Source organism: Pseudoflavonifractor hominis (assembly GCF_014288125.1).
Lineage (GTDB): Bacteria > Bacillota > Clostridia > Oscillospirales > Oscillospiraceae > Pseudoflavonifractor_A > Pseudoflavonifractor_A gallinarum.
This window is the reverse complement of record NZ_JACOPR010000003.1, coordinates 113,137-227,894: the sequence shown is the minus strand read 5'-3', so window position 1 is coordinate 227,894 and position 114,758 is coordinate 113,137. Positions and strand designations below refer to the sequence as shown.

The window sequence follows — 114,758 nt, the reverse complement described above, 5'->3', positions numbered from 1 at the left end:
ATATAGTCGGGCACCAGGCGCTTGGCGGTGCACTTGGCGGCCAGCTTGGTCAGGTAGTAGTAGGGGGTGCCGGGACGGACGTTGTCCTCCTCCAGCACATAGATGAGCTTGGGGAAGGCGGGGGTGACCCAGACGCCCACCTCGTTCTTCACGCCCTGGTAGCGCTGATTGAGGGTCTCCTCGATGATGAGGGCCAGGTCCTTTTTCTCCTGCTCGTTCTTGGCCTCGCCCAGGTACATGAACACGGTGATGAAGGGGGCCTGTCCGTTGGTGGTCATCAGGGTGACCACCTGGTACTGGATGGTCTGCACGCCCCGGCGGATCTCCTCCCGCAGGCGCTTCTCCACGATCTTGTGGACCACGTCGGGTTCGGTGGAGCCGCCGCAGATGGCCAGATCGGCCAGCACTTCGGCCAGGATCTTCTTGCGGGAGACATCCACGAAGGGGGCCAGGTGGGCCAGGGAGATGGACTGTCCGCCGTACTGGTTGGAGGCCACCTGGGCGATGATCTGGGTGGCGATGTTGCAGGCGGTGGAGAAGCTGTGGGGCTTTTCGATCATGGTGCCGGTGATGACGGTGCCGTTCTGGAGCATGTCCTCCAGGTTGACCAGATCGCAGTTGTGCATGTGCTGGGCGTAGTAGTCCATGTCGTGGAAGTGGATGATGCCGGCCTCATGGGCCTCCACGATCTCCCGGGGGAGGAGGTGGCGCTTGGTGATATCCTTGGATACCTCGCCGGCCATGTAGTCCCGCTGGACCGAGTTGACGGTGGGGTTCTTGTTGGAGTTCTCCTGCTTGGCCTCCTCGTTGTTGCACTCGATGAGGGAGAGGATCTGATCGTCGGTGGTGTTTGCCGACCGGCGGAGGTTGTGGTCATAGCGGTAACGGATGTAGTGCTTGGCCGTCTCGTAAGCGCCGTCCTTCATGAGCTCGGTCTCCACCATCTCCTGGACCTCTTCCACAGAGGGAGCTCGGCCCATCCGGAGGCAGTCGGCCTCGATTTTTTGCGCAATGGCCTCGATCTGCTCCTCGGTGAGTTCCGGAATGGTAGAGGCGGCCCGGCTGGCCTTGGTGACAGCGGTGACAATTTTCTCCCGGTCAAACAGGGCCTCGGCGCCGCTTCGCTTCATGATCTTCATATTTGCGCTCGCTCCTCTTACGTATCTATTTGGACCGCCCGCCGCCTCAGCGGCGGACATAGCGGCCCATGAAAAGAGGCAATCTCCCACACACAAGATCTTGGGGGGAGAATGCCCTCGAACTGAAAAACTGTGTACATTATATAGTGCCTGTTTTGAAAAAGCAACCCATATTTAGCGTTGGGAAGGAATCGAGGGGCGAGGCGCAGTCAATTTGCATGAAGGGGAGAAAAACCATGCCGCAGGAAGGGGTTGCGGTCTTATGACCGGGGAAATGACCCGCCGGTGGACCGGAAAAGAGATAGGCCCATGGATGGAAAAACAGCAAATCGACGGAAGTGAAAAAGAGGGTTGACACACGCCCCAAAACAGGGGGAGTAGACATAACCATATATAATGTGTCAAGCACCCCCAAAAATTTTATGAGAAAGGGAAAAAGAGCGGTTGACGCGGCGGGGCGAGAATGTTACTATATTAAATGTCAAATTCGCATATATAAAAACGATTCGTATATCGGAATTTTGTGAGAGATAAACGGATGCAGAGAGGAGAATGTATAATGCATCGCAGTGAGAAAATTCTGCGCGGAATCGACAACCAGTACTACAGAGCGACTTACAAGTCCATGGGCTTTACGACCGAAGATCTGAAGCGGCCCATCATCGGCATTGCCAATGCCTGGAGCGAGTGCGTGCCCGGACACTTCAATCTCCGGCAGGTGGCCCAGCGGGTCAAGGACGGCATTTACCGGGCCGGCGGTACGCCGGTGGAGTTCGGCGTGATCGGCGGCTGTGACGGTATGGCCCAGGGACACGACGGCATGCACTATATCCTGCCCTCCCGTGAGATCATTGCCAACTCGGTGGAGTCCATGGCCCAGATCAACCTCTTTGACGCCATCGTGCTGCTGGGCTCCTGCGACAAGATCGTGCCCGGCCTGCTGATGGCGGCCGCCCGTCTGGACATCCCCTGCATCCTGCTGCCCGGCGGACCCATGGAGGGCGGCATCGTGTTTGACGGCCGTCAGTCCGACCAGACCTCCAGCGCCGAGGCCTACGGCATGCTCTCGGCCAACAAGATCACCGAGGAGGAGTATAAGGTGCTGGAGGAGTGCTCCTGCCCCACCTGCGGCTCCTGCTCCTACCTGGGCACCGCCAACACCATGTGCTCCCTCTCCGAGGCTCTGGGCATGACCCTGCCCGACGGCGGCATCGTTCCCGCCTCCTCGGCCGCCCGTCTGGCCGTGGCGGAGGAGACCGGCATCAAGATCATGGAGCTGCTGGAGAAGGGCATCACCTCCCGGAAGATCATCACCAATGAGAGCATCCGCAACGCCATCAAGGTGTGCCTGGCCATGAGCGGCTCCACCAACGCGGTGATGCACCTGACCGCCATTGCCCACGAGGCTGAGCTGGACATCGACGTGCTGGAGGAGTTCGGCACCCTGTCCAAGACCACGCCCCAGGTGGCCAAGATCAACCCCGCCTCCAAGTACAACATGGTGGACTTCTACCGGGCCGGCGGCGTGGTGCGCCTGATGAGCGAGATGTCCTCCATCCTGGACACCGACCAGATGACGGTCAGCGGCAAGACCGTGGCCGAGAACATCGCCGGCCACCGCTACCTCTATCCGGTGGACCGCCGGGTCATCCGCACTCTGGACGATCCCTTCGGCTACACCGGCGGCGTGGCCGTGCTGCGGGGCAACCTGGCCCCCGACACCGGCATCACCAAGCCCGGCGCCTTTGACAAGAGCCTGCATCACTTTGTGGGCGAGGCCATCTGCTTCGACTCTGAGGAGGAGGCCGAGGAGGCCATCATCGCCGGCAAGGTGCGGGAGGGCCACGTGGTGGTCATCCGCTACGAGGGCCCCAAGGGCGGCCCCGGCATGCGCGAGATGTTCAAGGCCATGAAGTACCTCTATGGCCGCGGCCTGGCTCTGACCACCGCGCTGATCACCGACGGCCGGTTCTCGGGCACCAACAACGGCTGCTTCGTGGGACACATCTCTCCCGAGGCGGCTGAGGGCGGCCCCATCGCCATCGTGCAGGACGGCGACAAGATCGAGATCGACGTGGACAACAGCAGCCTGAACCTGCTGGTCAGCGAGGAGGAGATCGCCGAGCGCCTCAAGCACTGGAAGCGTCCCGAGCCCAAGTTCAAGAAGGGCTATCTGGGCCTGTACTGCAAGCTGGCGGCCTCCGGCGCGAAGGGCGCCATCATGGATTACAGCCTGCTGTAAGACAAATCAGACCGAAATACACAGCCAAAAGGGCCGGAATGCGATCTGCATTCCGGCCCTTTTTTGCACTTAATATCAGGGAATGTGGATATTCACGCCGTTGACCTCCACGCCCTCGTCGGCGCGGATGAGGATGTACTTGACGCCGTTGATGACCCGGGTCTCCACCAGATCGCCACGCTCCGGGTTGACCCGGATGGTGACGTTGGGGGTGCGCACCTCAAAGCGCTTGGGGTCCACCAGGTTCTGGGGGGGCAGCTGGGTGTCCGAGCCGAAATGGGTGTCGAACTTGGTGTCGAAGAGGGCCATCTGGGTCTCGTTGACGCCGCAGGAGCCGAGTATCTGCTTGACCATGTCCTTGGTCATGACCAGAGGCTCCTCCTCCTTGTTGAGCTTGTGGGCCTCGATGAGGTCCCGGATCTGCTCGTGGACGGCCTGGACCGCATCAAAGCTGCAATCGTCCTCCAAGGTCTCCTCCAGAATGCTCTGGAAGGCCTCCTTCTGCTCGTCGGCAGGCATGGGGAGGGTGCGGGAGAACACGGCCTCCACGAACGAGGCGTGGTTCTCGGCGCTATTGCGGGTGTAGTAGAGGGTGTTATAGAGGTTGGTGCTCCGGTCGTCAAAGGAGGGGAAGATGAAGCCCAGCTCCGGGGCCGAGACCAGCCAGTCGGAAGTGCGGTTGTGGAAGGCATTTTCCGCCACATAGTAGCTCAGGGCGGGCTTGGTCAGCTTGATGGGGCAGACGCTGCACAGAATGTAGGAAAAGACCTCGGAGGAGGCGTCAGCCTGGGTATCCCCGTCCTTGGAGCGGTAGGGGACATCGTAGGTGTCGTGGGCCAGCAGGATGAGATAATTTCCCTCCAGCGCGGCGGACTGAATGACCTTCTGGAAGAAGGTGTCCACCGCCTCCTCATCCTTCAGGGAGGAGTCACGCAGAGCCATGAGCAGACGGTGCTCCTCACTGCTGACCACCTGCTGGGTGTCAAAGGCCAGGTCGATCAGATTTTTGCCCAGGCTTCCGCTGAGGGTGCGCTTGAGGATGGAGAGAAAGGTGTCGGTCTCCTCCTCGGACATCATGGCGAGAGACTGGTCGAAGCGGGCGACGATCTCCTGATTTTCATTCACATAGCAGCCGCGGATATGGGTAATATTGCTCTTGTCCTTGCGAAAGCGGCGGCGAATTTCAGCAACTTCTTTTTCGTTCATAGGGAACCTTCCTTCTATCTATCATCGGTCAATGGAATGCGGCAGAGAAGGTAAGAGGACAGTGTCACAGAACATGAAACATCCCCACCTCGTGGGAGAGGTGAGGGGGTAGGGCCGGCTTGTGCGGCGGTTTCTCATGCGCAGATGGAATGCTTCAGACCTTCGTGATTCCGGACCGATCCGAGGCACCCCGGATCGGTCCCATTATTTTACCATATGGGAGCGGGCTTTTGCATCATCAAATTTTACACTGCGCCTCCTCCGGGCAGGGCAGCACCAGGAGAAAACGGCTTCCACCGCCCTGGACCGCCTCCGCCCGCACGCTGCCGCCGTGGAGCTCCGCAATGGCCCGCACCAGGGAGAGGCCCAGCCCGGCCCCGCCCAGCTGCCGGGAGCGGGATTTGTCCACCCGGAAAAAGGGCTCAAAGATCTGCTCCCGGAACTCCGGAGGGATTCCAAGGCCCTCGTCGCAGACCTCCACCTGGGCATATGCTCCCGCGCGCGTGGCCCGGACGGTCACGGTCCCGCCGGGACGGTTGTATTTGACGGCGTTTTCCATGAGATTGAAGAGGGCACGCTCCAGCAGGATGGCATTTCCCAATACCGTCACAGGTTCGCGCTCCAGTTGGATGGCAATGTTCTGCGCCCGGGCCGCCTCCTCCAGGGTCCCGGCCACCTGGGTGAGCAGCTGGGAGAGATCCACGCGCGCGCTGCGCTCCAGATCGTCCAGGTTGGTGAGGGAGAGAAGGTCGTTCACCAGAGCGGAGAGCCGCTCCGTCTGCTCCTCCAGTACGTCCAGTAGCGCGGCTGTCTCCGGCGTGGTGCACAGCCCCTTCTTCCGGAAGAGGGCCATGCGGGTCTTGAGCACAGCCAGGGGCGTGCGCAGCTCATGGGCGGCACACTGGGCAAACTGCTTTTGCTGCTGGAAGGCCCGGCTGAGGTTTTGGGACATCTGGTTGAAGGAGACCGTCAGTCCGGCCACCTCGTCTCCGCTGGCGGGCACGGGAAGAGGGGTGTCCAGGTCGGAGGCGGTCCGGCCGCGGATCTGTTCGTCCAGCCGGCGCAGGGGGGCGAGTGCCTTCCCCGTGAGCCAGTAGACCATCAGGCAGCCGCTCACCACGATGATCCCCATGGCGGCCACGCTCTGCATCCGGAAGGTCTCCCGGGCGGGGCGGCTGACCGCCGCCATGGGGAGCTGGGAGAGCGCTCCCGTTTCGCATGCGCCGATCGCCTGGGCCGGCTGAAGGGGCGTGGCCTCAATGGCGTCGGCCATCTCATAGGCGGAGTAAGTATGGCTGACGGTCAGCAGCAGGCAGCACACGGCCAGCAGCACGCCGCAGACCAGCGTCACCCGCAGACGCAGAGAGATCTTCCGGCTCAAGTCCTCACCTCCAGACGGTATCCCTGTCCGATCTTGGTCACGATGGGGTCATAGCCCAGGGCGGTGCGCAGCTTTTTCCGCAGGGAGGAGATGTGCATCCGCACCGCGTGGCTGAAAGGGTTGGACTCGGCCTCCCAGATGTGCTCCAGAAGCTCCTCCTGGCTGACCGCCTGCCCCGCCCGGAGCATGAGATACTCCAGGATCCCAAATTCCTTGCGGGTCAGGGAGAGGGGGAGACCCTCGGCGGAGATCTCCCTCCGCTGGGTATCCAGCGTGAGTGGCCCCACCACGAGGGCCGTATCCCGGGAGGCAAAATCCCGGCGCAGCAGGGCGCGCACCCGGGCCTCCAGTTCCTCCAGGGCAAAGGGCTTGGTGAGGTAGTCGTCCGCCCCCAGGTCCAGTCCGGCCACCCGGTCGGCCAGGGTGCTCCGGGCGGACAGGATGAGCACCCGCTGCTCGGGTTTTTCCCTGCGGACTGCCCGCAGGATATCCAGCCCGTCCATACCGGGCAGGTTCAGATCCAAAATCACCAGATCGTAGGACTCCACCAGAATGCGCTCCCAGGCCTCCAGCCCGTCATAGCAGCGCTCCACGGTGTAGCGCTCCAGCTCCAGGTCCTCGGCGATGTCGTCGCACAGCTGGCGCTCGTCCTCTACCACGAAAATCTTCATTACAAAACGCCTGCTGTTTTTCTCCTATGGTAACACAGTCCCGGTCAAATCTGTGTCAAGAACTTGACAGGGACTTGACACGCTCTATGGTATCATGTCCGGCGTCAAATGAAAACACAGGAGGAATCCCCATGAAACAAAACGCGATTCTGGCCGGCGCGCTGGCGCTGTGCCTGACCCTCTCCGCCTGCGGGAGCAAGGCCCCCGGCCCGGAGGAAGTGGAGGCGGCCATCCGAGACGGCTCGGTGACCATCGAGGACGCCCTGGACAAGGGGTGGATCACCCAGGAGTGGGCGGACAGCTATCAGGAAGAGCGCTCGGTCCCTGCGGCGGACAAAATGGCCGTGAACAAGGTGGGCGCATTTGAGACGGAGACCCTGACCGGAGAGACCTACACCGGGGCGGATCTTCCGGACACCGCCTTTCTGGTCTTTCTGGACCCGGAGGACCCCGGAGCCGCGGATTTCTACACCGGACTGGTGGACGCGGTGGAGGATGTCCGCGCCGCGGGGGCGGACATCGTGGTGTGCAGCAAGGGGGACATGGACCACGAGCTGTTCCAGGGCGCGCCCTTCCCGGTGGTGGCCTACAACGAGTCCATGCAGGAGGCGCTGGCCCAGAATGACGAGATGGCCTCGGAGATCCCCTGTGTGGGCGTGTGGTATGTGAACGGCTCCCTGATCTCCGCCTGGACTTCCCAGGTGGAGGCGGAGGATCTGGCGGCCTCCGCGCCCAGCTTTGTCGCCATGGCCCAGGAGGACGACCCCTCCGGGGAGGATGGGATGGCCGCCGTTGCGATGGGATGAGAGGAGCGGGACGATGAAAAAGATCCCGGTCTGCCTTCTGTTGGCTGCGGGTGTCCTGATCGCCGCGGGCATCCTGCGCGGGGAAACGGCCACCGTCTGGAACAAGGGCATCAATCTGTGTCTGGAGTGTGTTGGCATTGGCTAAACAACGGAAAACAAGCGGACGGTGGAAGATCCAGGCGGCGGCAGCCCTGGCTTCCAACCCATTTCTGCTCCATTTTTTCAGCGGAAAATTATACCGGGGGCGGCTGAAAAGCCTCTGTGTGCCCGGACTCAACTGCTACTCCTGCCCGGCGGCGGCGGGCTCCTGCCCCATTGGATCGCTGCAGGCGGTCATCGGCGCGCCGAAATATCAGGTGTCCTACTATATCATGGGAATCCTGCTCTTCTTCGGCGTCCTGCTGGGGCGGGCGGTGTGCGGGTTTCTGTGCCCCTTCGGGTGGTTTCAGGAGCTGCTCCATAAGATCCCCACGAAAAAGTTTGGGACCCGCCGGCTGCGCTGGCTGACCTATCTGAAATACGGCATTCTGGTCCTCTTTGTGATCGTGCTGCCCATGACGGTGGTCAATGAGGTGGGACTGGCCGACCCGTTTTTCTGCAAGTACATCTGCCCCGCCGGGATTCTGGAGGGGGGCATTCCCCTGGCACTGGCCAACGAGAGCATCCGGGCCAGCCTGGGGGCGCTGTTCACCTGGAAGAGCTGTATCCTCCTGGGTGTCATCCTGCTGGCCGTCTTTTTCTACCGGCCCTTCTGCAAGTGGATCTGTCCTCTGGGGGCCTTTTACGGCCTGTTTCACAAGGTCTCCCTGTACCGCCTGTCGGTGGATGGGGAGAAGTGTACTGCCTGCGGCGTGTGCAGCCGCGTGTGCGGCATGGATGTGGACGTGTTCCGCCATCCCAACCACGCCGAATGCATTCGGTGCGGGGGCTGCATCCGGGCCTGCCCCCACCAGGCCATCCAGAGACAGGCCCCCTGGATCATGAACGAAAAAAGGAGCACAAACCATGGATAAAAGAATTGCTACCCTTCTGACCACGGCCCTGGTTCTGGGGCTGAGCGCCTGTTCCTCTTCCGACGAACTGGTCTCCAAGACGCCGTTTCCCACCTTCTCCGAGGTGGACACCGAGGGAAATGAGGTGACGAACGACATCTTTTCCGAGTACGACGCCACCATCGTCAACTTCTGGAACAACGGCTGCGGCACCTGCATCGAGGAGATGCCGGAGCTGGAGGAGTATTTCCAGGAGTTTCAGGAGAAGAACATCAATCTCATCGGCGTGGCGTCCGATTCCGGCGAGAGTGAAGAGCAGCTGGAGACCGCCCGGAAGATTTTGAAGGAAAAAGGGGTCACCTACACCAATCTCTCCCCGGACCCCGACCAGGCGCTCTATACGGACTTCATCTCCCAGCTGGCGGGATACCCCACCACATACGTGATCGACAGCGAGGGCAACATCGTCGGCGCGCCCATCATCGGGAACGTAAAAGCCCAGGAGGACACCCTGAACGCCCGCCTGGAGCAGGCCATGGACGGCTGAGTCCCTGGCGGTCAGACCGAAAAACCGGGTCATATCCGTCGTCTGGACTGGTATGACCCGGTTTCTATGCTATAATAATAGATCAGAGACAAGAGAAGGAACTGGAGGCGGGAGCAACATGGAATTTATACCGGTCGATCTGGACACCTGGGCCCGAAAGGAGCACTTTGAGCACTACTTTCACCAGGTGCCCTGCACATACAGCATGACGACAAAGCTGGACATCACGCCGCTCATCGAGGCAGAGGAGCGGCTCTATCCGGCCATGCTCTACCGGATCGCAAAGGCGGTCAATCAGTATCAGGAGTTTCGCATGGACCTGGGGCCCGACGGGACGCTGGGATTTTATACGGAAATGCATCCCTGCTACACGATTTTTCACCAGGACAGCGAGACTTTTTCCAATCTGTGGACCGAATACACCGACGATTACGGGGCCTTCTGCCGGGCCTATCAGCAAGATCTGGAGCAGTTTGGAAGCTGTAAGGACATGATGGCAAAGCCGGACGTGCCGGTCAACACCTTCCCGGTCTCCATGGTCCCGTGGGAGAGCTTTGAGGGATTCAATCTGAACCTGCAAAACGGCTACCGCTACCTGCCTCCCATTTTTACCATGGGGAAATACCAGCGAGACGAGCGCGGGGTGTGGCTGCCGCTGTCCATTCAGGTAAATCACGCGGTCTGCGACGGCTTCCACGTCTGCCGGTTCATCGCTGCGCTGCGGGAGATGATCTGAAGAGCTTCCACCCTGCGGTCAGACGGACGGAATTCCCCGCACGGAATGGAGAAAGAAATGGAGCGTGGTCATATGACAGAAAAAATCAGATGCAGCTGGGCCAATCCCAAGAATCCTCTCTATATCCGCTACCACGATGAGGAGTGGGGCATTCCCGTCCACGACGACCGGAGGCTGTTTGAAATGCTGGTTCTGGAGGGCTTTCAGGCGGGCCTCTCCTGGGAGTGCATCCTCAACAAGCGGGAGGCATTCCGCCGGGCCTTTGACGGCTTTGATCTGGAGAAGGTCTGTGCGTACGACGCGGAAAAGCTGGAGGCACTGAGGCAGGATCCCGGCATTGTCCGGAACAAGCTGAAGATCCGCGCCGCAGTAAAGAACGCCAGGATTTTTCGGGACATGCAGCGGGAGTGGGGGAGCTTTGACCGCTACCTCTGGCACTGGACGGAGGGGAAGCGCATCCATGAGACCGGACAGGTCCGCTCCGAGCTGTCCGACGCGGTGTCTGAGGACCTGAAGCGGCGGGGCATGAAGTTCGTGGGGAGCGTCATCATCTACTCCTATCTGCAGGCGGTGGGCGTGATCGACTCCCATGAGGAGACCTGCTTTTGCAGGCAGGGAAAGAGGGCATAACTTCGACCGCACCATATCGAGGAGGAACTATGAGACAGGACAATATCATCATCCGCCGGGAAACACCGGCGAACTACGCTGCCGTAGAACATCTCACCCGGGAGGCCTTTTGGAACGTCTACCGCCCCGGCTGCCTGGAGCACTATGTGGTCCATGTGCTGCGCCGGGACCCGGATTTTGTGCCCGAGCTGGACCTGGTCATGGAGCGGGACGGAGTGCTCATCGGCCATGTGCTGTATATGCGCGCCAAAATTGTGGCCGATGACGGCCGGGAGATCCCCATGATGACCTTCGGGCCCATCAGCATCCGCCCGGACCTCCAGCGGCAGGGCCTGGGCAAGTACCTGCTGGACGAGTCCATGGAGCGGGCCAGAGAGCTGGGGGCGGGGGCCCTGTGCATCGAGGGCAACATCGACTTCTACGGCAAGTCCGGCTTTGTAGTGGCCGGGACCCGGGGCGTCCGCTACCACGGGGAGCCGGAGCAGGAGATCGTCCCCTATGTCCTGCTCAGGGAGCTCCAGCCGGACTTTTTGAAGGGCGTCACCGGGGTCTACCACACGCCGAAGGGCTACTATGTGGATGAGGCTGCGGCGGAGGAATTTGACCGGAACTTCCCGCCCAAGGAAAAATTAAGGCTGCCGGGACAGCTGTTTTGATCCGGGCGCATGTGAACATCGGCCGCAGTTTTTCCTGCGGCCGATGTTTCATATAGGGCGGATCGGAGTGCATGGAAAGGAACGATTCCGAAGACGGAAGACGCCTCTGCCGCAGCCGCACAGCGCTGCCCCTCTCCCCCAAAATCCCCCCTTTCGAGGGAGTGACAAGGCCCCCCTTTTTTCCTATAATAAAAGATAGGAACGGGGTGAGCAAATGGATACGCTCTATTTTTCGCAAGATATCCAACAGAAACTTTCTCACATCTATCAAAGCAGTCTGACCATGATCGAAGCGCCTGCGGGCTATGGGAAAAGCACGGCGGTCCGCTGGGCCATGCGGGAGATTCCTCCCGAGCAGGTCCACTGGTTCACGGCGGTGAGCTTTTTGCAGGACACCAGCCTGGACTGGTTTATCCGGCAGATCGGCACCCTGGACGCGGACGCAGGCGCCGCACTGCGGGGGCTTGGCTTTCTGAACCGCAGCAATGTCAGCGCCGCTGCGGACATCCTGGCCCGCCTTTCGGTCTCCTCACCCTGCTATCTCATTTTGGACAATTTTCAGCTGATCGGCGACAACTGGCCGTTGCCCCTTCTGCAGGCGATAGCGGACCGGCCCCGGGATAGCCTGCATGTGGTGCTGATCTCCCAGAACTTTAAAAAGCTGCGGGCTGTCTTTGAAAGCAGCTCCGGCGTCTCCCGGCTGAATTCCCGGGATTTTCTGCTGGGCAAGAAGGACATCCTGCAATATGCCCAGCAGCTGGGCCTGAACCTGACCCGGCAGCAGGCCGACATGGTCTACCGCAATACCGAGGGCTGGGCCGCCGCGGTGGCCCTGTATTTGAAGAGCTTACAGGACAATCCCGACAAGCTGCCGGAATTCCACGATATGGACGGGCTGCTCCACGAATTTTTCTGGCGGAAAGTCTCCTGCAAGGAGCAGGAGATGCTGCTGCGGGTGGCGGTGTATGACTGCATCCAGGAGGAACAGCTGCCGGACATTGCCCCCGGTCAGGAGGCGGCTTTGCAGAACCTCCTGGTGCGCACGCCTCTCATGCACCACGACATCCGGGCCAGAACCAGCTACCCCCACGAGCTGCTGCGGCATATCCTGCTGGAGATGCTGGAATCCATGCCCCCGGACTTCCGCTGTCAGGTCTATGAGGCCGCGGGCACCATCTACCGCCGGACCGGGAACAACAAAAAGGCCGTGGAGTGCTTTTTCCAGGCGGGCAACGACGAACAGCTGCTCTCCTGTGAGCTGGTGGGTCTCCTGGGGGAGACCTTCGGCTCGATCCCCTACACCGCCCTGGCCCGCAGGGTGCTGCAGCGCTGTCCCCGGGAGACATTGGCCCAATACCCCCTCTCCATGCTGCGGCTGTGCCTGGCCCTGTTTGCAGGCACGGATTTCCGGGGCTTTGAAGCCGCGCTGGAGGAGAGCCGGGAGATCCTGGCGGAAAACGGCAGCCGGCAGCTCATGGGGGAGTGGTATCTCCTCTCCGCCTTCCGGGAGTTTCCCGACATCCCCCGCATGAAGGCATGTTACCAGGAGGCTGCCGCCTGGATGAGCGAGCCCTCCCGGCTCTTCAACCGGCGGGAGCCTTATCTGTTCGGCACCACCTCCATGTGGTATCTCTTTTACCGCACACCGGGGAAGATGATGGAGACGGCGGAGGAGCTGCGGGACATGCTGGAGGTCTACAACCCCCTCACCGGCAATCACGGGGCCGGGGCCTATGAGCTCTACCTGGGCGAGGCCCTCAGCGTCCAGGGGCGGTTTGACGAGTCGGACATCTACGCCCACCGGGCGGCGCTGCTGTCGGAGCAGTGGCAGAACGCCACGGTGACCTACGGCGCGGCCCTGCTGCTGGGCATCAACGCCATCTACCAGTCGGACATGATCTCCCTGCAGAAGGCCATCGAATATCTGGAGACCAAGGCCCTGGCCTATCCCTTTTTGCAGCACACCGCCATCAACACCCAGATGGCGGAGACCGTCCGTACCTATCTGCTGGGCCTCATGATGGAGCCGGACCGCTCCGCCGCCTGGGCCAGAGGGGCGGCGGACATGCTGGGGGACCTCACCTTTACGAACTTCATGGCCAAGACCAACCGCATCACCGACCTGATTTTGAAGAAGGAGTACAAGCGGGCCATTGCCAGCGTAGAGGCCTCCCTCCAGCTGGACAGCCGTCTCATCTCCCTGTCCACGCGCAATTTCATGTGTGTGGGCCTATCCCTGTGCTATCTGTCCATGGGGGCGATCCCCCGGGCGGCGGAGTGGCTGGAGCAGTCGCTGTCCCTGGCGGAGCAGGATAAGAACTATACCTTCCTGGCCTGCTTCCGAAAGTATCTCTCGGTTTTGTTTCTGCTTCCCTCCATCAAAAAGAAGCATGAGACCGCCATCGCGGAGATCAAAGCCATGGAGATCCACTATACCAGGGCGGAGGAGAGCCGGATCTTTGCCATGCTGGAGAAGTACCCGGATCAGATGACCGAACTCAGCGAGCGGGAGCGGGAAGTGGCCCGGCTGGCAGCGGAGGGCCTGCGCAACAAGGAGATCGCCCAGCGCCTCTTCATCTCGGAGGAGACCGTGAAGAGCCATATCCGCAGTATCTTCAACAAGACCAACATCGACCGCCGGAGCAAACTGGTGGATCTTTTGAAATAACTCCCCCCAAAATCCCCCTTTCGGGGGATGTGCGCAGCATAGGAACTCGGTATGATAAATACAGAGTTCCTATGCTGTTATTTTTGCGCGAAAGGAGGAGAGCTTATGGACGCCTCCGGCATCACTTTGCAGGTACTTCCCAACTATCAGCTCAAGCTGAGTTTTCCCAACGGCAGCGAGGCGGTCATTGACATGAAGCAGCGGGTCCACGCCATCCGGTTTGGAAGGCTGTCGTCGCCGGAGCTGTTTAAAACCGCCCGGCTGGTGGACAGCGAGGTGGTCTGGGACAATGGGGCCTACTGCGTGCGTGCATCCATCAATGAGCTGCTGGATTCCATGCAGATGGACGGATAGAAGGAGGAATGTGTGTGAAAAAGAGAGTGTTGAGCCTGCTGCTGGCAGTCTGCATGACCCTGTCATTGCTGCCGGCCACGGCTTATGCCGCCGTAGGCGGCTTGTTGGGCAATCCGCCGGAACGGAATGAAAGCCTGCTCCAGCAGCTGGAGCAGTTCACCGGCGAGAGCTATGAGGGGGTCTATGACCTGCTCGACACCCTGGGTCTCCTGGACGAGGACGGCAATCTGGTCACCGACCGGACCATCGACCTGGACGGGGAGACCTATACCCTGGAGGAGATGGAGGCCCTGCTCAGCGATCCGGCCACCGATCTCACCCAGGTGGCAGAGGTGGACGGGGTGCCCATCGCCCTGAAGGACCTCAAGACCATCATCGCCATCGAGCGGCAGCTGCAGTATCTGCAGGAGAAGTATTTTACTGGGGCCACCTTCGAGGGGGAGACCCTGGAGAATCTCAACAGCCTGCTGGAGCAGCTCCAGGGCGAGGGCATGACCCTGACGGCCAACCGCGAACAGGTCGTCTTTGATACCAGCAACGTGCAGGTGAAGGACGACACCTATTACATCAGCACCCCCGACGTGACCATCCCGCGGGGCACCACCCTCTCGATCAAATTCAAGGTGGATTTTTCCAATGTGCTCAAGGCCATGGGATTCTGGGGCGAAGAGTCTGTGAGCAATATGTTTAACCGTGGGCTTGCCGTCTACCTGTCCGATCAGACCAGCAACCGTTATTCTCTGGGGAACAACAGCGGTGAAATCATTTACTTTTTTACCCCAGAGGAAATGTTACAGGTGGACGGAACAGAGTACACACTGACGACAGATGCGTTCAGGAATGATTACACCGGGCCGCTGTATCTCTGCATTAGTGCGCCTGGGATCTCGGATTATGCGACAACATGGAAAAATTATCTTTCATTTGGTGAGATTTCCTTCGGGGATATCTGGCAGAATGTGTCCTTCTATGACGCCCAGGGCTTCTTCTTCCAGAACGGGAGCGGCCTGAGCGACTGCTGGAACGGCTACTTTTCCATCTCCAATCCGTTGCCGGCCATGCCAGGCTCTGCAAGCGCCTCCCAAGAGATGACCTCTTCTAACAAGATCGATTACGAGCTCGTTAGCCAAATAGGGTTTTCGCTGGCGTTGAGCACCGATCTCGAGGCACTGGAGCAGACGCTGACTTATCTCCAGCAGTGCCTTGACACGCTCGACTCCGACAGCGCGATACGCACCCACGTCACCGCCACCATCAAGCAGGAGAACACCGATGATTACCAAAATATCACCGGGGAACAGCACCGCACGCTGATTGTGCCGCAGAGCGTCCTTCTCGGCGCGAACCCCTACATCGACGCAAACAGTGTCACCGGTTTTCCGCTCAGCCTCCCCTCCGGCAGGGGGACGGCGGACATCTCCTACAACATCATCTCCACAACGATGTCCTCTTACCCCGCGGTCTATCCCCTGAATTTTCTTCTGAAATTAATTATCTGCAAGGATGACACGGTACAATGGGATCAGATCAGCGACGGCGACTTTGACGAAACCTACGTTTACTATGTAAACGGCTATACCGCCACTACCACCAAGTCCAGTTTTGAACTGGTAAATGACGGCGAGGCCCCCATCCTCACCGTCTCCGCACCGCAGGGTACCTACCGGAGCGGCGATGTGATTCCGATTACCATTACTGCCGATGAGTTCATTCAGGCCACGAATGATACCCAAATCACCATCAACAATACTCCGTACACGCTGGAAGAGCTCCACGGCTCCACCAGCGGCAAGTACATCACCTTCTTCTATGAGGTCAAGGAAATGGATGATGGTGTCCTTACCGTGGGCGTGGCCTCTAACTCCGGCATCACAGACTACTGGGGCAACGAGGCCAAAGAGGTGAATAACGTTACCGTCTCCGGCGTGACCCTGGATACCCCCATTCTGAAGAATGCCGTGGAGAACCTGGATGTCACCTATGATGAGAGCGGCAAGGCGCTGAATTTCGCCATCTCGGCCAAGCAGGGCGAATATCAGCAGATGTACAGCGAATATCTGACCGATCCCACCGGCCTGATGCGGCTGCTCGTCAGCGTGAACGGCGCCCCGGATCAGGAGCATACGGTTACCATGGAGGAAGGGGCCAATGACTCCTACACCTTCACCGCAAAGCCGTACCCCCTCACGCCCACAACGGTGGAGCAGAACGTCACCGTTCAGCTCCAGGTAAAGAACGGAGAGAGCTGGGAGACCGTGCCCTGGGAGACAAAATCGGTCACCATCGCCAGGCGTGTGGATGTGGCCGATGTGGTCATCAGTGTGGTCGGCGCTGGGCCGGACTACAACTACACGATTGCCCTCAGCGACGAAGCCATCCCCAAGCTCCAGGCGCAGACCAGCCCGGAGGGGGCGGCCACCAGCGGCACCTGGCACAGCACAGACGAAACCGTTGCCACCATTACCAAGGAGGGCCAGATCGAGCTCCAGTCCAAAACCGGCAAAGTGAGCTTCTACTACGTGGCCGACAACGGTACGCCGGAGGATACAAAGGATGATAAGGAATCCAATTATTTGGAGTTTACCATCACCGCCGGCGACAAGTTGTATCTGGGCATCCCCCAGTATGCCCAGGAGTCCCTGCTCCAGAGCGGCAGCAGCGCCACGGTGAAGTGGAACACCAATGTCTTTGACCTCTATCCGGGACAGGATATCACCTTCACTGTCAAGCTCTTTGCGGGCACGGATGCCACCGGCGAGCCCAGCAAGAGCTATGAGGTGAAGAGTACGGCCGGGGGGGAGCGGATCACCTCCTGTACCATCCCGGCCACAGACCTGCCGGTGACCTATCCCCAGAGCCAGTACACCGTGGAGGTCGGGATGGAGAGCCCCGAGAAACGCGCGGCCACCTCTTCCATTACGGTGCTCTCCCCGCCCACCCAGCTGCGCATCACCTCGGACAAGACCGACCTCACCGATGCGGAGACCGCCGCGCTCACCTGCACCATCTCGGGCAATCCGGATGCAAAGGGCACCCTGTCCGCCGCCCGTATGGCGGACGGTGCGTCGACGGCGGAAGAGGTCACCAGCCAGTGCCTGTCCGCCACATCGGTAGACGGGGGCAGCGGTACGGTGCGCTTTACACCGGCAGCGGTGGGCAGTGGCCTCTACGACACCTACACCATCACCTTTACCGAAAATGAGACCGGCAGCCCGAACTTTGCCCCCAGCTCCGACTCCATCGTGCTGCGGGTCTACCGCTCCGGCGCGCTGGAGATCCAGCCGGAAGGCCCGATCACTATGGATAACACCTCCAAGGTGAGCGGCAGCCTTCCCACGGACAGCAAACGCATTCTGGAGCTGCGCCAGGAGCTGGGCCTCATCGAGTACGTGAGCATCAACGCGGATGCCTACAACTGGAGCAGCTTCCGGGACGGCATCCGGTGGGTCTCGGACCACCCGGAGTCCGTGGGCATCTACTACCGCCAGGGCGGTCTGTGGGACAACATTGCGGATCTGAGCTACGAGACCTATCTGCCCCGGACGCAGATGGCGCTCTCCGCCACCACGGACGGCTCCGCCACCATCACGGCCACCCACGCGGCCACCGGCATGAGCGACAGTGTGACCGTGAATGTGAACACCCTGCGGGACAAGTTCTACCTCTTCCAGGTCACGCCCGCGGTGACCACGGAGGTCACCTACACCAACGGCGCGGGCGAGAGCAAGACGGTCCAAACCAATGCGGACGGCCTTCTGGCCCTCTATGAGCCCAGCGGCATCCAGAGCGACGTGTATTTCCGCTCGGGCAGCGAGAAGGAGCCCAATCTGGGTACCATTCTCAACAGCGCTCTCTCCAGCGGGGAGCGGGACGCGGCCAAGCTGCAGCTCTATCCCCTGAACACCGTCACCCTCCGTCCCGCCGCCAAGGCGGAGCTGTACCTGGTGCAGCCCGACGGCACACCCTTTGCCAACGAGACCGTCACCCTCCGGGGCGGTGTGTACCTGGGCGGCTACTACTGTGAAAGCGCCCAGATGGGACCCACCTCCGGCAGCCTGATCTCTGGGGCCACCGACGGCAAGTACACCACCGATCAAGACGGCAAGCTGACGGTGTACATGGATGCCACCCAGTTTGCGGCCGATGGCTATACCGGACAGCTGACCAACGCTGCGCTGGACTACTGGTTCGAGCTCAGTGACATGAACAATAACAAATATTATCCCACTCTGGTGAACATCCAGGGCAGCATGTCCGCCGACCGCATCCTGCGCACCGGCAGCGCCGTGGTCAATCTGGAGACAGTTCCCCAGGGCCAGGAGGAGCAGCCCTTCCTCACTGCCCAGACCATGGCCTACGGCAAGGAGAGCGGAACCGATCTGCAAATCCGGGATGTCATGGGCTCCACCGGCCGAGTGGGTCCCAACAGTACCTACAAGTATGCCGAGCTCACCAGCCGCTTTATGCTCTGGGGCGTGGAAGCGGAAAATGGCAAGGCCACGGTCTCCATGACCGGGGAAAACGGATTTGTACCCGAGGGACAGACCGTGGAGGACAGCACCTTCCCCTTCTCCTCCATCCCTATCGTCACCAACACCATGGTCCTGACCAAGAAGACCATGACGGAGTCCGGCTGGCTCAAGCCCGAGACGGCCGCCAAGCTCCGGGCCTGCGTGTACCAGAATGACCAGCTGCTCAAGGATGTGTCCATGCCCTTCCAGGTCATTGATCTGACCGATGTGAAGCTGGTCAACGAGGACGCCAAGGCGGTGGTGCTGGATATGCAGGGCAGCTTCCAGAACGGCCTGAACAGCAACAGCAGCCGCTTCACCTTTGGAGGCAGCTCCATCAGCAGCGCCTTTAACGGGGATATCGCCTCCATGCTGCGCTCGGTGGCCAATTCCAGCAACCCCCTGTTCAAAGTACTCATCACCCCCACGGAGGACAGCACGGTCTTCAATGTGCTCATCTGGGGCGGCTATGACAGCCTGGAACTGGAGGACTTCGACTACGACCAGGACGGCCTGTCCATGAACTATGAGCTGCTGGACACCGAGCGGCAGGTGGGTGTGCCCAGCGTGGGCGACCTCAGCGATATGGCCCAGGGCAACTACCACCCCAGACAGGACCTGAGACAGAACTATCTGAAGACCACCAACTCCGGCCTGGACTTCGGCGCGCAGCTGACCGGCTGCTACGAGGGCCAGTTCTACTACGACACCGACCAGCACGCGTGGGCCTTCCGTGTGGTAAGCGGCGGCTTTACCGCCGGTGCGGGCGTGGGCTTTGAGGCCAATGTGAACTTCTTTGCCGGTCCGATCCCCATCACCGCCTCCTTCGGCGCGGGTCTGTCCCTCCAGCTGGACTACAAGGCCGCCACGGTCTACACCGACCAGGTGAAGGATACCTCCGGCTGGAGCGAAGAGGCCAAGGCCTCCGACTCCGTCAACGATTTCCTCACCACCCTGCGCATCAACGGCTATATCAGCGCCTTTGGCGGCGTGGGCTTTGATTACAGCATCGTGGCGCTGAAGATCGGCCTGTTCGGCAAGCTCACCGGCGACTCCACCAACCAGTTCCTCTCCCGGACCTATCTGACCAGCGGCCAGCAGCGCAACGGACAGGCCCTCGGCGTGGAAGGCGAGGTGGGCCTCAAAGTGGTGGTCAAGCTGCTCTTCATCTCCTATGACGGAGCGCTGGTCTCCGGCAAGGTCAATTACAACGAAAAATTCGGCGACTATCAGTACATCAACGACTACTGGACCGGAAACGGCACCAGCACCACGTCTCTGGCGGGTACGCCCACCCTGCTCAGCCGCAGCTATCTGGAGGCCTACGCCAATGGGGAGCGCGCCTGGAATACCCCCGGCTTTGACAGCGACGCGACCGTGGTGCAGAGCGACGCCAACCCCGGCTCCGAGCCGGTGGTGAATGACGACGGCAGCCTCTCGGCCTACATCAGCGACGGCAACAGCGAGGACTTCTATGCCAGCCGCATCCGGGCCGGCAAGGTGGGCGATGAGGGCGCGGTCATCGACGACGACGGGGACGACACCAACAACGGCTTCGGCGACCTGTCCCCCTCGCTCTCCGGCACCAGCGGCTTTACCGTGGCCGCCTGGTCCCGTCTGAGCACCAATCTGGACAAAAATGCCGGCGATCCCATTTCCCCCGACGAGCAGAAGCAGCTGCTCAACAGCACCGAGATTATGGTGGCTGCTACCTCCGACGGCGGAAGCAGCTGGACCACCAAGCAGCTCACCGACAACGCCTCCCCCGACCTGGCGCCGGTGACGGCGGTGGACGGCAGCCATGCCGTGGTCTTCTGGCGGAGCGTCTATGCCTCGGATGCAAATGATCTGACTTCTTTCGACACCAGAGACAGCATCTGCTTCAGCATCTATGACGGAAACGGCTGGAGCGACGCCAAGATGGCCTACAACGGTTCCCAGGGCGGCGTGGTCGGCCTGAAAACCGCCATGCTGGAGAACGGGACCTCCATCGTGGTCTTTACCCTGGATCGCGGGTCCAGTGACCCGGAGAATCAACCCATGGAGGGCTACGAGCTGGCCTACCGTGTGGTGGAGAAGGACGGCACCCTGGGCGATCTGGTGGTGCTCACCAACGATAAGGAGACCGACGCCAATCCCCAGGTGGCGGCGGCGGATGGCTCCTTTATCCTGGGCTGGTACAGCACGCAGGACGGCGGCGACATCCGTCTGCAGGCCGTGGGCGCCGATGGGCAGCTCTACAACGGCAGCAGCGAAAACGCCATCCCGGCCAGCGTCAAGGCCATCTCCCAGGAGGAGAATCTGAACATCAACTCCAATTTCCAGTTTGCAAAAGAGAGCGGCCAGAGTGTCCATGGCCTGACCCTGGTGTGGGCCGAGACGGCATCCAACGCCAAGGGCGAGGCCGACCACAGCGTGCTCTATGGCACCCAGCTGTGCAAGAGCGGGGGAGAGGTGTATCTCTCCACGCCTCAGCCTCTGGTCACCCTGCCCAGCCGTACCCTGTCCAACTCCTTCAGCGCCTGGAAGGACAGCGACGGCAAGATCAGCGCCTACATCTTCGGCACTCAGTACAGTGAGTCGGCAACGGAAAACGTGGCCGGATATGCGGTGCCCGCCGACACCGATCAGCTGCTCACCGGCGGCGGCAGCCTGACGGCGGAGGCCGTGTCGGTGGACGCCATCTCGGTGGACTATGCAAATCTGCAGGTAAACGCCTTCACTCCGGTCGGGTTCACCCTTCGCAACACCGGCACCACCCCGCTTACCGGCCTGAAGGCGGAGGTGGGCGGATATGCCTCCGATGCCGTTGCCCTGAACCCCGGCGAGAGCGCCAGCGTGACGGTGCTGTACAAGACGGGCGCCGCCATTGCCAATACCACCTATACCATCACTGCCGATGGAAGCGGACCGCTTGCCGGCGACACCCTCCACCTGGACTACAACGACGTGGGGATCTCCTCTATGGAGGTGGTCCGTGAGCATGAGGGCAAGCGCACCGTCCAGGTGACCCTGTACAACGATTCCGCGGCCCTGCTGGAGAACACGGGGCGCACGGTGGAGCTGAGCCTCTACACCGATTCCGAGTACACCAGTGCCGCTGCGGTCACCCTGGAGGGCAGCCAGGACGGCGTATCTGTATCTGGCAACACGGTCACCCTCCGCGGCGACGCCCTGCGGCGCATGGACCAGGGCAGCATGACCTTCCAGTTCACCTATGATCTGAAGGATTATGTGTGCAACACCTTGCAGCAGGAGGAGGTCCCCGCCAGCGGCGTGTACCTCTACGCCAAGGCGGAAGTGAAGGAAAACAGCCAGACCATGGCGGAGTATGCCACCGGCAATAACACCTCCGCGGTCCTGCTCACCGGCGCATATGCCCGCACCGGGGAAAAGACCACGCGGAACGTGACGCAGACCAATACCGACGTCACCACCGCTGTGGTGGAGCTGAAGAACAATTCGCTCCAGGATCAGACCACCGCGACTCTGGTGGCCTCCCTGCTGGACGAGGACGGCCAGGTGCTGGAGACCAAGACCACCGACATCCGCGGAACGCTGCTTGGCGAGACCGTGCAGACCAGCACGATCCCGTTCACCCGTCTGGGCAGCCGCGTGGTGGTCCACGCCGCGGCGGCGGGCGAGGACAGCCTCACCTTTGAGGGGCTGCCTGTGACCCGGGATGACTTCAAACCGGACGAAAACGGGGTGCTCACCTATGCCATCTCCGGGATCTCCGACTATGGTACCCTGGTCACCGCCATCTCCGGCAGCGGGGAGAAGGTCACCATCAACGGTACGGAATTCACCGGCAGCGGCAGCCAGTACATCCCCATTGGCGCAAGAGAAACGGTCATCACCGTGCATATCGGCAGCACCGCCTACGCCCTGCACATCACCAGCACACACACCAGCGGCGGCGGGGGTGGGGGAAACCCCAGCTATAAGATCACGGTGGAATCCGGCGACCACGGAACCGTGACTGCCAGCCGGAGCATGGCCACCGCGGGCACGGCCATCACACTGACCCCCGCGCCGGAGGAAGGCTACCGGCTCGCCAGTCTGACCGCCACCGATCCGACCGGAAAGACGATCCCTCTCAACGGCAAGGGGGATGGCACGTACACCTTTACCATGCCGGCCGGTGCCGTTACCGTGAAGGCCTCTTTTGCGGAGATGACCTCGGACGGACTGCCCTTTGTGGATGTGCCCGCAGGGTCCTGGTATGAAGAGGGGGTACGCTATGTCTACGAGCATGGCCTGATGGCGGGCACCAGTGCCACCACCTTCAGCCCCGAGGTAACCACCTCGCGCAGCATGATTGCCACCATTCTGTGGAGAGTGGAAGGCAGTCCTGTGGTGAATTATGCCATGACATTCGATGATGTGGACCAGGGCTCCTGGTATGGCGAGGCGGTCCGATGGGCCGCCAGCGAGGGGATCGTCGCCGGATACGGAGACAACAAATTTGGTCCGGACGATCCGATCACCCGCGAGCAGATGGCCGCTATGCTGTATCGCTACGCGCAGTATAAGGGCTATGATGTGAGCGTGGGAGAGAGCACCAATCTCCTCTCCTATGCGGACGTTGCGGAGCTGGGAGAGTATGCCGTTCCCGCGATGCAGTGGGCGGTTGGTTCCGGCATCATCAACGGGACCGGGAAAGCGATGCTCAGTCCCCGGGGCAGCGCGACCCGCGCCCAGGTCGCGGTGATGCTTAAGCAGTTCTGTGAGAAATACGTGACCTGGTAACAACGTGGGATCCGATCCCGTTACCTGCGAAAACAAGGCGCGGACAGCCAGCTGGCTGTCCGCGCCTTATTAGTTAGACAATAAAAAATCGCCGCAGTGAAAACTGCGGCGATTTCCATATATGGTGGACCTGATCGGATTCGAACCGACGACCCCTACAATGCGAACAAGCCCCTGAAACTTTTTTCGAGTATTTCCGGCCATTTTTAGCTGTTTCCGCTCCGATCCACTTCGTCTTTGGGCCTCTTTGACCATGCTGTTTCCGTGTGGTCCGAGGCGGTGTGTGGTAGGTTCTGTGGTCAGAAACGCTCCCCAGCCCTTGCCGGTTACTTTTACCGACAGGGACGGGGAGCGTTTTTCATGCCTTTAACTGCCTGCATTGTACCTCTGTGGACGGGATTAAGCAAGTCATTTCTGTGCTGTCCACGGCTCAGAAATTGGGGGACTGTAAACAAAAAGAACTTTGCCAGTCAGTTTGACTTGATACTCCATTCTCAAATACTCTCACTGATACGGGCAAAGGCAGAGTTCAGATCCATACCTTGACCCGCCTTGGCCTGATTCAGTCTTTTCTCCATCATCTGGTTGAACTGTTCCGCGGAGAGTTCGTCCTGCGTTGGAAGAGCGGGAATACGGAAGGAATAGGGGATGCTGTTTGTCATAATAATCTGCCGATAAAGAGAATCGATCAGCACAGATACCGGGATACCTAACTGATCGAGAATCGCCTCGGCCTTCTGCTTGATCTCGGGTTGGACCCTTGCCGTTACATTGGCTGTTTTGGCTGCCATAAAGGACACCACCTTTCCAAAACTATTATATTCATTTGTATAGCGTTTTGCAATACATTTCATTGAGAACATAGAGGTGGATTTTCTATCCGCAGATTAAAAAACCTTAAGAAAATGTTCATGAGCATCCTCCATTCACTGTGATATAATTTCAGGACTTCACCAAGGTATAGCCGGAGGATATGATATGAAACGCATCATCACAAATGGGATTACGAATCTGGAGCCGCTGCCTGGCAGCAGCGAATGGTACTGGGGCACCGACTATGCCAGCAACGATTTATATGAGGCCGAGGAACTGTTCCACAGCGGCCATCCCATCGACAAAAACCGGCTTGTCCTGGTCCACTGCCCGGAGGGCACGGTCTATGAGCCGGTATGCACAAAGTCGGGGCAGTACCTTGGCAGACCAGTGTATCACGACGGGCAGATCGTACTGCTTCTGGTGGATTTTCCGAAGGAAGAGATTCGTATTCTGACCTTCCATGAAGCAGAGGAAACTACTAAGCCGCTGGCGGTGTTGCCTCTCTCGATCGTGGCGGACTGCTATAATCTCATGCTGGAGGCATCGCCGCTTATGCTGACCAGGTCAGCCCACGACAATCAGTTTCAAATTATCTGGCCGGAGCGCCGGGACTTTGCCATAGAGGACCATGAGTTTTTTGAGTTTCTGGAAGGAAACAGGCTGTATACTTCGGTTTGGTATGAGGACCCGGACTACCGGGAGGAGCTTCTGGTGCGGGATTATGATACCGGGGAACTGCTGGAGCGAATCCCGGGGAGCTTCCGACGAATGCCGAACGGCCAGAGGTGGCTCCTGGTGTGAGGAGGAACCTATGAAACCGGATATTGAGAAAACACGGGCCTATTACCACAATCTCGGCCCAGAGAACATCTGTGATTGCGCCTACTGCCAAAACTACTGTGCCAGGGTCAAAGCGGCCTATCCGGAGGTGGCCCGGTATCTGGACTCCCTGGGGGTAGACATTGAAAAGCCCTTTGAAACCTTTCCGCTGGAGCCGGACGAGAACGGATACCTGGAGTACTGCGTCTGCCAGTATGTGGTCTTTGGCAGCTGCCCCAAGGACTTCACCCACCGGATCGGGGATGTGACCTTTGGCCGCTCGGACTGCCATCCCAATACAGGAATTGATGAGGAGCACTTTGTGCTGGACTTTTATCCCATCAGGCTGCCGTTTGAGGAGCCGGAAAGCGAGGACATTGACCTATGAAATGTTTGGATTGCGGCGCTGAGATGGAGCAAGGCACGGCGGAGTGCGTTGGCGCTGGTTTTGAGAGCTGGTATGAGTTCACCTCAGAGACAGAGAAGGCGAAAAAGGGAATTGCGGGATTGTTCACCCGGCAGACCATCGCCATTCCGTTTACCCTGGCGGAGCACCCCGCATGGCATTGTCCCAGGTGCAGAAAAGTTTTGATGTGGGTAGACAGTAAGGAATAAACGCGGAGCAAAACGGAGGCAAAGGATGGAGCAAATATTTAAAAAATGGTATCCTCATGATAACCTGGACACGATGTACGATGTGGACGATATATGGATGAGGCCGGATGGATACACCCTGATTTTGCTGTCGGATGGGAGATACAAAGAGGAGCTGGAAGGGCAGCGGCTGATGCTCACATGGGAATCCATCGTTAGCTATCAACTGTCTGGGGAACGTTACCGGGAAGATCTCTGGATCTCCGATTCTAAGCAGGCATGGTCTTTCTGGAAAAGTACAGACTCCGCATATTTGAATACGCTCCGAGAACGAAGCACCCTGCTTCCTGAGGGCACTGTCCACTGGCTGTTTGTGGGGACCAATCTTGTTGTAGATGTAATTGCAGCGCAGCCGCCTAAGGTCACCGTGATCGCGCCCAGTGCTGGAATTGCTAAGGTGCACCGCAAGGAGTTTGAGTTCCAAGGGTGCGTGGAGGTGCCCATGGAGCTTTCAGAGGACCAGTTCCTGGACCGATTCCTGATGTTCATCGAGGAAAATCGCTGGAGCTTCGGCGGCGGTGTACGAACCATCATAGACGGCTGCTATATCAACGCGGACGGCACTCCGGGAAAGCCGGTTTGGCCGGAAGAAGACAAGTAAGGGATACCCTGTAAAATAACGAAAAGAAAGGACGATGAAAGGATGGCACTTGATATATATGCAGCCAAAGACCTTAACCATGCGTTTGAGATTGCGTCGATGGCCCCCGAAAAAAGGATGGAAGATCACGTTGTATCAGAACCGGAAGAAATAGGCCACTTCCTGTACGATATCAGAGACGAGCTCACAAACTATACATGCTATTATCAATTCGATCCATACATGGAAATCCAACTGGAAGCAGACCAGGTTCCGGCAATCAAGACTTTTTCGCAATCTATCGTCAAGTGGCTTGAGGTACATGGCGCAGAAGAAAACCGTGTAATTCAGCAATATGGCTTATCCTTCCCGAAGATCCGGCGTTTTGCGGATGAATTGGGTCATGTATGTGATGTAGCCATGGAGCATGGATACGGATTGTCCGGCCTGGGAGACTAAAATATATAAGCGAGGCGATCAAACAATGGCTTTGAGTTATGATGAAATGCAGCAACTTTTTGAGCAGATAGGGTTCAAAGGTTTTTCCATGCGGCCGTATGATGCAAAAATGGAAAATCTTCTTTCCACTGAGCCGGAGGACAATGCAAAAGCCTATGCTATCGATGTAGTTCCTGGTGGTCTTGCAGATGGACTGAACGATGGTATCGCCTTACTCGAGAAGCATTACTATAAAAAAGCCAACATGGACAAGCTGTATGAAAAGTGGCTGGAAATTGTTCTTCATTTTTCTTGCTATTACCCACTAAAGAGCGTTTTTGTTACCGGCCTTGCATTACCAGATGATGAGGAATTCATGGCTAAAACACCTAATGAAGATGGGTATTACCTTGAATTCCCATTAGAATCTATTGATGACTTGGATATGCTTTCCGAGCTGGTTTCCCATAAAACCCATGGTTCTTTAACCTTCTGGTTTTCATCGCTTGATATGGTGTTTCATTTCTGGAGAAGTAATGTCTATATCATTGTCACACTGAAGAAAATGACTGAAGAAAACCAGGCCGCAATAGAACTTCTGGGGAAACTGGTTGAGGCCCAGGGGATGTTTCTTGTGTAAAGGAGGAGCGTATGCCATGAGCGAGATGTTGCTGAACGGGTTGCCGTTTGATGATTACCTTGAAAAGTATGAGATATTTGAGAAAACCAAGCAGTGCATGATGAGGTACCTGAAAAATTGGTACGATGATAATCCGGAGGATTTTCAGAAAGAAATACGAGCAGATTACCGGACTGTGGCGAAAACCTATCAGTTTAAGCGGAAAATTGCCGCATTTGAGAAAAACTATATGTATGACACGCCTTTGCTCTGCATTGCTTTCAGTATGGACATCAATGATGATGAGGGGGATTTTGTGGCAATTTATACCGCAATTTTTGACCTTGACGGTAACTGCATTGATGACCTGCTGCGCTGATGGAGATAGAATGATGAAGATTGAATTAAATGAACACGAAGCCCTCATCCTTTACAGACTTCTTTGCCGCTGGGAGTCTACAGGGAAACTGACGGTTGAGGGCAAAGAAGAATCCAAAATGCTGTGGGATCTGCAATGTGTTCTGGAGAAGGAATTGGAACCGGTGGATGAGGCCATCACAAAAAGGCTTGTTTGACGAATATTCAAGAACACAACTGCAAATAGAGGACGATGAAAATGATACTTCCGAAAGGAATTACAGGATTTGGGGGCGTGGACACCGCCCCGCCGCCGCATTTGGACGAAAAAGCGTTCTGCCTGATGTGCTACTTCATTGCCATGGAAAATGGCGGGACTGTGACAGAATTGGACACAGATACCTACCCAAGAAACTTCTACTCTGCCAAACTCAGCAGATATGACGATGCTGTTTTTATTTTGCAGAACATCCACTATCCCTACATAGCTTTTGCCCAGTGGGACGGCGCCAGCAGATTTGTTCTCATCAGTCCACCGGATTGGTTGCAGCTGCCGGATGGCCCGGTGCGGGTTCTGAGCCCCAACGAACTGAACCAGGACTGGCATGGCCTGTGCGAGGAGCTGAGCCCAGAAGAACTGGAGCAAATCCGTTATTGGAATCCGCAAACGGTGGGTGAGATCGTATTCAATACTTGGGACTGAGATGAAACTGGTCAATAAATAGGACGGCCTAACCTGTAATTAGCACAGGTCAGGCCGTCCTACTCATTTGAGTGACTTGAGATGGCTGACAATCACTTATTTTGAATATTTGAAAGTCAGCCTTTTCATGCTATACTTGAACTATAAATTTGAAGATTTTTACTGTAATCAAATTGCGAAGATATACATCACAAATGAGGAAAAATTATGAGTTTATTGGATGAGTTCTATGCCAATTTAGGAGCCTCTTCTCAAGTAGCATTTCATGAGAAATTTATGCCCGCACAATACCGAGGTAAGTTGTACCATTATACTTCGCCAGTTGGACTAACATCGATTTTATTTGGTGATCCGAAAGCAATGACGTTATGGGCAAGCCGTTGTGACGCTCAGAATGATTCTTTGGAAGGGAAAGTGGCGGTTGACATATACAAGAAAGTATGTGCAGAGATTGATGGTGCAGAGAGTATTGGCCTGAACACTATCCTACCAACGAGAACGCTTTTAATGCAATCTAAGGTCGATGGAAAAATAAAAACGATTCGTCCAGAATGCGAGGACTTCATTTGCTGCTTTTCAAAAAGTCCAGACTCACTTCCAATGTGGAATTACTATGCAAAAGGAAACGCCTATGAAGGGTATAACATTGGGGTGGATATAGATAAATTAAAGGATTCCTTGTTGCATAATTATCAAGATCTTGAAGTAAGCAGCAAGATATATCCTGTAATTTACGATGAAGTGGAGCAAAAGAATCTGGTCAAATCTTTTATGCAAGCGGTGCTTTCAAAATATGATCCTAAACATGATACTTCTGTTAGATATGCCATTTCCAATCAGCTGGCAATGTGGCGACTCTTATTCAAAAGTAAATACTTTGAACATGAAAAAGAAGTGCGTGTGATTATCAGTGTGGCAAAAGGAACTTCAATAAAAAAACCACCTATGGACATCAAATATAGAGCAAACGGAATGTACATTATTCCATACATAGAAATGAAGATAGATAAAAATTGTATGACTTCAATTATGTTTGGGCCGCAGCAATGGAATGAAAAGCAAAAGAAGAATCAAACTGAAATTATCAAGGATGTGATATGGAGAAATCGATATTCAGTAGATGTTACACATTCAGAAGTTCCGATAAGGTATTAAACGCATACCAACATTTCAAGCGGGGTGAGGAGATGGGGAGATTTGAATATTACCCGAAATCAAAAGCGGAATGTATTGGTTGTCCTGACAGGGATAAATGTGATGCTCAAACATCACATCTGATCCTTGTAGATTGCAAGAGCTTTTACTACACATATAATCTGCTGGAACCATACAACCGCATGCCCGAACTCACCGAAAATGAGGAACAGCAAAAAGAGATAATGGAACAATATTTAGAGGAGCATGAAAAGCACCCTATTTTGCTGTTCCCTTGGATTGTGAACGGCGCATTGGCGGCAGAGCTGGCTTTGAAGTTTCTTACATTCCGAGAAACCAAATCTTTTGAGACAACACATGACCTGAGAAAATTATACAGGCAGCTGCCAACCGTACATAAATCAGAATTGTTGGAACGACTTAAAATACAGGCACACCAAAATGAAGAAACGCTCACGCAAAACCTTGAAAGTTTTGCGGAGGAATAAAACAATAAATGCCTCCGCTACTTACAGCAGTCCTGTATTCCGCTATATTGAAAACAGAAAAGCGAGGAGGTGCGGCGATGGCGGGCAGACGGATTAGCGCTGGGTACTACCGTCGGTATGACGGCAAGGTGGTCTATGTAATCTCTCTGGCCACCGACGCCGACACTGGCGAAGAGCGGGTCATCTGGACCACCTACCCCTTTGCAACCGTCCCCAGATACTACACCTCCAGCAAAAAGTCCTTCTGCGCTTTTATTGAAGTGAACGGCGAGCGGAAAGCTAAGTATAAGCGAATGCTCAATATGAAGATCTCAGGGGAAGCCATAGAGCGGCTGGAGGAAGAAGGCTTCCGGGGACCGGTTCGTAAACGGCAGCAACCACAGCCGGATGAAGTATACGACTCCCGCGAGTACCAGCAGTCTCTTACCTACTACGCATACGCAAAAGATCTTTGTGAGCACTACAACTTCGACCGGAACAAATATCGCCTCTGCGTAAAGGAAAAGAGATTCGTTGCCATCAATAAAAGTGACTTCGCCAAACTGAAAGAGGACCTGCAGTTTCTGGACAATGTCCTGAAAACGGTGCTGGTTACATACCAGGGCTATTTCCAGGAGCGGTTCGTGGATGGCCTGTCCATTCGCAAGTATGCGGAAGCCCATCAACTGAACCGTGGCAGCGTGGACTATCAGCAAAAGAAATTCTTCTCTGCCCTGGCCTCTCTGCTGAAAGAGCGGGACGAGGCGGAGGGAACATGCCGGCTGCTGAAACCAGCACAAAAGTAAATAATCCAACCTCAAACGGAGCGTCTGCGATAAAGCAGACGCTCCGTTTTTTCTGTCAATTGTATGTCAATAGGATGTAATTTCCCCAATACAAGTAGAGAGGTAACTCGGACGCCATCCAAAAACTATGTCAAATCTATGTCACACGCAAATGTTCTTGGCTAAAGAAGTAGAGGGAGTTTTGAAAAGGAGATGGTCAACATGAAAGAATCTATCTACAAAAGCTACGACGAACTGCCGCTGTTTCTCAATTCGGAATTGGTGGCAAAGGTGCTGGGCGTATCGCCGTCCAGTGGGTATGAACTCATGCACCAACCGGACTTCCCGGTACTGCGTGTGGGCAGCCGCATGGTGGTGCCAAAAGAAAAGTTCATTCAATGGGTGGAGGAGCATACGGGAGGTGCGGGATGAAGTACATTGGAAACTTTTTCTCTCTGCCCAATGAGATTTTCCTCTTGGGCCTCAGCCCCGGCGAACTGGCAGTGTACTGCTATCTGCGCCGGTGCGAAAATCAAAAGACGCATCAGTGCTGGCCCAGCTATAAGACCATCGGGGAGGCAGTCGGTATGTGTGAAAACACCGTGAGCCGATATGTGAAAAAGCTGGAGGAGCGTAGGCTCATCGCGGTGGAGCCTACCAAGGTAACGACCAAGGCTGGTGTGACACGCAACGGGACTTTGCAGTTCACTCTGCTGCCGCCTCAGAATGTGATCGCCCGACACTACGAGGAAAAGTTAGCAGAACTGGAACTGACAACAGAGCGGCAGCGGGTACAAGAACTCCTTAAGCAGCAAACCCAAAACACCCCGTGTGCCCCTGTGTGAGGCGCTGTGTGCCCTCCTTCGAGGCAGGGCAGCGTCCCTGTCCACCTGAGGCTTTCAAGGCGGATTTGGCCCGATTTCGGGCGAGGCTTCGGGACGGGGCCACGAGGGGGACGAAGAGCAGGAGAAACTGCCGGGGTCATGTGCCCCTCGGCAGAGACACAACTGCCCGCAGTGCGGGCAGTTTCGGGGGATGGGCGAGGGCGTTCCAAAAACAAAAATTTCCTCATTAGGGGGTTCTCCCGGTACAAAACCCACGAATCACAAGAAAATTCAGGGCGTTCCTACGAAAAAAGGAGGTTTCAAAGCATGGTTATCGGGAAAGAGAAATTTGCCCTCTGGATTACGCCAGAGGCTAAAAAAGAAGTGGAAGCTCACTATAAACAGGATAACTGCAAAAGCCAGAGCGAGTACATTGAGAAGGCTGTCCGATTCTATTCCGGCTATTTGGACACAAAACACGCGGAGGAATATCTGCCCCGTATTCTCTCTGATGTGCTGGAAGGCAAGTTGGGTGCCTTCGGAAAACGCATGGGGCATCTGCTCTTCAAGCAGGCAGTGGACCAGGATATGATGGCGAATCTACTTGCCAGCGATATCAATGTCGGCCTGGATACGCTGCAAAAACTTCGGGTGCGCTGCGTGAAAAATGTGAAAGAGACGAACGGGGAAATTGACTTCCAGGATGCGTTTCGGTTTCAGAAGAGGATTGAGGAATGAAGGGTCTTATCCAAAAGTCCGGCTACATCAAGCCGGGAAACGGCGGCGGACACTATGCTGAGTACATCGCCACTCGGGAGGGTGTGGAGCTCATGGATGCGCAATATCCCTCCCATGAGTGCAGCGGATACCTGGAGTACATGGCCGAGCGTCCCCGCTCTCACGGTCTGTTCTCTGCAGACGGTGCTGCTGATCTGGAGCAAACCATGGAGGAGATCAACGCACACGCCGGTCCGGTGTGGACCTTCATCTATTCGCTGAAGCGGGAGGATGCCGCACGGCTGGGCTGCGAAAACGGCGAGAGTTGGCGCAGATTGCTGCTGGCCCATCAGACAGAACTGGCGACAGCGATGAAAATTCCACCCAGCAACTTTCGGTGGTGCGCTGCCTTCCACGATGAAAAGCATCATCCGCACATTCACATGATGGCATGGTGTGCCGATCCCAAGCAGGGCTATCTTACCGAGAAAGGCATCGAGCAGATGCGCTCCCAGCTGTCCAACGATATTTTCCAGGACGAGCTGTTGTCCATCTATCAAGAGAAAGATCTGTCCTACCAAGAGGTGCGGGACGCGGCAATGGAAGCCATGGGCCGTCTCATCCGGGAGATGAAGTCCGGACTCTGCGACAGTCCTATCATCGCTGGTCAGATGGAAACGCTGGCCGGAATGCTGGCGGAGGTCAAAGGTAAAAAGGTGTATGGCTATCTGAAAAAACCAGTAAAGGCGCAGGTGGATGCCATCGTGGATGAGCTGGCCAGGCTCCCGGAGGTGGCGGAGTGCTATGAACAATGGAACCGGCTGCGGGATGAGTTGGAGCGGTACTACAAAGACACGCCAAGAGAACACAAACCCTTGTCACAGCAACAAGAATTTAAAGCCATCAAGAACATGGTCATACATGAAGCAGAGGAACTGCGCCTGGGTACCTTCACCTTCGAAGATATGACCATGAAAGACGAAGTGAATGAAGATCAGGAGGAGGTGTACTATGCTTGGTCCTCCCTCTGGGAGATGGCAGAGGCCTACCAGAACGCGAAAGAAATCCTCACGGTATATGAAAACACAGAAGCGGAAAAGGCGGAGCAGGTGTGGATGCTGGAACAACTCTGGGACGCTGGCTTCACCGTGGCCGCTCACCTGTTGGGCAAATGCTGGCGGGATGGTATGGGTGTGCTGCCGGATGACGAACAGGCGGAGCTGTGGTTCCGCCGTGCCGCTGAAGTGGGTCATGACTTCTCTCAATACGCTCTTGGCAAACTGCTGCAAAGTCAAAAGCGGATGGAGGAGGCGGTGTCCTGGTATGAGAAAGCGGCGGCACAAGGCAATCTCTGGGCCGCCTATCGGCTAGGGAGAATGTATCTGGAGGGAACGGATGTCCCGAAGAATGTAGCCAAGGCGGTAGAGTATCTGAGCGATGCCGCTCAAGAGGGCAACCAGTATGCTCAGTACACCCTGGGCAAGCTGTACCTCACCGGCAAGGATGTGGCCCGGGATCGAGAGCAAGCGTACCGCTGGTTCTGGGAATCTGCATCACAGGGAAATGAGTACGCCCAGTTCTTTCTGGATCACTTCAATGATAACTATAGTCCCAATGTGCTCCTCTCTGCCACCAAACTGCTCCACCACATGGGCCGGATCTTTCAGGACAACTCCATTCCGCCCTGCCCGCCGGGCAGTCAGAGGGCGGATCGCAAACTGCGCCAGAAGATCCGTCAGAAGAAGATCGCCATGGGCCACAAGCCGGATGATCATGAGGAGGAGCAGAACATGGGTGGCATGACCATGGGTGGGATGTGACGCTCCCTCCTAAACTTGCGCCGCATAAACAAAAATAAGCGCTGGGCAATTGATAACAAATTGATAACTTGCTGGGATTGGGATGGCTATTGACCAAACCTTGTGGTATTGTGTGTCGCTGCAAGGAGGCGGTACACATGAACGATTACATGAGAGCCCTGCACCAGCGGTTCTACCGGGAGCCGGATTTCAGTGAGTTGGAAGAGGACATTGAGAACACCCGCCAGGAGGTCCGAGACTTCTTAGATAAGATGCAGCGCCGCAGGCTCATGCACCTGGTGGACACCCAGAACCTCCTGCGGGAGGAAACTTCCCTGGCCAGCTTTACGGCCGGATTCAAACTGGCCTGGGGACTGAGCAAAGAGCTGGAGGTGGATGGTCTGTATTCCTTCGATGAGGAGGAGACAGAGCACGTCTGCCGTCAAATAGGAAAGGAGGAGTGAGCACGTGGGAAAGCGCAGACCATCTGGGGACGGCATGGTTCGCAAGCGGGAGGACGGCCGCTGGGAAGGGCGCATCGTCGTCGGCCACAAGGAAAGCGGCGAGCTCATCTTCCGATATCTATCCGCCAAGACGCAGAAGGAGCTGTTGAAAAAGCTCCATCAGAATATCGAGGAATACCGGGATGTGGACCTGAACGAGAACAGTAAAATGCCCCTGGGCCAGTGGCTGGACCGCTGGCTGGAGGAGTACGCTGCCCCCTCGGTGCGACCCTCCACTCTGGAAGGCTACCGGGGATATGTCGAGCGCAACATCAAGCCCTACCTGGGAGACAAGCCGGTGGGGAAGGTCACCCGAGAGGATGTCCAGAAGCTGTACCGGGAACTCCAGAAAAATGGGCGGAAGGAACTCCACCCAGAGTACGGATACCAGTTGTCCGGCGCGACCATCCGCCGCATCCACGGGGTATTCCACCAGGCCATGGAGACGGCGGTGCGGGAAAACCTTATCGCCCGAAACCCCACCGAGGGCATCACCCTGCCCAAGAAGAAAACGGCTCCCAAGCAGATCCTCAACGACGCTCAGCTGGAGCGCTTCCTGGAGGTGATCCGGGCGGACAGTGTCTGGCACGACTTCTTCTACACTGAGTTGACCACCGGACTGCGGCAGGGTGAGATCTGCGGACTTATGTGGAGTGACTTCGACGAGGCCCATGGCACCCTCTCCGTCCGAAGGACGCTCCACATCCAGAAAGGGGGCAGGGTGGTCACAGGGGAGACCAAGACGGGCACAGGAAAACGGACCATCACCCTGCCGCCCAGCACCGCCCAACTGTTGGCCCAGCGGAAGAAGCACTCCTACTCCCAGTGGATCTTCCCAAATCCGCTCCGACCGGAGCAGCCCGTCAGTCCCAGCACCGCCTACAATCACTTAAAAATGCTGTTGAAACGGGCAGGGCTGCCCAGCATCCGCTTTCATGATCTCCGGCATACTTTCGCCACCCACGCCCTGGCCAGCGGAGTGGATGCCAAGACCCTCTCGGGAATCCTGGGCCATACTCAGGCGTCGTTCACCCTCGATACCTACACCCATGTGACCGGCGATATGCAGAAGCGGGCCAGTGAGATCGTGGGCGGCTTCATGGAAAATATTATGGTGAGGTGAGAGCATGGCGGGCAAGAGAAAGAAGGGGGAAGGCACGGTCCGCCTGCGGAAGGACGGCCGCTGGGAAGGCCGCGTGGTGGTGGGCTACGATGAGGCGGGCAATCCCAAGACAAAAAATGTACTGGCAAAAACCAAAAAGGAATGCATTGAAAAGTTGGAGGCCCTGAAAAGTAGTTGCCAGGTGGTGCGACCCGTCCAGGTGCGGTCCGATATGCTTGTTCGGGACTGGCTGGACTACTGGTACCAGAACTACTCCAAGCCCAGGCTCCGGCCAAGCACCCAGCTCAACTACGAGAGCTGGATCTACCATCACCTGATCCCAGGAGTAGGCGAGATCCCGCTGAATCAGTTGACCCAGGCGGAGCTGCAGCAGTTTTTCCGGCGCATGAAAGAGAGTGGGCGGAAAGTAAATGTGGAACGCAGAGGCCCCGGCATGGCAGACCGCTCAGTGCGCAGCTGCCACGCGGTCTGCCAGATGGCTCTGGACAAGGCGGTGGAAGAGAAACTGATCCACACCAACCCGGCGGTGGGCTGTAAACTCCCACCGATGAAGGGTAAGGAGATGAAAATTCTGACCCAAGAGGAGATCCAGCGATTCCTCATCCAGGCCAAGGCGGAGGGGATGTATGAGCTCTTCCTGCTGGAGCTGACAACTGGTATGCGCCGGGGTGAACTGCTGGCCCTCCGATGGGATGATCTGGACTTTGCCACCGGGAAGCTGCGTATCGACAAGCAGATCTATCCCGTAAGTGGAAAGCTGATCCTCAATGAGCCCAAAACCAAAGCGGCCAACCGCACCATCATCCTGCCGCCCGCCATGGTGGAGCTGCTGGCTGAGTACAAAAAGGGTGTGTTCTCTGAATTGATGTTTCCCTCACGAATCAAGCCGGAGCAACCCATCGACCCCGGCTATGTCCGAAAGAGACTCCAAGTGATTTTGGAGCGTGCAGGGTGTAAGCGTGTAAGATTTCATGATTTACGCCATACATTTGCCACCCTGTCCCTGGAAAATGGGATGGATGTAAAGACCCTCTCCACCATCATTGGCCATGTTTCGTCAGCGACCACGCTGAACACTTATACCCACATCACCGATGAGATGCGGAGGAAAGCGGCGCTGAACATCGACCAGGGTATCGCCAAGGCGGAAGTGGGTCTCATGCCGGAACAGACAGACGAACCCCCAAAGCAGGACTTTGTGCCGATTGAACCGCCCCGGCGCAGGCCGGGAACCGGCTGCGTCAGCCAACTGCGGGAATATCTCTGGGAGGGCCGCTATTCCCCGGTGTGGCCGGACGGCAAAAAACACTCCCGAAATGTCTATGCCAAGACCCGTGCGGAGTGCGAGGAGAAGTTGAAGGTGCTGATCCTGGAGATGAAGGCGGAGATCGCCGCTCTCCGCTCCGGCGCAAGTACGGAATACCCCGACGGGGTGAGTCCCAAAAAGAAGGCCATCGCCGCCTACCTGCGAGAGCACCCCGGTGTGTCCAGCAAGTCCTTGATTGCCAGGGAGTTGCAGATGGACCGCTCCACGGTGCAGCGGTATTATGACGAAATCCGGGAGGAATTTCAACGGCAAGGATGACATGGAAGAAAACCGAGAGAGCTGCGCCTGAAACAAGCGTAGCCCTCTCGGTTTTTAATGGGACTGGTATGAAATCTATTTGCCTGAGTCGGACATCTCATTTAAGAGGGGGCGCAGCTGTTCATATTCCGGGCTGCCCCGGAAGAAGGCAAATTCCTCGCTGTGCTCCAGGTCCTCTATGATCCGGTCGTAGAGGGATTGAGCCAGGGCGGTCAGGTCCCCGTCTCCCATGTGGCGGTAAAGGGGGCATGTCTGCGGAGTCCAGGGTTCCTTCAGCACGGGCAGAATGTTGCGGAGAGCGGACAGACAAGCGGCCCTGTCCTGACGGAGGGAGGCCAACTGGAATTTGGCGGTGTAGGGGATCCACTTCGTCACATGGAGCAGGCTTGAGACCTGCTGATAGGTGTCCGCGCAGAACTGGGCGTCCTGCGGGCGGTCCTCTTTTTCCGCAATCTCCATCAGATGAATCAACGCCGTCTGAAGCTCCGTGGCGCTCTGTAAAATTCGATGCTCCCAGAGTCGCTGGGCATCCTCCCGCTTTTCCTGCTGGGTGTAGAGCGAGGCCAGCTGTTCCTCCTTATCAATGTGTGTGGATGGAATCGTGTTGATGAGTTCCTCCGCCCGGACAAAGTCTTTCCGGTTGCGGTGATAGGCGATGCACATGGACAGAGCGGCATCCCGGATCTCCGGCGTCTGACTGTGGGACATGGTGTCATAAAAGGGCATCAGCCGATCAGTATAGTCGTCCGGGTTTGGAAGGCCGTAGAGAAAGCGGGCCCCGTCCAGATAGAAAACTACCGAATAAATCAAAGCCTCACAGTTGGGGTACTGATGGATCTCATCCATCCCTCTCTGAAAGGCGGCTTCATACCCCTCCTCACGGACCAACCGGTCCAAATCGTCTGTGAAATGGGCAATCTCCTCGGCAGTCAGGTCCTCCTGAAAGGACAGCAGGGTGTTAAGGTCGGTATGCAGCACCCGGGCCAGAGCGGGCAGGGTGGTGATGTCTGGGTATGTGGTTCCTTTCTCCCACTTGTGGACTGCCGGAGCCGACACCCCCAGCAGGTCTGCCAGCTGCTCCTGAGTCAGGGAGAGCTCCTTGCGTTTTTCGCGAATGATTGTACCGATTTTCATACGCCACCTCCGGTTCTGGTGCCTCCATGATAACAGAACGAGGGAAACGGAGCAATGGCGTGGTTGTTAAACAAAAGGATAGAAAAAGAAACCACAGGTTAAATCACACCTCTCAAAACCTGGGGCGGGTAATTCTTATTTGGTGACGATAGATGGTAGACAAGGCATGTTCAAGTGTGGGAAGATTCCCATGCTTGCAGAACCTTTCGCTGCTCCGGCGTATGGAACCAATGCTCCACGTTGTCCATGATCGTAAGCTGCGCCCCATGTTGCAGGGTAAATTCCTCCACGGTTTGTCGGGAAGTCATGTTGTCCTGACCGGCATACAGAATACAGATAGGGCACTGCCAGTCATGGACAGGATGCTTCCGCACATAGCAGAGATACGCCCATGACAGCGTCTGTCCAAAAGAGGTGGCAATTTCTCCCTTCTCTGAAAGCTCCCGCTCCGTCACATTGGCCCAGCCCATCATATCCAGGATCAGGCGCTCCATGTCCAGAATGGGAGACACCAGCAAGGCCTTATCGGGTGCGTCAAAAGCGAGCATGGCAAAGTAAGCGCCGATGCTGTTGGCACGGAGGGAGATGGAGTCCCAGCGGACTCGGGCCCAATCCATCACCGCCTGCAGTTCCGGTACCACCGTCCAGGGGTTCAGTTCCTCGTTTCGCCCCTGACGGGCTCCGTGTCCTGGAAGATCCATGCTCAGAACCTGAGCGCCTTTCGGGCAGACAATTTTGGCAAAGGCCTCTGCCTCCTCCTTGTACCCCATCTGCCCATGGAGAAATAGCCACAGCCGCTTCGCGTGTTCGCCATATAAAACGGCCGGAATCTGGCCGATTAGAAACTGTTGTGTTTTCATCGCTGTATCCCTTTCGGTGGAAGTATCTAAATACGCAATAAGTATAGCAGAGCTCATGCGGAATGTACATGAAAAGCCTGTTTGGCAGACGGTATCTTCCCGTTGGAACAAATCTATGCTATAATTAAGCGATTATAGAAGAAAGGGGTGTGTTTTTATGATGAACACAAAGAAAATGGAGATTGTAAGAATGGAAGGAGGTGTGACGAAGTAATCGGTACAGACCTCCTTCCGTCTGGATATGTGAAGACGATCAAAATGGAGGTTATTACATTGCATCAACTGAAAAGGTATGGCGTTTCCGAACGCTTTTTGGCCGAAGCTACTTTATATCCGGAAGAGACACTGGCCAGAGTGGTTGCCCAGTACCGGGGGAAGTATAAGATCGTGACCGAGCAGGCGGAACTGCTGGCGGAGGTATCCGGCAAACTTCGGTATGAGACAGAGGAACTGGCCCAATACCCCACTGTTGGCGACTATGTCATGGTGACGGTGGAGGGTGGACTGGCGGTCATCCACCGGGTGCTGCGGAGACGAAGCCTGTTTGTCCGAAGAGCAGTTGGCGTGTCCGGTCAGGCTCAGCCTGTGGCATCCAATGTGGATGTGGTCTTTTTGTGCATGTCCCTCAACCAGAATTTCAGCCTGAACCGTATGGAGCGGTATTTATCCATTGCGTGGGACAGTGGGGCAACGCCGGTCATTGTATTGACCAAGGCGGATTTGTGTGAGGACATTGCACAGGCGGTTTCTCAGGTGGAGGCCATCTCCTGTTTTTTGGATATTCTGACGCTGTCCATGTTTGATGAGGATATCCGCGACAAATTTGCGCCCTATTTTGCCAAAGGACAGACCTGTACGTTTATCGGCTCCTCCGGTGTGGGAAAATCCACCCTCATTAACTGCCTGCTGGGCGCGCAGGCTATTTCCACTCAGGAGATCGGCAAGGGAGACAAAGGACGGCACACCACCACCGGGCGAGAAATGTTTCCCTGCCCGTTAGGCGGCGTGGTGATCGACACACCCGGTATGCGGGAGATGGGGGCTGAGAGCGCGGACCTCTCCCATGCCTTTGGGGAGATCGAGGACTTGGCCCAACATTGCAGGTTTCGGGACTGCACCCATACCAACGAACCGGGGTGTGCTGTCCTGGCAGCGGTGGAACAGGGACGGTTGGATCAGAGACGGCTGGACAGCTATCGCAAACTGGAGCATGAGAGCGGTTATGACGGACTGAGCAGCAAGGAAGTTGAGGTCAAAAAGGCGGAGCGTATGTTCAGGGAAGTGGGCGGCATAAAGCAGGCCCGGCGGTTTGCTAAAGAACACAATCAGCGCAAGCATGGCAAATTCCCCGGCGGAGAGATGTAAGGAGGACAAACGTATGAAGCAAGAGAATATCATCATCCGCCGGGAAACGCAGATAGACCACGCTGCGGTAGAACATTTGACCCGGGAAGCCTTTTGGAATGTGTACCGCCCTGGCTGCCTGGAGCACTATGTGGTCCATGTGCTGCGTGAGGATCCGGACTTTGTACCGGAGCTGGACCTGGTCATGGAACGGGACGGGGAGCTCATAGGCCATGTGCTATATATGCGGGCTAAGATCGTGGCCGACGACGGCCGGGAGATCCCCATGATGACCTTTGGCCCCATAAGCATCCGGCCCGACCTGCAGCGGCAAGGCCTGGGCAAGTATCTGCTGGACTATTCCATGGAGTTGGCCGAGGAACTGGGTGCCGGGGCTCTGTGCATTGAGGGCAACATCGACTTCTACGGGAAGTCCGGCTTTGTGGTGGCTGGGACGAAAGGCATCCGCTACCACGGGGAACCGGAACAGGAGATTGTCCCCTATGTTCTGCTAAAAGAACTCCAGCCCGGTTTTCTGGACGGTATCACTGGCGTCTACCACACGCCAAAGGGCTACTATGTGGACGAGTCCGCGGCGGAGGAATTTGATTGCAGCTTCCCACCCAAGGAAAAATTGAAGCTGCCAGGGCAGCTGTTTTGAGGGAAGAAGCCCCTCAAATTCTGCGCCGTAGAAAACAAAAAAGGCGGGCACCCCCTCTCGGGAGTGCCCGCCAAGTGGTCAAAGCAGAAATCCGTCTGTGGTATTTCTGTGGTCAAATGAGAAATCGCCGCAGTTTTCACTGCGGCGATTTCCAGTTTTGGTGGACCTGATCGGATTCGAACCGACGACCCCCACAATGCGAATGTGATGCGCTCCCAACTGCGCTACAGGCCCATATTGACCATTTTTCAATCAAAAAAGTTATGAAAAACGGATTTTTGAGATATTTAATTTTGAGGGGTAAGTCCGGGAAATTGGACTGCTGAATTGGAAGGGAACCCGAGCCGTGGGATGAGGTTTCATATGGATGCGAATGTAGTGCGCTCCCAGCTGCGCTACAGGCCCATGACCATGAAATATTATAGCATGAATTTTCGAAATGTAAAGAGTTTTTTGAAAAAAATAAAAAAGCGATATTGCTAATTTGGGGGAAATGATGTATGATAACAAATACGAGCTTTCCGAATGCACGGGCGTCCATTGCCCGGCCTACGGCAAGGCCGCACTAGTTGGGGAGATAGCGGTGCCCTGTACCTGCAATCCGCTACAGCAGGGATGAATCCCGGCCCCCGGATTTTCGTTGTGTCGTCTGACCCAGGTAAGCAGCGATGATGGATCGGTCCCGCGCAACGGGGCCCCGTGAACCGTGTCAGGTGGGGAACCAAGCAGCACTAAGCGGAATGCGCCGTGTGCCGCGGGACTCCCGCTCCTGAGCCGGCTGCCAGGGTAACGGACAGAACGGAAACTTCAAAGGTCGGTGTGCGGTCTTGCCATGTGCCGGGCATATGGGCATGGAAGAGGAGCGGGGCGACGGGTCAATACCCGCATCCTCCGCTCCTTTTCACATGGACCGAATTTTTGGCGAGGTGACAGGCATGTATCAGGCACTCTACCGCAAATGGAGACCACGGACCTTTGACGATGTGGTGGGGCAGAGCCATATTACCGATACCCTCAAGCGCCAGGTGGCGTCGGGACGGCTCTCTCACGCCTATCTCTTCACGGGCACCAGAGGGACCGGCAAGACCACCTGTGCCAAGATTCTGGCCCGGGCGGTGAACTGTGAGCACCCGGTCAACGGAAACCCCTGCAACCAGTGTCCCTCCTGCCTGGGGATCGAGAACGGCTCCATTCTGGACGTGCTGGAGCTGGATGCGGCCTCCAACAACGGCGTGGATCAGGTCCGCGCCCTGCGGGATGAGGCGGTCTACACCCCCGCCGCCGTGCGCAAGCGGGTGTATATCGTGGACGAGGTCCACATGCTCTCCACGGCTGCCTTCAACGCCCTGCTGAAGATTTTGGAGGAGCCGCCCGCTCACCTGATGTTCATTCTGGCCACCACTGAACTCCACAAGGTGCCCGCCACCATCAAGTCCCGCTGCCAGCAGTTCTCTTTCAAGCGGATCCTGGCGGGGGACATCGCCCAGCGCCTGAGCTACGTGGCGGGGGAGGAGGGCATCCAGCTGGCCCCTGAGGGAGCTGCCCTCCTGGCCCGGCTGGCGGACGGCGGCCTGCGGGATGCACTCTCCCTGCTGGATCAGTGCGTCAATCCCAGCGGCGTGATCGGGGAGGCGGAGGTCCTCTCCGCCCTGGGACTGGCCGGTAATTTGGAGACTGCCGCCCTCATGGACCACATCGCTCAGGGCAACACCGCAGCCGCACTGGAGACCCTGGGGCGGCTCTATGGAGCGGGAAAGGATGTGGGGAGCCTGCTGGGAGAGCTGGCCGGTCTGGCGCGGGACCTGTTGGTGCGCAAGACGGCCCCCCAGGGCGGCGCAGCCCTGCTCACTGGCGGATACGATGAGACCACCATGCGCAAGCTCTCCAACCAGCTGGAGCCCCAGCGTCTGATGCAGATGCTGAGCCTCATGCAGCAGACGGCCGCCGATCTCTCCCGCAGCGGAAACCGGCGTACCGATGCGGAGCTGTGCCTCATCCGGCTGTGCGACACCACGCTGGACAGCAGCCCGGCGGGCTTGAGTGCCCGTCTGGCCCGTCTGGAGGAGCGCTTGGCCCAGGGCGGGACCTTCCAGGCCCAGCCCGCTCCGGCGCAGCCTGCGGCCGCTCCGGTCCAGGCCAAAGCGGTGGAGCCGCAGCCCCAAACGCAGCCGCAGTCTCAGCCCTCCGGGGAGGATCTGCCCCCCTGGGAGGAGGAGCGTCCCCCGCTGCCCGAGGAGCCGGGAGAGCCGGTCTTCCCCGTACCCGAGCCGCCGTCCCCGGCGGCCGAGCGCCCGGCAGTCCGGCGCCGGCCTGCGGCCCCTGCTTCTCCCGCTGGAGCGGGCAGCAAGGCGGCGGGGCATTCTGCTGATCTCTGGCCGGCTGTGGTGGGCGCGGTGCGGGGCAAGGTGCCCATGAGCGACTACCCCTTCCTCAGCAATCCCGCCCAGGTGCAGGGACGGCTGGAGGGCGATCTGCTCACCCTCTGGGTGGACTCCGACTTTACCCGGGTGATGGTGGGCAAGGCTGCCACCCTCCGGGCGGTGGCGGCGGCGGCCGGGGCCATTGTGGGACAGCCGGTCCGCTGCGCGGTGTCGGTGGGCGTTCCGCCGGCGCCCGCTCCAACGGCATCCGCACCGGAGCACGACAATCTGGAGGACCTGCTGGCCCTGGGGCAGCAGTTTGATTCCATTATCATCAAAGAATAAAAGAATCCATTCCGCCGAGGGCGGAATGACAAGGAGGAAACAACGATGGCAAAAGGATTTGGCGGCCGTCCCGGTATGGGCGGTATGGGCGGCATCAACATGAATATGATCAAGCAGGCCCAGAAGATGCAGCAGGACATGCAGCGCATGCAGGCTGAGCTGGAGGAGAAGGAGTACTCCGCTCAGGCCGGCGGCGGCGTGGTGGAGGCTGTGGTCACCGGCAAGCGGGTGCTCAAGAGCCTGACTGTGGATCCCGAGGCAGTGGATCCCGAGGATGTGGAGATGCTCCAGGATCTGATTGTGGCGGCGGTGAACGAAGCTCTGCGCACCGCGGAGCAGGATATGGCCGCGTCCATGCAGAGCATTACCGGCGGTCTGGGACTGCCGTTCTAAGGTCGTGCAGAGAGAGGGCGGGCCGCCAGGCCTGCCCTTTTTGCGTGGAAGGGCCGTCGGGCGGCAAGTTTCGTTTGTGCCGGGCGGCAAGTTATGGTATCATCAAAAGAGGTGGAGGCATTGCAGGCAATCAAACGAAAACAGATGTCGGAGACCTTCCGGCTGGGCGCCGTCCTGGCGCTGGCGGGCGGCTTCCTGGACGCCTATTCTTACAGCGTGCGGGGAGGGGTCTTTGCCAATGCAGAGACCGGAAACATGGTTCTCCTGGGCATACACGCCATGCGGGGGGAGTGGCACACCGCGCTGACCTATCTGGTGCCGGTGGCCGCCTTTGCCGCGGGGATCATTGTGGCCGAGTGCATCAAGGCACGGTTTCGGGACAGGGGAGGTATCCACTGGAGACAGCTGAGCGTTCTGGCCGAGCTGTGCATCCTGCTGGTCGTGGCCTTTTTGCCCCAGAGCCTGAACATGGCGGCCAATGTGTCGGTCTCCTTTGTCTGCGCTGTGCAGGTGGAGAGCTTCCGCAAGGTCCACGGAAACGCCTTTGCCACCACCATGTGCACCGGCAACCTGCGCAGCGGGACGGAGCGGCTCTATCAGTTCCTGCGCAGCGGGAATCCGGAGCAGCGCCGGCAGGCGGGGCAGTATTACGGCATCATCCTGTGCTTTATCCTGGGGGCGGCCCTGGGGGCATGGGTGAGTTCGCTGCTGGCGGAGCGGGCGGTACTGATCGCCTGCGTGCTGCTGCTGGCGGCCTTTCTGATGATGTTTTGGAACATGGAGGACCCCTGCGCCGAGGAGGCGGAAGGGTCCCGGGAGAAAACAAGGTAAGGAGAAATGGATATGGAACAAGCAAAGGTCTATTTTACCGATCTGCGGGCGAAGTCCGGGGATAACCTGCTCCAGAAGCTGGAGCGTCTTATCCGCACCGCCGGGATCGACACCATTGATTTTGAGAAGAAGATGGTGGCCATCAAACTCCATTTCGGAGAGCCGGGCAACCTGTCCTTCCTGCGTCCCAACTACGCCAAGGTGGTGGCCGACGTGGTCAAGAGCCTGGGCGGCCTGCCCTTCCTCACCGACTGCAATACCCTCTATGTAGGCCGGCGCAAGAATGCCCTGGAGCACATGGATGCCGCCTATGAGAACGGCTTCTCTCCCTTCAGCACCGGCTGCCAGATCATCATTGGAGACGGCCTCAAGGGCACCGACGACGTGGAGGTCCCGGTAGAGGGCGGCACCTATGTGAAGAAGGCCAAGATCGGCCGGGCGGTCATGGACGCCGATGTGTTCATCTCCCTGAGCCATTTCAAGGGCCATGAGGCCACCGGCTTCGGCGGCGCGCTGAAGAACATCGGTATGGGCTGCGGAAGCCGCGCCGGCAAGATGGAGCAGCACAACGCCGGCAAGCCCGAGGTGAAGACCAACAAGTGCGTGGGCTGCCGCCAGTGCGCCAAGCAGTGCGGTCAGGACGCCATCTCCTACGGGGAGGACCGGAAGGCCTTCATCGACCATGACAAGTGCGTGGGCTGCGGCCGCTGCCTGGGAGCCTGCAACTTTGACGCCATCGTCAACCGCAACGCCTGTGCCAACGACGAGCTCAACGCCAAGATTGCCGAGTACTCCAAGGCGGTGCTGGCCGGACGTCCCCACTTCCACATCAGCCTGGTGGTGGACGTCTCTCCCTTCTGCGACTGCCACGCCGAGAACGACCTGCCCATCCTGCCCGATGTGGGTATGTTCGCCTCCTTCGACCCGGTGGCCCTGGATCAGGCCTGCGCCGACGCCTGCATGGAGCAGCAGCCCATCCCCGGCTCCCGCCTGGATGAGAACATGCACGCCCACGATTTCTGCGATCACCACGACCACTTTACCAATAATTTCCCGGAGACCAACTGGAAAAGCTGCCTGGAGCACGCCGAGGCCATCGGCGTGGGCACCCGCTCCTATGAGCTGATCCGTGTCAAATAATGCCGGAAGTGAGCGTGTCCATTGACTTTTGGATGAGCACACGATATAGTGAACCTGTGACAGAGAAAAGCCATGGATTTAGAAAGGAAATGGTATAATATGGACGTAAAACAGATCCTTACCATGTGTGACCACACCCTCCTCAAGCAGGAGGCCACCTGGGAGCAGATCAAGACCATCTGTGATGACGGCAAGGCCTATGACTGCGCCTCGGTGTGCATTCCCGCCTCCTATGTGAAGCAGGCGGCCGAGTATGTGGGCAATGACCTGAAGATCTGCACCGTCATCGGTTTCCCCAACGGGTACTCCACCACGGCGGTGAAGGTCTTTGAGACCGAGGACGCCATCCGCAGCGGGGCCGACGAGATCGACATGGTGGTCAACCTGGGCTGGGTGAAGGACCGCCGCTGGGACGACATTCTGGAGGAGATGAAGGCCATCAAGGCCTCCTGCCAGGGCCGCATCCTCAAGGTCATCGTGGAGGCCTGCCTGCTGACCGAGGAAGAGAAGATCAAGCTCTGTGAGCTGGTCACCGAGTCGGGGGCCGAGTATATCAAGACCTCCACCGGATTCTCCACCGGCGGCGCCACTGTGGCCGACGTGGCCCTCTTCAAGGCCCACATCGGACCCGATGTGAAGATCAAGGCGGCCGGCGGCATCCACTCCTTTGAGGAGGCCCAGGCCATGATCGATGCCGGCGCCAGCCGCATCGGCGCCAGCGCTCTGGTCAAGCTGGTCAAGAAATAAGTTTGTAAAAAAGACGAAAAGAAATTATATGAAAAAGGAGGCTTTTCGGAGTGATCTGAAGAGTCTCCTTTCACTTATGTAACAAATTTTTAAAGATTATTTGCAAAACGGAAAAATGCGGTTGCTCTTTGTAAAAGCATGTTGTATAATACATGCGTATGACAGACGCCGAGGGTCGACAAGCGGCTCCCGTCTGTGCATCCAGTTATGAAAGGAAGGTAGATTACATTGAAGAACTTCAATAAAATCACCGCTCTGCTTCTGTCCGTCGGTATGATCGGCAGCCTGGCCGCCTGCGGCGGCGCTGCGCAGACCAGCACTCCTCCCGCCTCCGGCGCCCCTGCGGCCTCCGGCGAGCCCAGCACCGGCGTGACCGAGGACTCCGCCGGCAACATCCTGGCCGCCGACGGCAGCTTTGAGATCGCCATGATCACCGATAAGGGCGACATCAACGACAAGTCCTTCAACCAGGGCACCTGGGAGGGCATCAAGAACTACTGCAGCGAGAACGGCAAGACCTGTAAGTACTATAAGCCCGCCGCCGCCACCACCGACGACTATGTCACCTCCATGGAGCAGGCCATCAAGGACGGCGCCAAGGTGGTCGTGACCCCCGGCTTCCTGTTCGAGGAGCCCGTGTATAAAGTACAGGATCAGTATCCCGATGTGAAGTTCATCCTCATCGACGGCAACCCCAATGATGCGGTTCAGCCCAATCCTACCTATAAGACCGCTGACAACACCGTCGGCGTTCTCTTCTCCGAGGAGCAGGTGGGCTATCTGGCCGGTTACGCCGCGGTGAAGGACGGCTACACGAATCTTGGCTTCATGGGCGGCATGGCGGTTCCCGCCGTGGTGCGCTACGGCTACGGCTTTGTGCAGGGCGCTGACGCCGCTGCCGCCGAGCTGGGCGAGACTGTCAACATGAATTACTACTACACCGGCGACTTCGCCGCCACCCCCGAGGCCCAGACTATGGCCGCCGGCTGGTACACCAGCGGCACCGAGGTCATCTTTGGCTGCGGCGGCTCCGTGGGTAACTCCGTCATGGCCGCGGCTGAGGCCAGCAGCGGCAAGGTCATCGGCGTGGACGTGGATCAGTCCTCCGAGTCCGACACCGTTATCTCCTCCGCTATGAAGGGCCTGTCCTCTGCTGTGGAGCAGATGCTGGACCACTACTACAACGACAGCTTCCCCGGCGGCCAGAACCTGACCCTGGGTGCTGCTGACAACGCCGTGGAGCTGCCCATGGCCACCTCCAAGTGGAACAACTTCACTCAGGAGGACTATGACACTCTGTTCAGCAAGCTGGCTTCCGGTGAGATCACTCTGAAGAAGGATACCGACGCCGAGATCCCCACCGATCTGGGCTGCGCCAATGTGACTCTGAACTACATTGCCGAGTAATTGGCCTTCCATTGTTCCTGCAAATGGGCGGACACCAAGGTGTCCGCCCATTTTTTCTCTCCGAAAGTTCTTTGTGGGAAATAGATAAATTACCTTGCGCCAGGTAGGAAAAAACGGTATAATAAAACAGAAGCAAACAGAGAAGGGAAGTGACAGCGGATGAGTGAGTATGTCATTGAGATGTGCAATATCACGAAAAAATTCCCCGGGATCATTGCCAATGATAACATCACCCTGCAGCTGAAAAAAGGCGAGATACACGCGCTTCTTGGTGAGAACGGAGCGGGTAAATCCACCTTGATGAGCGTCCTGTTCGGACTCTACCAGCCGGAAGAGGGCGTCATCAAAAAAAATGGCCAGGAAGTGCGCATCAAGGACCCCAATGACGCCAACGCCCTGGGCATCGGCATGGTGCACCAGCACTTCAAGCTGGTCCACAATTTCAGCGTGCTGCAAAATATCATTCTGGGCGTGGAGACCGTCCGCGGTGGCTTCCTGAAAATGGATGCCGCCCGGGAGAAGGTCATGGCTCTTTCGGAGCAGTACGGCCTGAAGGTGGATCCGGACGCCCTCATCGAGGATATCACGGTGGGCATGCAGCAGCGTGTGGAGATCCTGAAGATGCTCTACCGCGACAATGAGATCCTGATCTTTGACGAGCCCACCGCCGTGCTCACCCCCCAGGAGATCGAGGAACTGATGAAGATTATGAAGGGGCTGGCTGCCGAGGGCAAGAGCATCCTCTTCATCACCCACAAGCTCAACGAGATCAAAGAGGTGGCCGACCGCTGCACCGTTCTGCGCAAGGGTAAGTATATCGGCACCGTCAATGTCGCCGACGTCTCCAAGGAGGAGATGAGCGAGATGATGGTGGGCCGTAAGGTCTCCCTGAACGTGGAGAAGGACGAGGCCAAACCCAAGGACGTGGTCTTTGAGGTGGAGGGCCTCACCGTGGTCAACAAGGAGCACGGGAAAAAGGTGGTCAACGAGGTGTCCTTCCAGGTCCGCCGGGGCGAGATCGTCTGTATCGCCGGTATCGACGGCAACGGCCAGTCCGAGCTGGTGCAGGCCATCACGGGACTCATCAAGGCCGACCACGGCACGGTCAAGCTCAAGGGCGAGGACATCAGCCACTCCTCCATCCGTCACCGCAACACCCACGGCTTGGGCCACATCCCCGAGGACCGGCACAAGCACGGCCTGGTGCTGGACTATCCCCTCTCCTACAACCTGGTGCTCCAGAGCTATTTTGAGCCGGAGTTCTGCCAGGGCGGCTTCCTGAAGTATGACAAGATCAACCAGTATGCCGAAAAGCTGATCAAGGACTATGACATCCGCTCCGGTCAGGGCGGCAAGACCATTGCCCGCTCCATGTCCGGCGGCAACCAGCAGAAGGCCATCGTGGCCCGGGAGATCGACCGCAACCCGGATCTCCTCATCGCGGTCCAGCCCACCCGCGGCCTGGACGTGGGCGCCATTGAGTATATCCACCGACAGATCGTAGCGGAGCGGGACAAGGGGAAGGGCGTGCTGCTCATCTCCCTGGAGCTGGACGAGGTCATGAACCTCTCCGACCGCATCCTGGTCATCTACGAGGGCGAGATCGTGGCCGATCTGGACCCCAAGGAAGTCACGATCCAGGAGCTGGGCCTCTACATGGCCGGTTCTAAGCGGAAGGGGGCACAGTAAATGAAGGAAAAACGACTGGGAAATCCCCTTCAGCATACAGGCGTACAGAACGTGTTGGCTGCGCTGATCGCCATCCTCATCGGTATGCTGGTGGGCTTTGTTATTCTGCTCATCACCGATTCCTCCATGGCCCTCAAGGGTTTGGGCGCCATCATGACGGGCGGCGTGCAGGACATGAAGAACGTGGGCCAGGTGCTCTACTACGCCACCCCCCTCATCATGACCGGTCTCTCGGTGGGCTTTGCCAAGCGGACGGGCCTCTTTAACATCGGCGGCCCCGGCCAGTTCATGATGGGTGCCTTTGCCGCGGTGTATGTGGGCGTCAAGTGGACCTTCCTCCCCGGCGGCATCCACTGCCTGGTGGCCATCCTGGCCGCCTGCCTGATGGGCGCCCTGTGGGGCGTGGTGCCCGGTCTGCTCAAGGCCTACTGCAACATCAACGAGGTCATCACCTGCATCATGATGAACTATATCGGCATGAGCACCTCCAATGTGCTCATCCGGGCCTATATCTTCGACCGCACCAAGAACCAGTCTCTCCGTCCCGTGGACGGGGCCAACCTGCCCAAGCTGGGCTTTGACAAGATCTTTGTGGCCGATGTGGGCACTCCCTCCAGCGTGAATGCCGGTATCCTGGTGGCCATTCTGTTGGCCATTGTGGTCTGGGTCATCCTCTCCAAGACCAAGCTGGGCTATGAGCTCAAGGCCTGCGGCTTCAACAAGGACGCGGCCAAGTACGCCGGCATCAGCGAGAAGCGCAATGTGGTGCTGGCCATGGTCATCGCCGGCGCGCTCTCCGGCATCGGCGGCGGCCTGAACTACCTGGCGGGTGCCGGCACCGGCATCGCCGTGGGCAGCGAGCTGGCCCAGCAGGGTTTTGACGGCATCGCCGTGGCCCTCCTCGGCATGTCCAACCCCATCGCGATCATCTTCACCGGCATCCTGATGGCCTATCTGACGGTGGGCGGCCTGGCGATGCAGAGCTACGGCTTTGTCTCCCAGATCATCTCCATCATCACCTCCGTCATCGTCTACTTTGCCGCTTTCATCCTCTTCTTCAGCCAGATCATCGGCAAGCTGGGCAAGCGGGGCGGAAAGAACGATGCCAATGCCAATGCGGATCAGACGCCCCCCGCGCCGCCGGTCCAGACTGAGAAAGGAGGCGACGCTCAGTGAAACTCGATGAACTGATTTTTTTCCTGGTCCAGCAGACCATGTATTTTGCCATCCCCCTGCTGGTGGTGGCCCTGGGCGGCCTCTTTGCGGAGCGCTCCGGTATCGTCAACATCGCCCTGGACGGTATCATGATCATTGGCGCCTTTACCGGCATCATGTTTTTGCAGATGGTGCAGGCTACCGGCATGAGCGGTCAGGGAATGCTCCTGGCGGCCCTGGTGGTGGCGGCCCTGTCCGGCGTGATCATCAGCGCCGTGCATGGCTTTGCCTCCATCAACATGAAGGCGGATCAGACTATCTCCGGTACGGCCATCAATACCTTTGCTCCCGCCTTTGCCATCTTTGTGGCCCGTATGATGACCGGCGTGCAGCAGATCCCCTTCAAGAACGACTTCCTGATCCGGAAGGTGCCTGTGCTGGGTGATATCCCCGTGATCGGCCCCATGTTCTTCCAGAACGCCTATATCACCACCTATCTGGGTGTGCTGATTCTGGTGGCGTCCTGGGTCGTGCTCTACAAGACCCGCTTTGGCCTGCGCCTGCGGGCCTGCGGTGAGCATCCCCAGGCGGCTGACTCGGTGGGCGTCAACGTCTACAAGATGCGCTATGCCGGCACGCTGCTCTCCGGCGCGCTGGCGGGCATCGGCGGCGTGATCTTCGTGGTGCCCACCTCCACCAACTTCAACGCCACCGTGTCCGGCTACGGCTTCCTGGCCATCGCCGTGCTCATTTTCGGCCAGTGGAAGCCCGGCCGCATCGCGCTGGCCGCCCTCTTCTTCGGCTTTATGAAGACCCTGTCGGTGAGCTATGGCCTGATCCCGGGCATCAAGGACCTGAGCATCTCGGGCGAGATCTACAAGATGGTCCCCTATATTGCCACCCTGATCGTGCTGGCTTTCACCTCCAAGAACTCCGCCGCGCCCCGCGCCGAGGGTATCCCCTACGACAAGGGCCAGCGCTGAGAAAAGACGAAACATTCCTGCCCGCTGTGCAGGATGAGAGAAAAAATATGCTGGACATGGTTTTATCCACCGTGTCCAGCATATTTTTCTTTATTCCGCCAGATGGGTAAGGGTATCGCCTGCGATGCGGTACACCGTCCAATCGGACATGGGCTCTGCACCGAGCGACCGGTAAAAATCAATACTGGGCTGATTCCAGTCAAGACACCACCACTCCAGCCGTCCGCACTTCCGCTCAACCGCGATGGAGGCCAGCCGTTTCAAAATGGCTTTTCCATAGCCCTTCCCCCGGTATTCCGGCTTCACGTACAGATCTTCCAGGTAAATTCCCGCACGCCCCAGGAAGGTCGAAAAGTTGTGGAAGAAGAGGGCAAACCCGATCTCGTTTCCATCCACAAGGGCGAAGAGGACCTCTGCCTTCTGCCGGTCAAAGATCCACTCTTCCAGGGTCGCTTCATCTGCGACGACTTCGTGCAGCATCTTTTCGTAGTCGGCAAGCTCCCGGATAAACTGTAAAATCAGAGGGACATCTTCCCGTGTGGCAGATCGAAACACAAGCTCTTTTTTCATGCTGGATCATCCCATTCCTTTCGTGATTTTGCTCCGCAAAGGAAGCGGCATCGTCTGAACGCTTCCAGGCTATTGTATCATAGGTGCTGGGCCGCAGCTACCATAGAATGTTTTAACCGCCCGAACAGCGTTTGGCTGTCCGGGCGGTTGATTCAGGAGTGATCAGATCAGACGGATGCGCTTCCACTTGCCCTGGACAAAGCGGAAAATGAAGATCAGGGCGCGGACCCACCAGTCGATGATCATGGCGATCCACACGCCCAGCAGACCCAGATCCAGCCCCCAGGAGCAGGAGAGCAGATAGCTGAAGCCGATCCGGAAGAGGAACATGGAGGCCAGGGACACCGCCATGGTGAAGACCGCGTCGCCCGCCGCCCGCAGAGCGTTGGGCAGGGTAAAGGCCAGCGGCCAGATGATCAGGTCAAAGACCGCACACCAGCGCAGGACCTCGGCCGCCATATCCGCGGCCTCCGGGGTGAGCTGGAAGATGGAGCAGAGGGGCGCGGCAAAGAAGAACATGATGAGGGCCAGAGAGCCCATGGACACATAGACGATGCTGACCAGCTTCCGGGTGTAGGAGACGGCCTGCTCCGGGGCCTGGGCCCCCATGCACTGGCCCACCACGGTGATCATGGCCAGACCGATGGCCTGACCGGGGACGTTGACCACGCCGGCGATGCTGTTGGCAATGGCGTTGGCGGCCACTGCGTTGGTGCCAAAGGAGGTAATGAGGCTGAGCACCACCAGCTTGCCCGTCTGGAAGAGGCCGTTTTCCAGGCCGTTGGGGATGCCGATGGTGAGGATGCGTCCCACCATGTCGCCCCGGAACTGGAAGCGGAAGAGCCCCTCAATGCGCAGGACATTGTTGTGGTGCTGAAGCAGGTAGAGGATGATCACCGCGGCCACGATGCGGGAGACCAGCGTGCCGATGCCCGCGCCCAGGGCGCCCATGTGGAACCCGTAGATGAGCACCGCGTTGACCGCCACGTTGACCAGGTTCACGATGAGGGAGTTGAACATGGAGACCTTGCTGTTGCCCATGGAGCGGAAGAGGGCGGCTCCGGCATTGTAGAGGGAGATGAAGGGGTAGGCCAGGGCGGTGGCCAGGAAGTAGACCAGAGCGCTGTCCATGACGTCGGGCTCGATCTGTCCGAAGAGCAGGGAGAGGATGTGCTGCTGGAAGATCAGGGCGACAGCCATCAAAGCCACAGCCAGGGCAAAAACGGTATAGAGCAGCTGTTTGGCCGCGGTACGGGCGCTCTCCACATCCCGCCGGCCCAGATACTGGGAGCAGACCACCGCGCCGCCGGTGGACAGGGCGGAAAAGATCTGGATGATGAGCTGGTTGACATTGTCCACCAGGGAGACGCCGGACACGGCGGCCTGCCCGGCGGTGGTCACCATGACGGTGTCCATCATGCCTACGCTCATGAGCAGGAACTGCTCAATGACCAGGGGGATGATGAGTCGGATGAGTGCCTGGCGGGAAAAGAGTGGTTTCAGAGATGTTTCCGTCTGACCCAAGGGAGGAGCCTCCTTTTCCTGATTTCTCCGGGGAGAAAAAGATCAATCAACCGCACAGGCGGTTGATTCAGTAGGCTTAATTGTAGCACAGTCAACTTCTTTGACAAGGGCCATTTTCCACAAAAAAGTCGTCCGCTTTCCGAAAAAAGCGGACGACTCTATGGGGAGCAGGGAAAATCAGCGGTCCAGATAGCGATGGACCACCGCGTTGGCCTGGGAGACAGCCCGGGCCTCGTCCAGAGTGGTGAGCTCGCCCCGCTGGACCACGGGGACGCCGTTGACGATGGTATAGTCCACACTGCCCTTGAGGCCGACCGTGCCCAGCATGGACTTGGGGTCGAACTGGGCGCCCACCAGGGGGAGCTGCTCCAGATTGACCAGGAAGCAGTCGGCCGCCATGTTGGGAGCCAGATAGCCGATGTCGGTGCGGCCCAGGATCTGGGCGGAGCCCCGGGTGGCCATCTTGAGAAGGTCGTATCCGGTGGGGGCGTCCTGGCTGGAGTGGAGCCGGTGGAGCAGGTAGGCCACCCGCAGCTCCTCCAGCATGTCGCAGCCGTCGTTGGAGGCCGAGCCGTCCAGGGCCAGTCCCACCGGCACGTGGAGCCGGAGCATGTCGGGCACCCGGCACACACCGGAGGAGAGCTTCATGTTGGAGGCGGGGCAGTGGGCCACGCCGGTGCCGGTCTCGGCCAGGATGCGCAGCTCGTCGTCATCGAAGTGGATGCCGTGGGCGTACCACACGTCGGGGCCGGTCCAGCCCAGGCTTTCCATATAGGCCACCGGGCGCATGCCGAAGCGCTCCAGCGTGTAGCGCTCCTCGTCCTTGGTCTCGGCCACATGGGTGTGGAGGCGCACGCCCAGGGAGCGGGCCAGCTTGGCGCTCTCCCGCATGAGGTCACCGGTCACCGAGAAGGGGGAGCAGGGGGCCAGGGCCACCTGGTGCATGGAGAAGCGGGAGGCATCGTGCCAGGTGCGCACCAGACGCTCGGAGTCGGCCATGATGGCGTCGATGGACTGGACCACGCTGTCGGGGGGAAGACCGCCGTCCTTCTGGGACAGGTCCATGGAGCCCCGGGAGGCGTGGAAGCGCATTCCCAGGGTATCGGCGGCCCGGAACTGGGCGGCCACCAGGTCCCCGGCGTGGGCGGGGAAGACATAGTGGTGGTCAAAGCAGGTGGTGCAGCCGGTTTTCAGCATCTCGGCCATACCGGTGAGGGAGGAGTGGTAGACCACCTCCTCGTCCAGGTTTTTCCACACCTCGTAGAGGGTCTGGAGCCAGGCGAAGAGCTCCATCCGCTGGACCTCGGGCAGGTTGCGGGAGAAGATCTGATAGAGGTGGTGATGGGTGTTCACAAGGCCGGGATAGACCACCATGTCGGACGCGTCGATGGTCTGGTCGGCGTGCATCAGCTCGGGACCGATGTACTCGATGGCGTTGTCCCGGATGAAGAGGTTGGCGTGTTCCCAGAGGGTATCCTGGTCGTTGCAGGAGACGATATAACGGGCATTGCGGATGAGCAGTGTAGACATATCAAAGCCTCCAGTCTTAGGATACCTTTATCATACCATACAAATTTATAGGCTGCAAGAAAATAAAAAAGGCCCCGCCCGGCCGGGAGCGATCCACGGCGGAGCGGGGCGGGAGGTCACTGGATGGCGGTGACCTCGTAGCCGGCGTCGGTGACGGTCTGGGTGAGCAGAGCATCGGACACGTCGGCGGAGAGGGTGACGGTGGCGGATTTGCCCTCCAGGTCCATCACCACGGAAGAGACGCCCTCCAGAGCGGAGAGGGCCTTCTCCACCCGGCCGGTGCAGTGAGAGCACATCATGCCCTCGATGGTCAGTTTCTTTGTCATGGAAAACACTCCTTTGGTTGAGATTGGTTCCCCACATCCACAGGGGGTGTCAGCGGGAGCGGAGGGGGCGCTGGGGGAGAACCTGGGCTTGAACAGCCGCAGGCGCAGGGCGTTGCTCACCACGCACACCGAGCTCATGCTCATGGCGGCGGAGGCAAACATGGGGTTAAGCATTATATGGAACAGGGGGTACCACACACCGGCAGCCAGGGGAATGCCGATGATGTTGTAGATAAAGGCCCAGAAGAGATTCTGCTTGATGTTGCGGATGACCGATTTGGAGAGCTCCACAGCCGTGACCGCGTCCAGAAGGTCGCTCTTCATGAGCACGATGTCGGCCGACTCGATGGCCACGTCGGTGCCTGCACCGATGGCCAGGCCCACGTCGGCCCGGGCCAGCGCGGGGGCGTCGTTGATGCCGTCGCCCACCATGGCCACCTTCCGGCCCTGGCTCTGGAGGGCGGCCACCTGCCGCTCCTTGTCCTGGGGCAGAACCTCGGCGATGATCTCATCCACGCCCAGGCTGCGGCCCACCGCCTGGGCGGTGCGGGCGTTGTCGCCGGTGAGCATGACCACCCGGATGCCAAGGGCGTGGAAGCCCTCCACCGCGGCGGCGCTGGTGGGCTTGGGCAGGTCGGCCACGGCGATGATGCCCAGCAGTTCCCCATCCCGGGCGAAGAAGAGGGGCGTCTTGCCCTGGGCGGCCAATTCTTCTGCCTGTCCGGCGGCATTTCCCAGGGAAATGCCCTCGTCGGCCAAGAGGGCGGCGTTGCCTGCCAGGAACTGTCCGCCCTGGATCTCGCCCCGGATGCCCTTGCCGTGGAGGGCGGCAAAGCCGCTGACCGGGGCCAGGGGGATCTCCCGCTCCTGGGCGGCGGAGACGATGGCGGAGGAGAGGGGGTGCTCTGAGGGCTTTTCCAGGGAGGCGGCCACGCACAGCAGTTCCTCCTCGGTGGTATCCCCCAGGGGAAGGACCTCGGTGACCCGGGGCTTGCCCTGGGTGAGGGTGCCCGTCTTGTCCAGCACCACCGTGTCGATAGCGTGGAGGGTCTCCAGCGCCTGGGCGGATTTGATCAGGATGCCGTGTTCCGCGCCCTTGCCGGTGCCCACCATGATGGCCACGGGGGTGGCCAGACCCAGGGCGCAGGGGCAGGAGATGACCAGCACGGCCACCCCGGCGGTGAGGGCCCGGGCGATGTCGCCCCCGGTGACGGCCAGCCACACCAGGGCGGTGACCAGGGCGATGCCGATGACCACCGGGACAAAGACGCCCGCCACCCGGTCGGCCAGCTTGGCAATGGGGGCCTTGGAGGCCGAGGCCTCCTCCACCAGGCGGATCATCTGGGAGAGGGTGGTGTCCTCACCCACCCGGGTGGCCTCAAAGGTGAAGGTGCCCGACTGGTTGATGGAGGCGGCGGCCACCTTGGCGCCGGGGGCTTTTTCCACTGGGATGGACTCGCCGGTGAGGGCGCTCTCGTCCACCGAGGACCAGCCCTCCACCACCACGCCGTCCACGGGGACCCGGCCGCCGGGCTTGACCACGATGCGCTCGCCCACGGCCACCTCTTCCACCGGGACCTCCACCTCCGCGCCGTTCCGGAGGACGGTGGCGGTCTTGGGGGAGAGGTCCATCAGCCGGGAGATGGCCTGTCCGGTCTTGCCCTTGGAGCGGGTCTCCAGGAATTTACCCAGCGTGATGAGGGTGAGGATCATGCCCGCCGACTCCAGGTAGAGGTCCATGGACCACTTCTCCACCCGGGCGGCATCCCCGTGGCCCAGGCCCCAGGCGATCTGGTAGAGGGCGGCCACACCGTAGAGAACGGCGGCGGCCGAGCCCAGGGCGATGAGGGAGTCCATATTGGGGGCGCGCTTCCACAGGGTCTTGAAGCCCACCTTGTAGTATTTGTCGTTGATATACAGGATGGGCAGGACCAGCAGGAACTGGGTCAGGGCGAAGAGCATGGCGTTTTCCCGGCCGTGGAAGATAGCGGGGAGGGGCCACCCCATCATGTGGCCCATGGAGAGGTAGAAGAGCGGGATCAGGAAGCAGAAGGAGAGGATCAGGCGGAGCTTCATCTGCCGCAGCTCCTCGCCCAGGGTGTCAGGAGGCTGAGTCCCCTCCCGCCGGGCGGTTTTGGCCGCGCCGGGCAGAGAGGCGCCGTAGCCCGCGTCCACCACCGCCTTGACGATGTCAGCCGGGGTAACGGCGGTCTGGTCGTAATCCACCAGCATGGAGCCCGTCATCAGGTTCACGCTGACGGAGCGCACGCCCGCCACCTTACCCACGGCCTTTTCCACATGGGAAGAGCAGGCGGTGCAGGTCATGCCGGTCACATGGTATGTCTCTTTCATGGAGTCCTCCTCAGAAGGGATGCGGCGGGTCTCACCGGAGGATGCGGCCCAGGGTATCCACAAATTCGTCGATTTTCTGCTGGCGGTCGGCCTCGCTGGCGGCGTGCTTGACGCAGTGCTCCAGATGGGCGGCCAGGATTTCCTGGTTGACCCGCTTGAGCAGGGCCTCGGTGGCCATGACCTGGGTGGAGATGTCGATGCAGTAGCGGTCCTCCTCCACCATTTTGAGGATGCCGTCCAGCTGGCCCCGGGCGGTCTTGAGCAGCCGCTGGACCTTGGCGTGGTCTGCCATCATGGGGCAGCCCTCCTTTGTCAAAGTAATACCCCCCGGGGGTGGGGTGTAACTGGAGTATACCCCAAGAAGCAGGCGGTTGTCAAGGGGTAACCGCACAGAATCTTGACAAACATGTGTTACGGTGTATTATATAAGTAGAACACCTGTGGAGGTGAGAGACATGCAGTTTTCCACCAGTTCACCCATCTATCTTCAGGTCATGGACTGTATCAAGCGGGAGATCATATCCGGACGCCGCCGCCCGGGGGATCGGGTGGAGAGCGTGCGCACCCTGGCGGCCTTCTATGGCATCAATCTGAATACCATGCAGCGGGCCTGCTCGGAGCTGGAGCGTGAGGGGGTGCTGGTGACCCGACGGGGCGTGGGGTCCTTTGTCACGGAGGATCAGGAGCGGATCCATCGCCTGCGGGAGCATATGGCCGACGAACTGGTGGAGCACTTTCGCCGTGAGATGGCCGCGCTGGGCTTTACAGAGGAAGAGATGACCCTGCGTTTGCGAGGAGGGAAGCCATGAATATTCTGGAAGTAAAGGGACTCCACAAGAGCTTTGGGGACCGCCAGGTCTTGAACGGCTGTTCCCTGAAGGTGGGAGAGGGGCGCATCATCGGTCTGCTGGGGCCCAGCGGGGCGGGGAAGAGCACCCTGCTGCGCTGCATCGCGGGCCTGCTCCGGCCCGAGTGGGGGACCATCCGCCTGCGGGGGGAGGAGATCCGCCCCAAGGACCGGCCCCGCATCGCCTACCTGGCGGACCACACCCTGCTCCCCGGGGGGCTCTATGTGCGGGATGCCTGTGCCTACTATCTGGACCTCTTTCCCACCACTGACCGGGAGCGGGTGTGGCGGGAGGTGGAGCGCCATCACATCCCGTGGGAGCGGCGGGTCCGGGACCTTTCCCGGGGAGAGGCGGAACAGCTGGAATTGCTCCTCCTGCTCCAGCGGGAGGCCGAGCTCTATCTGCTGGATGAGCCGCTGGGCGGCGTGGACCCAGTGACCAGAAGGGAGATCCTGCGGGAGCTGATGGACTCCATGGACGGCACGCGGAGTATCCTGCTCTCCACCCATCTGGTCCACGATATGGAGCCGGTGCTGGACGAGGCGGTCTTCCTCCGGCACGGGGCGGTGGCTCTCCACGCCCCTGCGGAGGAGATCCGGGCCGTCCACGGCTGCTCCGTGGAGGAGCACTACCTCCATGTGTTTGGAAAGGAGGGGACGGTATGAGAGGGCTGCTGCGCATCATCCGCTGGGAGTGGCATGGAAAATTGAACGGCCAGGATTTCTTTATCTGTGCGATCGTAGTTCTTATGCTGGCCTGCGTCAACGGGAGCGTGGTCAAGAGCGGAGAGTGGCGGTACAGCTTCCTGCTGCCCTTCCTGGGCCTTATCTGGGTCTTCTGGTCGGGGTATGTGTGGCTGCGCTGTGAGGAGCCGCTGGAGCGTCTGGCCGGTATCCCGCCCTGGCAGGCCGTGGGCGGCCGGCTCCTGTGCTGGGCGGCGCTCTTCAGCGCACTGGAGCTGGTGCGTCAGGTATCCCTCTATCTGGGCCTCCCGCCCTCCGCCAACCTTCCGGGAAATTGGCGCGAGCTGGGGCTTATCTGCCGGGAGAGCGCTGTGGGAACCCTCCTGGGGCTGCGGACCGGTATAAGTGTGGTGGTGCTGGGCACGGCGCTGAGCGAGATCTATCTGACGGTGCTGCTGCGCAACCGGATCCCTTGGATGGGGAACGAGGCGGGGAGTTGCAGTATGGGGGTATGGTTTGGGATCTACTGTGCTCTTTTCCTCGGCATATCGCTCTGTCGGATTTGGAGCTGGGGCGTGTGCTGGGCAACCTTGGCGGTGCTGGTGGCACTCTTCCCCCTGTGCTGCTGGCTCCTGGCAAAAAAACTCGAGTCGGAGACCCGGTAGAGGAAGTTCCTGCGCCGGACGTTTGAAACTGAAAAGCGGCGGGCCGAAACCTCGGCCCGCCGCTTTCGCATGGGATACGGGAGATCAGGTGTGCTGGCCCGCAGTGGTGGTGTCCCGGAACAGGAGGGAGATGCACCACAGGGAGGCAAGCCCCACCAGAGCAAAGATGATGCGGCTGAAGGTGGCGCCCTGGCCGCCAAACAGGAAACCGACCAGGTCGAACCCAAAAATGCCGATGCTGCCCCAGTTGATGCCGCCGATGATGGCCAGCGTCAGGGCGAGTTTGTCAATGAACATAGTCAAAAAGACCTCCTCAAACTTCGGATTCCAGGATTAGCTTGACCGTTCCGCCGCCGATTATGCAAAAAATTTGAATTTGAGGGGGCTTACCCGTTGGAGGAAGGGGGAAGATGGGCCTCCAACCAGGCGAGCACGTCGGCGTAGACCTCTTCCCGGTTGCGCTCGTTGAGCATTTCGTGCCGCCCCTCCGGGTAGAGCTTCAGCGTGAGGTCCCGGACGCCGGCATCCCGGAAGAGTCCGGCCACCTTGCGCACCCCCGCTCCGCTGCCCCCCACGGGGTCCCGGTCTCCGGAGAAGAGGAGCACAGGGGTGTCCGGGTCCATGTGCTTCAGGTTGGCGGGGCTGCCGATGAACTGAAGGCCCCCCATCATATCCCGGAACATCCCCACGGTGGGGACAAACTGACACAGGGGATCGGCGTTGTAGGCGTCCACCACGGCTTCGTCCCGGCTGATCCAGTCGTTGGCGGTGCGGTTGGGCCGGAACTGGCGGTTATAGGCCCCCAGGGAGAGGGAGGTCACCAGCTTGCTGCGGGTATTGCTCCCCCGCACTGCGCAGAGCAGGGAGGAGATGGCCTTACCGAAGGCCACCAGGGGGGCGCTCTCCTGGCCGGTCCCCGAGAGGATGCAGCCGTCCACCATCCCCGGCCAGCGGATGAGACAGGTCCGGGCCACAAAGGAGCCCATGGAGTGCCCCAGCAGGAACCATGGCAGGCCGGGGAAGTGTTCCCCCTCCCGCTCCCGCAGGGCGTGTACGTCCCGGGCCAGATAGTCCCAACCATTGCGCTCGCCCAGGAAGCCGTATTCCCCGGGACCGGCTGCGGTCCGGCCGTGGCCCAGGTGGTCGTGTCCGCACACGGCGAATCCATGTTCATTCAGAAAACGGGCAAAATGGTCATACCGGCCCATGTGTTCCGAGATTCCGTGGACCAGCTGGACCACCGCCCGGGGCGGCGCGGAGGGGGTCCACTCCACCGCCTGGACGGTGTGGAGGCCGTCGCTGGAGGGGAAGGAAACGGATTGGAAGTTTGTCATGGAACTGTCACTCCTTTTGTGGTAAAATAGGGAGGCGAAGATATCACCTGCCCATGTCTTTGGGTGGAGAACAAGGCCCCCGGCGGGTCCCTCCCCCGGGCAGAGGCAACCTGGAAAGGAAGTGCGATGCATGCATGTCATCGACCGTTTTTTGAAGTACGTCTCCTATGATACCCAGTCCGATGAGAACTCTTCCACCGTGCCCACCACGGAGAAGCAGAAGGTACTGGGCAGCGCCCTGGCGGCCGAGCTGGCCCAGATGGGGCTCCAGAACGCCCACATGACCGAGCAGGGCTATGTGTACGCCTGGCTGCCCGCCACCCCCGGGTGTGAGGGGATCCCCTGCATGGGGCTCATCGCCCATATGGACACCTCGCCCGACGCGCCGGGCGGTGGAGTTCAGGCCCGGATCGTCCGCTACGAGGGCGGGGACATCGTGCTCAACCAGGAGAAGGGCATCGTCATGCGCGCCAGTGAGTTTGAGAGCCTGGAGAAGTACGTGGGGAAGGATCTGATCGTCACCGACGGCACCACTCTGCTGGGGGCGGACGACAAGGCGGGCGTGGCGGAGATCGTCTCGGCCATGGAGTATCTCACCGCCCATCCGGAGATCCCCCACGGCCGCATCGCGGTGGGCTTCACCCCCGACGAGGAGGTGGGCGCGGGCGCCGACTGCTTCGACATCGAGGGATTCGGCGCGGCGGTGGCCTACACGGTGGACGGCGGCGAGCTGGGCGAGCTGGAGTATGAGAACTTCAACGCCGCCGGGGCCAAGGTGGTCGTCCACGGCGTCAACATCCATCCGGGCTCTGCCAAGAACAAGATGAAGAACGCCCTGCTCATCGGCCACGAGTTTGTCTCCCTCCTGCCCCCCGCTGAGACTCCCGCCCACACGGAGGGCTACGAGGGCTTCTACCACCTCTCCAACATGGCGGGGGATGAGACCCGGACCGAGCTGAGCTACATCATCCGGGACCACGACCGCCCCCGCTTTGAGGACCGGAAGCGGACCATGGAGCGCACCGCCGCCTATCTCAACGACAAGTACGGCGCGGGCACGGTGGAGCTGGAGCTGAAGGACCAGTATTACAACATGCGGGAGAAGATCGAGCCCCACATGTACCTGGTCCTCAAGGCCCGGGCAGCCATGGAGGCCTGCGGGGTCACCCCGCTGGAGGTGCCCATCCGCGGCGGTACCGACGGGGCCCGCCTCTCCTACGAGGGCCTGCCCTGTCCCAACCTGTGCACCGGCGGCGTGAACTTCCACGGCGTCCACGAGTACATCCCCACCTTTGCGCTGGAGAAGATGGTGGAGGTGCTGGTGCGCCTGGTGACCGCGGAGGGATAACCGGAGCAATCCGAAATGGTGAAAAAGGCTTCCCGCAAGGCAGATGCGGGAAGCCTTTTTGTTATCCCAGGGCCTTCTCGAAGCAGACCTGCGTCTGGGTGGTGCCGCAGGCAAACTGGAAGGAGACACGGCCCGCCTCCTGGTAGCCCAGCTTCTCATAGAACTTCCGGGCGGGCAGGTTGCCCTCATAGGTATCCAGGCGGACGGCCTTGCAGCCCATACCGGCGGCCAGGCCCTCGGCAAAGGCCATCAGATTCCGGCCCAGGCCATGGCGGGTGATGACGGGATGGACCGCCAGAGTGTGGACCACCAACACCTCACCCCGCTTGGCGGGAACGGTCCACGCCGCATTGGCGTATTCCGCGGGCTGGACCTGGTCGAACACGGCGCAGGAGGCCACGTCGCCCCCCTGAATGTCCACATAGAGGGTACCGGCCTTCCCGGCCTCCCGGGCGTCCTCCCGGAGGGGATAGACCCCACGCCGCCAGCTGGTATCGCACTGTCCGGTCTGTTCTTCCCGGCGGAAGATGGCGTCGTAGAGCTCTTCGATGCCGTCCAAATCGCTGGGGATGGCTTTACGTATCATAGGTGACACCCCTTTTTCTGGATGAGTTGCCTTTTTTCTTCCTCTCCAGTATAATGAAAGGACGCAAAAAAGTCAAATGAGAAACCGATGACCGGGGCACAGGCCCCAAAAGGAGCGATTTCATGTCCAAAACACTGGTGTTGGCGGAAAAACCCTCGGTGGGCCGGGAACTGGCCCGGGTGCTGGGCTGTACGAAGAGCGGAGAGGGCTGTCTGGAGGGTGCGGAGTACATCGTCACCTGGGCCCTGGGCCATCTGGTGGAGCTCTCCGCCCCGGAGGAGTACGACAAGGCGTGGCAGAAGTGGGACCTCCTCACTCTGCCCATGCTGCCCGAACCGATGAAGACGGCGGTCATCCCCCAGAGCGCCCGGCAGTTCCGGGCGGTGCGGGCCCTGCTCCACCGGGGGGATGTGAAGGAACTGGTCATCGCCACCGACGCGGGCCGGGAGGGGGAGCTGGTGGCCCGCTGGATCCTGGAGAAGGCCGGGTGGAAGGGTCCCACGAAGCGGCTGTGGATCTCCTCCCAGACCGACCGGGCCATCCGGGAGGGCTTTGCCCATCTGCGGCCGGCCGCGGAGTATGACAATCTCTTCTACTCCGCCCGGGCCCGGAGCGAGGCCGACTGGCTGGTGGGCCTCAATGTGACCCGGGCCCTCACCTGCAAGTATAACGCCCAGCTCTCCGCCGGGCGAGTGCAGACCCCCACCCTGGCCCTCATCGTGGACCGGGAGGAGGCCATCCGCTCCTTCCGGCCCCGGGAGTTTGACACCCTCCAGATCCGGCTGGAGGGCTTCACCGCCACCTGGCGGGACGGGCAGGGACAGGCCCGTATCTTCGACCGGGAGAAAGCCCGGGCCCTGGCCGGGCGTCTGGCGGGGAAGGAGGCGGTCATCCGCTCCCTCCAGCGCAAGCGCCGGGAGGTGCCGCCCCCCGCCGCCTACGACCTCACGGAGCTCCAGCGGGACGCCAACCGGAAGTACGCCTACTCGGCGAAAGAGACCCTGTCCATGATGCAGTCCCTCTATGAGAACCACAAGGTGCTCACCTATCCCCGTACCGACTCCCGCTACATCTCCCAGGATGTGGTGCCCACGCTGCCCGAGCGCATCACCTCGGTGGCGGTAGACGAGTACCGGGACCTGGCCCTCTCCATCCGGCGGCAGCGGCCCCTCCAGACGAAATATCTGGTGAACGACGCCAAGGTCTCCGACCACCACGCCATCATCCCCACCGAGGAGCAGGTGGAGCTCTGGCGGATGTCGGGGGGCGAGCGCAACATCTACGATCTGGTGGTGCGGCGCTTCCTGGCGGTTTTGCTCCCACCCTGTGTGTATGAGGAGGTCCGCCTCAGCCTGGAGGTGGACGGCGAGACCTTTACCGCCCGGGGAAAGGTGATGGTGGAGCCGGGCTGGCGCGCCGCCTATGACCGCTCCTTCTCGGACCTGGACCAGGAGGAGGACGAGGACGAGCGGGAGCAGGCCCTTCCGGTTCTGCGGGAGGGGGAGCGCTTCCCGGTGGGCGAGGTGCGCCTGCGCCCCGGACAGACGGCGCCCCCGGCCCGGTACACCGAGGCCACCCTCCTCACCGCCATGGAGCACCCGGGAAGCCAGGTGGAGGACCGGGAGGAGAGCCGTATCCTGGAGGAGACGGGCGGTCTGGGCACCCCGGCCACCCGGGCGGACATCATCGAGAAGCTCTTCTCCTCCTTCTACGTGGAGCGGCGGGGGAAGGAGATCGTCCCCACCTCCAAGGGCGTCCAGGTGGTGAAGCTGGCTCCCGCCGACCTGCGCTCGGCAGCCCTGACGGCCCGGTGGGAGGGCCGCCTGGGGGCCATCGCCCAGGGCAAGGAGCGGGAGGCTCACTTTGTGGAGGAGATGCGGCAGTACGCCAGCCACCTGGTAAGCGAGGTCAAGGCCAGCGACGCCTCCTACACCCACGACAACCAGACCCGGACCCCCTGCCCCGACTGTGGGAAGTACCTGCTGCGGGTCAAGACCAAGCGGGGGGAGATGCTGGTGTGCCCCGACCGGGAGTGCGGCTACCGCCGGAGCGTGAAGCAGACCACCAATGCCCGCTGTCCCAACTGCCACAAGCGGATGGAGCTGCGGGGCGAGGGGGAGAAGCAGATGTTCGCCTGTGTGTGCGGCTACCGGGAAAAGCTCTCCGACTTCAAAAAGCGCCGGGAAAAGGCGGGGGGCGGCAAGCGGGATGTGCGCCGCTACCTGGAGCAGCAGGCCCGGCAGGAGGAGACGGGGAACTCCGCCCTGGCCGCCCAGTTGGCCAAGTGGATGGAACAGAATCGATCGTAACGAGAGAAGAAGCGAAATGACAGGAGGTGTTCTGCGTGCAGCAACGACTGGCACAGGAGTTTTCCTTTCCTGAGCTGCTGCGCTTTGCCTTTCCGTCCATCGTGATGATGGTCTTTGTATCCCTGTATACCATCGTGGACGGATTGTTTGTATCCAATTTCGTGGGACCGGAGGCCGTGGCCGCCCTGAACCTGGTCTACCCGGTCCAGGGCGTGGCATTGGCCATCGGCATCATGTTTGCCACCGGCGGCAGCGCGCTGGTGGCCATCCGGATGGGCCAGGGGCGCAATGAGGAGGCCCGCAGTGCCTTCACCCTGATTTTAGTGACCTCGGTCACCCTGTCACTGGCGGTGACGGTGCTGACGCTGACCAATCTGGAGTCCCTCTGCCGCTGGCTGGGCGCGGAGGGGGAGACGCTGGTTTACAGTGAGGTCTATCTGGGGACGTTGATCTGCTTTATCCCGGTGGGCGCCATCCAGCTCTTCTTTCAGAGCTTTTTTGTGACGGCGGGGCGCCCCAAGCTGGGGTTGGTCATGAACATCGGGGCGGGCGTCTTCAACATCGTGTTTGACTACCTGCTGGTAGTGCCCGGCGGGATGGGAGTGCAGGGAGCCGCCCTGGCCACCGGCGGAGGCTACTGCATCCCGGCCATCGGCGGACTCATTTTCTTCTGGCGCAACCGGAACGGCCTGTGCTTCCGGCGGCCCAAATGGGACGGCCGTCTCCTGCTCCAGACCTGCGCCAACGGCTCCTCGGAGATGGTGACCAACCTCTCCAGCTCGGTGACTACCCTGCTGCTGAACTTCTACACCCTGCGCTTTGCCGGGACTGACGGGGTGGCGGCCATCACGGCGGTCTTTTACTGCCAGTTCCTGATGACCTCCATGTTCATGGGCTTTTCCATGGGCGTGAGTCCGGTGATCTCCTACCACTACGGGGCGGAGAACCGGGATTATCTGCGGCGCACGGTGCGGCGGTGCGGCAGCTTTGTGCTCCTCTCCTCGGCAGCAGTGTGGGTCATCTCCCTTCTGGGGGTCACCGGGATCGTCAGCGCCTTTTTCCGGCCGGGCACGGCGGTCTTTGCCATGGCGGTGCGGGGCTTCCGCATCTTTGTGACGGGATTTTTGGGCGCGGGGATCAATATTTTTGCCTCGGCCCTCTTCACCGCCATCGGAGACGGCAAGAACTCTGCCCTCATCTCCTTTTCCAGGACCCTCTTTTTTGAGGTGCTGGCCATCGTAGTGCTGGGATATTTCTTTCAGATGCACGGCGTTTGGATGGCCGTCCCGGCGGCCGAGTTCATCACCGTGGGCGTGGTGGGCCTGTGCACCATAAGACTCCGGCGGGAGAACCTGCTCTGATCGAAACACAGAAAAGAATGGCCCCTCAGCAGAAGCAAGTTGCTCTGCTGAGGGGCCATTTTGCGTCTTATTGCAGGTGTTCCGGGCCGAAGGACATGGGGAGAAGCTCTTCCAGCGTGGTCTCGATGACCTCCTCCTCACTGCGGGCGATATAGACTTTCATCCCGGGCAGGGCAAATTCCCGCAGGAATTGCCGGCAGATGCCGCAGGGATAGGCATAACCCCGCTCCTCCGGAGGGGCGTCCTCGGGGAAACCGGCCACGGCGATGGCGGAAAAGCGCTGCTCGCCCTCATAGACCGCCCGGAGCGCAGCGGTGCGCTCGGCGCAGATGGTGCCGCCGTAGGAGGCGTTTTCCACGTTGCAGCCCTGATAGACCTTCCCGGAGGAAGTCAGAAGGGCGGCCCCCACGCGGAAGTGGGAGTAGGGGACATAGCTGCGGGCCCTGGCCTCCAGGGCCAGGCGTACCAGTTCCTGCTTGTTCATAGAGCGCTCCTTTCGTCGATGGCGTGCAAACTCCTGCCGATTAGCCGGGAGGCCAGGTCATATCCCGTCCCGCCAGCACATGGAAGTGCAGGTGGTGGACGGACTGGCCGGCCTGCTCGCCGCAGTTGGAGACCACACGGAAGTCGGTGATCCCCAGGTCATGGGTCACCTTGGAGATGACCTCGAAGATATGGGCCACCACCGGGGCGTTCTCCCCGTTGATCTCCCCGCAGGAGCCGATGTGGGCCTTGGGAATGACCAGGAAGTGGGTGGGAGCCTGGGGGTCGATGTCGTAGAAGGCATAGACCTGTTCGTCTTCATAGACCTTGTTGGACGGGATCTCGCCCGCCGCGATCTTGCAGAACAGACAATCGCTCATAGAATAACCCTCCTTTGAACAGAAGATGGATGGGGGAAAGGACGCTTACAGTCCCAGCTTGCTGGCATCAAGGTTTTGCACCGGTTGGTGCAAAACGCTTGGAACGCCGCAGGGGCGGCGGGGCTGGATGACGCCCCTGCGGCAGAGTAGGAAGCGTGTGTCTTACAGTCCCAGCTTACCGGCGACGAAGTCGTCCACCGCAGCCAGGGCGTCATCCAGCTTGAGCACGTTGGAGCCGCCGCCCATGGCGGAGTCGGGCTTGCCGCCGCCCTTGCCGCCGCAGATGGCGGTGACGTGCTTGATAATGTCGCCGGCCTTGAAGCCCTTCTGGACGGCCTCCTTGCCGCAGACGGCCAGGAAGGTGATCTTTTCGCCGTTGACGGAGGAGAGCACGGCCACCACGTTGGGCTGCTTGTCCCGGAGGAGGTCGCCCATCTGGCGCAGCTTGTTGGCGTCGGCATCGGGCAGGGTGGCGGTGAGGACCTTCAGCTCGCCCACGCTGTGGCCGCCCAGCAGGAAGCGCTCGGTCTCACCGGCGGCCTCCTTGGCCTTGTACTTCTCCACCAGGTGGCGCATCTGGCGCAGCTCCTCCATGGTCTGCTCCGCCTTTTCCCGCAGCTCGCCGGGCTTGGTCTTGAGGATGGCAGCGGCCTCAAAGAGCCGCTCTTGGTTGCGGTTCATGACCTCCAGGGACTTCAGGCCCGTGGTGGCCTCGATACGCCGCACGCCGGAGGCCACGGAGAACTCGCTGTTGATGTGGAACACGCCCACCTTGGCGGTGTTGTCCAGATGGGTGCCGCCGCAGAACTCCACGGAGTAGCCGCCCATGTCCACCACGCGCACGGTGTCGCCGTACTTCTCACCGAAGAGGGCCTTGGCGCCGGTCTTTTTGGCCTCGTCCAGGCTCATCTCGTTGGTAACCACGGGATAGCCGTGGAGGACCGACTGGTTGACCAGCTCGGAGACCTTGCCCAGCTCCTCGGGGGTCATGGCGGAGAAGTGGGTGAAGTCAAAGCGGAGGAAGTCGGGCTCCACCAGAGAGCCGGCCTGGTTGACGTGGTCGCCCAGGACGATCTCCAGCGCCCGCTGGAGCAGGTGGGTGGCCGAGTGGGCACGGGCCAGGGCCTGACGGCGCTCCACATCGATGGAGGCGGTCACGGTGTCTCCCACCTTCAGGGCGCCGGCCTTGACCACGCCGGTGTGCATATACTTGCCGCCCTTGTTCTTCTGGACATCGTGGACCTCGAAGAGGGCGGAATCGGTCTTGATGACGCCGTGGTCGGCGATCTGGCCGCCCATCTCCGCGTAGAAGGGGGTCTGATCCAGCACCACGATGGCCTCGGCGCCGGTGCCCACCTCGTCCCGCAGCTCTTCCTCAGCCACCAGAGCCAGGATCTGGCCCTGGGCCTCGGTCTGGGTATAGCCCACAAACTGGGTGGCGGGCATGTCCTTGCCGAACTCGATGCCGGCCCAGCCCAGGTCGCCCAGCGCCTCACGGGCCTTGCGGGCGCGGACACGCTGCTCCTCCATGAGGGCCTTGAAGCCGGCCTGGTCCACGGTCATGCCGGCCTCTTCCACCATCTCGATGGTCAGGTCGATGGGGAAGCCGTAGGTATCGTACAGCTTGAAGGCGTCGGCGCCGGAGAAGACGCTCTCCCCCTTCTCCTTGTGACCGGCGAGCATATCGTCAAAGATGCGCATGCCGCCGTCGATGGTCTTGGCGAAGTTCTCCTCCTCCACCCGGATGATCTTGGTGATATAGGCCTGACGCTCCCGCAGCTCGGGGTAGTGGCCCTCGTTCTCCTGGATGACGGTGTCGCAGACCGTGTAGAGGAAGGGATCGTTCACGCCCAGGAGCTTGCCGTGGCGGGCAGCCCGGCGGAGCAGGCGGCGCAGCACGTAGCCCCGGCCCTCGTTGGAGGGGAGCACGCCGTCGCAGATCATGAAGGTGGCGGAGCGGATGTGGTCGGTGATGACCCGGAGGGACACGTCCTTCTCCCGGCTCTGGCCGTAGCTGGCCCCGGTGATCTCGGTGACCTTGTTGGTGATGTTCATGACGGTGTCTACGTCGAAGAGGGAATCCACGTCCTGGCACACCACGGCCAGGCGCTCCAGGCCCATGCCGGTGTCGATGTTCTTCTGCTTGAGCTCGGTGTAGTGGTTCTCGCCGTCGTTGTCGAACTGGGAGAACACCACGTTCCAGACCTCCATATAGCGGTCGCAGTCACAGCCTACCGTGCAGCCGGGCTTGCCGCAGCCGTACTTCTCGCCGCGGTCGTAGTAGATCTCGGAGCAGGGGCCGCAGGGGCCGGAGCCGTGCTCCCAGAAGTTGTCCTCCTTGCCGAACTTGAAGATGCGCTCGGCGGGGATGCCAATCTCCTCGTTCCAGATGCGGAAGGCCTCGTCGTCGGCGGGGGTGGTCTCATTTCCGGCAAAGACGGAGGGGTAGAGACGGTTGGGGTCCAGGCCCACCCACTCAGGGGAGGTCAGGAACTCCCAGGCCCAGTGGATGGCCTCCTTCTTGAAGTAATCGCCGAAGGAGAAGTTGCCCAGCATCTCAAAGTAGGTGCCGTGGCGGGCGGTGTGGCCGATGTTCTCGATGTCGCCGGTGCGGATGCACTTCTGGCAGGTGGTCACACGGTGACGGGGGGGCTCCTGCTCGCCGGTGAAGAAGGGCTTCATGGGCGCCATGCCGGAGTTGATGAGGAGAAGGCTGGCGTCATTCTGAGGGATGAGGGAAAAGCTGGGGAGACGGAGATGGCCCTTGGTCTCAAAGAACTTGAGGAACATCTCGCGGAGTTCGTTGACTCCATACTGCTTCATGGGAAGGACCTCCAAAGAAAAGATATGGGTGGGATGAAAAAACCGCCCCTGGCGCTGGCCAGGGGCGGAAAAGTTCCACGGTACCACCCTGATGATCCCCTGATCGGGGACCTCTCATTCGCCCGGTAACGGGGGCGGGACGTTCCGCTCGTCGCGGACGGCTCAGGAGTGGCGTGCGAAAACCGGTCCGCCGAGGGCTTGCACTCTCCCCTCTCGCTTCCAGACGCCGGAATTCCGCTTGGCTCCGTCAAAGCCTTACAACTTGATTACGGAGTAATTTTATCACACTTTTCCACAATGTCAACCGTCAAAGCGACCGATTTACGCCTGATCTGCGGTCCAGCTCTGGATCAGGCGGAAGAGATCGTCGTCAAAGCAGGTGCGGTAGACCGTCCGGCCGCAGACCAGCTCGCCCCGGTCAGAGAGGATCATGCTGTAAGAGGTGTTCTCCGTGGCGAGGACCAGATGGTACGCGCGCTCATCATAGGCGCGGAAGCCGCCGTCCCAGAGAGAGACCCAGCGGACCCAGGTCTGGGGAAGTTCTTCCTCCAGGGCCTGAATCTGCTCGGGAGAACAGGCCAGTTCCCCGATCTCGGCGGAGCCGGACAGGAGGAGGACCTTGCAGAAGGTGATCTCCTGTCCTCCGTCCGGCAGCACATCGGACAGCCGCCTGGGACGCAGAAGGAGAACCAGTGCCAGGACCGCCAGGAGGATCAGAACGAGGATGAGAGGACGCCGGGATTTTTTCATACGATTCCCTCCCCTAAAAATGGTTCCGCACAGGAGCTCCGCCACGGTTTGAATGGATCGATTTTGTCTTTTAATTATATCTGATTTTTTGTAAGGGGTCAATTATTCCGATTTTGGGCGGGGCGAAAGAGCGCCAGCAGGCTGCTCTCCCGGCGGGCGGCGGAGAAGCGCTGCCCGGTGAGGAGGTAGCAGACCACCGGAATGGAGGCGGCGATACTCACTCCCACCACGCACCCGGCCAGAATGGCCAGATAGAGGAGTACCTGGTCGGGGATGGTATCCACCGTGTCGTGGAGGAGGACATACCAGAGATGCTGCATCAGGTTGATGGCCTTGGGGTGGGCCAGGTAGACCCCGAAGGAGATGCCGGAGAAATAGGTCATTACCCGTCCGCTCTCCCGCTGTGAGAGGTAGGAGCGGGCCAGCAGGAAGAGAACCACCGAGAGCAGGGCGGCAAAGAGATTGAGATAGCTCTTGAAGGTCTCGTCATAGACGCCGGAAGAATCGGTGCGCCAGGCGGTCCCGGCGGCGATGAGGATATAGAGGACCCCTGCCGCGGCCCAGAGCGCCCGGCGGGAGGGGAGATGCTCCATGCGCTCCAGCGCGGCCCCCAGGAGAAAATAGCCCAGATAGCCGCCCACAAAGATCAGGTTGAAGCTCCCGTGCTCGGTCAGGGCAGTACGCCAGAACCCCACGGGGAGGAAGGCCCGCAGGGTGCGCAGGCCCAGCACCAGCACGAACCAGAGCCCCAGCAGATACCGCCACAGAACCGGGGTGAGCCCGTCGGCCATCTCTTTCAGAAGGGGAGCCAGCAGGTACATGGGCACCAGCGCGTAGAGGAACCAGTAGGGGACCACCACCGGATTGTGCAGGAGATTGCCCAGCAGGGAGGCGGCTCCCGCCGGGTCGCCCCGGGCGGTGAGCAGGATGATGAGCCCCGACCAGGCCAGCAGGGGGAGGAGGATCTTGGGCAGGCGCTTTTTCAGCACCACGCCGGGATCGGCGGTCTCGGGCCGGGACAGGAGCAGGGCCCCCGAGAGCATGAAGAAGAGGGGGACGGCAGTGGTGGCCAGGGCGGTGATGAGGTTGGAGAAGTGCCACACCGCCGCGTTTTCCGGATGGCGCAGGGCCCCCGCCGCCGTGTGGAGATAGACCACGCCGAACATGGAGAGCACCCGCATCAGATCATAGTCAAAGCGGCGCTTGACGGTCACGGTTCACTCACCTGCCTTCTCAGAAGAGAGAGCGCGGGAGCGGGGTGGGGGAGCTGGAGGGTGAACTTCATCTGCGGGGTGCGGGGCTCCTCCAGAGGAAAGCCGTCAGAGTCCGCCATGACCGGGACCTGGAAGGAGACCGGCTCCAGACCGGGGCCGATGAGCTCCAGGGTGTCCCCGGCGCGGAACTTGTTGCGCAGAGAGCACACCGCCCGGCCGTCGGGAGCACAGGACTCCACCACGGCGCAGACCTGGTAATCCCGGATGTAGCGGGCATCCTCGGTGAACTGCCCCGGCTGGCCGAACCAGAAGCCGGTGGAGTAGTGGCGGTGGCTCACCTTTTCCACCTCATCCCGCCACACGGGGGAGAGAGGCACACCGGCCTGGGCCGCGTCCACCGCGTGGCGGTAGGCGCTGGTGATGACAGCGGCGTAGTAGGCCGACTTGGCCCGGCCCTCGATCTTGAGGGAGTCCACCCCCGCCTCCATCAGCTCCGGGATGTGGTCGATCATGCACATGTCCCGGCTGTTCATGATGAAGGTCTCGCCGTTCTCCTCGTAGACGGGGAAGTACTCGCCGGGGCGCTTTTCCTCCATCAGGGCGTATTTATAGCGGCAGGGCTGGGCACAGGCGCCCCGCTGAGCGTCCCGGCCCGTCATGTAGTTGGAGAGCAGGCACCGGCCCGAGTAGCTCACGCACATGGCGCCGTGGACAAAGGCCTCGATCTCCAGCTCCCTGGGCGTCTTGGCGCGCAGCTCGGCCACCTCCTCCAGGGAGAGCTCCCGAGCCAGAATGACCCGGTCGGCACCCAGATCATGCCAGGCCCGGGCCACTTCGTAGTTGGTGACCCCTGCCTGGGTGGAGACATGGCGCTTGAGGCCGGGGGCGTGCTTTCCAGCCAGGGCGAACACGCCCAGATCGGCCATGATGACGGCGTCCACCCCGGCGTCCGCGATGAGCTCCAGCCAGGCGGGGAGCCGGCTTACCTCATCGTTGCGGGGCATGGTGTTGCAGGTCACATGGACCTTGACGCCCCGGGCGTGGCAGAAGGCCACCGCCTCCCGGAGCTGGTCGGGGGTAAAGTTGCCGGCGAAGGCCCGCATACCGAAGTCACTTCCGGCCAGATAGACCGCGTCGGCGCCGTAGGTCACGGCCATGCGCAGGCGCTCCATATCTCCGGCGGGGGAGAGCAGTTCGATTGACATAGTACCATCCTCTCTGTTTCTTGTGGTGCAGGAAGAACGGCGGACACGGCTGGCCGTGTCCGCCGCTTGAGCGCAGTGGTGCGTGTTACTGGGAGGTCTGATAGCGCTCCTGGCTGGCGATAAAGCGCTGATGCTCCTTGTAGGTCTTGAAGAAGGAGTGGGTGCCGTCATCGCCCAGGGCGTAGTAGTAATAGTTGGTATCCGCGGGGTAGAGGGCAGCGCGCAGGGCGTCAATGCCGGGACAGGAGATCGCCGTGGGGGGCAGGCCCTTGTGGGTAGAGGTGTTGTAGGGCGTGTCCGCGTTGGTGTCCACCACGGTCCCGCCGGTGGCGTAGAGGATCGTGGCGTCGATGTTGAGGTAACCGGCGGTCTCGCTGGTGGGATTTTCAAGGCGGTTATAGATGACCGAGGCGATCTTGGTCTGGTCGGTACCGTCGGTCTCCTTCTCGATCATGGAGGCGATGGTGACGATCTCTCCCACCGTGTAGCCGCGGTCGGCGGCGTCCTGCCGCATCTCGTCGGTAAACATCTCGTCAAAGCGCAGGATCATCTTGTTCAGGATCTGCAGGGGGTCACCGCCCATATAGAAGGTATAGGTATCGGGGAAGAGATAGCCCTCCAGCCGGTGGTAATCGCCGGTGGGCAGATCCTTGAGGAAGGAGTATTTGAACTGGTGGTTGGCCGCCTCCTCCTGGAGCTTGGCCGCCGTGGAGACCCCTTCCTTCTCCAGCAGGGCGAAGATCTGGTCCAGAGTCATGCCCTCGGTGATGGTGACTGTGACCTCCTTCCGGCTGGAAGAGCCCTTGCCCATGTTGCTGATGAGGGCGTGATAGTCCATATCGGTATCCAGCTCATAGGTGCCGGCGGTGATCTTATTGTCCTTCTCCGCGCCGGTAAAAGAGGCAAAGAGCTTGAAGAGGAATTTGTACTCGATCAGGCCGTTGTCCTTCAGGGTGTCGGCCACCTGGTCCAGGGAGGTATTTTCCTCAATGGTGACGGTGGCGGCGTGCTCGGGCTTATTGAGGGCCAGCACATCGCAGGCGGCCACCCAGCCAAACGCCGCCAGCAGCGCCGAGATGCCGATGACGAAGATCACATAGAGCATGGCTCCATAGGGACCAAAGCGCCCCTTGCGCTTCCCTCTGGGGCGGTTGGGCCGGGAGGGGCCGGAATCCCGGGAGGGCGGTGTGGTGCGGGAGGATGCGGTGCTGCGGGAGCCGGAAGCAGACGAGGTCCGGCGGCGGGTCTCCCCCCCGCTCTGCAAGTGGGAGGGGGTATATCTGCGTCCCTGGACCCGCCGTCCCGGCGAGCGTTCATATTCCTGTGACATGGATTCAACTCCTAACTGTACCGCCGCGCCGGCGGGGCACGGCGGCCGGACCTCCGCCGGAGGGGCGGAGAAAACGGTGAAACGAGACCACGATCGGCATGCACCTGTGGCAGCCTTACCACATAGTATGGGTCAGTTCGGGCGAAGGCAAACCACCGACGCCCAGAAAAGGTGAGGTGTATCTACTTATGTGTGGAAACAACAATGGATTTGGCGGCGGAAACTGCATGTGGATCGTGATCGTGATTCTGGTACTGTGCTGCTGCTGCGGTGGCGGCAGCGGGATGGGATGGAGCGGCAACAGCGGCGGTTGCTGCTGCGGCGGAAACCGGATGCATAACGGCTGCTGCGGCGAGAGCTGCTGCGGAGACAGCTGCTGCTGAGCGGAGAGCAGCCTGAAACAAGCGGGGAATTTCCCCGCTTGTTTCTTTTTGCATCAAAGGGCGGCGGGACCGAAGGTCTCCTCCTCGGTGAGGACCAGGTCCACCGGCGCATCGTGTTCCTCCCGGGGGACTGCATCCAGCAGGAAGCAGGACCGGCACAGGGCCACGGTAAAGGCCTTCGTCTGGGGAAGATAGCGGTCATAGTAGCCGCCCCCCTGGCCCAGCCGATAGCCCCGGCGGTCAAAGGCCAGGCCCGGGACCAGGACCAGATCGATCTCCCCGGGGGAGACCACGGGGCGGTCGGGCCCCGGTTCCAGCATGCCGTAGCGGTGGCGCACCAGGGGGAGGGACGGGTCGTAGACCCGTGCGTCCATGATTCCGGGCGCGTCGGCACAGCGGGGGAGGAGGAGCCGCTTGCCCCGGGCAATCAGCTGGGGCAGCAGGCGGAGGGTATCCAGCTCGGCCCCCATGCCGCAGTAGAGCAGCAGGGTGTCCGCCCGCTCCACGGCGGGAAGGGAGAGGAAGCGGGCAAAGAGGGCTTCATCGCTCTCATGCCGCTCCTCCGGCGTGAGGGCCTTCATCTGCGCGCGGATGGTCCGGCGCAGGGCGGCCTTTTGTTCATCCATGGTAGTGCACCGCCTGGGCTACGGCCTGGGCGGCGGGCGCGCCGGCCAGGACCTCGATCAGCTTGAGACCGAAGGGGAAGGCGGAACCAGCGGCCTGGGCGGTGACGATATGGCCGTCCACCACCACGCGGGCGCCCCGCTCCACCACGGAGGAGCCCATTTCATCCTCCATGCCGGGGTAGCAGACCGCCTTCCGGCGGTCCAGCAGGCCCATACCGGCCAGGATGGTGGGCGCAGCACAGATGGCGGAGAGCCAGATGCCCCGGTCATAGGCCCCCTGGATGAGGCCGAGGGCGGGGATGCTGTTCTGAATGACCTCCACACCGCCCAGTCCGCCGGGGAGAAGGAGCATCTTGGCCCGCTCCAGATCCACATCGGCCAGGGACAGGTCGGCGGCGACCTGGATGCCGTGGCCGCCGGTGACGGTCATGCCGTCCACGCCCACCAGGGCGGTCTCAATGCCGGCGCGGCGGAGCAGATCGGCGGGGACAAGTGCCTCGGCCTCTTCAAAGCCGGTGCCAAGCAGAATGTAAACCATAGGAAAACCTCCTCGTTTCGATTCAGGTTGGATCGGATACCATGGGGGAGAGGATCTCCCAGAGCTGATGGTGGAGCGACTCGATGGTGCGAAGGGAGCCGTCGGCCTCCGTACAGGGGATGACCTTCCACCCCAGCACCGGGGCGGCGGCCAGGGCCGTGCGGCGGCACAGGGCCAGATACTCCGGGTCCACCTCGTGGATGTCGCCGGAGGTGTGGGTGCTGGCCTCCCGGCTGCGCAGGAGGGTCAGGGCCTGCTGGGTGGGCATGTCCAGATAGAGCACCAGATCGGCCCGGGGGAGCCCCAGCTTGGTGTGCTCAAAGTCATCCAGCCAGCGGAAAAACTCCTCCCACTGGTGGGGAGGCAGCTTGCAGGCCTGGTGGACGGCGTTGGAAGTGCTGTACCGGTCGGAGAGGACCAGTCCGCCCCCCTCATAATAACTCCCCCACACCTTTTTCCAGGAGGCGTAGCGGTCCACCGCGAAAAAGGCGGAGGCGGCATAGGCGTTCACGTCGGAGGGGTGGGTGCCGAACTCCCCGCCCAGATACATCCGGATGAGGGCGGAGGAGGGCTCGCTGTACTGCGGAAAGACCAGACGCTGGAAGGGACGGCCCTCCTGCTCCATCCGCTGACACAGACGGGCAAACTGGGTGGACTTGCCCGAGCCGTCGGTCCCTTCGAATACAATTAGTTTACCAGACAATGAGGATTCCTCCCATTTACTTGCCGCGCAGGCGCGCCCCCGCCGCCTGGAAGAGGACCAGGGGGAGCTTGGCCATGCGGTTGATGCGCTTGGGATCTTTGATGAGACGGTAGAGCCACTCCATTCCGGCCTTCTGCCAGGCCTCGGGGGCGCGCTCTGTCTGTCCGGCGAACACGTCCAGCGCGCCGCCCAGGCCCACCATAAACTTGGCGCCGGTGGCGGGGCCGTTCTGCGCCATCCAGAGCTCCTGCTTGGGCGCGCCCAGGCAGACCAGGACCACGTCGGGCTCAGCCTCCCGCACGGCCTGGATGACGGGCGCATCCTCCTTGAAATAGCCGTCATGGGTGCCGCACACGGTCAGGCCGGGGTGCCGCTGGCGCAGGTTGACGGAAGCCATCTCGGCGATGCCGGGCTTGGAGCCCAGCAGGAACAGCCGCTTGCCGTGCTGTGCCATCCAGGCCATGAGCCCGTCGGCAAAATCGATGCCCGGGACCCGTCCGTTCAGCGGACGCCCCAGGATCTTGGAGGCATAGACCACGCCGATGCCGTCGGGCATGGAGAGATCGGCCTGATTGAGCACGGTGCGGAAGGCCTCGTTTTTCTGAGCGGCCAGCAGGAATTCGGGGTTGGGTGTGACGGCATAGTGGAACCCACCGGCCTCGATGAGGGAAGCGGCGGTATGGACCATCTCCTCGGGGGAGAGGGTGTCGAAGCCTACACCCAGTATGTCAGTTTTCAAAATAAAAGACCTCCGATAAGGATCATTTTGTGCTCCCCATTGTAACACAACCGCCGGGAGAAGTCTATGAAAAAACCATTAAGACCGGTGCACCAGCGGGAAAACAGGGCTTGACAAGGGAGAGGAAGGTCATTATAATGAATATAACCTTGGACCGAGAGGTATTTTTTTAAACCTCTTTACTTTAGCACATAAAAGCATAAGTGTGCTAAAGCGAACCATGAGATGATGGAGGAGCTTGCAATGAAATATCTGCCGAAATTGACTGCCATGGCGCTCTCCGTGGCGATGGCGGCCTCCCTGGCCGCCTGTTCCAGTTCCGATCCGTCCGCCTCTCCCGCCCAGAGCGCGGGGGGAGACACCGGTACCCAGGGTGGGCAGGACAGCTACACCATCGGCGTGTGCCAGCAGATGCAGCACGAGGCGCTGGATGCGGCCACGCAGGGCTTCCAGGACGCCCTGAAGGAAAAGCTGGGCGACCAGGTGGAGATCAAGGTGGAGAACGCCTCGGGCGACTCCAATAACTGCAATACCATCGTGGGCAGCTTTGTCTCCAACGGCGTGGATCTCATCATGGCCAACGGCACCACCGCCCTCCAGGCGGCGGCCTCTGCCACCGAGGATATTCCCATTCTGGGCACCTCCATCACCGAGTACGGCGTGGCCCTGGGCCTGAACGACTTTGACGGGGTCACCGGCTTCAACGTCTCGGGTACCTCCGATCTGGCCCCGCTGGATGAACAGGCCGCCATGCTCCAGACCTGGTTCCCCGACGCGGAAAAGGTGGGCCTGCTCTCCTGCTCCGCCGAGCCCAACTCCGCCTATCAGGTCAGCGCGGTGCAGGGCTACCTGGAGGAGATGGGCTATACCTGCACCAGCTACACCTTCTCCGACTCCAATGATCTGGCGGCTGTGGCCGAGTCGGCCTGTGCCGCCGAGGATGTCCTCTACATCCCCACCGACAACACCGCCGCCCAGAACGCCGAGCTGATCGGCAACATCGCCCTGGCGGCCAAGACCCCCATCATTGCCGGTGAGGAGGGCATCTGCCGTGGCTGCGGCGTGGCCACCCTGACCATCAGCTACTATGACATCGGCTACGCCACCGGCGAGATGGCCTATGAGATCCTGGTCAACGGCAAGGATCCCGCCGAAATGGCCATTGAGTACGCGCCCCAGTTCACCCCCAAGTACAACCCGGCCATCTGCGAAGAGCTGGGCCTCACCCCGCCCGAGGGATATGAGGCTATCGAGTAATCTGTCCCCCGCATAAAATCCAAAAGCAGCGGAACGTCCGTTTCCGCTGCTTTTGGGCGCATTTCCGCGATTTAAGGAGGAGATCATCTGTGGACATCACAGCCTTATTCAATATGATGCCGGGAGCGGCCGCTCAGGGACTCATCTGGGGCATCATGGCCATCGGCGTCTATCTGACCTATAAAATCCTGGACGTAGCCGACCTGACGGTGGACGGCACCATGTGCACCGGCGGCGCCGTCTTCATCATGCTCACCATGGCGGGGGTCCCCATGCCCCTGGCCCTGCTGGGCTCCTTCCTGGCCGGTATGCTGGCCGGACTGGCCACGGGATTTTTCCACACCGTGTGCGGCATTCCCGCCATCCTGGCCGGCATCCTCACCCAGCTGGCCCTCTACTCGGTCAACCTGCGCATCATGGGACAGGCCAACCAGCCCATCAGCTTCCGGAACTATGATCTGCTGGTGTCCTCCCGCAATGTGAAATCCCTCAGCCTGGAAAACCCCATCCTCATCGGGGTGATCTTTGCGGCGGTCATCATCGCCCTGCTCTACTGGTTCTTCGGCACCGAGCTGGGCTGCTCTCTCCGGGCCACGGGTGCCAACGCCAACATGGCCCGGGCCCAGGGCATCAACACCAATGTGGCCAAGGTGCTGGGCCTGATGCTCTCCAACGGTCTGGTGGCCCTCTCCTCGGCGCTGCTGGCCCAGTACCAGGGCTTCGCCGACGTGAACATGGGCCGGGGCGCCATCGTCATCGGTCTGGCCGCCGTCATCATCGGCGAGGTGCTCTTCTCGAAGATCTTCCACAACTTCGCCCTGCTGCTGCTCAGCGTGGTCATCGGCTCGGTGCTCTACTATGTGGTGTACAATGTGGTCATCTGGCTGGGCCTGAACACGGACGACATGAAGCTCATCACCGCCCTGATCGTGGCCCTCTTCCTGAGCATCCCGTACTGGAAGGGGAAGTACTTCTCCAAATCCGCCAAGAAAGGAGCGGCCAGCCATGCTTGAGATCAAAGGGGTCTGTAAGACCTTTAACGCGGGCACCGTCAATGAGAAGCGGGCCCTCAATCACCTCACCCTCACCCTGAACGACGGGGATTTTGTCACGGTCATCGGCGGAAACGGCGCCGGTAAGTCCACCATGCTCAATGCGGTGGCCGGGGTATTCCCGGTGGATGAGGGCACCATCACCATTGACGGGGTGGATGTGACCCGCCTGCCCGAGCACAAGCGGGCATCCTACATCGGCCGGGTGTTCCAGGACCCCATGATGGGAACGGCGGCCACCATGCAGATCGAGGAGAACCTGGCTCTGGCGGCCCGGCGGGGCAAGCGCCGGGGCCTGCGGGTCGGCATCACCGGAAAAGAGCGCGCCGAGTACCGGGAGCTCCTCAAGATTTTGGACCTGGGCCTGGAGGACCGCTTGACCTCCAAGGTGGGTCTGCTCTCGGGCGGTCAGCGGCAGGCCCTGACCCTGCTGATGGCCAGTCTGGTCCGCCCCAAGCTCCTGCTCCTGGATGAGCACACGGCTGCACTGGACCCCAAGACGGCAGCCAAAGTGCTGGATACCACCGAGAAGATCGTCCACCGGGACAACCTTACCACCCTGATGATCACCCACAACATGAAGGACGCCATCGCCCACGGCAACCGCCTGGTGATGATGTATGACGGCCATATCGTGCTGGACATCTCCGGGGAGGAGAAGAAGCGCCTGACGGTGGAGGACCTGCTGGAACAGTTCACCAAGGCCAGCGGCGAGGAGTTCTCCAGTGACCGCGCCTTGCTCTCCTGATCAAACAGAATAAAACCGACCCGCCGCAGAGAAATGCTCTGCGGCGGGTCTTTCTATCTTAAGGGATAATTCGAAGGGGTGAGCGGTATACTACCTCCACAAGGAGGTGGTTTTTCATGAGCGAAGTCAATGCCGATGGGGTCCTGATCAACCCGCAGGAGGCCCTGCTCCAGCAGGTGCAGCACCGGACCAATGCCCTGATGGCCCGTCGTCCGGACGGAATGGAAGAGGATGAGATGGTCACCGGCGTACAGGCGGCCAACGGCCAGTGCGCCGGAACCGTGGGCGGAGTCCATCTGCCTGCCGGGCAGCAGGCACGCCGGAGTGAAAAAAAGGGCCGGGACCGCGGCTGACCGAGTCGGCGGAGGCCCTTTCGGAGGGACCGTCTGTCATAGAGAGGGCCTCCGCCGCATATAGATGCCACAGAGTAAAAACCTGGAATTTATACGCAGGAGTGTGGCAGACATGCAAATCAACTGGAATGAAAATCAGGCCCTGCTGCGGGGGACCGCAGCCGAGGCTCCCGTCTATTCCCATACCAACCACGGTATGGAGTATGAGGCCTTTCCCCTGATGGTACGCAGGCTCTCCGGGGCGGAGGACCGGGTCAATGTCATCGTCTCCCGGGCACTGCTCCAACAGCATCCTGTCCAGGCCGGGCAGGAGGTGGAGATCGAGGGGGAGGTCCGCTCCTTCAATAACAAGAGCGGGAAGGGAAGCCGGCTGGTCATTACCCTGTACGCCCGGCAGCTGCGGGAGGGCGTGGGAGAGCACTGCAACAATCTGGTCCTGGCCGGGGCCATCTGCAAGCCGCCGGTCTTTCGGCGCACCCCCATGGGGCGGGAGATCTGCGATCTGCTGCTGGCCGTCAACCGGCGCTACGGCCGGGCGGACTATCTGCCCTGTATCGCCTGGGGAGCGCTGGCCCGCCGCTGCGCGGAGCTGTCCGTGGGGGATGCCATCCGGCTGGAGGGGCGCTTTCAGAGCCGATCCTATACGAAAGTGGAGCAGGGGGAGACCACCCAGCGCATCGCCTACGAGATCTCCGTCATGCAGCTGGAGCCGGTGGAAGCCATCGAATAGAATACATAGCAGCGCGCAGTCCCGTCCGGGACTGCGCGCTCAGCGTGTCGAATACATTCGACACGCTTCTCAAAAATGCAAGCATTTTTTCGAGAGGATGCAGGCCGCTGCGCGCATGGCCCGAAGGGCCACACACTTGCAGCCTGAGAAGAGTGTTTTCCGACGTACACGCCGCCGGAAAACACGATTTGATTCTCTTCCGCCATCTGCGGACGGCGGAACTCTGCGAGGCTCTTGCAGCAAGAATCGCAGAAATACACTTTATCGATCGTTTGAGTGCGCAGTCCCGTTCGGGGCTGCGCGCTTTTTTGCGGCTGGGACTTGACAATTGTGTATATGGCATATATACTGTATATGTCAAGTATATACGGTATGACAGAGGTGCACCATGGATATCATCATTCGCAATACGGGAGAGGTCCCGATCTACGACCAGATCACCCGCCAGATCAAGAGCCTGATCCTGAAGGGAGAGCTCCAGGAGGGGGAGGCGCTGCCCTCCATGCGTCTGCTGGCCCGGGAGCTGCGGATCTCGGTCATCACCACCAAGCGGGCCTATGAGGAGCTGGAGCGGGAGGGATTTCTCACCACGGTCCCCGGAAAGGGCTGCTTTGTGGCCCCCCGCAATCTGGAGCTGGTGCGGGAGGACGCCCTGCGCCGGGCGGAAGAACACCTGGGCGCGGCGGTGGAAGTGGCGCGGACCGGGGGCATCACGCTGGAAGAGCTGATGCAGACACTGACCATTCTGTACGAAGGGGAGGAAGCCTGATGAACTACGAGAATGCCATTGAGATCGAACATCTGACCAAGGATTACGGCAGCTTCCGGCTGGACGATGTGACCCTGGCGGTGCCGGGAGGGACCATCCTGGGACTCATCGGGGAGAACGGCGCGGGAAAGTCCACTACCATCAAGTGCATCCTGAATCTGGTCCGGCGGGACGCCGGGGAGATCCGGATCTTTGGGATGGACAACCGGAAGGAGGAGCGGGCAGTCAAGGAGCAGGTGGCGGTGGTACTGGACGAGTGTCCGTTCCATGAGCTCCTCACGCCCCACATGGTGGAGACCATCCTCTCCGGCGCCTGCCCCGGCTGGGACAGCAAGCGGTTCCACAGCCTGCTGGGGGAGTTTGAGCTGCCCGAGAAAAAGCTGGTGAAGGAATTTTCCCGGGGCATGAAGATGAAGCTCTCCATTGCCGCGGCGCTGGCCCGCAATCCGCGCGTGCTTCTGCTGGACGAGGCAACCAGCGGGCTGGACCCGGTGGTGCGGGACAGGATCCTGGAGCTCTTTCTGGATTTCGTCTCCGATGAGTCCCATGCCGTGCTGCTCTCCAGCCACATCACCAGCGATCTGGAGAAGGCGGCGGACTATGTGGCCTACCTGCACCGGGGAAAGCTGGTGCTCCAGGGGGCCAAGGATGAGCTTCTGGACGAGTATGGCCGTCTGGCCTGTGCCCGGGGAGAGATGGACCGGGTGGACCCCGCCTTCCTGGTGGGCCGGCGGGAGAGCGCCTTCCAGTGCGAGGCGCTGGTGCGGGACAAACGGGAGTTCCGCCGCCGCTACCCGGAGCTGGCGGTGGACCCGGTGAGTCTGGAGGATTTGATGGTATTTACGGTGCGAGGTGACAGAGCATGATGGGATATGTGCGGAAAGATTTTCTCCTGATGCGCAAGCAGATGCGGACCTACGGCGTGATTCTTCTGGTCTATGGGGCGATCAGCGCCGCCGGTGTGTGGGAGTCCTACATCCTCTCGGGCTTTGTGGTGCTGGTGACCCTGATGTGCCCCCTCTCGGCCATGGCCTTCGATCAGGTCTCCCGGTGGGACAGCTATGCCTGCACCCTGCCCGGCGGTGCCAGGAACGCGGTGCGGGGGCGCTATGTCTATACGGCGGTCATCGCCCTCGGGAGCGTGCTGATCTGCGGCGCGCTGTGCCTGCTCATTCATGCGTTTGGCCTGCTGAGCGACGATCCGCTCGAGATGGTGGCCGCCACGGTGACAACCGGGTTGGTGAGTCTGCTGATGGCCAGCATCACCCTTCCGCTGTGCTACCGGTTCGGCGTGGAGCGGGGGCGCACCCTGATGACGCTGGTTTTTGTGGTGGCCTTTGTGGCCATTGTGGGGAGCGCGGGCTTCCTGTTCCCGGCCATCGGCGCGGAGGAGCGCCTTCAGGAGAGCGCAGCCGCCTTGGCGGTGGGCCTGATTCTGGTGACCGTGGCGGCCTACTTCATCTCCTGCCGTATCTCGCAGCGCATCTATGCCCAAAAAGAGTGGTAATACGACGCTTTAACAGGAAGACAGCCCGGAATGCAAACGCATTCCGGGCTGTTTTTTCTATGAGTCGGTTTTGTAGGATTACAGCTTGCTCAGATCCCGCACGGGGACATCCCAGATGTCCCGGGCGTAATCCCGGATGGAGCGGTCGGCGGCAAAGATGCCGGAGCGGGCCACATTCATCAGGGACATCTGGTTCCACTTCTTGCGGTCCAGATAGGTGTCGGCCGCCTTCTTCTGGGCGTTGCGGTAGCTGTCAAAGTCGGCCAGGAGCAGATACTCGTCGGCCGGGCAGCCGTCTCCGAAGAGCAGGCGCTTTGCCAGGTCGTTGTAGCTCACGCCATCCTGGAAGCCCTGGGCCAGAGCATCCACCACGGCGCGCAGGTCATTGTTGTGCATATAGTACTCGTAGGAGTGGTAGCCCTTGGCCTTGAGCTCACTGACCTCGTGGGCCTTGAGACCGAAGAGGAAGATATTCTCATCCCCCAGGACCTGGTGCATCTCCACGTTGGCGCCGTCCAGGGTACCGATGGTCACGGCGCCGTTCATCATGAACTTCATGTTGCCGGTGCCGCTGGCCTCCTTGCCGGCGGTGGAGATCTGCTCGCTCAGCTCGCTGGCGGGCATGAGCTTCTCGGCCAGAGAGACCCGGTAGTTCTCCAAAAAGACCACCTGGAGCTTATCCTTGCAGATGGGATCGGCGTTGATGGTGGCGGCCAGGGAGTTGATGAGGTGGATGATCCGCTTGGCCACATAGTAGCCGGGGGCGGCCTTGGCGCCGAAGAGGTAGACCTTGGGGACGATCATGAAATTGGGATCTTCCTTCAGGTGCTGGTACTCATAGATGATGTGCAGCACGTTGAGGAGCTGGCGCTTATACTCGTGCAGGCGCTTGACCTGTACGTCAAAGACGGCGTCGGTGTTGAGGATGATGCCGCTCTCCCGGGCCACATAGGAGGCAAAGGCCTTCTTGTTGGCCTGCTTGATGGCGTCCAGGCGCTCCAGCACGGCGCTGTCGTCCTTGTACTTCTCCAGGCCGGAGAGGGCGTCGGGATCCAGAAGATAGCGGTCCCCGCCGCAGCACTCCTTGATGAGGGCGTCCAGCTGGGGGTTGCACTCGCTGAGCCAGCGGCGGTGGTCGATGCCGTTGGTGACATTCTTGAATTTGCCGGGGGTGCGCAGATAGGCGTCGTGGAAGACCTCCCGCTTGAGGATATCCGAGTGGAGGGCGGACACGCCGTTGACGGCAAAGCAGGCGCAGATGCACAGGTTGGCCATGCGGACGTCGCCGCCCCAGATGATGGCCATGCGCTCCACCTTGGACATATCCCCGTGGAAGTAGGTGGTCAGCTCGGCCTGATAGCGGTTGCTGATCTCCACGATGATCTGCCAGATCCGGGGCAGCAGGTCGATGACCAGCTGCTGGGGCCAGCGCTCCAGCGCCTCGGCCAGAACGGTGTGGTTGGTATAGGCCACCGTGTGGGTGACGATATTCCAGGCCTCATCCCAGCCGTAGCCCTCCTCGTCCAGCAGGATGCGCATGAGCTCGGGAATGACCAGGGTGGGGTGGGTGTCGTTGATCTGAATGACGTGCTTCAGATGGAAGTTGCGCAGGGTGCCATACTCGGCCCGGTGCTTGCGCACGATGGACTGGATGGTGGCAGAGACAAAGAAATACTGCTGCTTGAGACGCAGAGATTTGCCCTCGTAGTGATTGTCCTCGGGATAGAGAATCTTGGAGATGGACTCGGCCAGGGCCTGACGCTCCACCGCCTTGAGGTACTCGCCCCGGGAGAAGAGGGACATATCCACCGGCTGGGGGCTCTTGGAGTCCCACAGGCGGAGCACATTGCCGTGTTCCGTGCCGTAACCCGCGATCTCCATGTCCTTGGGCACGGCCAGGACCGAGTCATAGCCGGTGTGGCGGATGGAGTGGTGTCCGTGCTCATCCCACACGTCCTCCACGCGGCCGCCGAAGCGAACCTCTTCCACCTCGTCCATCTTGGGGATGAGCCAGGCGTCGCCCAGACCCAGCCAGTTGTCGGGCAGCTCCACCTGCTGGCCATCCACGATCTTCTGCTTGAAGATGCCCAGCTCATAGCAGATGGAATAGCCGGTGGCGGGAATATCCAGGGTGGTCATGGAGTCCAGATAGCAGGCGGCCAGACGGCCAAGACCGCCGTTGCCCAGGCCGGCGTCCGGCTCAGACTCAAAGAGCTCCGGAGCGGAGAAGCCCAGGCCCTCGATGGCCTCCTTCAAAGGCTCCAGCACGCCCAGGTTATAGGCGTTTTTCATCAGGGAACGGCCCATCAGAAATTCCAGGGAGAGGTAGTGGACCTGGCGGGCGTGACTGCGGGTGGTCCGATCCTGTGTCTGCATCTGACGCTCGGACATGATGTCCCGCAGGACCAGGGCGCAGGCCTTGAACATGTGCAGGCTGGTGGCCTCATCCACATCCCGGCCGAAGTTGCGGCGGAGCTTACCGGTGATGAGAGCCATCAGCTCTTTTTTGGTATAAGTGTGCATGGAATGTTTCCTCCAAAATCTCAGCGTTCCCGGAAGACGGCAAAAGCCTGCGGGCCAGGGAATCCGGGCCCGCAGGCTTACAGGGTATCATATGCCGGTCGACGGGTCTGTGACCTTAGCCGTTCCGCTGGAATACCGGCGGAGCGGTAAGGGGATCAGTGAATACGAAGGGACGTTATTCGGATTTTGCGGCCTTCCGGGCGGCACGGCTCTTCTTGCTGCCGCCGGTCTTTTTCGTGCTGCGGCGGGCCGGAGTTTTTTTGGCGGGAGCGGGCTCGGCTGCGGGCTCCTCAGCCACGGGAGCGGGCTCGGCCACGGGCTCCTCAGCGGCGGGAGCGGGCTCGGCCACGGGCTCCTCAGCGGCGGGAGCAGGCTCAGCCACGGGCTCCTCAGCGGCGGGAGCGGGTTCAGCCGCAGGCTCCTCCTCAAAAGGGACCGGCTCCTCCTGCTCGGCGGGATTGGTAAAGCCCGTGACCCAGTAGTAGACCTGGAGGTAGTCCTGGGCAGACTGGTTCCAGGAGAAGTCGGCGGTCATGGCATTGCGCTGGAGGGCCTGCCAGGCCTCCTTGCCGTTGTAGTAGAGGTTGACCGCCTCACCCAGCACCCAGGTCATATCGTGGGCGTTGATGTCGGCGAAGGTAAAGCCGTTGGCGTGCTCGGTGCCGTTGGGACGCACGGAATCCCGCAGGCCGCCGGTCTCCCGGACCACGGGCAGGGTGCCGTAGCGCATGGCGATCATCTGAGACAGGCCGCAGGGCTCGGCGATGCTGGGCATGAGGAAGAGGTCCGCGCCGCCATAGATGGCGGTGGAGAGGGCGCCCGAGTAGAGAATGTTGGCCGAGAAACGGCCGGGATACTGGGCCTGCGCGTGGCGGAAGGCCTCCTCAAAATTCCAGTCGCCGGTGCCCAGGACCACCATCTGCACATCCATGGCCATGATGTCGTGGATGGCGGAGGCCACCAGCTCAAAGCCCTTGTGCTTGACCAGGCGGGAGATGCAGGCGATGATGGGGATATTGGGGTCCTGCCGCAGGCCGACGGCCTGCTGGAGGGCGGCCTTACAGGCGGCCTTGCCGGAGAGGTCGTCGGGCGAGAAGTTGGCGGCCAGGCCGTGATCGTGGGCGGGATCGTACAGCGCGGTGTCGATGCCGTTCAGGATACCGCGCAGCTTGTGGCGGTTGTCGGCGATGACGCCCTCCAGACCGTGGGCGTAGAAGGGATACTGGAGCTCGCCGGCATAGGAGGGGGAGACGGTGGTGACATAGTCGGAGGCGTAGATGGCCCCCTTCATCAGGTTCACATCTCCGTGGTAGGCCAGCATATGCTCGTGGAAATAGCCGGAGTTGAGACCGAACAGATCCTCCAGCAGCTCCTTTCCGTAGCGGCCCTGGTACTCGATGTTGTGGATGGTAAAGACAGACTTGGTCCCATAGAGCTGGGGCACACGGGTGCGCTCCTCCAGCAGATAGATGGGAGCCAGGGCGGTCTGCCAGTCATTGGCGTGGATCACATCGGGGTGCCAGTCCAGGTGGGCGGGGGTCTCCACCACGGCACGGGAGAAGAAGGCGAAACGCTCGGCGTCGTCATAGTGGCCGTAGAGGCCGGAGCGCTTGAAGTAGTACTCGTTATCCACGAAATAATAGGTCACGCCGTCCCGCTTGAGCTCAAAGATGCCGCAGTAGGGCGTGCGCCAGGCCAGGATCACGTGGAAATTGAAGAGATAGGTCATCTGGTCGCGCCACTCCTGGCCGATCCCCTCGTAGAGGGGGAGGATGACGCGCACATCATGGCCGGCCGCGGCCAGCGCCTTGGGAAGACTGCCCGCCACATCGGCCAGGCCGCCTGTTTTAATAAAAGGGGCGACCTCAGAGGAAGCAAAGAGAATGTTCATATGGGGCAAAGACTCCTTTCACACAGTTCAACTGCCCATTCGGAACAATGGGAATTTCACAATGGGTGGAGACTGCTGTTATGTCCAGTATAGCAGAAAGTTCCAGTCAGAGCGAGAGACGAAGTGTTGAAAAAACAGCTTCGTCTCTTGGCTCTCACAGGGGAAAATGTCAAAGGATCATACGATTTCGTTCTTGGCGATGGCTAAAGGATAGCTGGAATGACCCATCAGCATCCGCCCCGGATTCACCCGGACATTCTTATCTGTGATCACATATTTGAGCACGGCATCCGACTGAACGACGGTGCCCTGCATGAGCACACAGTTGGAAACCCGGGCACCCTTCTGGACATGCACGCCGCGGAAGAGGATGCAGTTTTCCACCTCGCCCTCGATGATGCAGCCGTCGGCCACCAGAGAGTTGATGCTCTTGGCGCCGGGGCCGTAGTAGGTGGAGGGGTTGGACTGGTCCTTGGTCTTGATGGGACGTTCGGGGGCAAAGAGCTGTGCGCGGACTGCGGGGTCCAGCAGCTCCATGCTGCGGGCAAAATAGCCGGCCACCGACTGAAGGCGGGCGGCATAGCCGTCAAACTGGTAGGCGTGGATCTTGAGATTATGCACCGCCGACACCAGAACGCCGTCGCTGAAGGAGGAGATGTTGTGGGTAGAGCAGTGGTCCACCAGGGAGAGGAGCAGCTCCTTGGAGAGGATGTAGACCTCCAGGGACTCCAGACCGGCGGCCGTGGTGGGGTTGACGGCCACGTCGGTGACAAAGCCGTTTTCGTCGGTGGTGAAGTAGTCACAGCCGCGGGGGTCGCTGTTGAGCTTGGAGGTGCACACGGCCGTCATGTCGGCGCCGCTGTCCAGATGGGACTGGAAGATCTCGGCGAGGGGCAGGTTGACCGCCACGTCGCCGCCGGCCAGGACCACGTAGTCCTGCCGGATCTTCTGGAGGTAGGAGTACACGCCGGCCAGGGCGTCCATCCGGCCGTGGTAATTCCCGTCGCCCCGCTTATCGGCATAGCCGAAGGGGGGCAGGATGCGCAGACCGCCGTGCTTGCGGGCCAGGTCCCAGTCTTTACCGGAGCTCACATGGTCCAGCAGGGACTGGTAGTTGGCGTGGGCGATGAGGCCCACATCGGAGACCCCGGCGTTGACGAAGTTGGAGAGCATGAAGTCCACTACCCGGTAACGGCCGCCGTAGGGGATGGAACAAGTGTTGCGATGCTGGCTCAATTCCCGCAGACTGGGATTGGAGCGATAGGCAAAAATGATGCCGTGGAGTTTATTCAGCATTTCTTATCGTCTCCTTTCACATTGCGGGTAATCATGGCCTTGGCGGGTACGACGGCGCCCCGGCCAACTTTGAGGTTCTGCGCCACGACGGCGATGCCCCATTCCGAATCGTTCTGGTCGTCCGGGGACGTACCCACATGGGCCTGCTCCCCGATGACAGTATTTTCCGCAATGATGGCGTATTCCACCACGGCCCCGGCCTTCACGACCGTGCCGGGCATGAGGATGGAGTAGGCCACCCGGGCGCCCTCTTCCACCTGCACCGAGTGGAAGAGCACCGAGTTCTCCACCGTGCCGTAGACCTCACAGCCGCCCGTGACCATGGAGTGGGACACCTTGGCGTTGGGACCGGTATAGAGGGGGGGCTTGGTGGGGGTGCGGGCGTAGATGGGCCACTCGGTATCGTAGGGATCGATGCCGTTCTCCGGGGAGAGCATGTCCATATTGGCGTCCCACAGGGAGTCGATGGTGCCCACGTCCTTCCAGTAGCCCCGGAAGCGGTAGGCCATCAGCTTCTCCTGGTGGGCCAGCATGGAGGGAATGATGTTCTTGCCGAAGTCATTGGAGCTCTTCTCATCGGCCTCGTCCGCCATCAGATACTCCTTGAGCTTGGACCAGGTGAAGATGTAGATGCCCATAGAGGCCAGATTGCTCTTGGGATGCTTGGGCTTCTCCTCAAATTCATAGATCTGGTCGGAGTCGTCCACATTCATGATGCCGAAGCGGGTGGCCTCCTCCAGCGTGACCTCCAGCACCGAGATGGTGCAGGCCGCGCCGCTGGCCTTGTGGTGGGCCAGCATCTTGGAGTAGTCCATCTTGTAGATGTGGTCACCCGAGAGGATAAGCACATACTCCGGATCATAGAGCTCGATAAAGCCCATATTCTGATAGATGGCGTTGGCGGTGCCCTTGTACCAGGTGCCCTTTTCCCCCTCGCGCATGTAGGGGGGGAGGATGTGGACGCCCCCGTCGGAGCGGTCCAGGTCCCAGGCCTGGCCGTTGCCCAGATATGCGTTGAGCTCCAGCGGACGGTATTGGGTGAGCACGCCCACCGTGTCAATGCCGGAGTTGATACAGTTGGACAGCGGGAAGTCGATGATGCGATATTTTCCGCCGAACGGAACGGCGGGTTTGGCCACGTGGCTGGTCAGGGCATGGAGACGGCTTCCCTGTCCGCCAGCCAAAAGCATGGCGACACATTCCTTTTTCATAACACGTTCACCTCTAGCGATTGCTTTTCAAATGTCCCTCTCCACATCGGCTCCGGAGCGGAACGAAGTCCGGAGCGCAATGACAGGCAATGTTGGATTCCCAGCTCCTCTCTGCGTATGTAGATGGTTTAACTGCCCGATTTGGAAGCGCGGGGCTTGCGGGCGGGACGCTTGGTCTCCTGGGCGGAGGACTCCTCCGCGGCAGGGGCCTTTTTGCGGCTCGTGCGCTTGGCCGCCGGCTTTGCGGCTGGCGAAAGCTCCGCCTTTTTGCGGCGGGGCGGGAATTTCTTGGTGCAGCGCAGGATCACTGCGCCCATGGGGGGCAGGTCCACCGAGATGGACTGCTCCAGCCCGTGACATGGGATGTACTCCGACTTGAGGGGCTCCAGATCGCCCAGTCCGTTTCCGCCGAAGGCGGGATCGTCCGTGTTGAAGGCCACCTCGTACCGGCCCGGGCAGGGAACGCCCAGACGGTAGCCCGCCCGGTGGACGGGGGAGAAGTTGCACAGGGTGAGCAGGAAGTGTCCCTTCTTGTCCTTCCGCAGGAAGGCGGCGCAGTTGCCCTGGTTATCATCGGCACAGATCCACTGGAATCCCTCCCAGGAGAAGTCCAGCTCCCACAGCTCGGGGTGGGCCAGATAGAACTGGTTGGCGGACTGGAAGAAGCCCTGGAGCTGCTGATGGCGCTCCTGCTCCAGAAGGTGCCAGTCCAGAGAGTGCTCAAAATGCCACTCGTTGAACTGTCCGAACTCCGCGCCCATGAAGAGAAGCTTTTTCCCCGGATGGGTGAGCATATAGGTGTAGAAGGCCCGCACACCGGCGAACTTCTCCTCATCGGTGCCCGGCATCTTGTTGATGAGGGAGCCCTTCATGTGCACCACCTCGTCGTGGGAGAGGGGGAGCACGAAGTTCTCCGAGAAGGCGTACATCAGGGAGAAGGTGATGTCCCGGTGATTGAACTGCCGGAAGTAGGGGTCCAGCTTCATGTAGTGGCACAGATCGTTCATCCAGCCCATATTCCACTTGAGGTTGAAGCCCAGACCGCCCTCCAGGCCGCCCTGCTCCACCGGGTGAGATACCCTGGGCCAGGCGGTGGACTCCTCCGCGATCATGAGCACGTCCGGGTGAGCCTGGAAGATGTGGGTGTTGAGCTGCTGGAGGAAATCCACGGCCTCCAGATTCTCGTGCCCGCCGAAGAGGTTGGGGCACCACTGTCCATCCTGCCGGCCGTAGTCCAGGTAGAGCATGGAGGCCACCGCATCCACCCGCAGGCCGTCGATGTGGAACTGCTCCAGCCAGAACAGGGCCGAGGAGTAGAGGAAGGAGCGGACCTCGTTGCGCCCGTAGTCAAAGACGCGGGTGCCCCAGTCGGCGTGCTCGCCCTTGCGGGGGTCGGCGTACTCGTAGCAGGGGCCGCCGTCAAATTCGTACAGGCCGAAGGCGTCCTTGGGGAAATGGGCGGGCACCCAGTCCAGAATGACGCCGATGCCGGCCTGGTGGAGCTGATCCACCAGATACATGAAGTCGTCCGGCGTGCCGTACCGGCTGGTGGCGGCAAAGTATCCGGTGCACTGATACCCCCAGGAGTCGTCCAGCGGATATTCGCTCACGGGCATGAGCTCCACATGGGTGAAGCCCATCTCTTTGACGTAGGGGACCAGATAGCGGGCAATATCCCGGTAGCTGAGGAAGGTGTCCTCCCCGGTGCGCCGCCAGGAGCCCAGGTGCATTTCATAGATGTTGAGGGGCTTGTGATAGATGGGATTGGCTTTCCGCCACTCCAGCCAGGCCTGATCGCCCCAGACATAGCCGCCCAGCTCATAGATCTTGGAGGCGGTGCCGGGACGGGTCTCAGCGTGGAAGGCATAGGGATCGGCCTTGGCCAGGACACGGCCGTCCTGTGTGTGAATGGCATATTTATAGGAGTCGTAGCGCTGAAGGCCGGGGACAAATCCCTCCCACACGCCGCCGCCGATGGGAGCGAGGGGGTGATCGGACTCATCCCAGTCGTTGAAATCTCCCATGACGCATACTGCCTTGGCATTGGGGGCCCACACACGGAAGACATACCCCTCCTGCCCGTCCTGTACCTGTGCGTGAGATCCCAGATACTCCTGCGCACGGACGGCCTGACCTTTTGAAAACGCATCCAGAGCGGGTGCATAGCTGGTGACCTGATTCATAGGCATACTCTCCTTCGTACGAAAAACGCCCAAAAGTAAAGGGAAAAAAGAACCTTCTCTTGGCATAGATGATAATAAGGATCCGAAAAAGCGGATGCTTATTTGTAGAAATTATACAACATAATATGGAATACGTCAAGGCTCTGTGCCGCGCTATTTCGTAAAACACATCATAACGCAAGATATGGAAGAAAAATACAGAAAAAGGGGGAGAGAACCAAAAGAATGGTTCTCTCCCTGAAAAAGGTCAGGCAGCCAGGAACAGGCGCTGGAGAAAATCCAGGAAAATGCCGGGCACGGTGACGCGCTCCACGGCCTCGCAGGCGACGATGGGGATGCGCTCCCGCTCCTCCCCGCCCACGGTCACCACCAGGTGGCCCAGGATCTGGCCCTTCTCCACGGGGGCCTCCACATCCTGGCAGAGTTCCAGCTGGGTGGAGAGCTGGTTGATCTGGTCCTTTTCCACCAAAAGCCGGCTGGAGGCGGAGAGCTCCGGCTGGACCTGTTCCTTCCGGCCCAGGATTACATCCACCGGGGGAAGGGCCTGGTTGGGGCGGATGTCGGCCAGGGTATAGTTGGCAAAGCCGAAGTCCAGCAGACGCTTGGCGCTGTCAAAGCGCTGGGCCGAGGTGGGGGAATGCAGGATTACGGCGATGAGCTCCATGCCATCCCGCTCCGCCGTGGCCGAGAGACAGTAACCCGCCGAGTCGGTGGAGCCGGTTTTGAGGCCGGTGGCCCCGGGGTAGAAACGGATGAGCTTGTTGGTGTTGGAGAGCTGGAAGGCCCCGTTGCGGATGGAGTCCATCCAGATGGTGGAATACTCCCGGATCATAGGATGTCCGATCAGGGCCCGGGACATGAGGGCGATATCGTAGGCGCTGGTCAGATGCCCGGCGGCGGGCAGGCCGGTGCAGTTGAGAAAGGTGGTGTCCGCCATGCCCAGCTCGGCGGCCCGCTCGTTCATATCGGCCACAAAGGCCTCCTCACTGCCTGAGAGGTGTTCGGCCAGGGCCACCGCCGCATCGTTTCCCGAGACCACAGTCACCGCCTTGAGCAGGTCCTGTACCGTCATCTGCTCGTTTTCCTTCAGATAGACTTGGGAGCCCCCCATGGAGGCGGCGTGGGCCGACACCGTCACCAGGTCGTCCAGGCCCAGGCGGCCGTCGTCAATGGCCTCCACCACCAGGAGCAGAGTCATGACCTTGGTGACGCTGGCCGGTTCCAGTTTGTCGTGGGCGTTTTGTTCATAGAGAAGGGTCCCGGTCTCCTTCTCCATCAGGACAGCGGCGCTTGCCTCCGCCTGCGGCGCGCTGGAGACCGCCCCGGCGGGGCAGAGGAGCAGAGAAGCGGCCAGCAGGGCCGCGGCCAGTTGTTTCATGACAGTACCTCCCGTATCAAAGCGATCATGCGCAGGTTTCTGTAAGAACAGGATATGGAAGATTTGTCCGTTCTATGCCGCCGGAAAAACTTGTCAGTGGGAAAGAGAGCTGATACAATGAAAACCGGTTTACACCGGACAGGAGGAAGGTCCATATGCATATTACAACGGTGATTTTGACCGGCGGAAAATCCCGCCGGATGGGACGGGACAAGGGGGAACTCCCGGTGGGGGAGAGTACCCTGCTGGAGCGGATGATCGACCGCTGGATGGGGGTATTCGACGCCGTGGCCGTCTCGGCGGGAGAGGGAGGGCGCACCCTTCCGGCGGAGGTGCCGGCCCTCTTGGACCGGCATCCGGGCGCGGGACCCATGGCCGGCCTGGAGGCCGCACTGGCGGAGCTGGAGACCGACGCGGTCTTTCTCACGGCAGTGGACATGCCCTTTGGAGATGCCGCCCTGGCCCGCTGGATGGCGGAGCGGATGGGGCAGGCGGATGTGTGCACCATCCGCAGAGGGGACGGGCGGCCGGAGCCCCTCTTTGCCCTCTACCGCAAAAGCTGTCTGCCGGTCATTACCCGCAGTCTGGAGGAGGGGCGGCGCTCCTTTGTCCAGGGCCTCTTTCCCTTTGTAGCGGTGGAGCAGATCGGAGAAGAGGAGCTTGCGGCCTTTGATCTGGAGCGCAGTCTCTTCAACGCCAATTCCCCCGAGGAGTGGGAGCGGGCCCGTCCGCTGCTGGAGCCGTGAGCAGGTCCGTTCCGGCGGCGGGGAAACCGGGGATCGTCCTAGGTAGAGGGGGCGGCAAAAATTTTTTGCGTTACCCCCTTCACAAGAGCACTTTATTGTGGTAATATACTAAAGCAATAGGACGACACCCCGGACACTGTCCGCGAAAGAACGACAATGGGAGGAATTTAGATATGAAACGGAAACTCTCTGCGCTGGCTCTGGCCGCTGCCCTGGGCCTGTCCCTGACCGCCTGCTCCGGCGGCACCGCCTCCAGCCCTGCTCCGGCCGGAAGCGGCACCCCCGGGGGCACCCCTGCCCAGAGCGCGGACAGCGATTGGGCCTATGTGGAGGGCAACGGCAAGCTGAAGATCGGCTACACCCTCTTTGAGCCCATGAACTACATAGGAGAGGACGGCGAGCTCACCGGATTTGAGACCGAGTTTGCCACCGCCGTGTGCGAGAAGCTGGGCGTGGAGCCGGAATTTGTAGAGATCAACTGGGACGCCAAGCTGCTGGAGCTGGAGTCCAAGAACATCGACTGTATTTGGAACGGCATGACCATCACGCCTGAGCTGCAGGAGGCCATCTCCATCTCGGATCCCTACATCAAGAACTACCAGGTGCTGGTGATCCGTGCGGCCGACGCGGAGAAGTACACCTCCACCGAGTCTCTGGCCGGCGCTAAGGTGGACGCGGAGGCGGGCTCCGCAGGCGAGAGCACGGTGCAGAATGACGAGTTCCTCAGCCAGGCCACCTACACCTCGGTGGTCAAGCAGACCGACGCGCTGCTGGAGGTCAAGAGCGGCGCGGCCGACGCGGCGGTCATGGACTTTGTTCTGGCCAACGCCCTGGCCGGTGTGGGTGATTACTCCGACCTGATGGTCATCCCCGATCTGGAGCTGTCGGTGGAGGAGTACGGCATCGGCTTCCGGAAGGGATCCGATGTCACCGAGAAGGTGAATCAGGCCATGCAGGAGCTGGTGGACGACGGCACCCTGGGCACGCTGGCGGAGAAATATGAGCTGAGCGAGCTGCTGCTGGCCAATCAGAAATAATCACGTCATCAAGCGGAGGACAGAAGAGGCAGGGGGCAGCCCCTGCCCCTTGTCCGCTTCCGGCATAGGAGAGAGAATATGTCATTTGAAACGGTTACAATCACCATGATGAAGGGCTTTATGCTCAACATCCAGCTCTTTGTCATTACGCTGGTCTTGTCGCTGCCCCTGGGACTGGTGGTATCCTTCGGCACGATGAGCAAGTTCAAGCCGCTGAGCTGGCTGGTCCGGCTCTATGTGTACATCATGCGCTCCACCCCTCTGATGCTTCAGCTGGCGGTGGTGTACTATCTGCCGGGCATCCTCAGTCCGGGACATATTCTCCCGCGCATGACGGCGGCATCGGTGGCCTTCGTGCTCAACTATGCCGCCTATTTCTCCGAGATCTTCCGGGGCGGTATCCAGGGCGTGCCCCGGGGACAGCAGGAGGCCGGACAGGTTTTGGGCATGACCCGGCGGCAGATCTTTTTCCAGGTGACGCTGCTCCAGGTGGTCAAGCGCATCGTCCCGCCCATGGGCAATGAGATCATTACCCTGGTCAAGGATACCTCCCTGTCCAACTTCATTATGGTGGGAGAGATCATCAAGCTGGCCAAGGACTTTGGCAACAAGGGCATGATCTGGCCCTTGTTCTATGCGGGATTTTTCTTCCTGGTATTCAACGGTGTGGTGACGCTGCTGCTCAGCCGGACCGAGAAAAAGCTGGACTATTTTCGGGTGTAAGGAGTAGAAGATATGGCGATTTTGCAGGTAGAAAACATCCAGAAGAAGTTCGGAAAAACCTCGGTCCTGAAGGGGATCAGCTTCTCCCTGGAGGAGGGACAGGCTCTGGCCATCATCGGCTCCTCCGGCTCCGGCAAGACCACACTGCTGCGGTGCCTCAATTTTCTGGAGACTCCCGACGTAGGGACCATCCGGGTACGGGACGAGGTGCTCTTCGATGCGGCCGATCCCAGTACCCAGCGGGAGGCGGAGGTGCGCAAAAAGCGCCTCCACTTCGGTCTGGTGTTCCAGTCCTTCAACCTCTTTCCCCAGTATACGGCCCTGAAGAACGTGATGCTGGCCAAGGAGCTGCTGGCCCAGGAGCGGAGCGACTACAAGGCCAACCGGAAGGAGATCCTGGCTGAGATCCGGAAGGAGGCCCTGGCCCTGCTGGATCAGATGGGGCTGGCCGACCGGGCCGAGCACTATCCCCATCAGCTCTCGGGCGGACAGCAGCAGCGAGTGGCCATCGCCCGGGCGCTGGCGCTGCATCCGGACATCCTCTGTTTTGACGAGCCCACCTCCGCGCTGGACCCGGAGCTCACCGGCGAGGTGCTCAAGGTGATCCGCTCCCTGGCCGACAAAAAGACCACTATGGTCATCGTCACCCATGAGATGGCTTTTGCCCGGGATGTGGCCGACCAGGTCATCTTTATGGACGGCGGCGTCATCGTGGAGCAGGGCCCGGCCCGACAGGTCATCGAACAGCCCACCCAGGAACGGACCCGGCAGTTCCTGGCCCGCTACGCACAAAAGGCATAAGAACAGCCCCCGGAAACAAAGGTTTCCGGGGGCGTTTTCTTGCGGCGTGCAGATTCCCGAAGCGTACCTGTTCAGGGTGGGCACGGTGTGCTATAATAACACCGAGAGATTTGCCAAGACGAGGAGAACGCAACACATGGAAGCATTTTTTCTGCCGGTTTTATCCCATTTTCAAAATGAGAATTTCTGGACGGCCAGTGCCGGCCGGATGCGCTATCAGGTGACGCCCGAGGAGGAGAATCTGGCCGCCGAGGTGTGGGAGGGCCCCTGGGGCTATGCCTTCAGCACAGTGGAGGAGAAGCGGTATTTCCCCATGACCGCCCAGGGGCTGGAAGAACTGCGGGCCTGGGGCATCGCGTGGGCGGAACAGATCAACGCCCGGCCGCCCCGCACGCTGGAGGAGACCTTGGCGATGCGCGCGGCGGCGCTGGAGCGCAAACAGGCGGCCCAGGCGGCGGAAGAGCAGGAATAAAAAAAGCAGACACGCACAAAACCGGTGCGTGTCTGCTTTTTTGTTGTCTCAGGGGAGAGATGATCCCGCTCAGTCCTCGATGTCGGAGATCAGATTGACCCGGCGCTCATGGCGGCCGCCCTCGAACTCGGTGGTCAGGAAGGTCTCCACGATGCGGTCGGCCATGTTGGCCCCGATCATACCGCCGCCCATGGCCAGCATGTTGGCGTTGTTGTGGCGGCGGGTCATCTCGGCGGAGAGGGGCTCGGAGCACAGGGCGCAGCGGATGCCATTGACCTTGTTGGCGGCAATGGAGATGCCGATGCCGGTGGTGCACACCACAATGCCCCGCTCACAGGCGCCGGAGGCCACCGCCTCTGCGGCGGCCCGGCCGTAGACCGGGTAATCCACACTCTCGGTGGAGTAGCAGCCGCAGTCCTGCACCTCGTAGCCGTGGGACTCCAGCCAGCCCTTCACATGCTCCTTCATGGCAAATCCGCCGTGGTCGCAGCCCAGAGAAACTTTCATGTTCATATCCTCCTCAAATCAATTCAGTCCATCTATCCAGATCCGCCCTTACAGCGGCTTGGGAACGGGATTGTGACGGTGGTAGGTGGTCACATAGCGGAATCCGGTGTCCTTCAGCAGGTCGTAGGCGGCAGGGATGCCCAGGCCCACCCGCTCGGGGAAGTGGGCGTCGGAGCCCACGGTGATGAGCTCACCACCCAGGGCGCGATAGCGCTCCAGAATGGGGCGCCAGGGCGCCACAGTCTTGCCGCAATAGGTGTTCAGCTCGATGCCGCGTCCAGTCTCTACCACCCGGCGCAGCACGGTGTCGATGCTGTCCCACCAGGGGGCCAGGGAGATTTCCTGGGGCATATAACGCAGGGGATAGATGATGTGTCCCAGGATATCATAGGTCTCCGGCAGCTCCACCAGGCGGAGCATGGAGGCGAAATAGTCGTCCAGTACCCGGCGGCAGGTCTCCTCCGAGTCATAGGAGAAGTAGAAGAAGTCCTCTCCGCCCAGCTCGGGAGAGAGATTGTGGAGCGAACCGATCACAAAGTCCAGCTCGGGCAGGGCGAGCATGCGCCGGGCGTAGTCGGGATCAAAGGGGGCGCTGCCGTATTCGATGCCGAACCGGAGCTGGAGTCTCCCCTCAAAGGCGGGCGCCGTCGTCCGGAACTGCTCCAGGGCAGGGGACCAGTCATAATCGGGGGCAAAGCCGCCGTGCTCCAGAATGCGGTCATAGTGGTCGGTGACGCACAGCTCGGAGAGTCCGGCCTTCTCGGCCGCCCGGGCCATTTCAGCCAGAGGGACATGCCCGTCGGGGGAGAGTCTGGTGTGGGTGTGATAGTCGATGAAATACATACAGCACGCTCCAATTTGTCAGATTGGCCAGGAGGGAAGCCACTGGAGAAGGTTTGAGGTATACCACCGGGGGACCATCAGACCGATGAGCACCGGGTAGAAGGCGGCATACAGGGCCACCGCGGTCCCGGTCAGGGCATAGACGCTTTTGCACATCCAGGGCAGACCCATCTCGAAGAGATCGTTGTACACATAGGCCAGGGCAAAGCAGAGGAAGAGGATGGAGGGGAAGTAGTGATACTCGAAGGTGGTCCGTCCAATGAAGAACCAGGGGGCCAGCTGGGAGAAGTAGGCCACCACGATGAAAAGGGCCTTCCCGCAGCGGCGCCGGATGCAGTGGACGATGAGGCTCACAACGGCCAGCAGTCCGCCCCAGCAGACCACCGGGTTGGAGAAGGAGGCAAAGGCCGACTTGCTCCCCGGTACGGAGGTGTAGTCCAGATAGTAGAGGATGGGCCGTCCGTCCACGATCCACTGATACCAGCGGGAGGAGTAGGGGTGGGTGTCGTGGACGCCCTGGTGGTAGGTGAGCATATACTCCTGATTTTTCCACATCTCATGAATGAGGTTGCCCAGGCTGGTATCCCCTTTGGCGGCGGCGTAGGGCCAATAGGAGAGGGTATAGATGCAGGCGGGGATCACCACGAAGCACAGCACAGAAAAGGCCAGTGTCTGGATCAACCAGAGATTCCGGAATACCGGGGGAGTTTCCCCCTCCTCCACTTTGGGCCAGTCCCGCAGCTTGAACCACAGGCCCAGGAAATAGAGCAGAGCCAGTCCCACGCCGCCATAGATGACGGTCCATTTGCTGGCCGCACCGATCCCCCAGAAGAGGCCGGAAAGGAACAGCCAGGGCGCGCCCTTCCGGAACGGGGTGCCCGCCGGGAGGGTGAGATACCGGTACATGAAGTAGTACATGGCCAGGATGAAGAACACCCCGTAGGTGTCGATGGTGGCGATGCGGGTCTGGGTGAGATGCATGAAATCAAAGGCAAAGAGGGCCGTCCCGCAGAAGGCCACCGGCGTCTTCCCAAAGAGATTTTTGAGGAAGGCATAGAGCAGAGGAAGCATGAGCACACCGAAGAGCGTGCCCATAAAGCGCCAGCCAAAGGGAGTCATACCGAAGAGGCGGATACCGATGCCCAGGATGAGCTTGCCCAGCGGGGGATGGGAGATCTCATAGGGGTAGATCCCACGGATGTGCTCATAGGCGGTGCGGGCGTGGTAGATCTCATCAAAGTAGGTGGAGTTATACCAGGAGGGAGATTCCGGGACGGTGTCTCCCTCGTCAAAGAGGGCGGAGGCCTCCCCCGGCTGGTCGGGGCACACCAGATTTCCCGAAGTGTCATAGAGAGCCAGCTCCCCCAGTTCGATGGGGCTCTTGGTGGATTTGGCGGTGATGCGCAGGAAGCGGACCTCCAGCGTATTCTCGGGCGTGATTTCAAGCCACTTGAAGAGGTCGGCATAGTGCTGGGGCATGGCATAGCTGGGCTCATAGCCCTCCGCGTCGGCCCAGTAGTAGCCGGTGACGGTCCCCTCCTCGTTCTCCCGGGCCCAGAGGGTGGACCAGTGGGAGCCATCGGCGGAGATTTCCACATTGTAGTCTCCGGTGCCGAGACCCGGATAATACATCAGCCGGGTGAGCTGGAAGGGCTGGGAGAATTCCACCTCCACCGTCTGTGTCTCGGTAAAATTGTGAAAAGACTGTGGATTGGTAAAGGAGCCCAGCTGAAAAAAGGCGGTGGCGGCATAGACCAGCGTCAGGAGCAGGATGAGCAGGCCGTCCCGCCGCTCCAGTGGGTGACAGCGTCCCGCAAAGGAAAAGCGGGGTTTGGCGGGGGAGGGGAGGACCTCTCCGGTTTGACGGCGGATCCGGTCATGCAGGTTATGGGGAGAGAGGATCCAGCGCCAGTAAGAGCCAAACAGGAGAAAGAGGGCGGCGAGCAGAAGGATGGGAAAAATCAGCGTAGGCCGGATGGCCTGGAGCAGGATATCCATGAAAGACCTCCCGGAAGTTGGATTCAAGAGATAGCATAAGGTCAGATAACAAAAAAGGGATGGACAATGTCCATCCCTTATTTTATTTCTTTTTCTTTATTTTGTCAAAGAATCCTTTGAGCCCCTCTTCCTCCTCCGCGTCGGGCAGCTCGCCCATGGCGCGGCCGAAGTGGCGCAGGGCCTCCTTCTGCTCGTGGGTGAGCCCGCGGGGGACATCCACCGAGACGGTGACGTACTGGTCGCCCCGGCCCCGTCCGTTGACGGAGGGGATGCCCTTGCCCTTGAGGCGGAACGTGGCGCCCGGCTGGGTGCCCTCGGGCAGGTTCCACTTGACCTTTCCGTCGATGGTGGGGATCTCCAGCTCCGCGCCCAGGGTGGCCTGGAGGAAGGAGACCTTCTGATCCAGGTAGACATTCATGCCGTCCCGCTTGAACTGGGGATGGGGACGCACGGTGATGCTGATGATCAGATCGCCGGCCGGACCGCCGTTCTTGCCCGCGCCGCCCTGGCCACGCAGGGAGATGGCCTGACCGTTGTCGATGCCGGCGGGAATCTTGACGGTGATCTTCCGGTTCTTCCGAACCGAGCCGGCGCCGTTACAGGTCTTACAGGGGGTATGGATGAGCTTGCCGGTGCCGCCGCACTTGGGGCAGCTGGTGGTGGTGGCAAAGGAGAACGCGCCGCCGCCCCGCTGGATGCGGATGGTACCCGAGCCGTGACAGTCGGGGCAGATCTCGGCCGTCGTGCCGGGGGCGCAGCCGGTGCCCTTACACACGTCGCACTGCTCGCTGCGGGTCAGGCTGATCTCCTTTTCGCAGCCAAAGGCGGCCTCTTCAAAGGTGATGGTGACGGAAGCACGGAGGGTATCGCCCTTCATGGGGCCGTTGCGCCGGGCACCGCCGCCCCCGCCAAAGCCGCCGCCGAATCCGCCTCCGAAGAAGGAGCCGAAAATATCACCCAGGTCGATGTCGCCGAAATCGGCGCCGCCGAAGCCGCCGAAACCGCCGCCGGGGTTATAGTTGGGGTCAACACCGGCGTGGCCGAACTGGTCGTAACGGGCACGTTTCTCCTTGTCGGAGAGGACCTCGTAGGCCTCGTTGACCTCCTTGAACTTGGCCTCGGCCTCCTTATCGCCGGGGTTGAGGTCGGGGTGGTACTGCTTGGCCAGCTTGCGGTAGGCCTTTTTCAGCTCATCGTCGCTGGCGCTCTTGCTGACCCCCAGGACCTCGTAAAAATCTCGTTTCTGTTCAGGCATATGATCACCTCTTAAATTGAGGGAGTATGGAACGGCGGGCGCAAAGCGCGCCCCTACGCTGCATTTCCCGTTGCAGGGACGTATCTGGTACGCCCGCCAAAACGCCCCGAGTGGGACGGATGAAATTCACCCGTCCCACCACAGAGCTGATGTTTCTTTGAATCGCCGGAGGCGGTTTGCTGTGCGCCTGCTCCGGCCCCGGAGCGCTTCTATGTCACGCTCCAATGGGCCTGCGCCGCGGCCAGCTGCTCAGCCCTCCGCCGGAAATGCCGCCGGTCTGCGCCCGGCCTGTTTTCCGGGCTGCGGGCTTTGCTGCTGTCCTGCTTCAGCCCCGGAGCGCTTCTATGTCACGCTCCAATGGGCCTGCGCCGCGGCCAGCTGCTCAGCCCTCCGCCGGAAATGCCGCCGGTCTGCGCCCGGCCTGTTTTCCGGGCTGCGGACTTCGCTGCTGTCCTGCTCCGGCTCCGGAGCGCTTCTGATTCTTACTTCTTATCGTCGTCCACGACGGTGTAGTCGGCGTCCACCACGTTGGGGTCGGTGCCGCAGCTGCCGCCGCAGTCGCCGCTGCCGCAGTTGCAGCCGTCGGCTCCGGGCTGACCGCCCTGGGGATTGGCCTGCTGATACATCTTCTCAGCCACAGGATAGAACGCCTTGTTGGCCTCCTCGGTGGCAGCCTTGATGGCCTCCACGTCGCTGCCCTTCAGGGCCTCCTTCAGCTTGTTGATGGCAGCCTCCACGCTGGCCTTGTCGGCAGCGTCGATCTTGTCCTTCATCTCGTCCAGAGCCTTCTCGGTCTGGTAGACCACCTGGTCGCCCTGGTTGCGGACGTCCACCTCTTCCTTGCGCTTGGCGTCCTCAGCGGCGAACTGCTCGGCCTCCTTAACGGCCTTGTCGATGTCCTCCTTGGACATGTTGGTGGAGGAGGTGATGGTGATGTGCTGCTCCTTGCCGGTGCCCAGGTCCTTAGCGGAGACATTGACGATGCCGTTGGCGTCGATGTCGAAGGTGACCTCGATCTGAGGCACGCCGCGGCGGGCGGGAGCGATGCCGTCCAGGTTGAAGCGGCCCAGAGTCTTGTTGTACTGCGCCATCTCACGCTCGCCCTGGAGCACGTGGACCTCCACGGAGGTCTGGTTGTCGGCGGCGGTGGTGAAGACCTGGCTCTTCTTCACGGGGATAGTGGTGTTGCGCTCGATGAGCTTGGTCATCACGCCGCCCATGGTCTCAATGCCCAGGGACAGGGGGGTGACATCCAGCAGCAGCAGGCCCTTGACGTCGCCGGTGAAGACGCCGCCCTGGAGCGCGGCGCCCATGGCCACGCACTCGTCGGGGTTGATGCCCTTGAAGCCCTCATTGCCGGTGATCTTCTTCACGGCCTCCTGCACGGCGGGGATACGGCTGGAGCCGCCCACCAGCAGGACCTTATGCAGATCGCTGGAGGAGAGACCGGCGTCGCTCATGGCCTGGCGCACGGGGCCCATGGTGGCCTCCACCAGGTGGGCGGTGAGCTGGTCGAACTTGGCGCGGGTCAGGGTCAGGTCCAGATGCTTGGGACCGGTGGCGTCCGCGGTGATATAGGGCAGGTTGATGCTGGTGGAGGTGACGCCGGAGAGCTCGATCTTGGCCTTCTCAGCGGCCTCCTTCAGGCGCTGCATGGCGACCTTGTCGCCGGTCAGGTCGATGCCGGTGTCCTTCTTGAACTCGGCGGCCATCCAGTCCATGACGCACTTATCGAAGTCGTCGCCGCCCAGGCGGTTGTTACCGGCAGTGGCCAGAACCTCGATGACGCCGTCGTCGATGTCCAGGATGGACACATCGAAGGTGCCGCCGCCCAGGTCGTAGACCATGACCTTCTGGGCCTGCTCCTTATCCACACCGTAGGCCACAGCGGCGGCGGTGGGCTCGTTGATGATGCGCTTGACATCCAGACCGGCGATCTTGCCGGCGTCCTTGGTGGCCTGACGCTGGGCGTCGGTGAAGTAGGCGGGGACGGTGATGACGGCCTCGGTAACAGGCTGGCCCAGATAGGCCTCGGCGTCCGCCTTCAGCTTCTGAAGGATCATGGCGCTGATCTCCTGGGGAGTGTAGGCCTTGCCGTCGATGTTCACCTTATAATCGCTGCCCATCTCACGCTTGATGGAGATGACGGTGCGGTCGGGGTTGGTGATGGCCTGGCGCTTGGCCACCTGACCTACCATGCGCTCGCCGTCCTTGGAGAAGGCCACCACAGAGGGGGTGGTGCGGTTACCTTCCGCGTTGGGGATGACGACGGCCTCGCCGCCCTCCATAACCGCTACGCAGCTGTTCGTCGTACCTAAGTCAATACCAATGATCTTGGACATAATGTGTTTCCTCCAATATATCGAAATTTATTTTAAACAAAGTGAAAATGGGATGTGAACCCTCCGCGCTTGTTGTCACGCTGCGGGTCCTGCGCGGACGGCACACTGCTCGCTGCTGTGTGCCTGCTCCGGGCCCTTCGCGCTTCTTCTTAGTTTGCCACCTTTACCATGGCAAACCGGATGACCTTGTCACCGGACTGGAAGCCGGCCTGAAAGACCTCCACGACGGTATTTTCTCCGGCGTTTTCGTCCTCCACATGCATCACGGCGTTGTGAAGGTTGGGGTCAAAGGTCTGGCCCAGCGCGGGGATCTCCTCGACGCCCAGCTTGGAGAGGACCTCCTTGAGACCATTCATGGTCATCTCCACGCCCTTTTTATAGGCCTCGTCGGCGGTCTCCTGCTTGAGGGCCCGCTCCAGGTTGTCATACACCGGGAGAAAAGCCAGCACGGCGTCCGACTTGGCGCTCTGGTAGGCGTCGGTTTTTTCCTTCTGGGAGCGTCGGCGGTAGTTGTCATACTCGGCGGCCAGGCGGAGGTACTGATCCTCCTTCTGGGCCAGGGTATCCTTGAGCGCCTCCAGCTCCGAGAGCAGAGGATCGGGGGTGTCCGTCTCAGGGGCGGCGCCCTCCGTGACCTCTTCGGTCACGGTCTCCGGCTCCATCTGCTCGGCCTGTTCCACGGCCTGCTCGTTCTCTTTCTTACTCAAAGAGGTTCCCTCCTATTATGTTTCATCGTTGCGTCCGTCCCCGGTGGGAAGTTCTCCCTGGCCAAACAGCCGGGTGAGACCCTCCGCAAAATAGGACAGGCGGGCGGTGATCTTTGCGTAATCCATCCGTGTGGGGCCCACGACTCCGATGATGCCCCGCATGCCGTCCCCAATGTCGTAGCTGGCCATGACCACGCTGGTATCCTTCAGCGCGTCGGCCACATTTTCCGGACCAATGAGGATCTTCATGGGGCCATCCTTGGGAATGGGGAAGCGGGCGGCGTCCTGGTCCTCGGAGAGATAGCTCATCAGGGGCTGGGCCCGTTCCAGATTCTGATACTCTGGAAGCTCCAGCAGATGGGCCAGACCCGCGGTGTGGACCCGCCGGTGCTCCAGACCCTCCAGCACCTCCATGGCGAAGGAGACCACCAAGCTGATCAGGCCATAGGCATCACCGGCGGCATGCTGTGCCACCCGCATGAGTTCGGGCGTGATCTCCTCCAGCGTCAGATTGGTAAAGGTGGTGTTGAGCAGGGTGTTGAGCATCTGGAGCTGCGCCTCAGTCAGATCGGAGGGCAGCTGCACCAGCTTGTTGCGCACCAGATTGTTGTCGGTCATGACCACAATAATGAAGGCGTTTCGCTCCACCATCAACAGGTCAAAGCGCCGGATGGTCACCCGCTCAAACCCGGATGAGAGGGCAAAGGCGGGATAATTGGTGAGACGGGAGACCACCCGTCCAGCCTCGGAAATGACGCGATCCAGCTCCTGCATTTTGAGACGCAGGGCGCGGTTGATGCGCTCGGTCTCCTGCACGGAGAGCTGGTGCTCTTCCATCAGCTCATTGACGTAGAACCGGTACCCCTGGGGAGAGGGGATCCGTCCGGCCGAGGTGTGGGGCTTTTCCAGCAGGCCCATGGACTCCAGATCAGCCATCTCATTGCGGATGGTGGCCGAAGAGACCGAACGGTCCAGGGAGTCGGCAATGGCCTTGGAGCCCACCGGCTCGGCGGTGGAGATATAGCTTTCAATGATGGCACGGAGAATCCGCTTTTTTCGTTCGCTCAGATCCATGCGCATCACTTCCTTTGCGGCGGATTGGTTTAGCACTCTTTGTACCTGAGTGCTAAAGATAATGTACCACCCTCACCAGCAATTGTCAATAGGGGGGATGTAAATTAAATGTGAACGAAAATCCCGCCTTATGACTTGCATAAGGCGGGAGAGTCTGCTAAAAAAACCGGGCTCTTTTAAAAGGAGAGACAGGTCCCGGTATGGAGCGGTATGAGGCATCCGGGTTCCTGCTGGGCCATCAGATCAAAGGCCGGATGGCCGGTGCAGTGACCGGTACAGATCTGCTCCACCTCCAGCTCCTCGGCCAGCCGGCGGGAGAGGAGGCGCACCTGCTCCGGTGCCACACCCAGGGAGCCCATCCCGGTCTTGCCCACCAGGTGGAATCCCCCCACGATGGCGTGGACCTTCTGGGTGGGAAAGAGGGCGCGCACCTCGTGGACGATGTGGGCGGCTCCGGCGTGGCAGCAGGAGTTCATCACCACCAGCCCGTGGGCGGTCTCGGCCACCAGGGACTGCTCGTGGGAGACCGCGTCGGGGATCAGGTGGAGCCCGGGGGCCAGAAGCCGGGGGCCGTCGGCCAGATCAAAGCGCCCAGCCCATTTGGTAAAGAGATCCGGGTCCACACCGGCCGGGCGGCGGGAAGGATCGGCGGTGTCCTCCAGATAGGCCTGGACCGCGGCGGGGCGGGCCAGTACCGGGGCCTGTTGGTTGCGCCGGAAGAAGGCGGAGAACCCGCCGGCGTGATCGTCGTGGCCGTGGGAGAGGGCAGCCCGCTCCACCCGGCTCAGGTCGATGCCCAGCCGGTCCGCGTTGCGCACAAACAGGCCGGAGGTGCCGCTGTCCAGAAGATAGGAGTGGCCCTCGTAGTCCAGGTGCAGGGAGAGGCCGTGCTCGGCAATCAGGTGGTCGGGCGCGGAATTTTCGATGAGAACGGTGAGCCGCAGCATACAGATGCTCCTTTCCGGGGAAGAGGGCGGCGCTCAGGCGCCGGCGCGGGTGATGTCGTTGATCCAGGCGTGGGACCGGAAGCGGAGAATGCCCAGCGTGGACTTGACCAACTGCTCCACCGTCACGGCCACATAGACCCAGACAATGTTCCAGCGGAGCACCAGGGCGAAGAAGGCGGCCAGAGGAATGGCCACCAGCCACATGGCAGACACATCGATGATGGCGGCCACCCGGATGTCTCCGCCGCCCCGGAGGACGCCCACGGTGTTGGTGGTATCAAAAGAGCGCAGGGGCATCAGACAGCCGATGAAGGTGAGGATGATGGTGGCGATCTCCGACGAGACCGGGGTGAGGTGGAAGAGGGGATAGACCACCACCGGCAGCCAGGTATGGGCCGAGATCACCAGGAGGGTGCCGATCACGGCGCCGCAGAGGAAGGAGATGGTGTCCAGTGCGGTGGCCAGCTCATAGACCGTGGAGCGGCGGCCCGCGCCGATCTCCCGGCCGATGATGATGGCGGTGGTGTTGGCGATGGCCAGCACGGCCACGATGCAGATATCCTCGATGTTGCCCGAGATGGCTCGGGCGGCCAGGATCTGGGTGCTCCCCTCCATATGTCCCATGATGACCTTATACATGGAGGTGCCAAGACCCCACAGCATCTCATTGACCACCACGGGGGTGGCATAGCGGAAAAACTTCTGCACCAGCGCCCGGTCCGGGCGGAAGAGCACGGCGGGCTTGAGGCGGAAGCGGCGGTTGCACTTGGCATAGACCACCATGATGATGAATTCCACGATGCGGGAGGTGAGGGTGGCGATGGCGGCGCCCTCCACCTCCAGCCGGGGCGCGCCCAGATTGCCGAAGATGAGCACCCAGTTCAGGAAGGTGTTGGTGCACATGGAGGCGGCGTAGATGCACAGGCCCAGCTTGGGATTCTCCATGCTGCGGTGGGCGCCGGTATAGACGCCGGTGATGCTGTTGAACAGATAGGAGAAGCCCACGATGCGGGCATAGCCCACGGCCAGGGGGATGAGCTCCTGGTTGTCGGTGAGCAGACCGATGATCTGATAGGGGAAGAAAAAGAGGGAGGCGGCGAAGAGGGCGGAGATGGCGCCGGCCAGATAGAAGCCCACGCCCATGACCCGGTTGATGGCGTCGGTATCGCCCTTGCCCCAGTACTGGCTGATGAGCACGGAGGAGCCGCTCTGCAGCCCGAAGATGATCAGCTGAATGATGAAGACCAGGATATTGGCCTGGGCCACGGCGGCCAGGGGAGCTTCGCCGAGGCTGCCCACCATGAAGGTGTCGATCATGCCCAGGGATGTGGTGATGAGATTCTGGAACAGGATAGGCAGGGCCAGAAAGAGCAGATTCTGGTAGAAAGCCCGCCCCCGATTCAGATAAGAGAACATATGATTTGACCAAGCCGGCGATACCTCGCTCCGCCGGTGCCTTTCTGATGAAGTGTAAAATATGGAAGAGAAACAGACACGCGATCAGGCCCCCACACGGCTGGACCGGATGGCAGAGAGGGCGTCGGCCAGGGCGTCCACCTCGTCCCGGGTGCTGGTGGGACCGAAGGAGATGCGCAGCACCCCCATGGCGGTGCGCTTGGGCAGGCCCAGGGCGGCAAAGACATGGCTGGGCTTTCCCTTGTGACAGGCGGACCCGGAGGAGACACAGATCCCCTGGTCGCTCAGCGCCCGCACCAGCATCTCACTGGGATAGCCGGGCAGAGAGACGGAACAGATATGGGGGGCGTCCCCGGGTGTGACGATCTCCAGCCCCTCCACACGGGCCGGGAGCTGCTCCAGCGCATAGGCCTTGAGGGACTCCATATGGGCGCGGTATTCCGTCCCGTGGTCCATCCAGAGCCGGCAGGCGGCCGAAAGGGCCGCGATCTGGGCGGTGGGCTCGGTACCGGGGCGCAGTCCGCGCTCCTGTCCGCCGCCCCGCAGCAGGGGAGAGAGCTTGAGCCCGCTCCGGATATATTGGACGCCGATGCCCTTGGGGGCGCGGATCTTGTGGCCGCTCACGGTGAGCAGGTCCACACCCAGCTCCTTCACGGTAAAGGGAACTTTCAGAAAACCCTGCACCGCGTCGGTGTGGAAGAGGATCTCCGGCGCATATGCCTTGACGATGCGGGCGCATTCCGCCACCGGCTGAAGGGTGCCCAGCTCGTTGTTGACCAGCATCATGGAGACCAGCACCGTGTCCTCCCGCAGGGCGGCGCGCAGGTCCTCCGGCGAGATCCGGCCCTGCCGGTCGGGCTTGAGACGGGTCACCGACCAGCCCTTGCCCTCCAGGGCCTTGATGGGCTCCAGCACAGCGGAGTGCTCAATGGCAGTGGTAATGATATGACGGCCCCGCCGCCGCCCATGCTCCACCGCGGCCTGGATGGCCCAGTTGTCCCCCTCGGTGCCGCAGGAGGTGAAAAAGACCTCCTCCGGCGTGCAGCCCAGGGCCTCAGCCACAACGGCCCGGCGTTCCTCCAGCCGCTGGGCGGCCTGCTGGCCGAAGGCGTGGCGTGCGGAAGGATTGCCGAATGCGGCGGTCATCTCCTCCAGAGCGGCCTGCGCGGCCTCCGCGCAGACGGGAGTGGTAGCGGCGTGGTCCAGATAGACGAACATAGAACCTTATTTCCCCCTTGTTGGATCGCAAAAAATCACATGACACAGAATGAAAATATTGTATCGCCCGCTGTGCGGAAAGTCAAGGAAGGAGCATTTTGCAGATTCCTTAAGAGAAAAGAGAAGTGGTTAGCAGATGAAAACCGGGGTCGGAGAGGCGCTTTTGTGTATTGTGACAGGGAAAGGAATGGAGAAGAATCAATAGTCTGGCAGGCCCAAGCAAGGGATCAGACTTGACAGTATATAAAAAGGGTCCTATACTGAAGTCGATAACCTAGAAAGAAGGTATGAAAATGAGCGCCATTGCGTTGAGAGAGGGCGTCTGGTCGGTGGGTGTACTGAATCCATCGCTGCGCGTCTTTGATATTGTGATGGAGTCCAAGTACGGGACTTCTTACAATGCCTATCTCCTGACCGGAGAGAAAAATGTCCTCATTGAAACGGTACATACCGACTATTTTGAGGAATATGTGGAGAACATTGAACAGGTGATCCCGCTGGAGCGGGTGGACTACCTCATTATGAATCACAACGAGCCGGACCACTCTGGCAGCGTGTCCAAGCTGCTGGAGCGCTGCCCCGACCTGAAGATCTTCTGCACCGCGGCTGGAAAGAAGCATCTGGAGGACATCACCAACCGCACCTTCCCGGTGCAGGTGGTCAAGGCGGGGGACACCCTGGATCTGGGCGGAAAGACGCTGGAATTCATTCCGGCCCCCATGCTCCACTGGGCCGATTCCATGTTTACCTGGGACCCGGCGGACAAGGTGGTATTTACCTGTGATTTTCTAGGCGCCCATTTCTGTGAGCCCACCATGCTGGACAGCAAGATCCATGACAAGGCGGCCTATGCCGGGGAGCGTCACTTCTATTATCAGTGCATCTTCGGACCCTTTGCCTCCTATGTCCAGGCTGGTCTCAGCAAGCTGCCCGCCGAGGCGGAGATGGCCTGCACCAGCCACGGCCCCGTGCTGACCGAGACGCTGGAGGAGTGCAAGGCGCTCTACCGCCAGTGGAGCACGCCGGTCCCCAAGGAGGGGAAGACGGCTGCCATCATCTACGCTTCCGCCTATGGATGCACCCGGGCGCTGGCCCAGGCCGCTGCCGAGGCGCTGGAGGAGATGGGCATCCGCACCGTACAGCACGATGTCACCATGGAGAGTCTGGACGCCTGCGCCGCCATCGCCAACGAGGCCGATGTGGTTCTGGTGGGTTCTGCCACCATCAACCGGGACGCGCCCAAGGCGGTATGGGATGTGCTGGGCTCCATCGACGCCATCAACACCAAGGGCCGCGCGGCCGGCGCTTTTGGCGCCTACGGCTGGAGCGGCGAGGCGCCCGGTATGCTTCAGACCCGCCTGGGACAGCTCAAGTTTGCCACCCCGGCGGAGGCCTTCCGTGTGCTCTTCACGCCGACACAGTCCGATCTGGACGCGATGAAGGACTATGCCCGCTCCGTGGCGGCCCTGTTGAAATAAACCATAAAAAAGGAGATTAGAAACCATGGATAAGTATGTCTGCGGCCCCTGCGGCTATGAGTATGACCCCGCGGTGGGCGATCCCGACAACGGCATCGCTCCCGGCACCCCCTTTGAGGCTCTGCCCGAGGACTGGGTTTGCCCGGTCTGCGGTCTGGGCAAGGACGTCTTTGAGAAGGCGTAATTCCAACCTGAAACACTGCAAAGCCCCGGAACCATCTGGTTCCGGGGCTTTCTGCATAGAAATCGGTTCTGCGTGCCCGAGGGGATCACACCGGGAGCACGCCGGTATAGATGAGTACCTGGCAGAGCAGGGAGGCCGTCTCCTCCCGGGTGGCGGCGTCCTGAGGAGCGATCTGTTCGGGGCTGTCCCACAAGAGAGAGAGGGGCTGTCCAAAGAGATTCTGATGTCCGTTGGTCAGGAGCCACACGCTCTCCCGGGCCCAGGGGGCGTAGGCGCGGAGGGCGGCGCTGTCCATGGTGTCCTCCGGTATGCCCTTGGAGGCCTCGTAGAAATTGAGGCTGAGATTCTCGGCCAGGCGGGCGAGAATGGAGAAGAGCTGCTCATGGGTCACCGGGTCATCGGGGTGGAACTTCCCCTTTCCGTCGCCGGAGAGAAGACCCAGCTGCTCCAGAGCATAGACCGAGGGACCATACCAGCTGTCCATGGACACGTCGGAAAAGACGGCGGGGCTGGAGGGCATATTGCAGTTGAGGGCCGCGGCCAGCATGGTGGCAAGCTCTGCCCGGGTCAGAGAGTCCTCCGGATGGAAGGTCCCGTCCCCGGTGCCGGAGAGGATCTGATAAGAGGCCAGCAGGTCGATGGACTCGGCATAGGGGCTGGCCGACGTGTCGGAGAAGGAGCGGTCCAGGTAGGTCAGGCCATAGGTCTGAGCGGCCTCTTCCGGGGAGACACAGGTCCAGCCGTTGGAGCCGCCGGTCCCCTGCCACAGGTCCACTGTGGGGGGGATGGCCGAGAGCAGCTGCGCAAAGGCGTCCCGGTAGGCCGGACTGGAGGCCTGTTCCCCGTCGATGTACCAGCGCCAGCCCAGATCCAGCCGGTAATATCCGGCGGTGTCGCCGTCGGGCGGGGCGGCGGAGAGGAGGATGGCCACCTCGTCGGCCAGGTCGGGGTCTACCAGCAGGTGGGGGATGATCCCGACGGTGTCGGTGGTGGCTCCGGCAGGGGAGAAGTAGCGGTTGGTGGTGATCTTCATGGCGTCCCCGTCCGGGAAGTAGTCGGGATAGACGCTCTGGTCAAAGAGGGTCTGTGCCACACCCTTTCCAAAGGTGCGGCCACCCACCACGATCCCGGCATTCAGGTCCCGGATGCAGGCGGAGAAGAGCTCAGAGGAACTGGCGGTATATCCGTCGGAGAGGACGATGACCGCTTTGTCGGTGA

Annotated in this window: 105 protein-coding genes, 1 tRNA gene, 1 other RNA gene and 1 pseudogene (2 of these 108 only partly in view); 64 read left to right on the top strand and 44 right to left on the bottom strand. The window is 60.5% G+C overall.

Annotated elements, in window-relative coordinates; genetic code table 11:
• Positions 1 to 1,139, bottom strand: partial view of an anaerobic ribonucleoside-triphosphate reductase gene (gene nrdD / locus H8S34_RS06390; RefSeq protein WP_186963357.1) — the 5' portion only. 1,042 nt of this gene lie to the left of the window's left edge; only the first 1,139 of its 2,181 coding nucleotides appear in the window; the start codon lies at positions 1,137 to 1,139; the stop codon falls past the left edge of the window.
• 559 nt (positions 1,140 to 1,698) lie between these two features.
• Here nrdD and ilvD point away from each other — a divergent pair.
• On the top strand, positions 1,699 to 3,381 hold the full coding sequence (gene ilvD, locus H8S34_RS06385; RefSeq protein WP_101691915.1) for a dihydroxy-acid dehydratase: 1,683 nt from the start codon (positions 1,699 to 1,701) through the stop codon (positions 3,379 to 3,381).
• A 75-nt stretch (positions 3,382 to 3,456) separates the two neighbouring features.
• On the opposite strand, the gene H8S34_RS06380 is transcribed toward ilvD, so the two are convergent.
• From H8S34_RS06380 to H8S34_RS06370, 3 genes are all read right to left on the bottom strand, one after another.
• Positions 3,457 to 4,587 (bottom strand): DUF4317 domain-containing protein, encoded by a 1,131-nt coding sequence (locus H8S34_RS06380; RefSeq protein WP_186963356.1) that lies wholly within the window; start codon positions 4,585 to 4,587, stop codon positions 3,457 to 3,459.
• 238 nt (positions 4,588 to 4,825) lie between these two features.
• Positions 4,826 to 5,968 carry a HAMP domain-containing sensor histidine kinase gene (locus tag H8S34_RS06375; protein ID WP_186963355.1) on the bottom strand — a complete coding sequence of 381 codons (1,143 nt, stop codon included), beginning with the start codon at positions 5,966 to 5,968 and terminating at the stop codon, positions 4,826 to 4,828.
• Positions 5,965 to 6,639 (bottom strand): response regulator transcription factor, encoded by a 675-nt coding sequence (locus H8S34_RS06370; RefSeq protein ID WP_101691918.1) that lies wholly within the window; start codon positions 6,637 to 6,639, stop codon positions 5,965 to 5,967. Before H8S34_RS06370 ends, H8S34_RS06375 begins: the two co-directional genes overlap by 4 nt.
• Positions 6,640 to 6,770: 131 nt before the next feature.
• On the opposite strand from H8S34_RS06370, the gene H8S34_RS06365 reads away from it, so the two are divergent.
• The 10 genes from H8S34_RS06365 (at position 6,771) to H8S34_RS06325 (ending at position 23,291) form a co-directional block, all read left to right on the top strand.
• A complete protein-coding gene (locus H8S34_RS06365; protein WP_186963354.1) occupies positions 6,771 to 7,445 on the top strand; it encodes a hypothetical protein in 675 nt (224 codons plus the stop codon).
• Between the two features lie 13 nt (positions 7,446 to 7,458).
• A complete protein-coding gene (locus tag H8S34_RS15335) occupies positions 7,459 to 7,590 on the top strand; it encodes a CD1871A family CXXC motif-containing protein (protein ID WP_252192538.1) in 132 nt (43 codons plus the stop codon).
• On the top strand, positions 7,583 to 8,458 hold the full coding sequence (locus tag H8S34_RS06360; RefSeq protein ID WP_186963353.1) for a 4Fe-4S binding protein: 876 nt from the start codon (positions 7,583 to 7,585) through the stop codon (positions 8,456 to 8,458). The genes H8S34_RS15335 and H8S34_RS06360 overlap by 8 nt, the downstream gene beginning before the upstream one ends.
• Positions 8,451 to 8,984 (top strand): peroxiredoxin family protein, encoded by a 534-nt coding sequence (locus H8S34_RS06355; protein ID WP_101691921.1) that lies wholly within the window; start codon positions 8,451 to 8,453, stop codon positions 8,982 to 8,984. The genes H8S34_RS06360 and H8S34_RS06355 overlap by 8 nt, the downstream gene beginning before the upstream one ends.
• Positions 8,985 to 9,102: 118 nt before the next feature.
• On the top strand, positions 9,103 to 9,720 hold the full coding sequence (catA, locus tag H8S34_RS06350; protein WP_186963352.1) for a type A chloramphenicol O-acetyltransferase: 618 nt from the start codon (positions 9,103 to 9,105) through the stop codon (positions 9,718 to 9,720).
• A 72-nt stretch (positions 9,721 to 9,792) separates the two neighbouring features.
• On the top strand, positions 9,793 to 10,350 hold the full coding sequence (locus tag H8S34_RS06345) for a DNA-3-methyladenine glycosylase I (RefSeq protein ID WP_186963351.1): 558 nt from the start codon (positions 9,793 to 9,795) through the stop codon (positions 10,348 to 10,350).
• Positions 10,351 to 10,379: 29 nt separating this feature from the next.
• Complete coding sequence (locus H8S34_RS06340; protein ID WP_186963350.1) at positions 10,380 to 11,006, top strand: GNAT family N-acetyltransferase; 627 nt, start codon at positions 10,380 to 10,382, stop codon at positions 11,004 to 11,006.
• A 283-nt stretch (positions 11,007 to 11,289) separates the two neighbouring features.
• A complete protein-coding gene (locus H8S34_RS06335) occupies positions 11,290 to 13,674 on the top strand; it encodes a LuxR C-terminal-related transcriptional regulator (protein ID WP_186963349.1) in 2,385 nt (794 codons plus the stop codon).
• A 105-nt stretch (positions 13,675 to 13,779) separates the two neighbouring features.
• The gene (locus H8S34_RS06330) at positions 13,780 to 14,028 is read left to right on the top strand and encodes a DUF2442 domain-containing protein (protein WP_101691926.1); all 249 of its coding nucleotides are present in this window, start codon (positions 13,780 to 13,782) and stop codon (positions 14,026 to 14,028) included.
• 14 nt (positions 14,029 to 14,042) lie between these two features.
• Positions 14,043 to 23,291: an S-layer homology domain-containing protein gene (locus H8S34_RS06325; protein ID WP_186963348.1), complete on the top strand. Its 9,249-nt coding sequence runs from the start codon at positions 14,043 to 14,045 to the stop codon at positions 23,289 to 23,291.
• A 494-nt stretch (positions 23,292 to 23,785) separates the two neighbouring features.
• Here the strand turns inward: H8S34_RS06325 and H8S34_RS06320 are convergent, their stop codons facing one another.
• Entirely contained in the window at positions 23,786 to 24,145 is a 360-nt protein-coding gene (locus H8S34_RS06320) for a type II toxin-antitoxin system RelB/DinJ family antitoxin (protein ID WP_243207934.1), read from the bottom strand.
• A gap of 124 nt (positions 24,146 to 24,269) precedes the next feature.
• On the opposite strand from H8S34_RS06320, the gene H8S34_RS06315 reads away from it, so the two are divergent.
• The 19 genes from H8S34_RS06315 (at position 24,270) to H8S34_RS06225 (ending at position 37,235) form a co-directional block, all read left to right on the top strand.
• Complete coding sequence (locus tag H8S34_RS06315; RefSeq protein WP_186963347.1) at positions 24,270 to 24,908, top strand: hypothetical protein; 639 nt, start codon at positions 24,270 to 24,272, stop codon at positions 24,906 to 24,908.
• A 10-nt stretch (positions 24,909 to 24,918) separates the two neighbouring features.
• Positions 24,919 to 25,314 (top strand): hypothetical protein, encoded by a 396-nt coding sequence (locus H8S34_RS06310; RefSeq protein ID WP_186963346.1) that lies wholly within the window; start codon positions 24,919 to 24,921, stop codon positions 25,312 to 25,314.
• A complete protein-coding gene (locus H8S34_RS06305; protein ID WP_186963345.1) occupies positions 25,311 to 25,541 on the top strand; it encodes a PF20097 family protein in 231 nt (76 codons plus the stop codon). The genes H8S34_RS06310 and H8S34_RS06305 overlap by 4 nt, the downstream gene beginning before the upstream one ends.
• A gap of 73 nt (positions 25,542 to 25,614) precedes the next feature.
• Positions 25,615 to 26,181: a hypothetical protein gene (locus tag H8S34_RS06300; protein ID WP_207724929.1), complete on the top strand. Its 567-nt coding sequence runs from the start codon at positions 25,615 to 25,617 to the stop codon at positions 26,179 to 26,181.
• A 42-nt stretch (positions 26,182 to 26,223) separates the two neighbouring features.
• A complete protein-coding gene (locus tag H8S34_RS06295) occupies positions 26,224 to 26,619 on the top strand; it encodes a hypothetical protein (RefSeq protein WP_186963344.1) in 396 nt (131 codons plus the stop codon).
• A 31-nt stretch (positions 26,620 to 26,650) separates the two neighbouring features.
• Positions 26,651 to 27,238: a hypothetical protein gene (locus tag H8S34_RS06290; RefSeq protein WP_186963343.1), complete on the top strand. Its 588-nt coding sequence runs from the start codon at positions 26,651 to 26,653 to the stop codon at positions 27,236 to 27,238.
• Between the two features lie 16 nt (positions 27,239 to 27,254).
• The gene (locus H8S34_RS06285; protein ID WP_186963342.1) at positions 27,255 to 27,596 is read left to right on the top strand and encodes a hypothetical protein; all 342 of its coding nucleotides are present in this window, start codon (positions 27,255 to 27,257) and stop codon (positions 27,594 to 27,596) included.
• 10 nt (positions 27,597 to 27,606) lie between these two features.
• Positions 27,607 to 27,792: a hypothetical protein gene (locus H8S34_RS06280; protein WP_180956753.1), complete on the top strand. Its 186-nt coding sequence runs from the start codon at positions 27,607 to 27,609 to the stop codon at positions 27,790 to 27,792.
• 35 nt (positions 27,793 to 27,827) lie between these two features.
• Positions 27,828 to 28,277, top strand: a complete 450-nt coding sequence (locus tag H8S34_RS06275; protein ID WP_145996828.1) for a hypothetical protein — start codon at positions 27,828 to 27,830, stop codon at positions 28,275 to 28,277.
• Positions 28,278 to 28,484: 207 nt separating this feature from the next.
• Positions 28,485 to 29,432, top strand: coding sequence for a DUF2971 domain-containing protein (locus H8S34_RS06270; RefSeq protein ID WP_186963341.1), 948 nt, complete (start codon positions 28,485 to 28,487; stop codon positions 29,430 to 29,432).
• A 32-nt stretch (positions 29,433 to 29,464) separates the two neighbouring features.
• Complete coding sequence (locus tag H8S34_RS06265; protein ID WP_186963340.1) at positions 29,465 to 29,920, top strand: hypothetical protein; 456 nt, start codon at positions 29,465 to 29,467, stop codon at positions 29,918 to 29,920.
• Positions 29,921 to 29,997: 77 nt separating this feature from the next.
• Positions 29,998 to 30,705: a hypothetical protein gene (locus H8S34_RS06260; RefSeq protein WP_101691941.1), complete on the top strand. Its 708-nt coding sequence runs from the start codon at positions 29,998 to 30,000 to the stop codon at positions 30,703 to 30,705.
• 201 nt (positions 30,706 to 30,906) lie between these two features.
• Positions 30,907 to 31,116, top strand: coding sequence for a helix-turn-helix transcriptional regulator (locus tag H8S34_RS06255; RefSeq protein WP_186963339.1), 210 nt, complete (start codon positions 30,907 to 30,909; stop codon positions 31,114 to 31,116).
• Complete coding sequence (locus H8S34_RS06250) at positions 31,113 to 31,529, top strand: helix-turn-helix domain-containing protein (protein ID WP_243207933.1); 417 nt, start codon at positions 31,113 to 31,115, stop codon at positions 31,527 to 31,529. Before H8S34_RS06255 ends, H8S34_RS06250 begins: the two co-directional genes overlap by 4 nt.
• A 306-nt stretch (positions 31,530 to 31,835) precedes the next feature.
• Positions 31,836 to 32,246 (top strand): hypothetical protein, encoded by a 411-nt coding sequence (locus tag H8S34_RS06245; RefSeq protein ID WP_186963337.1) that lies wholly within the window; start codon positions 31,836 to 31,838, stop codon positions 32,244 to 32,246.
• Entirely contained in the window at positions 32,243 to 34,045 is a 1,803-nt protein-coding gene (gene mobP3, locus H8S34_RS06240) for a MobP3 family relaxase (protein WP_186963336.1), read from the top strand. Before H8S34_RS06245 ends, mobP3 begins: the two co-directional genes overlap by 4 nt.
• 137 nt (positions 34,046 to 34,182) lie before the next feature.
• On the top strand, positions 34,183 to 34,488 hold the full coding sequence (locus tag H8S34_RS06235) for a hypothetical protein (RefSeq protein WP_101691946.1): 306 nt from the start codon (positions 34,183 to 34,185) through the stop codon (positions 34,486 to 34,488).
• 4 nt (positions 34,489 to 34,492) lie between these two features.
• Positions 34,493 to 35,650 (top strand): tyrosine-type recombinase/integrase, encoded by a 1,158-nt coding sequence (locus tag H8S34_RS06230; protein ID WP_186963335.1) that lies wholly within the window; start codon positions 34,493 to 34,495, stop codon positions 35,648 to 35,650.
• Between the two features lie 4 nt (positions 35,651 to 35,654).
• Positions 35,655 to 37,235 (top strand): tyrosine-type recombinase/integrase, encoded by a 1,581-nt coding sequence (locus H8S34_RS06225; RefSeq protein ID WP_186963334.1) that lies wholly within the window; start codon positions 35,655 to 35,657, stop codon positions 37,233 to 37,235.
• Between the two features lie 75 nt (positions 37,236 to 37,310).
• Here the strand turns inward: H8S34_RS06225 and H8S34_RS06220 are convergent, their stop codons facing one another.
• On the bottom strand, positions 37,311 to 38,369 hold the full coding sequence (locus H8S34_RS06220; protein WP_186963333.1) for a helix-turn-helix domain-containing protein: 1,059 nt from the start codon (positions 38,367 to 38,369) through the stop codon (positions 37,311 to 37,313).
• Positions 38,370 to 38,539: 170 nt separating this feature from the next.
• Complete coding sequence (locus H8S34_RS06215) at positions 38,540 to 39,139, bottom strand: alpha/beta hydrolase (protein WP_243207932.1); 600 nt, start codon at positions 39,137 to 39,139, stop codon at positions 38,540 to 38,542.
• 363 nt (positions 39,140 to 39,502) lie between these two features.
• Here H8S34_RS06215 and rsgA point away from each other — a divergent pair, with 363 nt between their 5' ends.
• Together rsgA and H8S34_RS06205 are read left to right on the top strand one after the other, a co-directional pair.
• Positions 39,503 to 40,594, top strand: a complete 1,092-nt coding sequence (rsgA, locus tag H8S34_RS06210) for a ribosome small subunit-dependent GTPase A (RefSeq protein WP_436277848.1) — start codon at positions 39,503 to 39,505, stop codon at positions 40,592 to 40,594.
• 13 nt (positions 40,595 to 40,607) lie between these two features.
• Positions 40,608 to 41,234 (top strand): GNAT family N-acetyltransferase, encoded by a 627-nt coding sequence (locus tag H8S34_RS06205; RefSeq protein WP_186963332.1) that lies wholly within the window; start codon positions 40,608 to 40,610, stop codon positions 41,232 to 41,234.
• 158 nt (positions 41,235 to 41,392) lie between these two features.
• Here H8S34_RS06205 and H8S34_RS06200 read toward each other — a convergent pair.
• Positions 41,393 to 41,468 (bottom strand) — tRNA-Ala (locus H8S34_RS06200).
• A 326-nt stretch (positions 41,469 to 41,794) separates the two neighbouring features.
• On the opposite strand from H8S34_RS06200, the gene ffs reads away from it, so the two are divergent.
• The 10 genes from ffs (at position 41,795) to H8S34_RS06150 (ending at position 52,284) form a co-directional block, all read left to right on the top strand.
• Positions 41,795 to 42,059: signal recognition particle sRNA large type (ffs, locus tag H8S34_RS06195), an RNA gene on the top strand.
• Positions 42,060 to 42,139: 80 nt separating this feature from the next.
• Entirely contained in the window at positions 42,140 to 43,939 is a 1,800-nt protein-coding gene (dnaX, locus tag H8S34_RS06190; RefSeq protein ID WP_243207931.1) for a DNA polymerase III subunit gamma/tau, read from the top strand.
• Positions 43,940 to 43,984: 45 nt separating this feature from the next.
• A complete protein-coding gene (locus H8S34_RS06185; protein ID WP_101691124.1) occupies positions 43,985 to 44,332 on the top strand; it encodes a YbaB/EbfC family nucleoid-associated protein in 348 nt (115 codons plus the stop codon).
• A gap of 93 nt (positions 44,333 to 44,425) precedes the next feature.
• Complete coding sequence (locus tag H8S34_RS06180) at positions 44,426 to 45,163, top strand: YoaK family protein (RefSeq protein WP_235964236.1); 738 nt, start codon at positions 44,426 to 44,428, stop codon at positions 45,161 to 45,163.
• A gap of 12 nt (positions 45,164 to 45,175) precedes the next feature.
• Positions 45,176 to 46,303 (top strand): DUF362 domain-containing protein, encoded by a 1,128-nt coding sequence (locus H8S34_RS06175; RefSeq protein WP_186963331.1) that lies wholly within the window; start codon positions 45,176 to 45,178, stop codon positions 46,301 to 46,303.
• Between the two features lie 99 nt (positions 46,304 to 46,402).
• A complete protein-coding gene (gene deoC / locus H8S34_RS06170; RefSeq protein ID WP_101691127.1) occupies positions 46,403 to 47,050 on the top strand; it encodes a deoxyribose-phosphate aldolase in 648 nt (215 codons plus the stop codon).
• A 228-nt stretch (positions 47,051 to 47,278) separates the two neighbouring features.
• Positions 47,279 to 48,457: a BMP family lipoprotein gene (locus H8S34_RS06165; protein ID WP_243207930.1), complete on the top strand. Its 1,179-nt coding sequence runs from the start codon at positions 47,279 to 47,281 to the stop codon at positions 48,455 to 48,457.
• Between the two features lie 159 nt (positions 48,458 to 48,616).
• Positions 48,617 to 50,146, top strand: a complete 1,530-nt coding sequence (locus tag H8S34_RS06160) for an ABC transporter ATP-binding protein (RefSeq protein ID WP_101691128.1) — start codon at positions 48,617 to 48,619, stop codon at positions 50,144 to 50,146.
• Positions 50,147 to 51,322 carry an ABC transporter permease gene (locus H8S34_RS06155; RefSeq protein ID WP_101691129.1) on the top strand — a complete coding sequence of 392 codons (1,176 nt, stop codon included), beginning with the start codon at positions 50,147 to 50,149 and terminating at the stop codon, positions 51,320 to 51,322.
• Between the two features lie 38 nt (positions 51,323 to 51,360).
• A complete protein-coding gene (locus H8S34_RS06150; RefSeq protein ID WP_101691294.1) occupies positions 51,361 to 52,284 on the top strand; it encodes an ABC transporter permease in 924 nt (307 codons plus the stop codon).
• A 90-nt stretch (positions 52,285 to 52,374) separates the two neighbouring features.
• Here the strand turns inward: H8S34_RS06150 and H8S34_RS06145 are convergent, their stop codons facing one another.
• The 5 genes from H8S34_RS06145 to H8S34_RS06125 form a co-directional block, all read right to left on the bottom strand.
• A complete protein-coding gene (locus tag H8S34_RS06145) occupies positions 52,375 to 52,854 on the bottom strand; it encodes a GNAT family N-acetyltransferase (RefSeq protein WP_186963330.1) in 480 nt (159 codons plus the stop codon).
• Positions 52,855 to 53,016: 162 nt separating this feature from the next.
• Positions 53,017 to 54,378 carry an MATE family efflux transporter gene (locus H8S34_RS06140; protein ID WP_186963329.1) on the bottom strand — a complete coding sequence of 454 codons (1,362 nt, stop codon included), beginning with the start codon at positions 54,376 to 54,378 and terminating at the stop codon, positions 53,017 to 53,019.
• Positions 54,379 to 54,555: 177 nt separating this feature from the next.
• Positions 54,556 to 55,908, bottom strand: a complete 1,353-nt coding sequence (locus tag H8S34_RS06135) for an 8-oxoguanine deaminase (protein ID WP_186963328.1) — start codon at positions 55,906 to 55,908, stop codon at positions 54,556 to 54,558.
• A 116-nt stretch (positions 55,909 to 56,024) separates the two neighbouring features.
• Positions 56,025 to 58,586, bottom strand: coding sequence for a heavy metal translocating P-type ATPase (locus H8S34_RS06130; protein ID WP_186963327.1), 2,562 nt, complete (start codon positions 58,584 to 58,586; stop codon positions 56,025 to 56,027).
• Positions 58,587 to 58,617: 31 nt separating this feature from the next.
• Entirely contained in the window at positions 58,618 to 58,881 is a 264-nt protein-coding gene (locus tag H8S34_RS06125; protein ID WP_101691134.1) for a metal-sensing transcriptional repressor, read from the bottom strand.
• Positions 58,882 to 59,041: 160 nt separating this feature from the next.
• On the opposite strand from H8S34_RS06125, the gene H8S34_RS06120 reads away from it, so the two are divergent.
• The 3 genes from H8S34_RS06120 to H8S34_RS06110 are packed head-to-tail and all read left to right on the top strand — an operon-like array spanning position 59,042 to position 60,782.
• Positions 59,042 to 59,395, top strand: a complete 354-nt coding sequence (locus tag H8S34_RS06120; RefSeq protein WP_101691135.1) for a GntR family transcriptional regulator — start codon at positions 59,042 to 59,044, stop codon at positions 59,393 to 59,395.
• Positions 59,392 to 60,099 carry an ATP-binding cassette domain-containing protein gene (locus tag H8S34_RS06115; RefSeq protein WP_186963326.1) on the top strand — a complete coding sequence of 236 codons (708 nt, stop codon included), beginning with the start codon at positions 59,392 to 59,394 and terminating at the stop codon, positions 60,097 to 60,099. The genes H8S34_RS06120 and H8S34_RS06115 overlap by 4 nt, the downstream gene beginning before the upstream one ends.
• Entirely contained in the window at positions 60,096 to 60,782 is a 687-nt protein-coding gene (locus H8S34_RS06110) for a hypothetical protein (RefSeq protein ID WP_186963325.1), read from the top strand. The genes H8S34_RS06115 and H8S34_RS06110 overlap by 4 nt, the downstream gene beginning before the upstream one ends.
• Before the next feature lie 84 nt (positions 60,783 to 60,866).
• Here the strand turns inward: H8S34_RS06110 and H8S34_RS06105 are convergent, their stop codons facing one another.
• Both H8S34_RS06105 and H8S34_RS06100 read right to left on the bottom strand, forming a co-directional pair.
• Positions 60,867 to 61,079: a DUF378 domain-containing protein gene (locus tag H8S34_RS06105; RefSeq protein WP_101691138.1), complete on the bottom strand. Its 213-nt coding sequence runs from the start codon at positions 61,077 to 61,079 to the stop codon at positions 60,867 to 60,869.
• An 89-nt stretch (positions 61,080 to 61,168) separates the two neighbouring features.
• Positions 61,169 to 62,116 carry an alpha/beta hydrolase gene (locus H8S34_RS06100; RefSeq protein WP_101691139.1) on the bottom strand — a complete coding sequence of 316 codons (948 nt, stop codon included), beginning with the start codon at positions 62,114 to 62,116 and terminating at the stop codon, positions 61,169 to 61,171.
• Positions 62,117 to 62,246: 130 nt separating this feature from the next.
• Here H8S34_RS06100 and pepT point away from each other — a divergent pair, with 130 nt between their 5' ends.
• Positions 62,247 to 63,464, top strand: a complete 1,218-nt coding sequence (gene pepT, locus H8S34_RS06095; protein ID WP_186963324.1) for a peptidase T — start codon at positions 62,247 to 62,249, stop codon at positions 63,462 to 63,464.
• A gap of 61 nt (positions 63,465 to 63,525) precedes the next feature.
• Here the strand turns inward: pepT and H8S34_RS06090 are convergent, their stop codons facing one another.
• A complete protein-coding gene (locus H8S34_RS06090) occupies positions 63,526 to 64,050 on the bottom strand; it encodes a GNAT family N-acetyltransferase (protein ID WP_101691141.1) in 525 nt (174 codons plus the stop codon).
• A gap of 122 nt (positions 64,051 to 64,172) precedes the next feature.
• On the opposite strand from H8S34_RS06090, the gene H8S34_RS06085 reads away from it, so the two are divergent.
• Positions 64,173 to 66,359, top strand: coding sequence for a DNA topoisomerase III (locus H8S34_RS06085; protein ID WP_186963323.1), 2,187 nt, complete (start codon positions 64,173 to 64,175; stop codon positions 66,357 to 66,359).
• 35 nt (positions 66,360 to 66,394) lie between these two features.
• Positions 66,395 to 67,720 carry an MATE family efflux transporter gene (locus H8S34_RS06080; protein ID WP_101691143.1) on the top strand — a complete coding sequence of 442 codons (1,326 nt, stop codon included), beginning with the start codon at positions 66,395 to 66,397 and terminating at the stop codon, positions 67,718 to 67,720.
• A 67-nt stretch (positions 67,721 to 67,787) separates the two neighbouring features.
• On the opposite strand, the pseudogene H8S34_RS06075 reads toward H8S34_RS06080, so the two are convergent.
• The 7 genes and pseudogenes from H8S34_RS06075 to mltG form a co-directional block, all read right to left on the bottom strand.
• Positions 67,788 to 68,225: pseudogene (locus tag H8S34_RS06075) on the bottom strand (cytidine deaminase); the annotation flags it as partial.
• Positions 68,226 to 68,244: 19 nt separating this feature from the next.
• The gene (locus H8S34_RS06070) at positions 68,245 to 68,583 is read right to left on the bottom strand and encodes a histidine triad nucleotide-binding protein (protein ID WP_101691145.1); all 339 of its coding nucleotides are present in this window, start codon (positions 68,581 to 68,583) and stop codon (positions 68,245 to 68,247) included.
• Positions 68,584 to 68,745: 162 nt separating this feature from the next.
• On the bottom strand, positions 68,746 to 71,406 hold the full coding sequence (gene alaS / locus H8S34_RS06065) for an alanine--tRNA ligase (RefSeq protein WP_186963321.1): 2,661 nt from the start codon (positions 71,404 to 71,406) through the stop codon (positions 68,746 to 68,748).
• 321 nt (positions 71,407 to 71,727) lie between these two features.
• Positions 71,728 to 72,156 (bottom strand): hypothetical protein, encoded by a 429-nt coding sequence (locus H8S34_RS06060; protein ID WP_186963320.1) that lies wholly within the window; start codon positions 72,154 to 72,156, stop codon positions 71,728 to 71,730.
• Between the two features lie 98 nt (positions 72,157 to 72,254).
• Complete coding sequence (locus H8S34_RS06055) at positions 72,255 to 73,370, bottom strand: acyltransferase (protein WP_366485707.1); 1,116 nt, start codon at positions 73,368 to 73,370, stop codon at positions 72,255 to 72,257.
• A complete protein-coding gene (locus H8S34_RS06050; RefSeq protein ID WP_186963319.1) occupies positions 73,367 to 74,575 on the bottom strand; it encodes a peptidase U32 family protein in 1,209 nt (402 codons plus the stop codon). The genes H8S34_RS06055 and H8S34_RS06050 overlap by 4 nt, the downstream gene beginning before the upstream one ends.
• An 85-nt stretch (positions 74,576 to 74,660) precedes the next feature.
• Positions 74,661 to 75,905, bottom strand: a complete 1,245-nt coding sequence (gene mltG, locus H8S34_RS06045; protein WP_186963318.1) for an endolytic transglycosylase MltG — start codon at positions 75,903 to 75,905, stop codon at positions 74,661 to 74,663.
• Positions 75,906 to 76,093: 188 nt separating this feature from the next.
• Here mltG and H8S34_RS06040 point away from each other — a divergent pair, with 188 nt between their 5' ends.
• A complete protein-coding gene (locus tag H8S34_RS06040) occupies positions 76,094 to 76,288 on the top strand; it encodes a hypothetical protein (protein WP_101691149.1) in 195 nt (64 codons plus the stop codon).
• Between the two features lie 53 nt (positions 76,289 to 76,341).
• Here H8S34_RS06040 and H8S34_RS06035 read toward each other — a convergent pair whose 3' ends face one another.
• Genes H8S34_RS06035 through H8S34_RS06020 form a run of 4 tightly spaced genes read right to left on the bottom strand, consistent with a single transcriptional unit; the run spans position 76,342 to position 78,894 of the window.
• Positions 76,342 to 76,914 (bottom strand): 5-formyltetrahydrofolate cyclo-ligase, encoded by a 573-nt coding sequence (locus tag H8S34_RS06035; RefSeq protein ID WP_101691150.1) that lies wholly within the window; start codon positions 76,912 to 76,914, stop codon positions 76,342 to 76,344.
• The gene (locus H8S34_RS06030; protein ID WP_186963317.1) at positions 76,907 to 77,452 is read right to left on the bottom strand and encodes a DJ-1 family glyoxalase III; all 546 of its coding nucleotides are present in this window, start codon (positions 77,450 to 77,452) and stop codon (positions 76,907 to 76,909) included. The genes H8S34_RS06035 and H8S34_RS06030 overlap by 8 nt, the downstream gene beginning before the upstream one ends.
• 22 nt (positions 77,453 to 77,474) lie before the next feature.
• Entirely contained in the window at positions 77,475 to 78,155 is a 681-nt protein-coding gene (locus tag H8S34_RS06025; protein ID WP_186963316.1) for a dTMP kinase, read from the bottom strand.
• A gap of 16 nt (positions 78,156 to 78,171) precedes the next feature.
• The gene (locus H8S34_RS06020; RefSeq protein WP_101691153.1) at positions 78,172 to 78,894 is read right to left on the bottom strand and encodes a WecB/TagA/CpsF family glycosyltransferase; all 723 of its coding nucleotides are present in this window, start codon (positions 78,892 to 78,894) and stop codon (positions 78,172 to 78,174) included.
• Positions 78,895 to 79,137: 243 nt separating this feature from the next.
• Between H8S34_RS06020 and H8S34_RS06015 the strand changes: the two genes are divergently transcribed.
• The 8 genes from H8S34_RS06015 to H8S34_RS05980 all read left to right on the top strand — a co-directional run bounded on the left by H8S34_RS06015 (position 79,138) and on the right by H8S34_RS05980 (position 85,310).
• Positions 79,138 to 80,151 carry an ABC transporter substrate-binding protein gene (locus H8S34_RS06015; protein WP_186963315.1) on the top strand — a complete coding sequence of 338 codons (1,014 nt, stop codon included), beginning with the start codon at positions 79,138 to 79,140 and terminating at the stop codon, positions 80,149 to 80,151.
• 113 nt (positions 80,152 to 80,264) lie between these two features.
• Positions 80,265 to 81,164 (top strand): ABC transporter permease, encoded by a 900-nt coding sequence (locus tag H8S34_RS06010; protein WP_101691296.1) that lies wholly within the window; start codon positions 80,265 to 80,267, stop codon positions 81,162 to 81,164.
• A complete protein-coding gene (locus H8S34_RS06005) occupies positions 81,157 to 81,951 on the top strand; it encodes an ABC transporter ATP-binding protein (protein ID WP_186963314.1) in 795 nt (264 codons plus the stop codon). Before H8S34_RS06010 ends, H8S34_RS06005 begins: the two co-directional genes overlap by 8 nt.
• A 116-nt stretch (positions 81,952 to 82,067) precedes the next feature.
• Positions 82,068 to 82,304: a hypothetical protein gene (locus H8S34_RS06000; protein ID WP_101691156.1), complete on the top strand. Its 237-nt coding sequence runs from the start codon at positions 82,068 to 82,070 to the stop codon at positions 82,302 to 82,304.
• 112 nt (positions 82,305 to 82,416) lie between these two features.
• Entirely contained in the window at positions 82,417 to 83,034 is a 618-nt protein-coding gene (locus tag H8S34_RS05995; protein ID WP_243207929.1) for a single-stranded DNA-binding protein, read from the top strand.
• 388 nt (positions 83,035 to 83,422) lie between these two features.
• Positions 83,423 to 83,803, top strand: coding sequence for a GntR family transcriptional regulator (locus H8S34_RS05990; RefSeq protein ID WP_101691158.1), 381 nt, complete (start codon positions 83,423 to 83,425; stop codon positions 83,801 to 83,803).
• Positions 83,803 to 84,669: an ABC transporter ATP-binding protein gene (locus H8S34_RS05985; RefSeq protein ID WP_101691159.1), complete on the top strand. Its 867-nt coding sequence runs from the start codon at positions 83,803 to 83,805 to the stop codon at positions 84,667 to 84,669. Before H8S34_RS05990 ends, H8S34_RS05985 begins: the two co-directional genes overlap by 1 nt.
• Complete coding sequence (locus tag H8S34_RS05980) at positions 84,666 to 85,310, top strand: ABC-2 transporter permease (protein ID WP_101691160.1); 645 nt, start codon at positions 84,666 to 84,668, stop codon at positions 85,308 to 85,310. The genes H8S34_RS05985 and H8S34_RS05980 overlap by 4 nt, the downstream gene beginning before the upstream one ends.
• A gap of 78 nt (positions 85,311 to 85,388) precedes the next feature.
• Here H8S34_RS05980 and H8S34_RS05975 read toward each other — a convergent pair whose 3' ends face one another.
• The 6 genes from H8S34_RS05975 to H8S34_RS05950 all read right to left on the bottom strand — a co-directional run bounded on the left by H8S34_RS05975 (position 85,389) and on the right by H8S34_RS05950 (position 95,792).
• Positions 85,389 to 87,833: a glycogen/starch/alpha-glucan phosphorylase gene (locus H8S34_RS05975; RefSeq protein WP_101691161.1), complete on the bottom strand. Its 2,445-nt coding sequence runs from the start codon at positions 87,831 to 87,833 to the stop codon at positions 85,389 to 85,391.
• A 175-nt stretch (positions 87,834 to 88,008) separates the two neighbouring features.
• Positions 88,009 to 89,724 (bottom strand): glycogen synthase GlgA, encoded by a 1,716-nt coding sequence (gene glgA, locus H8S34_RS05970; RefSeq protein WP_186963313.1) that lies wholly within the window; start codon positions 89,722 to 89,724, stop codon positions 88,009 to 88,011.
• A gap of 177 nt (positions 89,725 to 89,901) precedes the next feature.
• Positions 89,902 to 91,020 (bottom strand): glucose-1-phosphate adenylyltransferase subunit GlgD, encoded by a 1,119-nt coding sequence (glgD, locus tag H8S34_RS05965; protein ID WP_101691163.1) that lies wholly within the window; start codon positions 91,018 to 91,020, stop codon positions 89,902 to 89,904.
• Complete coding sequence (locus H8S34_RS05960) at positions 91,014 to 92,231, bottom strand: glucose-1-phosphate adenylyltransferase (protein ID WP_101691164.1); 1,218 nt, start codon at positions 92,229 to 92,231, stop codon at positions 91,014 to 91,016. The genes glgD and H8S34_RS05960 overlap by 7 nt, the downstream gene beginning before the upstream one ends.
• A 128-nt stretch (positions 92,232 to 92,359) precedes the next feature.
• Positions 92,360 to 94,414, bottom strand: coding sequence for a 1,4-alpha-glucan branching protein GlgB (gene glgB / locus H8S34_RS05955; RefSeq protein ID WP_328821041.1), 2,055 nt, complete (start codon positions 94,412 to 94,414; stop codon positions 92,360 to 92,362).
• 247 nt (positions 94,415 to 94,661) lie between these two features.
• Entirely contained in the window at positions 94,662 to 95,792 is a 1,131-nt protein-coding gene (locus tag H8S34_RS05950) for a D-alanyl-D-alanine carboxypeptidase family protein (RefSeq protein ID WP_101691166.1), read from the bottom strand.
• A gap of 155 nt (positions 95,793 to 95,947) precedes the next feature.
• On the opposite strand from H8S34_RS05950, the gene mobA reads away from it, so the two are divergent.
• The 5 genes from mobA (at position 95,948) to H8S34_RS05925 (ending at position 99,571) form a co-directional block, all read left to right on the top strand.
• Positions 95,948 to 96,538, top strand: a complete 591-nt coding sequence (gene mobA, locus H8S34_RS05945; protein ID WP_186963312.1) for a molybdenum cofactor guanylyltransferase — start codon at positions 95,948 to 95,950, stop codon at positions 96,536 to 96,538.
• 173 nt (positions 96,539 to 96,711) lie between these two features.
• Positions 96,712 to 97,575: a transporter substrate-binding domain-containing protein gene (locus H8S34_RS05940; protein ID WP_186963311.1), complete on the top strand. Its 864-nt coding sequence runs from the start codon at positions 96,712 to 96,714 to the stop codon at positions 97,573 to 97,575.
• 78 nt (positions 97,576 to 97,653) lie between these two features.
• Positions 97,654 to 98,298 (top strand): amino acid ABC transporter permease, encoded by a 645-nt coding sequence (locus H8S34_RS05935; RefSeq protein WP_186963310.1) that lies wholly within the window; start codon positions 97,654 to 97,656, stop codon positions 98,296 to 98,298.
• A gap of 12 nt (positions 98,299 to 98,310) precedes the next feature.
• Complete coding sequence (locus tag H8S34_RS05930) at positions 98,311 to 99,099, top strand: amino acid ABC transporter ATP-binding protein (protein WP_101691170.1); 789 nt, start codon at positions 98,311 to 98,313, stop codon at positions 99,097 to 99,099.
• Between the two features lie 136 nt (positions 99,100 to 99,235).
• Positions 99,236 to 99,571, top strand: coding sequence for a hypothetical protein (locus H8S34_RS05925; protein WP_101691171.1), 336 nt, complete (start codon positions 99,236 to 99,238; stop codon positions 99,569 to 99,571).
• 69 nt (positions 99,572 to 99,640) lie between these two features.
• Here H8S34_RS05925 and rpiB read toward each other — a convergent pair whose 3' ends face one another.
• The 10 genes from rpiB to H8S34_RS05875 form a co-directional block, all read right to left on the bottom strand.
• Positions 99,641 to 100,078, bottom strand: a complete 438-nt coding sequence (gene rpiB, locus H8S34_RS05920; protein WP_186963309.1) for a ribose 5-phosphate isomerase B — start codon at positions 100,076 to 100,078, stop codon at positions 99,641 to 99,643.
• Positions 100,079 to 100,126: 48 nt separating this feature from the next.
• Positions 100,127 to 100,921, bottom strand: a complete 795-nt coding sequence (locus tag H8S34_RS05915) for a histidinol-phosphatase HisJ family protein (protein WP_186963308.1) — start codon at positions 100,919 to 100,921, stop codon at positions 100,127 to 100,129.
• An 18-nt stretch (positions 100,922 to 100,939) separates the two neighbouring features.
• A complete protein-coding gene (locus tag H8S34_RS05910; protein ID WP_186963307.1) occupies positions 100,940 to 102,919 on the bottom strand; it encodes a phospholipid carrier-dependent glycosyltransferase in 1,980 nt (659 codons plus the stop codon).
• An 82-nt stretch (positions 102,920 to 103,001) separates the two neighbouring features.
• Positions 103,002 to 104,174 carry a molecular chaperone DnaJ gene (dnaJ, locus tag H8S34_RS05905; protein WP_186963306.1) on the bottom strand — a complete coding sequence of 391 codons (1,173 nt, stop codon included), beginning with the start codon at positions 104,172 to 104,174 and terminating at the stop codon, positions 103,002 to 103,004.
• Positions 104,175 to 104,656: 482 nt separating this feature from the next.
• Positions 104,657 to 106,516 (bottom strand): molecular chaperone DnaK, encoded by a 1,860-nt coding sequence (dnaK, locus tag H8S34_RS05900; protein WP_101691176.1) that lies wholly within the window; start codon positions 106,514 to 106,516, stop codon positions 104,657 to 104,659.
• A 149-nt stretch (positions 106,517 to 106,665) separates the two neighbouring features.
• Positions 106,666 to 107,223 (bottom strand): nucleotide exchange factor GrpE, encoded by a 558-nt coding sequence (gene grpE, locus H8S34_RS05895; protein ID WP_101691177.1) that lies wholly within the window; start codon positions 107,221 to 107,223, stop codon positions 106,666 to 106,668.
• Between the two features lie 15 nt (positions 107,224 to 107,238).
• Complete coding sequence (hrcA, locus tag H8S34_RS05890) at positions 107,239 to 108,297, bottom strand: heat-inducible transcriptional repressor HrcA (RefSeq protein WP_101691178.1); 1,059 nt, start codon at positions 108,295 to 108,297, stop codon at positions 107,239 to 107,241.
• A gap of 176 nt (positions 108,298 to 108,473) precedes the next feature.
• Positions 108,474 to 109,244, bottom strand: a complete 771-nt coding sequence (locus H8S34_RS05885) for an MBL fold metallo-hydrolase (RefSeq protein ID WP_186963305.1) — start codon at positions 109,242 to 109,244, stop codon at positions 108,474 to 108,476.
• 33 nt (positions 109,245 to 109,277) lie between these two features.
• Positions 109,278 to 110,660, bottom strand: a complete 1,383-nt coding sequence (locus H8S34_RS05880) for an MATE family efflux transporter (protein ID WP_101691180.1) — start codon at positions 110,658 to 110,660, stop codon at positions 109,278 to 109,280.
• Between the two features lie 84 nt (positions 110,661 to 110,744).
• The gene (locus H8S34_RS05875) at positions 110,745 to 111,878 is read right to left on the bottom strand and encodes a cysteine desulfurase family protein (protein ID WP_186963304.1); all 1,134 of its coding nucleotides are present in this window, start codon (positions 111,876 to 111,878) and stop codon (positions 110,745 to 110,747) included.
• Between the two features lie 293 nt (positions 111,879 to 112,171).
• Here H8S34_RS05875 and H8S34_RS05870 point away from each other — a divergent pair, with 293 nt between their 5' ends.
• A complete protein-coding gene (locus H8S34_RS05870; RefSeq protein WP_186963303.1) occupies positions 112,172 to 113,356 on the top strand; it encodes an FprA family A-type flavoprotein in 1,185 nt (394 codons plus the stop codon).
• 25 nt (positions 113,357 to 113,381) lie between these two features.
• Positions 113,382 to 113,540, top strand: coding sequence for a rubredoxin (rd, locus tag H8S34_RS05865; protein ID WP_101691183.1), 159 nt, complete (start codon positions 113,382 to 113,384; stop codon positions 113,538 to 113,540).
• Positions 113,541 to 113,625: 85 nt separating this feature from the next.
• Here the strand turns inward: rd and H8S34_RS05860 are convergent, their stop codons facing one another.
• Positions 113,626 to 114,758 carry the 3' portion of a S41 family peptidase gene (locus H8S34_RS05860; RefSeq protein ID WP_186963302.1) on the bottom strand. The gene runs 781 nt beyond the window's last position, so 1,133 of the gene's 1,914 nt are visible here — the last part of the coding sequence; its start codon lies beyond the right edge, outside the window — the gene reads right to left on this strand; the stop codon is at positions 113,626 to 113,628.

Coding starts and splice junctions, on each gene's coding strand:
- ilvD (WP_101691915.1), top strand. CDS start 1,699: ATGCATCGCAGTGAGAAAATTCTGCGCGGAATCGACAACCAGTACTAC.
- H8S34_RS06380 (WP_186963356.1), bottom strand. CDS start 4,587: ATGAACGAAAAAGAAGTTGCTGAAATTCGCCGCCGCTTTCGCAAGGAC.
- H8S34_RS06370 (WP_101691918.1), bottom strand. CDS start 6,639: ATGAAGATTTTCGTGGTAGAGGACGAGCGCCAGCTGTGCGACGACATC.
- H8S34_RS06365 (WP_186963354.1), top strand. CDS start 6,771: ATGAAACAAAACGCGATTCTGGCCGGCGCGCTGGCGCTGTGCCTGACC.
- H8S34_RS15335 (WP_252192538.1), top strand. CDS start 7,459: ATGAAAAAGATCCCGGTCTGCCTTCTGTTGGCTGCGGGTGTCCTGATC.
- H8S34_RS06355 (WP_101691921.1), top strand. CDS start 8,451: ATGGATAAAAGAATTGCTACCCTTCTGACCACGGCCCTGGTTCTGGGG.
- catA (WP_186963352.1), top strand. CDS start 9,103: ATGGAATTTATACCGGTCGATCTGGACACCTGGGCCCGAAAGGAGCAC.
- H8S34_RS06345 (WP_186963351.1), top strand. CDS start 9,793: ATGACAGAAAAAATCAGATGCAGCTGGGCCAATCCCAAGAATCCTCTC.
- H8S34_RS06340 (WP_186963350.1), top strand. CDS start 10,380: ATGAGACAGGACAATATCATCATCCGCCGGGAAACACCGGCGAACTAC.
- H8S34_RS06335 (WP_186963349.1), top strand. CDS start 11,290: ATGATCGAAGCGCCTGCGGGCTATGGGAAAAGCACGGCGGTCCGCTGG.
- H8S34_RS06330 (WP_101691926.1), top strand. CDS start 13,780: ATGGACGCCTCCGGCATCACTTTGCAGGTACTTCCCAACTATCAGCTC.
- H8S34_RS06320 (WP_243207934.1), bottom strand. CDS start 24,145: ATGAAATGTATTGCAAAACGCTATACAAATGAATATAATAGTTTTGGA.
- H8S34_RS06315 (WP_186963347.1), top strand. CDS start 24,270: ATGAAACGCATCATCACAAATGGGATTACGAATCTGGAGCCGCTGCCT.
- H8S34_RS06310 (WP_186963346.1), top strand. CDS start 24,919: ATGAAACCGGATATTGAGAAAACACGGGCCTATTACCACAATCTCGGC.
- H8S34_RS06305 (WP_186963345.1), top strand. CDS start 25,311: ATGAAATGTTTGGATTGCGGCGCTGAGATGGAGCAAGGCACGGCGGAG.
- H8S34_RS06300 (WP_207724929.1), top strand. CDS start 25,615: ATGTACGATGTGGACGATATATGGATGAGGCCGGATGGATACACCCTG.
- H8S34_RS06295 (WP_186963344.1), top strand. CDS start 26,224: ATGGCACTTGATATATATGCAGCCAAAGACCTTAACCATGCGTTTGAG.
- H8S34_RS06285 (WP_186963342.1), top strand. CDS start 27,255: ATGAGCGAGATGTTGCTGAACGGGTTGCCGTTTGATGATTACCTTGAA.
- H8S34_RS06280 (WP_180956753.1), top strand. CDS start 27,607: ATGATGAAGATTGAATTAAATGAACACGAAGCCCTCATCCTTTACAGA.
- H8S34_RS06275 (WP_145996828.1), top strand. CDS start 27,828: ATGAAAATGATACTTCCGAAAGGAATTACAGGATTTGGGGGCGTGGAC.
- H8S34_RS06270 (WP_186963341.1), top strand. CDS start 28,485: ATGAGTTTATTGGATGAGTTCTATGCCAATTTAGGAGCCTCTTCTCAA.
- H8S34_RS06265 (WP_186963340.1), top strand. CDS start 29,465: ATGGGGAGATTTGAATATTACCCGAAATCAAAAGCGGAATGTATTGGT.
- H8S34_RS06260 (WP_101691941.1), top strand. CDS start 29,998: ATGGCGGGCAGACGGATTAGCGCTGGGTACTACCGTCGGTATGACGGC.
- H8S34_RS06255 (WP_186963339.1), top strand. CDS start 30,907: ATGAAAGAATCTATCTACAAAAGCTACGACGAACTGCCGCTGTTTCTC.
- H8S34_RS06250 (WP_243207933.1), top strand. CDS start 31,113: ATGAAGTACATTGGAAACTTTTTCTCTCTGCCCAATGAGATTTTCCTC.
- H8S34_RS06245 (WP_186963337.1), top strand. CDS start 31,836: ATGGTTATCGGGAAAGAGAAATTTGCCCTCTGGATTACGCCAGAGGCT.
- mobP3 (WP_186963336.1), top strand. CDS start 32,243: ATGAAGGGTCTTATCCAAAAGTCCGGCTACATCAAGCCGGGAAACGGC.
- H8S34_RS06235 (WP_101691946.1), top strand. CDS start 34,183: ATGAACGATTACATGAGAGCCCTGCACCAGCGGTTCTACCGGGAGCCG.
- H8S34_RS06225 (WP_186963334.1), top strand. CDS start 35,655: ATGGCGGGCAAGAGAAAGAAGGGGGAAGGCACGGTCCGCCTGCGGAAG.
- H8S34_RS06220 (WP_186963333.1), bottom strand. CDS start 38,369: ATGAAAATCGGTACAATCATTCGCGAAAAACGCAAGGAGCTCTCCCTG.
- H8S34_RS06215 (WP_243207932.1), bottom strand. CDS start 39,139: ATGGGGTACAAGGAGGAGGCAGAGGCCTTTGCCAAAATTGTCTGCCCG.
- H8S34_RS06205 (WP_186963332.1), top strand. CDS start 40,608: ATGAAGCAAGAGAATATCATCATCCGCCGGGAAACGCAGATAGACCAC.
- dnaX (WP_243207931.1), top strand. CDS start 42,140: ATGGACCGAATTTTTGGCGAGGTGACAGGCATGTATCAGGCACTCTAC.
- H8S34_RS06185 (WP_101691124.1), top strand. CDS start 43,985: ATGGCAAAAGGATTTGGCGGCCGTCCCGGTATGGGCGGTATGGGCGGC.
- H8S34_RS06180 (WP_235964236.1), top strand. CDS start 44,426: ATGGTATCATCAAAAGAGGTGGAGGCATTGCAGGCAATCAAACGAAAA.
- H8S34_RS06175 (WP_186963331.1), top strand. CDS start 45,176: ATGGAACAAGCAAAGGTCTATTTTACCGATCTGCGGGCGAAGTCCGGG.
- deoC (WP_101691127.1), top strand. CDS start 46,403: ATGGACGTAAAACAGATCCTTACCATGTGTGACCACACCCTCCTCAAG.
- H8S34_RS06160 (WP_101691128.1), top strand. CDS start 48,617: ATGAGTGAGTATGTCATTGAGATGTGCAATATCACGAAAAAATTCCCC.
- H8S34_RS06155 (WP_101691129.1), top strand. CDS start 50,147: ATGAAGGAAAAACGACTGGGAAATCCCCTTCAGCATACAGGCGTACAG.
- H8S34_RS06150 (WP_101691294.1), top strand. CDS start 51,361: ATGTATTTTGCCATCCCCCTGCTGGTGGTGGCCCTGGGCGGCCTCTTT.
- H8S34_RS06145 (WP_186963330.1), bottom strand. CDS start 52,854: ATGAAAAAAGAGCTTGTGTTTCGATCTGCCACACGGGAAGATGTCCCT.
- H8S34_RS06135 (WP_186963328.1), bottom strand. CDS start 55,908: ATGTCTACACTGCTCATCCGCAATGCCCGTTATATCGTCTCCTGCAAC.
- H8S34_RS06130 (WP_186963327.1), bottom strand. CDS start 58,586: ATGAAAGAGACATACCATGTGACCGGCATGACCTGCACCGCCTGCTCT.
- H8S34_RS06125 (WP_101691134.1), bottom strand. CDS start 58,881: ATGATGGCAGACCACGCCAAGGTCCAGCGGCTGCTCAAGACCGCCCGG.
- H8S34_RS06120 (WP_101691135.1), top strand. CDS start 59,042: ATGCAGTTTTCCACCAGTTCACCCATCTATCTTCAGGTCATGGACTGT.
- H8S34_RS06115 (WP_186963326.1), top strand. CDS start 59,392: ATGAATATTCTGGAAGTAAAGGGACTCCACAAGAGCTTTGGGGACCGC.
- H8S34_RS06110 (WP_186963325.1), top strand. CDS start 60,096: ATGAGAGGGCTGCTGCGCATCATCCGCTGGGAGTGGCATGGAAAATTG.
- H8S34_RS06105 (WP_101691138.1), bottom strand. CDS start 61,079: ATGTTCATTGACAAACTCGCCCTGACGCTGGCCATCATCGGCGGCATC.
- H8S34_RS06100 (WP_101691139.1), bottom strand. CDS start 62,116: ATGACAAACTTCCAATCCGTTTCCTTCCCCTCCAGCGACGGCCTCCAC.
- pepT (WP_186963324.1), top strand. CDS start 62,247: ATGCATGTCATCGACCGTTTTTTGAAGTACGTCTCCTATGATACCCAG.
- H8S34_RS06090 (WP_101691141.1), bottom strand. CDS start 64,050: ATGATACGTAAAGCCATCCCCAGCGATTTGGACGGCATCGAAGAGCTC.
- H8S34_RS06085 (WP_186963323.1), top strand. CDS start 64,173: ATGTCCAAAACACTGGTGTTGGCGGAAAAACCCTCGGTGGGCCGGGAA.
- H8S34_RS06070 (WP_101691145.1), bottom strand. CDS start 68,583: ATGAGCGATTGTCTGTTCTGCAAGATCGCGGCGGGCGAGATCCCGTCC.
- alaS (WP_186963321.1), bottom strand. CDS start 71,406: ATGAAGCAGTATGGAGTCAACGAACTCCGCGAGATGTTCCTCAAGTTC.
- H8S34_RS06060 (WP_186963320.1), bottom strand. CDS start 72,156: ATGAAAAAATCCCGGCGTCCTCTCATCCTCGTTCTGATCCTCCTGGCG.
- H8S34_RS06050 (WP_186963319.1), bottom strand. CDS start 74,575: ATGTCAATCGAACTGCTCTCCCCCGCCGGAGATATGGAGCGCCTGCGC.
- mltG (WP_186963318.1), bottom strand. CDS start 75,905: ATGTCACAGGAATATGAACGCTCGCCGGGACGGCGGGTCCAGGGACGC.
- H8S34_RS06040 (WP_101691149.1), top strand. CDS start 76,094: ATGTGTGGAAACAACAATGGATTTGGCGGCGGAAACTGCATGTGGATC.
- H8S34_RS06035 (WP_101691150.1), bottom strand. CDS start 76,914: ATGGATGAACAAAAGGCCGCCCTGCGCCGGACCATCCGCGCGCAGATG.
- H8S34_RS06030 (WP_186963317.1), bottom strand. CDS start 77,452: ATGGTTTACATTCTGCTTGGCACCGGCTTTGAAGAGGCCGAGGCACTT.
- H8S34_RS06015 (WP_186963315.1), top strand. CDS start 79,138: ATGAAATATCTGCCGAAATTGACTGCCATGGCGCTCTCCGTGGCGATG.
- H8S34_RS06010 (WP_101691296.1), top strand. CDS start 80,265: ATGATGCCGGGAGCGGCCGCTCAGGGACTCATCTGGGGCATCATGGCC.
- H8S34_RS06005 (WP_186963314.1), top strand. CDS start 81,157: ATGCTTGAGATCAAAGGGGTCTGTAAGACCTTTAACGCGGGCACCGTC.
- H8S34_RS06000 (WP_101691156.1), top strand. CDS start 82,068: ATGAGCGAAGTCAATGCCGATGGGGTCCTGATCAACCCGCAGGAGGCC.
- H8S34_RS05995 (WP_243207929.1), top strand. CDS start 82,417: ATGCAAATCAACTGGAATGAAAATCAGGCCCTGCTGCGGGGGACCGCA.
- H8S34_RS05990 (WP_101691158.1), top strand. CDS start 83,423: ATGGATATCATCATTCGCAATACGGGAGAGGTCCCGATCTACGACCAG.
- H8S34_RS05985 (WP_101691159.1), top strand. CDS start 83,803: ATGAACTACGAGAATGCCATTGAGATCGAACATCTGACCAAGGATTAC.
- H8S34_RS05980 (WP_101691160.1), top strand. CDS start 84,666: ATGATGGGATATGTGCGGAAAGATTTTCTCCTGATGCGCAAGCAGATG.
- H8S34_RS05975 (WP_101691161.1), bottom strand. CDS start 87,833: ATGCACACTTATACCAAAAAAGAGCTGATGGCTCTCATCACCGGTAAG.
- glgA (WP_186963313.1), bottom strand. CDS start 89,724: ATGAACATTCTCTTTGCTTCCTCTGAGGTCGCCCCTTTTATTAAAACA.
- glgD (WP_101691163.1), bottom strand. CDS start 91,020: ATGCTGAATAAACTCCACGGCATCATTTTTGCCTATCGCTCCAATCCC.
- H8S34_RS05960 (WP_101691164.1), bottom strand. CDS start 92,231: ATGAAAAAGGAATGTGTCGCCATGCTTTTGGCTGGCGGACAGGGAAGC.
- glgB (WP_328821041.1), bottom strand. CDS start 94,414: ATGAATCAGGTCACCAGCTATGCACCCGCTCTGGATGCGTTTTCAAAA.
- H8S34_RS05950 (WP_101691166.1), bottom strand. CDS start 95,792: ATGAAACAACTGGCCGCGGCCCTGCTGGCCGCTTCTCTGCTCCTCTGC.
- mobA (WP_186963312.1), top strand. CDS start 95,948: ATGCATATTACAACGGTGATTTTGACCGGCGGAAAATCCCGCCGGATG.
- H8S34_RS05940 (WP_186963311.1), top strand. CDS start 96,712: ATGAAACGGAAACTCTCTGCGCTGGCTCTGGCCGCTGCCCTGGGCCTG.
- H8S34_RS05935 (WP_186963310.1), top strand. CDS start 97,654: ATGTCATTTGAAACGGTTACAATCACCATGATGAAGGGCTTTATGCTC.
- H8S34_RS05930 (WP_101691170.1), top strand. CDS start 98,311: ATGGCGATTTTGCAGGTAGAAAACATCCAGAAGAAGTTCGGAAAAACC.
- H8S34_RS05925 (WP_101691171.1), top strand. CDS start 99,236: ATGGAAGCATTTTTTCTGCCGGTTTTATCCCATTTTCAAAATGAGAAT.
- rpiB (WP_186963309.1), bottom strand. CDS start 100,078: ATGAAAGTTTCTCTGGGCTGCGACCACGGCGGATTTGCCATGAAGGAG.
- H8S34_RS05915 (WP_186963308.1), bottom strand. CDS start 100,921: ATGTATTTCATCGACTATCACACCCACACCAGACTCTCCCCCGACGGG.
- H8S34_RS05910 (WP_186963307.1), bottom strand. CDS start 102,919: ATGGATATCCTGCTCCAGGCCATCCGGCCTACGCTGATTTTTCCCATC.
- dnaJ (WP_186963306.1), bottom strand. CDS start 104,174: ATGCCTGAACAGAAACGAGATTTTTACGAGGTCCTGGGGGTCAGCAAG.
- dnaK (WP_101691176.1), bottom strand. CDS start 106,516: ATGTCCAAGATCATTGGTATTGACTTAGGTACGACGAACAGCTGCGTA.
- hrcA (WP_101691178.1), bottom strand. CDS start 108,297: ATGGATCTGAGCGAACGAAAAAAGCGGATTCTCCGTGCCATCATTGAA.
- H8S34_RS05885 (WP_186963305.1), bottom strand. CDS start 109,244: ATGCTGCGGCTCACCGTTCTCATCGAAAATTCCGCGCCCGACCACCTG.
- H8S34_RS05880 (WP_101691180.1), bottom strand. CDS start 110,660: ATGTTCTCTTATCTGAATCGGGGGCGGGCTTTCTACCAGAATCTGCTC.
- H8S34_RS05875 (WP_186963304.1), bottom strand. CDS start 111,878: ATGTTCGTCTATCTGGACCACGCCGCTACCACTCCCGTCTGCGCGGAG.
- H8S34_RS05870 (WP_186963303.1), top strand. CDS start 112,172: ATGAGCGCCATTGCGTTGAGAGAGGGCGTCTGGTCGGTGGGTGTACTG.
- rd (WP_101691183.1), top strand. CDS start 113,382: ATGGATAAGTATGTCTGCGGCCCCTGCGGCTATGAGTATGACCCCGCG.